The sequence below is a fragment of the Streptomyces sp. NPDC005576 genome (assembly GCF_042871745.1).
Lineage (GTDB): Bacteria > Actinomycetota > Actinomycetes > Streptomycetales > Streptomycetaceae > Streptomyces.
The window spans coordinates 1-112,420 of the sequence record NZ_JBIAJC010000021.1 but is presented as its reverse complement, the minus strand read 5'-3'; the positions used below and the strand labels follow the sequence as shown (position 1 = coordinate 112,420).

At 72.3% G+C, this 112,420-nt stretch carries 95 protein-coding genes, 1 tRNA gene and 7 pseudogenes; 56 read left to right on the top strand and 47 right to left on the bottom strand.

The window, feature by feature from the left end:
* The first annotated feature begins 37 nt into the window (after positions 1-37).
* The 6 genes from ACFYPN_RS30380 to ACFYPN_RS30355 all read left to right on the top strand — a co-directional run bounded on the left by ACFYPN_RS30380 (position 38) and on the right by ACFYPN_RS30355 (position 10,806).
* Positions 38-1,747, top strand: a complete 1,710-nt coding sequence (locus ACFYPN_RS30380) for an extracellular solute-binding protein (RefSeq protein WP_358765105.1) — start codon at positions 38-40, stop codon at positions 1,745-1,747.
* A 103-nt stretch (positions 1,748-1,850) separates the two neighbouring features.
* Positions 1,851-3,035 (top strand): ABC transporter permease subunit, encoded by a 1,185-nt coding sequence (locus tag ACFYPN_RS30375; RefSeq protein ID WP_389302675.1) that lies wholly within the window; start codon positions 1,851-1,853, stop codon positions 3,033-3,035.
* Positions 3,032-4,012, top strand: coding sequence for a carbohydrate ABC transporter permease (locus ACFYPN_RS30370; protein ID WP_358765109.1), 981 nt, complete (start codon positions 3,032-3,034; stop codon positions 4,010-4,012). Before ACFYPN_RS30375 ends, ACFYPN_RS30370 begins: the two co-directional genes overlap by 4 nt.
* A 142-nt stretch (positions 4,013-4,154) precedes the next feature.
* Positions 4,155-6,476, top strand: coding sequence for a WD40/YVTN/BNR-like repeat-containing protein (locus ACFYPN_RS30365; protein WP_389302672.1), 2,322 nt, complete (start codon positions 4,155-4,157; stop codon positions 6,474-6,476).
* A gap of 14 nt (positions 6,477-6,490) precedes the next feature.
* Positions 6,491-8,470 (top strand): beta-galactosidase, encoded by a 1,980-nt coding sequence (locus ACFYPN_RS30360; RefSeq protein ID WP_389302669.1) that lies wholly within the window; start codon positions 6,491-6,493, stop codon positions 8,468-8,470.
* Positions 8,467-10,806: a glycoside hydrolase N-terminal domain-containing protein gene (locus tag ACFYPN_RS30355; protein ID WP_389302666.1), complete on the top strand. Its 2,340-nt coding sequence runs from the start codon at positions 8,467-8,469 to the stop codon at positions 10,804-10,806. Before ACFYPN_RS30360 ends, ACFYPN_RS30355 begins: the two co-directional genes overlap by 4 nt.
* An 81-nt stretch (positions 10,807-10,887) precedes the next feature.
* Here the strand turns inward: ACFYPN_RS30355 and ACFYPN_RS30350 are convergent, their stop codons facing one another.
* A complete protein-coding gene (locus ACFYPN_RS30350) occupies positions 10,888-11,898 on the bottom strand; it encodes a LacI family DNA-binding transcriptional regulator (protein ID WP_358765117.1) in 1,011 nt (336 codons plus the stop codon).
* 601 nt (positions 11,899-12,499) lie between these two features.
* On the opposite strand from ACFYPN_RS30350, the gene ACFYPN_RS30345 reads away from it, so the two are divergent.
* Positions 12,500-13,426 (top strand): hypothetical protein, encoded by a 927-nt coding sequence (locus ACFYPN_RS30345; RefSeq protein WP_389302663.1) that lies wholly within the window; start codon positions 12,500-12,502, stop codon positions 13,424-13,426.
* Between the two features lie 165 nt (positions 13,427-13,591).
* On the opposite strand, the gene ACFYPN_RS30340 is transcribed toward ACFYPN_RS30345, so the two are convergent.
* Positions 13,592-15,700, bottom strand: a complete 2,109-nt coding sequence (locus tag ACFYPN_RS30340; RefSeq protein ID WP_389302661.1) for an LPXTG cell wall anchor domain-containing protein — start codon at positions 15,698-15,700, stop codon at positions 13,592-13,594.
* Between the two features lie 276 nt (positions 15,701-15,976).
* Between ACFYPN_RS30340 and ACFYPN_RS30335 the strand changes: the two genes are divergently transcribed.
* Together ACFYPN_RS30335 and ACFYPN_RS30330 are read left to right on the top strand one after the other, a co-directional pair.
* A complete protein-coding gene (locus tag ACFYPN_RS30335; protein ID WP_358765122.1) occupies positions 15,977-16,630 on the top strand; it encodes a YceI family protein in 654 nt (217 codons plus the stop codon).
* A 229-nt stretch (positions 16,631-16,859) separates the two neighbouring features.
* On the top strand, positions 16,860-18,011 hold the full coding sequence (locus ACFYPN_RS30330; RefSeq protein WP_358765124.1) for an ATP-grasp domain-containing protein: 1,152 nt from the start codon (positions 16,860-16,862) through the stop codon (positions 18,009-18,011).
* Positions 18,012-18,277: 266 nt separating this feature from the next.
* Here ACFYPN_RS30330 and ACFYPN_RS30325 read toward each other — a convergent pair.
* Positions 18,278-18,365: transfer RNA gene (locus ACFYPN_RS30325), tRNA-Leu, on the bottom strand.
* Between the two features lie 198 nt (positions 18,366-18,563).
* On the opposite strand from ACFYPN_RS30325, the gene ACFYPN_RS30320 reads away from it, so the two are divergent.
* Positions 18,564-19,931, top strand: coding sequence for a DUF2254 domain-containing protein (locus ACFYPN_RS30320; RefSeq protein ID WP_389302658.1), 1,368 nt, complete (start codon positions 18,564-18,566; stop codon positions 19,929-19,931).
* 45 nt (positions 19,932-19,976) lie between these two features.
* Here ACFYPN_RS30320 and ACFYPN_RS30315 read toward each other — a convergent pair.
* Positions 19,977-20,559, bottom strand: a pseudogene (locus ACFYPN_RS30315) (GntR family transcriptional regulator).
* Positions 20,560-20,563: 4 nt separating this feature from the next.
* Positions 20,564-21,514, bottom strand: a complete 951-nt coding sequence (locus tag ACFYPN_RS30310; RefSeq protein WP_358762162.1) for a beta-ketoacyl-ACP synthase III — start codon at positions 21,512-21,514, stop codon at positions 20,564-20,566.
* Positions 21,515-21,895: 381 nt separating this feature from the next.
* Between ACFYPN_RS30310 and fdhD the strand changes: the two genes are divergently transcribed.
* The gene (gene fdhD / locus ACFYPN_RS30305; protein ID WP_358762160.1) at positions 21,896-22,744 is read left to right on the top strand and encodes a formate dehydrogenase accessory sulfurtransferase FdhD; all 849 of its coding nucleotides are present in this window, start codon (positions 21,896-21,898) and stop codon (positions 22,742-22,744) included.
* A gap of 171 nt (positions 22,745-22,915) precedes the next feature.
* Here fdhD and ACFYPN_RS30300 read toward each other — a convergent pair.
* Positions 22,916-23,263: pseudogene (locus ACFYPN_RS30300) on the bottom strand (bile acid:sodium symporter); the annotation flags it as partial.
* Positions 23,264-23,274: 11 nt separating this feature from the next.
* Between ACFYPN_RS30300 and ACFYPN_RS30295 the strand changes: the two are divergent.
* The 4 genes and pseudogenes from ACFYPN_RS30295 to ACFYPN_RS30280 form a co-directional block, all read left to right on the top strand.
* Positions 23,275-23,963 (top strand): annotated as a pseudogene (locus ACFYPN_RS30295) (LysR substrate-binding domain-containing protein); the annotation flags it as partial.
* A gap of 134 nt (positions 23,964-24,097) precedes the next feature.
* Complete coding sequence (locus tag ACFYPN_RS30290) at positions 24,098-25,435, top strand: MFS transporter (RefSeq protein ID WP_389302655.1); 1,338 nt, start codon at positions 24,098-24,100, stop codon at positions 25,433-25,435.
* Between the two features lie 308 nt (positions 25,436-25,743).
* The gene (locus ACFYPN_RS30285) at positions 25,744-27,546 is read left to right on the top strand and encodes an AMP-dependent synthetase/ligase (protein WP_389302652.1); all 1,803 of its coding nucleotides are present in this window, start codon (positions 25,744-25,746) and stop codon (positions 27,544-27,546) included.
* A 362-nt stretch (positions 27,547-27,908) separates the two neighbouring features.
* Positions 27,909-28,736, top strand: coding sequence for an aldo/keto reductase (locus tag ACFYPN_RS30280; RefSeq protein WP_389302649.1), 828 nt, complete (start codon positions 27,909-27,911; stop codon positions 28,734-28,736).
* A gap of 94 nt (positions 28,737-28,830) precedes the next feature.
* On the opposite strand, the gene ACFYPN_RS30275 is transcribed toward ACFYPN_RS30280, so the two are convergent.
* Together ACFYPN_RS30275 and ACFYPN_RS30270 are read right to left on the bottom strand one after the other, a co-directional pair.
* Positions 28,831-29,136 carry a 4a-hydroxytetrahydrobiopterin dehydratase gene (locus ACFYPN_RS30275; RefSeq protein WP_358762152.1) on the bottom strand — a complete coding sequence of 102 codons (306 nt, stop codon included), beginning with the start codon at positions 29,134-29,136 and terminating at the stop codon, positions 28,831-28,833.
* Between the two features lie 130 nt (positions 29,137-29,266).
* Entirely contained in the window at positions 29,267-30,016 is a 750-nt protein-coding gene (locus ACFYPN_RS30270; RefSeq protein ID WP_358762150.1) for a YoaK family protein, read from the bottom strand.
* 180 nt (positions 30,017-30,196) lie between these two features.
* Here ACFYPN_RS30270 and ACFYPN_RS30265 point away from each other — a divergent pair, with 180 nt between their 5' ends.
* Positions 30,197-30,739 carry a GNAT family N-acetyltransferase gene (locus tag ACFYPN_RS30265; protein ID WP_389302645.1) on the top strand — a complete coding sequence of 181 codons (543 nt, stop codon included), beginning with the start codon at positions 30,197-30,199 and terminating at the stop codon, positions 30,737-30,739.
* 65 nt (positions 30,740-30,804) lie between these two features.
* Here the strand turns inward: ACFYPN_RS30265 and ligA are convergent, their stop codons facing one another.
* Positions 30,805-32,940, bottom strand: a complete 2,136-nt coding sequence (gene ligA / locus ACFYPN_RS30260; RefSeq protein WP_389302642.1) for an NAD-dependent DNA ligase LigA — start codon at positions 32,938-32,940, stop codon at positions 30,805-30,807.
* A 121-nt stretch (positions 32,941-33,061) separates the two neighbouring features.
* On the opposite strand from ligA, the gene ACFYPN_RS30255 reads away from it, so the two are divergent.
* A complete protein-coding gene (locus tag ACFYPN_RS30255; RefSeq protein ID WP_358762144.1) occupies positions 33,062-34,114 on the top strand; it encodes a LacI family DNA-binding transcriptional regulator in 1,053 nt (350 codons plus the stop codon).
* Positions 34,115-34,246: 132 nt separating this feature from the next.
* On the opposite strand, the gene ACFYPN_RS30250 is transcribed toward ACFYPN_RS30255, so the two are convergent.
* Positions 34,247-36,526: a phage holin family protein gene (locus tag ACFYPN_RS30250; protein WP_389302639.1), complete on the bottom strand. Its 2,280-nt coding sequence runs from the start codon at positions 36,524-36,526 to the stop codon at positions 34,247-34,249.
* Between the two features lie 309 nt (positions 36,527-36,835).
* On the opposite strand from ACFYPN_RS30250, the gene ACFYPN_RS30245 reads away from it, so the two are divergent.
* The gene (locus ACFYPN_RS30245; protein WP_358762140.1) at positions 36,836-37,612 is read left to right on the top strand and encodes an MBL fold metallo-hydrolase; all 777 of its coding nucleotides are present in this window, start codon (positions 36,836-36,838) and stop codon (positions 37,610-37,612) included.
* A complete protein-coding gene (locus tag ACFYPN_RS30240; RefSeq protein WP_389302637.1) occupies positions 37,609-38,229 on the top strand; it encodes a DedA family protein in 621 nt (206 codons plus the stop codon). Before ACFYPN_RS30245 ends, ACFYPN_RS30240 begins: the two co-directional genes overlap by 4 nt.
* Positions 38,230-38,308: 79 nt before the next feature.
* Here the strand turns inward: ACFYPN_RS30240 and ACFYPN_RS30235 are convergent, their stop codons facing one another.
* Together ACFYPN_RS30235 and ACFYPN_RS30230 are read right to left on the bottom strand one after the other, a co-directional pair.
* Positions 38,309-39,256 carry an ornithine cyclodeaminase family protein gene (locus ACFYPN_RS30235; protein ID WP_358762136.1) on the bottom strand — a complete coding sequence of 316 codons (948 nt, stop codon included), beginning with the start codon at positions 39,254-39,256 and terminating at the stop codon, positions 38,309-38,311.
* Entirely contained in the window at positions 39,253-40,044 is a 792-nt protein-coding gene (locus ACFYPN_RS30230; protein WP_358762134.1) for an IclR family transcriptional regulator, read from the bottom strand. Before ACFYPN_RS30230 ends, ACFYPN_RS30235 begins: the two co-directional genes overlap by 4 nt.
* A 171-nt stretch (positions 40,045-40,215) precedes the next feature.
* On the opposite strand from ACFYPN_RS30230, the gene ACFYPN_RS30225 reads away from it, so the two are divergent.
* Positions 40,216-41,607 (top strand): amidohydrolase family protein, encoded by a 1,392-nt coding sequence (locus ACFYPN_RS30225; protein ID WP_389302634.1) that lies wholly within the window; start codon positions 40,216-40,218, stop codon positions 41,605-41,607.
* The gene (locus ACFYPN_RS30220; protein WP_389302631.1) at positions 41,607-42,683 is read left to right on the top strand and encodes a dipeptidase; all 1,077 of its coding nucleotides are present in this window, start codon (positions 41,607-41,609) and stop codon (positions 42,681-42,683) included. Before ACFYPN_RS30225 ends, ACFYPN_RS30220 begins: the two co-directional genes overlap by 1 nt.
* A gap of 92 nt (positions 42,684-42,775) precedes the next feature.
* Here the strand turns inward: ACFYPN_RS30220 and ACFYPN_RS30215 are convergent, their stop codons facing one another.
* A complete protein-coding gene (locus tag ACFYPN_RS30215) occupies positions 42,776-43,822 on the bottom strand; it encodes an MBL fold metallo-hydrolase (RefSeq protein WP_358762129.1) in 1,047 nt (348 codons plus the stop codon).
* Positions 43,823-43,835: 13 nt separating this feature from the next.
* The gene (locus ACFYPN_RS30210) at positions 43,836-45,071 is read right to left on the bottom strand and encodes an aminotransferase class I/II-fold pyridoxal phosphate-dependent enzyme (RefSeq protein WP_358762127.1); all 1,236 of its coding nucleotides are present in this window, start codon (positions 45,069-45,071) and stop codon (positions 43,836-43,838) included.
* A 299-nt stretch (positions 45,072-45,370) separates the two neighbouring features.
* On the opposite strand from ACFYPN_RS30210, the gene ACFYPN_RS30205 reads away from it, so the two are divergent.
* The 4 genes from ACFYPN_RS30205 (at position 45,371) to ACFYPN_RS30190 (ending at position 49,584) form a co-directional block, all read left to right on the top strand.
* Entirely contained in the window at positions 45,371-46,504 is a 1,134-nt protein-coding gene (locus tag ACFYPN_RS30205; RefSeq protein ID WP_358762126.1) for an ALF repeat-containing protein, read from the top strand.
* A 163-nt stretch (positions 46,505-46,667) separates the two neighbouring features.
* Positions 46,668-48,173 carry a phosphatase PAP2 family protein gene (locus ACFYPN_RS30200; protein WP_358762124.1) on the top strand — a complete coding sequence of 502 codons (1,506 nt, stop codon included), beginning with the start codon at positions 46,668-46,670 and terminating at the stop codon, positions 48,171-48,173.
* A 125-nt stretch (positions 48,174-48,298) separates the two neighbouring features.
* Entirely contained in the window at positions 48,299-49,108 is an 810-nt protein-coding gene (locus tag ACFYPN_RS30195) for a class I SAM-dependent methyltransferase (RefSeq protein ID WP_358762122.1), read from the top strand.
* 122 nt (positions 49,109-49,230) lie between these two features.
* Positions 49,231-49,584, top strand: a complete 354-nt coding sequence (locus ACFYPN_RS30190; RefSeq protein WP_358762120.1) for a VOC family protein — start codon at positions 49,231-49,233, stop codon at positions 49,582-49,584.
* Between the two features lie 55 nt (positions 49,585-49,639).
* On the opposite strand, the pseudogene ACFYPN_RS30185 reads toward ACFYPN_RS30190, so the two are convergent.
* A pseudogene (locus tag ACFYPN_RS30185) lies at positions 49,640-49,778 on the bottom strand (arginase family protein); the annotation flags it as partial.
* Between the two features lie 116 nt (positions 49,779-49,894).
* Here ACFYPN_RS30185 and ACFYPN_RS30180 point away from each other — a divergent pair.
* A complete protein-coding gene (locus ACFYPN_RS30180) occupies positions 49,895-50,248 on the top strand; it encodes a DUF6204 family protein (RefSeq protein WP_358762119.1) in 354 nt (117 codons plus the stop codon).
* Between the two features lie 122 nt (positions 50,249-50,370).
* Here the strand turns inward: ACFYPN_RS30180 and ACFYPN_RS30175 are convergent, their stop codons facing one another.
* Both ACFYPN_RS30175 and ACFYPN_RS30170 read right to left on the bottom strand, forming a co-directional pair.
* A complete protein-coding gene (locus ACFYPN_RS30175) occupies positions 50,371-50,724 on the bottom strand; it encodes a hypothetical protein (RefSeq protein ID WP_358762118.1) in 354 nt (117 codons plus the stop codon).
* Between the two features lie 215 nt (positions 50,725-50,939).
* On the bottom strand, positions 50,940-51,725 hold the full coding sequence (locus ACFYPN_RS30170; protein WP_358762117.1) for an SDR family oxidoreductase: 786 nt from the start codon (positions 51,723-51,725) through the stop codon (positions 50,940-50,942).
* A gap of 99 nt (positions 51,726-51,824) precedes the next feature.
* Here ACFYPN_RS30170 and ACFYPN_RS30165 point away from each other — a divergent pair, with 99 nt between their 5' ends.
* The 3 genes from ACFYPN_RS30165 (at position 51,825) to ACFYPN_RS30155 (ending at position 53,947) form a co-directional block, all read left to right on the top strand.
* Entirely contained in the window at positions 51,825-52,430 is a 606-nt protein-coding gene (locus ACFYPN_RS30165) for a TetR/AcrR family transcriptional regulator (RefSeq protein ID WP_358762116.1), read from the top strand.
* 254 nt (positions 52,431-52,684) lie between these two features.
* Positions 52,685-53,254: a type 1 glutamine amidotransferase domain-containing protein gene (locus ACFYPN_RS30160; protein ID WP_358762115.1), complete on the top strand. Its 570-nt coding sequence runs from the start codon at positions 52,685-52,687 to the stop codon at positions 53,252-53,254.
* A gap of 21 nt (positions 53,255-53,275) precedes the next feature.
* Positions 53,276-53,947, top strand: a complete 672-nt coding sequence (locus tag ACFYPN_RS30155; protein WP_389302625.1) for an HAD family hydrolase — start codon at positions 53,276-53,278, stop codon at positions 53,945-53,947.
* 28 nt (positions 53,948-53,975) lie between these two features.
* Here ACFYPN_RS30155 and ACFYPN_RS30150 read toward each other — a convergent pair whose 3' ends face one another.
* The 3 genes from ACFYPN_RS30150 to ACFYPN_RS30140 form a co-directional block, all read right to left on the bottom strand.
* On the bottom strand, positions 53,976-54,614 hold the full coding sequence (locus tag ACFYPN_RS30150; protein WP_358762113.1) for a GNAT family protein: 639 nt from the start codon (positions 54,612-54,614) through the stop codon (positions 53,976-53,978).
* A 98-nt stretch (positions 54,615-54,712) separates the two neighbouring features.
* The gene (locus ACFYPN_RS30145; RefSeq protein ID WP_358762112.1) at positions 54,713-54,952 is read right to left on the bottom strand and encodes a LapA family protein; all 240 of its coding nucleotides are present in this window, start codon (positions 54,950-54,952) and stop codon (positions 54,713-54,715) included.
* A gap of 141 nt (positions 54,953-55,093) precedes the next feature.
* The gene (locus ACFYPN_RS30140; RefSeq protein ID WP_358762169.1) at positions 55,094-56,827 is read right to left on the bottom strand and encodes a CocE/NonD family hydrolase; all 1,734 of its coding nucleotides are present in this window, start codon (positions 56,825-56,827) and stop codon (positions 55,094-55,096) included.
* A gap of 358 nt (positions 56,828-57,185) precedes the next feature.
* Here ACFYPN_RS30140 and ACFYPN_RS30135 point away from each other — a divergent pair, with 358 nt between their 5' ends.
* Positions 57,186-57,854: a Type 1 glutamine amidotransferase-like domain-containing protein gene (locus tag ACFYPN_RS30135; RefSeq protein ID WP_358762111.1), complete on the top strand. Its 669-nt coding sequence runs from the start codon at positions 57,186-57,188 to the stop codon at positions 57,852-57,854.
* Positions 57,855-57,957: 103 nt separating this feature from the next.
* Here ACFYPN_RS30135 and ACFYPN_RS30130 read toward each other — a convergent pair whose 3' ends face one another.
* From ACFYPN_RS30130 to ACFYPN_RS30105, 6 genes are all read right to left on the bottom strand, one after another.
* Positions 57,958-58,935 carry an LD-carboxypeptidase gene (locus ACFYPN_RS30130; RefSeq protein ID WP_358762109.1) on the bottom strand — a complete coding sequence of 326 codons (978 nt, stop codon included), beginning with the start codon at positions 58,933-58,935 and terminating at the stop codon, positions 57,958-57,960.
* Positions 58,932-60,977 carry a prolyl oligopeptidase family serine peptidase gene (locus ACFYPN_RS30125; RefSeq protein ID WP_358762107.1) on the bottom strand — a complete coding sequence of 682 codons (2,046 nt, stop codon included), beginning with the start codon at positions 60,975-60,977 and terminating at the stop codon, positions 58,932-58,934. The genes ACFYPN_RS30130 and ACFYPN_RS30125 overlap by 4 nt, the downstream gene beginning before the upstream one ends.
* A gap of 20 nt (positions 60,978-60,997) precedes the next feature.
* A complete protein-coding gene (locus ACFYPN_RS30120; RefSeq protein WP_358762105.1) occupies positions 60,998-62,341 on the bottom strand; it encodes a M20/M25/M40 family metallo-hydrolase in 1,344 nt (447 codons plus the stop codon).
* The gene (locus ACFYPN_RS30115) at positions 62,334-63,167 is read right to left on the bottom strand and encodes a M55 family metallopeptidase (RefSeq protein ID WP_358762103.1); all 834 of its coding nucleotides are present in this window, start codon (positions 63,165-63,167) and stop codon (positions 62,334-62,336) included. Before ACFYPN_RS30115 ends, ACFYPN_RS30120 begins: the two co-directional genes overlap by 8 nt.
* Positions 63,168-63,402: 235 nt before the next feature.
* A complete protein-coding gene (locus ACFYPN_RS30110; protein ID WP_358762101.1) occupies positions 63,403-64,068 on the bottom strand; it encodes a 4'-phosphopantetheinyl transferase superfamily protein in 666 nt (221 codons plus the stop codon).
* Positions 64,068-65,003, bottom strand: a complete 936-nt coding sequence (locus tag ACFYPN_RS30105; protein WP_389302620.1) for a metallophosphoesterase family protein — start codon at positions 65,001-65,003, stop codon at positions 64,068-64,070. The genes ACFYPN_RS30110 and ACFYPN_RS30105 overlap by 1 nt, the downstream gene beginning before the upstream one ends.
* 499 nt (positions 65,004-65,502) lie before the next feature.
* Between ACFYPN_RS30105 and ACFYPN_RS30100 the strand changes: the two genes are divergently transcribed.
* From ACFYPN_RS30100 to ACFYPN_RS30090, 3 genes are all read left to right on the top strand, one after another.
* A complete protein-coding gene (locus ACFYPN_RS30100; protein ID WP_358762097.1) occupies positions 65,503-66,870 on the top strand; it encodes a M64 family metallopeptidase in 1,368 nt (455 codons plus the stop codon).
* 60 nt (positions 66,871-66,930) lie between these two features.
* Positions 66,931-67,311, top strand: coding sequence for a VOC family protein (locus ACFYPN_RS30095; protein ID WP_358762095.1), 381 nt, complete (start codon positions 66,931-66,933; stop codon positions 67,309-67,311).
* Positions 67,312-67,443: 132 nt separating this feature from the next.
* Positions 67,444-68,526: a magnesium and cobalt transport protein CorA gene (locus tag ACFYPN_RS30090; protein ID WP_358762167.1), complete on the top strand. Its 1,083-nt coding sequence runs from the start codon at positions 67,444-67,446 to the stop codon at positions 68,524-68,526.
* 30 nt (positions 68,527-68,556) lie between these two features.
* Here ACFYPN_RS30090 and ACFYPN_RS30085 read toward each other — a convergent pair whose 3' ends face one another.
* Positions 68,557-69,558 (bottom strand): aldo/keto reductase, encoded by a 1,002-nt coding sequence (locus tag ACFYPN_RS30085; protein WP_358762093.1) that lies wholly within the window; start codon positions 69,556-69,558, stop codon positions 68,557-68,559.
* A gap of 166 nt (positions 69,559-69,724) precedes the next feature.
* Here ACFYPN_RS30085 and ACFYPN_RS30080 point away from each other — a divergent pair, with 166 nt between their 5' ends.
* Positions 69,725-70,651 carry a LysR family transcriptional regulator gene (locus ACFYPN_RS30080; RefSeq protein WP_358762091.1) on the top strand — a complete coding sequence of 309 codons (927 nt, stop codon included), beginning with the start codon at positions 69,725-69,727 and terminating at the stop codon, positions 70,649-70,651.
* Positions 70,652-70,702: 51 nt separating this feature from the next.
* Here ACFYPN_RS30080 and ACFYPN_RS30075 read toward each other — a convergent pair whose 3' ends face one another.
* Both ACFYPN_RS30075 and ACFYPN_RS30070 read right to left on the bottom strand, forming a co-directional pair.
* Positions 70,703-73,267, bottom strand: a complete 2,565-nt coding sequence (locus ACFYPN_RS30075) for a DHA2 family efflux MFS transporter permease subunit (protein WP_358762089.1) — start codon at positions 73,265-73,267, stop codon at positions 70,703-70,705.
* 255 nt (positions 73,268-73,522) lie between these two features.
* Positions 73,523-73,975, bottom strand: a complete 453-nt coding sequence (locus tag ACFYPN_RS30070) for an SRPBCC family protein (RefSeq protein WP_358762087.1) — start codon at positions 73,973-73,975, stop codon at positions 73,523-73,525.
* Positions 73,976-74,193: 218 nt separating this feature from the next.
* Here ACFYPN_RS30070 and ACFYPN_RS30065 point away from each other — a divergent pair, with 218 nt between their 5' ends.
* The 3 genes from ACFYPN_RS30065 (at position 74,194) to ACFYPN_RS30055 (ending at position 77,722) form a co-directional block, all read left to right on the top strand.
* Positions 74,194-75,318 carry an Rv2578c family radical SAM protein gene (locus ACFYPN_RS30065; protein WP_358762085.1) on the top strand — a complete coding sequence of 375 codons (1,125 nt, stop codon included), beginning with the start codon at positions 74,194-74,196 and terminating at the stop codon, positions 75,316-75,318.
* Between the two features lie 174 nt (positions 75,319-75,492).
* Positions 75,493-77,088, top strand: a complete 1,596-nt coding sequence (locus ACFYPN_RS30060; RefSeq protein ID WP_358762083.1) for an alpha/beta hydrolase — start codon at positions 75,493-75,495, stop codon at positions 77,086-77,088.
* Positions 77,089-77,143: 55 nt separating this feature from the next.
* Positions 77,144-77,722: a GNAT family N-acetyltransferase gene (locus ACFYPN_RS30055; RefSeq protein ID WP_389302614.1), complete on the top strand. Its 579-nt coding sequence runs from the start codon at positions 77,144-77,146 to the stop codon at positions 77,720-77,722.
* On the opposite strand, the gene ACFYPN_RS30050 is transcribed toward ACFYPN_RS30055, so the two are convergent.
* On the bottom strand, positions 77,700-78,362 hold the full coding sequence (locus ACFYPN_RS30050; protein WP_389302694.1) for a HEAT repeat domain-containing protein: 663 nt from the start codon (positions 78,360-78,362) through the stop codon (positions 77,700-77,702). The two genes, ACFYPN_RS30055 and ACFYPN_RS30050, sit on opposite strands and share 23 nt — an antisense overlap.
* A gap of 363 nt (positions 78,363-78,725) precedes the next feature.
* On the opposite strand from ACFYPN_RS30050, the gene ACFYPN_RS30045 reads away from it, so the two are divergent.
* Positions 78,726-80,507 carry a 3-hydroxyacyl-CoA dehydrogenase family protein gene (locus ACFYPN_RS30045; RefSeq protein WP_389302611.1) on the top strand — a complete coding sequence of 594 codons (1,782 nt, stop codon included), beginning with the start codon at positions 78,726-78,728 and terminating at the stop codon, positions 80,505-80,507.
* A gap of 179 nt (positions 80,508-80,686) precedes the next feature.
* Entirely contained in the window at positions 80,687-81,511 is an 825-nt protein-coding gene (locus ACFYPN_RS30040; RefSeq protein WP_358762076.1) for a TetR family transcriptional regulator, read from the top strand.
* A 97-nt stretch (positions 81,512-81,608) separates the two neighbouring features.
* On the opposite strand, the gene ACFYPN_RS30035 is transcribed toward ACFYPN_RS30040, so the two are convergent.
* Positions 81,609-82,436: a restriction endonuclease gene (locus ACFYPN_RS30035; RefSeq protein WP_389302608.1), complete on the bottom strand. Its 828-nt coding sequence runs from the start codon at positions 82,434-82,436 to the stop codon at positions 81,609-81,611.
* 159 nt (positions 82,437-82,595) lie between these two features.
* Here ACFYPN_RS30035 and ACFYPN_RS30030 point away from each other — a divergent pair, with 159 nt between their 5' ends.
* From ACFYPN_RS30030 to pssA, 8 genes are all read left to right on the top strand, one after another.
* Entirely contained in the window at positions 82,596-83,402 is an 807-nt protein-coding gene (locus ACFYPN_RS30030) for a GNAT family N-acetyltransferase (protein WP_389302605.1), read from the top strand.
* 391 nt (positions 83,403-83,793) lie between these two features.
* Entirely contained in the window at positions 83,794-85,167 is a 1,374-nt protein-coding gene (gene ccrA, locus ACFYPN_RS30025; RefSeq protein WP_358762070.1) for a crotonyl-CoA carboxylase/reductase, read from the top strand.
* A gap of 9 nt (positions 85,168-85,176) precedes the next feature.
* Positions 85,177-87,189, top strand: a complete 2,013-nt coding sequence (locus tag ACFYPN_RS30020) for a protein meaA (RefSeq protein WP_358762068.1) — start codon at positions 85,177-85,179, stop codon at positions 87,187-87,189.
* Positions 87,186-88,157 (top strand): CoA ester lyase, encoded by a 972-nt coding sequence (locus tag ACFYPN_RS30015; protein ID WP_358762067.1) that lies wholly within the window; start codon positions 87,186-87,188, stop codon positions 88,155-88,157. The genes ACFYPN_RS30020 and ACFYPN_RS30015 overlap by 4 nt, the downstream gene beginning before the upstream one ends.
* A 2-nt stretch (positions 88,158-88,159) precedes the next feature.
* On the top strand, positions 88,160-88,675 hold the full coding sequence (locus tag ACFYPN_RS30010) for a MaoC family dehydratase (protein ID WP_358762065.1): 516 nt from the start codon (positions 88,160-88,162) through the stop codon (positions 88,673-88,675).
* An 11-nt stretch (positions 88,676-88,686) separates the two neighbouring features.
* Entirely contained in the window at positions 88,687-89,892 is a 1,206-nt protein-coding gene (locus ACFYPN_RS30005) for an acyl-CoA dehydrogenase family protein (protein WP_358762063.1), read from the top strand.
* A 180-nt stretch (positions 89,893-90,072) separates the two neighbouring features.
* A complete protein-coding gene (locus tag ACFYPN_RS30000) occupies positions 90,073-90,720 on the top strand; it encodes a phosphatidylserine decarboxylase (protein WP_358762061.1) in 648 nt (215 codons plus the stop codon).
* Positions 90,713-91,570, top strand: coding sequence for a CDP-diacylglycerol--serine O-phosphatidyltransferase (gene pssA, locus ACFYPN_RS29995; protein ID WP_389302691.1), 858 nt, complete (start codon positions 90,713-90,715; stop codon positions 91,568-91,570). Before ACFYPN_RS30000 ends, pssA begins: the two co-directional genes overlap by 8 nt.
* Positions 91,571-91,666: 96 nt before the next feature.
* Here the strand turns inward: pssA and ACFYPN_RS29990 are convergent, their stop codons facing one another.
* Positions 91,667-91,933 carry a UBP-type zinc finger domain-containing protein gene (locus ACFYPN_RS29990; protein WP_389302600.1) on the bottom strand — a complete coding sequence of 89 codons (267 nt, stop codon included), beginning with the start codon at positions 91,931-91,933 and terminating at the stop codon, positions 91,667-91,669.
* 98 nt (positions 91,934-92,031) lie between these two features.
* Here ACFYPN_RS29990 and ACFYPN_RS29985 point away from each other — a divergent pair, with 98 nt between their 5' ends.
* On the top strand, positions 92,032-92,481 hold the full coding sequence (locus tag ACFYPN_RS29985; RefSeq protein ID WP_389302597.1) for a hypothetical protein: 450 nt from the start codon (positions 92,032-92,034) through the stop codon (positions 92,479-92,481).
* Positions 92,482-92,580: 99 nt separating this feature from the next.
* Here the strand turns inward: ACFYPN_RS29985 and ACFYPN_RS29980 are convergent, their stop codons facing one another.
* The 5 genes from ACFYPN_RS29980 to ACFYPN_RS29960 are packed head-to-tail and all read right to left on the bottom strand — an operon-like array spanning position 92,581 to position 97,477.
* Positions 92,581-93,831 (bottom strand): ABC transporter substrate-binding protein, encoded by a 1,251-nt coding sequence (locus ACFYPN_RS29980; protein ID WP_358765639.1) that lies wholly within the window; start codon positions 93,829-93,831, stop codon positions 92,581-92,583.
* Positions 93,828-94,988 carry a branched-chain amino acid ABC transporter permease gene (locus ACFYPN_RS29975; RefSeq protein ID WP_389302595.1) on the bottom strand — a complete coding sequence of 387 codons (1,161 nt, stop codon included), beginning with the start codon at positions 94,986-94,988 and terminating at the stop codon, positions 93,828-93,830. Before ACFYPN_RS29975 ends, ACFYPN_RS29980 begins: the two co-directional genes overlap by 4 nt.
* Positions 94,981-95,871, bottom strand: coding sequence for a branched-chain amino acid ABC transporter permease (locus ACFYPN_RS29970; protein ID WP_389302592.1), 891 nt, complete (start codon positions 95,869-95,871; stop codon positions 94,981-94,983). The genes ACFYPN_RS29975 and ACFYPN_RS29970 overlap by 8 nt, the downstream gene beginning before the upstream one ends.
* Complete coding sequence (locus ACFYPN_RS29965) at positions 95,868-96,692, bottom strand: ABC transporter ATP-binding protein (protein WP_389302589.1); 825 nt, start codon at positions 96,690-96,692, stop codon at positions 95,868-95,870. The genes ACFYPN_RS29970 and ACFYPN_RS29965 overlap by 4 nt, the downstream gene beginning before the upstream one ends.
* A complete protein-coding gene (locus ACFYPN_RS29960; RefSeq protein WP_358765632.1) occupies positions 96,680-97,477 on the bottom strand; it encodes an ABC transporter ATP-binding protein in 798 nt (265 codons plus the stop codon). The genes ACFYPN_RS29965 and ACFYPN_RS29960 overlap by 13 nt, the downstream gene beginning before the upstream one ends.
* A gap of 349 nt (positions 97,478-97,826) precedes the next feature.
* On the opposite strand from ACFYPN_RS29960, the gene ACFYPN_RS29955 reads away from it, so the two are divergent.
* Complete coding sequence (locus ACFYPN_RS29955) at positions 97,827-98,549, top strand: PucR family transcriptional regulator (RefSeq protein WP_389302585.1); 723 nt, start codon at positions 97,827-97,829, stop codon at positions 98,547-98,549.
* Positions 98,550-98,656: 107 nt separating this feature from the next.
* On the opposite strand, the gene ACFYPN_RS29950 is transcribed toward ACFYPN_RS29955, so the two are convergent.
* The 3 genes from ACFYPN_RS29950 to ACFYPN_RS29940 all read right to left on the bottom strand — a co-directional run bounded on the left by ACFYPN_RS29950 (position 98,657) and on the right by ACFYPN_RS29940 (position 101,412).
* Positions 98,657-99,772 (bottom strand): glycerate kinase, encoded by a 1,116-nt coding sequence (locus ACFYPN_RS29950; RefSeq protein WP_389302688.1) that lies wholly within the window; start codon positions 99,770-99,772, stop codon positions 98,657-98,659.
* A 187-nt stretch (positions 99,773-99,959) separates the two neighbouring features.
* Positions 99,960-100,607, bottom strand: coding sequence for a class F sortase (locus ACFYPN_RS29945; RefSeq protein WP_358765628.1), 648 nt, complete (start codon positions 100,605-100,607; stop codon positions 99,960-99,962).
* 49 nt (positions 100,608-100,656) lie between these two features.
* Positions 100,657-101,412, bottom strand: a complete 756-nt coding sequence (locus ACFYPN_RS29940) for a hypothetical protein (RefSeq protein WP_389302582.1) — start codon at positions 101,410-101,412, stop codon at positions 100,657-100,659.
* A 222-nt stretch (positions 101,413-101,634) separates the two neighbouring features.
* On the opposite strand from ACFYPN_RS29940, the gene ACFYPN_RS29935 reads away from it, so the two are divergent.
* The 4 genes and pseudogenes from ACFYPN_RS29935 to ACFYPN_RS29920 all read left to right on the top strand — a co-directional run bounded on the left by ACFYPN_RS29935 (position 101,635) and on the right by ACFYPN_RS29920 (position 104,043).
* A complete protein-coding gene (locus ACFYPN_RS29935; RefSeq protein ID WP_358765624.1) occupies positions 101,635-102,132 on the top strand; it encodes an NUDIX hydrolase in 498 nt (165 codons plus the stop codon).
* Positions 102,133-102,458: 326 nt separating this feature from the next.
* Positions 102,459-102,998 (top strand): hypothetical protein, encoded by a 540-nt coding sequence (locus ACFYPN_RS29930; RefSeq protein WP_389302579.1) that lies wholly within the window; start codon positions 102,459-102,461, stop codon positions 102,996-102,998.
* Between the two features lie 6 nt (positions 102,999-103,004).
* A pseudogene (locus tag ACFYPN_RS29925) lies at positions 103,005-103,145 on the top strand (NAD-dependent deacetylase); the annotation flags it as partial.
* A gap of 313 nt (positions 103,146-103,458) precedes the next feature.
* Positions 103,459-104,043: a TMEM165/GDT1 family protein gene (locus ACFYPN_RS29920; RefSeq protein ID WP_389302577.1), complete on the top strand. Its 585-nt coding sequence runs from the start codon at positions 103,459-103,461 to the stop codon at positions 104,041-104,043.
* Between the two features lie 155 nt (positions 104,044-104,198).
* Here the strand turns inward: ACFYPN_RS29920 and ACFYPN_RS29915 are convergent, their stop codons facing one another.
* The 3 genes from ACFYPN_RS29915 to ACFYPN_RS29905 form a co-directional block, all read right to left on the bottom strand.
* Positions 104,199-104,723, bottom strand: a complete 525-nt coding sequence (locus ACFYPN_RS29915; protein ID WP_358765618.1) for a methylated-DNA--[protein]-cysteine S-methyltransferase — start codon at positions 104,721-104,723, stop codon at positions 104,199-104,201.
* A gap of 118 nt (positions 104,724-104,841) precedes the next feature.
* Positions 104,842-106,317, bottom strand: coding sequence for an AlkA N-terminal domain-containing protein (locus tag ACFYPN_RS29910; RefSeq protein WP_389302575.1), 1,476 nt, complete (start codon positions 106,315-106,317; stop codon positions 104,842-104,844).
* Positions 106,318-106,383: 66 nt separating this feature from the next.
* Positions 106,384-107,802, bottom strand: a complete 1,419-nt coding sequence (locus tag ACFYPN_RS29905; RefSeq protein WP_358765614.1) for an NAD(P)/FAD-dependent oxidoreductase — start codon at positions 107,800-107,802, stop codon at positions 106,384-106,386.
* Positions 107,803-107,889: 87 nt separating this feature from the next.
* Here ACFYPN_RS29905 and ACFYPN_RS29900 point away from each other — a divergent pair, with 87 nt between their 5' ends.
* Positions 107,890-108,717: a nucleotidyltransferase family protein gene (locus tag ACFYPN_RS29900; protein WP_389302572.1), complete on the top strand. Its 828-nt coding sequence runs from the start codon at positions 107,890-107,892 to the stop codon at positions 108,715-108,717.
* 81 nt (positions 108,718-108,798) lie between these two features.
* On the opposite strand, the gene ACFYPN_RS29895 is transcribed toward ACFYPN_RS29900, so the two are convergent.
* Together ACFYPN_RS29895 and ACFYPN_RS29890 are read right to left on the bottom strand one after the other, a co-directional pair.
* Positions 108,799-109,680, bottom strand: coding sequence for an inositol monophosphatase family protein (locus ACFYPN_RS29895; RefSeq protein WP_358765612.1), 882 nt, complete (start codon positions 109,678-109,680; stop codon positions 108,799-108,801).
* A gap of 119 nt (positions 109,681-109,799) precedes the next feature.
* Positions 109,800-109,997, bottom strand: a pseudogene (locus ACFYPN_RS29890) (GNAT family N-acetyltransferase); the annotation flags it as partial.
* A gap of 234 nt (positions 109,998-110,231) precedes the next feature.
* Here ACFYPN_RS29890 and ACFYPN_RS29885 point away from each other — a divergent pair.
* Positions 110,232-110,927 carry a type 1 glutamine amidotransferase domain-containing protein gene (locus ACFYPN_RS29885; protein ID WP_358765610.1) on the top strand — a complete coding sequence of 232 codons (696 nt, stop codon included), beginning with the start codon at positions 110,232-110,234 and terminating at the stop codon, positions 110,925-110,927.
* Between the two features lie 44 nt (positions 110,928-110,971).
* Here the strand turns inward: ACFYPN_RS29885 and ACFYPN_RS29880 are convergent, their stop codons facing one another.
* Complete coding sequence (locus tag ACFYPN_RS29880; protein WP_358765608.1) at positions 110,972-111,355, bottom strand: zinc ribbon domain-containing protein; 384 nt, start codon at positions 111,353-111,355, stop codon at positions 110,972-110,974.
* 115 nt (positions 111,356-111,470) lie between these two features.
* Positions 111,471-112,229 carry a TetR family transcriptional regulator gene (locus tag ACFYPN_RS29875; RefSeq protein WP_358765606.1) on the bottom strand — a complete coding sequence of 253 codons (759 nt, stop codon included), beginning with the start codon at positions 112,227-112,229 and terminating at the stop codon, positions 111,471-111,473.
* 110 nt (positions 112,230-112,339) lie between these two features.
* Here ACFYPN_RS29875 and ACFYPN_RS29870 point away from each other — a divergent pair.
* Positions 112,340-112,420: pseudogene (locus ACFYPN_RS29870) on the top strand (electron transfer flavoprotein subunit beta); the annotation flags it as partial.

Sequence of the window (112,420 nt, the reverse complement as noted above, 5' to 3'; positions counted from 1 at the left end):
CGTGTGTCGTCCTGGTGCGCCATGAAGGGTTGACGCAATGACGCCGAATTCCTCCCCCGCCACGAACCGGTCCGAGAGCGGTGCTCCGGGCCTCCGCGCCGTAACGCCGAACCGCCGGAGCTTCCTCGCTTCGAGCGCCTTCGCGGCGGTGGCCGTGGCGGGCGGCGTACCGCTGCTGGCCGCGTGTGGCGGTTCCGGCTCCGACTCGGGGACCCGGGAGGGCACGACGACCGGCAAGGCGCTCAACAAGGTCGTGCCGAGCTACGTCCCCTCCAACCTGGTGCAGCCCGACGTGGCCAGCGTCAACGGGTCGAGCCCCGGTTTCGCCAAGCTGCCCGATCCACTGGCGAAGTCGGTCAAATCCGTTCCCGGCAAGGGCTCTTCCTTCCGGGTGATGACACCGCTGTGGGGCACCGTCCCGAAGAAGGACAACCCGTACTACACGGCGGTGAACAAGGCGGTCGGCGCGAAGCTCAACTTCGACCCGCAGGACGGCAACACGTACCAGGACAAGATCGGTGCCGTCCTCGCCGGTGACGACATCCCGGACGCGGTGACCATCCCCGGCTGGAACATGCAGGGCCAGATCCGCAACGCGATCACGGCGAAGTTCGCCGACCTCAGCCCGTACCTGGCCGGCGACGCGGTGAAGAAGTACCCGAACCTCGCCAACATCCCCACCGGCGCCTGGCAGTACTCGGTCTTCGGCGGCAAGCTGCGCGGTCTGCCCATGCCGTCACCGGTCATCGGCAACGCGCTCTTCTACCGCAAGGACATCGTCGGTTCCGGCGCGGTCCCGGCCAGCGCCGACGACCTGCTCGCCTTCGGCAAGGAGTACACCGCCCCGAAGAGCAAGGTCTGGGCCTTCGACGACCTGTGGACCTGCATCCAGAAGATCTACGGCGTACTGCCGGACGCCCCGCACTACTGGCAGCTCCAGGACGGCAAGCTCGTCCACAAGATCGAGACCAAGGAGTACCGCGAGGCCCTGGCCTTCGCCCGCAAGCTCCACGACCTGGGCTACGTCCACCCGGACGCCGAGGCGAACAAGGACGCGGACTCCAAGATCCGCTTCACCAGCGGCCACATCGTCATGTACAACGACGGCACCGGCGGCTGGAAGGGCATGGTCACCGAGCAGAAGACCGCCAACCCGAAGTTCGACATGCAGGCGCTCGACTTCTTCTCGGCCGACGGCGGCAAGCCCGTGCTCTGGCAGGACGACCCGGCCGGCATCTACACCTTCCTCAGCAAGAAGCTCCCCAAGGCGAAGATCGAGGAGTTCCTCGCCATCGCCGACTTCGCGGCTGCCCCCTACGGCACCGAGGAGTTCATGCTCACCAACTACGGCGTCGAGGGGACCCACTACAACGTGAAGGACGGCGTCCCAACCTTCACGGACCAGGGCATCCAGGAGGCCCAGCCCTCCACCTTCCTCTTCCTCGCCTCCCCGCCGCACACCATCGCCTTCCCCGACGAGCCCAAGTTGGTGCAGGACTACGCGGGGTGGATGGCCCGCCAGGCGCCGAACATCAAGAAGCCGCTCTTCTTCGGCATGCAGATCGTCGAGCCGCAGCGGTACGCCTCCCTCTACACGCCCTTCGACGACCTGCAGAAGGACATCCGGCGCGGCCGCAAGAAGGTCGGCGACCTGGAGGCAGCGGTCTCCACCTGGAAGCAGAGCGGTGGCGACGAACTCCGCACCTGGTACCAGAACATCCTCGACAAGAACGGCTCCGGCAGCTGACCGCACGCGGCAGACGGCAGGACCCACGCACACACGGAAGTGGCCGCCGGGCGCAGTGACGCCCGGCGGCCGGGGCGGAGCAGCACGACATGGGGAGCTCACGGTGAAGCCACGGGCCACGGCGGCGGCCGGCACGGGCCGCGCGGCGGACGGGACCGACGTCCCGGCCGGCGGGGACGGTCAGCACACCGCGCGGGACGGCGGGATACCGGACGGCGGCGCGCCGGACGACGGTGCGGCGGGCGGCGAGGTCAAGGACGGTACGGACGGGCCACGGGCCGTCGGCGGGGGTACGGTTCCCCGTGCACGCGGCGGCCGTCCCGGCAAGGCGGCCAAGGGCGGCGGCCGTTCGGCCTCCGGCCTGCCGTCCGAGGGCGTCACCTGGCGGCACCGGCTGCGGCGGGACCGCACGCTGGTCCTGATGACGCTCCCCGCCCTCGTCCTGCTGCTGATCTTCAACTACATTCCGCTGCTCGGGAACATCGTCGCGTTCCAGAACTACGACGTCTACGACCTGGGCATCACCGGAAGCCCGTTCGTCGGCTTCGACAACTTCACCCGGATCTTCGACGACTACCGCTTCTGGGAAGTCCTGATCAACACGCTGGTCATCTTCCTGACGCAGCTGATCCTCTTCTTCCCGATCCCGATCGCCATCGCGCTGCTGCTGAACAGCGTGATGAGCTCCCGGGTCCGCGCGTGGGTGCAGGCGATCGTCTACCTGCCGCACTTCTTCTCCTGGGTCCTCGTCGTCACCGTCTTCCAGCAGATGTTCGGCGGGGCCGGCCTCGTCGCGCAGTGGCTGCGCGAACACGGCCACGAGGGCTTCGACCTGATGACCAACCCCGGCTTCTTCAAGTTCCTGGTCACCGCGCAGGCCGTGTGGAAGGACGCGGGCTGGGGCGTCATCGTCTTCCTCGCCGCGCTCGCGGCCGTCAACACCGACCTGTACGAGGCCGCCGCGGTGGACGGCGCGGGACGCTGGCGCCGCATGTGGCACGTCACGCTGCCCGCACTGCGCCCGGTGATCGCCCTGCTGCTGGTGCTGCGGGTCGGCAGCGCGCTCAATCTGGACTTCGAGCAGATCCTGCTCCAGCGCGACCAGGTGGGCGCCGGCGCGTCCGAGATCCTCGACACCTACATCTGGTGGACGGGTATCAAAACCGGCGACTTCGGCTACGCCGCCGCGGCCGGGATCTTCAAGGGACTGTTCAGCGTCGCCATGGTGCTGGGCGCGAACAAGGTCGCCCACATGCTGGGCGAGCAGGGGGTGTACTCCAAGAAATGACGACTCTCCTGGACCTCGAAAAGACGCCGGGCGGGTGGCCCGTGGACACCGCACCGGCCCGCACCCCGCTTCAGCGCCTCCTCGGTACCGAGCGACGCCCCGCCTGGGAGGACGAGCCGACGAAGGCCGGTCTCGCCTTCAAGGGCTTCGGTCTCGTCGTGATCTGCGCGGTGATCCTCATCCCCATCTGGGTGGTGGTCGTCACGAGCCTCTCCGACACCAAGGCCATCAACGACGCGGGCGGACTGGTCGTCTGGCCGAGGAGCATCACCTTCGTCGCGTACAAGGAACTCCTGAGCGGCGGCGCCGTCACCCGGGCCGCGATGGTGAGCATCGGACTGACCGCCGTCGGCACGGTGTTCAGCATGGTGATCTCGATCCTGTGCGCCTACGGCCTCAGCCGGCGCGACTCGATCGCCCACCGGCCGCTGCTGATGACGCTCATGGCGACGATGTTCTTCGGCGCAGGACTCATCCCCACGTATCTGCTGGTGACCGGGATCGGTCTGAGCAACAGCTACTGGTCGATGATCCTGCCGAGCGCGATCTCCGTCTTCAACATCCTGGTGCTCCGCGGCTTCTTCATGGACACCGCACCCGAACTGATCGACGCGGCCCGGATCGACGGCGCCGGCGAGTGGCGCATCCTGCTCCAGATCGTCATGCCGCTCTCGCGCGCGGTGGTCGCGGTCATCTCCCTGTTCTACGCGGTGGGTTACTGGAGCCAGTGGTTCAACGCCATGCTCTACATCCAGGACAGCGACAAGTACCCGCTCCAGATGATCCTCCGCCAGCTGGTGCTCCAGCACCAGGTTCCGCCGGGCGCGATGGGGGCGGCGGTGAGCAGCGGCCAGATCAACAGCCTCTCGGTGCAGATGGCCGTGATGGTCCTCGCACTGATCCCGGTGGCGGTGCTGTCGCCCTTCGTCCAGAAGCACTTCCAGAAGGGGATGCTCACCGGGGCCGTGAAGGGCTGACGCCTCGGCACTCCCCAGTGTCCCAACGCCGTATGGCGTACGTGCCGCGCGCCGGGTTCCCGGGCGCGCGGTTCGGAGCATCCCCGCCCGCTCCCGCCCTGCTCTCCCGCTCTCTCGCCACCCGTTCCGGAAGGACTCCGCCATGCCCGCGTTCCGTTCCGACGCACGTCCCGACTCGCCTGCCCAGGGAACCGTCCCGGCGCCCGGCCGCCGTTCCGTGCTGGCCGGGGCGGTCGCCGTCGCGGCCACCGCGGGCGTCCTGCCCGCCGCCGGCACGGCCTCGGCGGCCGAGCGCTCTCCGGTAGGTGCTCACCCCTCGGGCGGTGCTCACCCTTCGGACGGGCCGAAGACGCAGGCGTACCGCTGGCGCACCGCCGCCATCGGCGGTACCGGGTTCGTCACCGGGCTGCTGTTCCATCCGTCGGTGCGGGGCCTGGCCTACGCCCGGACGGACATCGGCGGCGCGTACCGGTGGGACCACGTGAAAGCACGCTGGACGGCGCTGAACGACTTCACGGGCTGGGACGACTGGAACCTCCTCGGCGTCGAGGCGATCGCCGTGGACCCAGCCTTCCCCGACCGGGTCTACCTCGCGCTCGGGACGTACGCCCAGTCCTGGGCCTCGCCGGGGGCGGTGCTCCGCTCGGAGGACCGTGGCGCGACCTGGAGCCGTACGGACCTGACGGTGCGGCTCGGCGCCAACGAGGACGGCCGCGGCACCGGTGAACGCCTGCTGGTCGACCCGCGGGACAGCGAGACCCTCTGGCTCGGCACCCGTCACGACGGGCTGTTGCGCTCCACCGACCGGGGCGCGACCTGGGCCCCGGACCCGTCCTTCCCCGCCGTGCCGACCGCGTCCGGCCAGGGTGTCACCCTGCTGGTGGCGGCCGGGCGGACGGTGTACGCGGGCTGGGGCGACGGCACCGCGTCCCTCTACCGCACCACCGCGTCCGGCGGCTGGGAGCCGGTTCCCGGCGCCCCGGTCGCCGACGGGGCGACGCGGGTGCCCGTCCGCGCCGCCTACGACGCCGGCTCCCGCGCCCTCTACGTCAGCTGGGCGAACGGTCCCGGGCCCAACAACCAGAGCGATGGCGCGGTTTTCCGCCTCTCCACCGTGACCGGCGCGTGGTCCGACGTGACGCCCGTCGTCCCCGGCGGGTCGGACGCTTTCGGCTACGGCGGGATCGCCGTGGACACCCGGCGCCCGGGGACGGTCGTCGTCACCACCAACAACCGCTGGGCAACGGTCGACACGCTCTTCCGCTCCACCGACCATGGCCACACCTGGACCTCCCTCAAGGACTCCGCGGTGCTGGACGTGTCGGAGACGCCGTACCTGCGCTGGGGCGGGGAGGCGAAGTTCGGCTGGTGGATCCAGGCCGTCGCCGTCGACCCCTTCGACTCGCGCCACATCGTCTTCGGTACCGGCGCCACGGTCTTCGGCACCCGGGACCTGGTGCACTGGGCGCCGGAGATCCGGGGCCTGGAGGAGTCGTCGGTACGCCATCTGGTCGCACCGCCCACCCCTCGGGGGGCCCAACTGCTCAGCGGTCTGGGGGACATCGGGGTGATGTACCACGAGTCGCTCACCTCCTCCCCCTCGCGCGGGATGGCATCCACCCCGGTGTTCGGCACCGCGACCGGCCTCGCCCTCGCGACGCGCGTCCCCTCGTACGTCGTACGGACCGGCTGGCCCTCGGGGTCGGACGCCGCCGGCGCGTACTCGCGCGACGGCGGCGCCAGTTGGCAGCCGTTCGCGGCCCAGCCGGAGATCGCGGCCTCCGCGCCCGGGCCGATCGCGGTGAGCGCGGACGGGAAGACCCTGCTCTGGACGTTCGTCCACTGGGACGGGACGAAGTACCCGGCGCACCGGTCCTCGGACGGCGGCGCGAGCTGGAGCGAAGTGACGACCTTCCCGAAGGGTGCGACGCCCGTCGCCGACCCGGTGGACGCCGCCCGCTTCTACGCGTACGACACGGACACCGGGACCGTCCACCTCTCCACCGACGCGGGCGCGTCCTTCACCGTCGGCGCCACCGGACTCCCCTCAGGTGACACGCAGTTCAAGATGGCCGCCGCGCCGGGCCGGACGGGCCACCTCTGGCTTTCGGCGAAGACCGGCGGCCTTCGCCGCTCGACGGACGGCGGCCGTACGTTCACGGCCGTGGCCGGCGTGCAGGAGTCGCACGCACTGGGCTTCGGCAAGGCGGCCCCTTCCGCGAGGAAGGGCCGGTCCGCACGTGCGGGCTATCCCGCGGTCTTCCAGACGGGCCGGGTGTCGGCGACCCACGACGGGGTGGCGGTGCTGCGCTCCGACGACGCCGGCGTCACCTGGATCCGCATCAACGACGACCAGCACCAGTGGGGGTGGACCGGCGAGGTGATCACCGGTGACCCCCGCGTCCACGGCCGGGTGTATCTGGGCACCAACGGCCGGGGCATCCAGTACGCCGACCCGGAATGAGGATCGAGAACACCATGCCGTCCCTGCGTGACGCCACCCGTGGCCGCCTTCTCTTCGGCGGCGACTACAACCCCGAGCAGTGGCCCGAGGAGGTGTGGGCCGAGGACGTGGCCCTGATGAAGGAGGCCGGTGTCAACTCGGTGACGCTCGGCGTCTTCTCCTGGGCGAAGATCGAACCTCGCCCGGGAGCAAGGGAGTTCGGTTGGCTGGACCGGTTGATGGACCTGATGGGCTCCCACGGCATCGGGGTGGTCCTCGCCACGCCGACCTCGTCCCCGCCGCCGTGGATGGGTGCGCTGCACCCGGAAACGCTGCCGCGCGCGGAGGACGGTTCCGTCGTCTGGTACGGCTCGCGCCAGCACTTCTGCGCGAGTTCGCCGGTGTACCGCCGCTACGCAGCGGCCCTCACGGAGGACCTGGCGGCCCGGTACGCCGGCCACCCGGCGCTGACGATGTGGCACATCAACAACGAGTACTGCACGCAATGCTATTGCGACGGGACGGCGGCGCACTTCCGCCGCTGGCTCGCCGACCGGTACGGCTCCCTCGACACGGTCAACGAGGCCTGGGGCACGGCCTTCTGGAGTCAGCGCTACGACACCTGGGCGGAGATCCTGCCGCCCCGCAAGGCTCAGTACATGCGCAACCCCACCCAGGTGCTCGACTTCAAGCGGTTCACCTCCGACGCCCTGATGGAGTGCTACACCGCCGAGCGGGACATCGTGCGCCGCCACTCCCCCGCCCTCCCGGTGACGTCCAACTTCATGCCGATGTGGTCGGGGCAGGACGCGTGGGCGTGGGCCGGACAGGAGGACGTCGTCTCGGTGGACGTCTACCCCGACCCGGCGGACCCGGATGCGGGGCAGTACAACGCGATGCTCGCCGACATGACGCGTTCACAGGCGTCCGGACCGTGGATGCTGATGGAGCAGGCCGCGAGCGCGGTCAACTGGCGCCCGGTGAACCGGCCGAAGCCCCGGGGGCTCAACCGGCTCTGGTCCCTCCAGTCGGTGGCCCGCGGAGCCGACGCCGTCTGCTACTTCCAGTGGCGCCAGTCACGGCAGGGTTCGGAGAAGTTCCACTCCGGGATGGTGTCGCACGCCGGCCCGCAGGGCCGCGCGTTCCAGGAGATCACCCGCATCGGGGCCGAACTCGCCACGCTCGCACCGGAGGTGAGCGGCGCCCACGCACCTGCCGAAGTGGCGGTGCTGCACGACTGGGACGCCTGGTGGGGCAGCGCGCAGGAGGGCCGCCCCTCCTCGCACCTCGACTACCCGGAAATCGTACGGGCCTGGCACCGGGCCCTCTGGGAGAACGGCACGGCGACCGACTTCTCCCGCCCCGAAGCCGACCTGAGCGGCTACCGGATGGTCGTGGTGCCGCAGCTCTACCTCCTGAGCGACGCGGCCGTCGACAACCTGGTCGCCTACGTGGCGCGTGGTGGCACGCTGGTCTGCGGCTTCTTCACCGGTGTGGCCGACGTGGACGACCGCATCCGGCCGGGCGGGATGGACGTACGGCTGCGCGACCTCTTCTCGATCCGCACGCTCCACGAGTGGTGGCCCGTCGAGCCGGACGCGAGCGTCGCCTGCGACGGTTTCCGGGGCCTGCTCTGGTCGGAGGAGCTGGAGTCGGACGGCACCGGTGAGACCGTCGCCGCCTACCGGGGCGGCGAGCTGGACGGGCTGCCCGCCGTACTCCGCAAGGGGGGCGCCTGGTACGTCTCGACGCTGCCGGAGCCCGGAGCCCTGCGCGAACTGCTCGGCCGGGTGGCCGCCGAGGCGGGCGTCCGGCCGGTTATGGCCGGACTGCCCGAGGGCGTGGAGGCGGTGCGCCGCGGGGAGTTGCTCTTCCTCCTCCACCACGGGCGCACCACGGTGACCGTGCCGTTGCCGGGCCGTCACGTCGACGTGCTCAGCGGCGCGGAGACGGACGGGACCGTGGAGCTGGGGCGTTACGGTGTGGTGGCCCTGAAGCCGGTCGGCGCGGCATGAGCCGGGGCACCTGGGAGCCCCGGCCCGCGGCCCGTTGGGAGGACGCCTTCCTCAGCGGGAACGGTCACCACGGGGCGATGGTGTACGGCGACCCGGTCGACGACCGGGTGATCGTCAACCACCACACCCTCGTCCGCCCCAACGGCAGCGAGCACCTCCGCCCACCGGAACTGTCCGCGGAACTCGGCCCGCTCCAGAGCGCTTTGCTCGCCGGATACAGCGAGGCGGCCGAACGCTTCGGCGCGGGCCGGCCGCTGGTGTGGGTCCAGCCGTTCCACCCGGCGTTCCAGACCCGGGTACGGCGGTCCGGTACGGAGACCGGCACCGGCATGGGCACCGGTAGCGGTACCGGCAGCGGCACCGGCACCGGCACCGGCACCGGCACCGGCACCGGCACCGGCGAGCGGGACGGAGCCCGGCTCTCCGGCCCCCCGGCCGCTCCGGAAGGCGTGTCCTACCGCCGCGACCTGGACTTCACCTCGGGGGAGACCACCGCCTCCTCGGGCCACTGGCGCAGCCGGGTGTTCGTGTCGCGGGCCGACGACGTGGTGGCGCAGCTCATCACCGGCCCGGCGCCGGACGTCGAGATCTCGCTCGACCCGGCCCTGCCGGGCGCTCCGGCCGGCCTGGGGATCGGCCGCTCGACGGTGCTGACACCGCACGGCGCCCGCCTCACCCTGCGCCTGCGCTACCCGGACAGCGAACTGTCCTGCATCGGCGTGACGACACTGCGCGCCGAGGGCGGCACGGTCTCGGTGGACGGTGACGGCGTCCGTGTCACCGGCGCCCGGAACCTGCTCCTGCTCACCCGGGTCCACCGCGGCCCCGGCGACCCCGACACGGCCCTTCCGGACGCCGACTACGAGACCCTGTTGGCGCGTCATCTACCGCTGCACAGGATTGCGTTCAAGCGTTGCGCGCTCTCCCTGCACGACGAGGAACCGGATCGGCAGAGCCTGCCGGGCAGCGAGTTGCTGCACCATCCGGACAGCCCGGCGCTGCTGGAGCGGCTGTTCGCGGCGGGCCGCTACCATCTGCTCTCCGCGTCGGGGCGGCTCCCTCCCCGGCTGACCGGGCTGTGGACGGGCGACTGGGACACCGCCTGGTCGGGGGCCTTCACCACCAACGCCAACCTCAACCTCCAGCTGGCCTCGGCCGCCGCGGCGGATCTCCCCGAGGTGCTCGACGCACACACCCGGTTGATCCAGGGGCAGTTGGAACACTGGCGTGAGAACGCGCGGGCCCTCTTCGGTACCCGCGGCATCGTCGCACCCTCCCACTCGGACGGCGAGTCGGGCCACACCCGCCACTTCCAGCGGTCCTACCCGCTGCACCTGTGGACGGCGGGCGCCGACTGGCTGCTGCAACCGCTGCTCGAACACGCCTCGGCCACCGGGGTGGTTCCGGAGTCGCTGGTCTCCGCCTGTGTCGAAGTGGCCGATTTCTACAGCGACTTCCTCACCCGCAAGGGGCCGGACGGGAGGGTGGCGATCGTCCCCTCGTACTCGCCCGAGAACCGCCCGGCCAACGCGAGTTGGGGCACGGTCAACGCCACGATGGACATCGCGGCAGCCCGTCACGCCCTCACCACGGCGGCGGCCCTCGCCCCCGCCCATCCGGACGCGGACCAGTGGCGGAGCCTCGCAGGCCGACTCCCGGAGTACCTCGTCAACGAGGACGGCGCCCTCGCGGAATGGGCCTGGCCAGGCCTTCGGGAGACGTACGACCACCGCCACCTCAGCCACCTCTACCCGGTGTGGCCGCTCGACGAGATCAACCCGTACGACACCCCCCGACTGGCCGGCGCCGCCCACCGCGCGCTCGCGCTACGGGGCTCGGAGAACGACTCGGCCCACGGCCATCTGCACCACGCGCTGGTCGCGGCGCGACTGCGGGACGGTTCGCGGGTGTCCTCGGCGCTGGCGTCGGTGCTGGCCGGGGAGTTCTTCCACGACTCGCTGATGAGCGCCCACTACCCGGACCGCGACGTGTACAACGCGGACGCCGCCCATGCGTTGCCGGCCGTCGTGCTGGAGATGCTGGTCCAGTCGGCCCCGGGCCGCCTGGTCCTGTTGCCCGCCCTTCCGGCCGCTTACCCGAGGGGCTCGCTGCGGGGCGTCCGCACCCGGTTCGGCGCGGCTCTCGACCTCAGCTGGACCCCCGACGAGGTCACTGCCGTACTCCGGCCGGACCGCGACGCCCGGGTCGAGCTGCGCACGGGCCCGCCGCCGGGCGCCCCCGCGGGCGCGGCGGCGCCGGGGGCCGCGTCCTGGATCACGCTCACGGCAGGGGCCGAGCGGGTGCTGTCAGTGCCGCGGCGGGAGACCGGCCGGTAGTCGGAGCCGGTGGCCGCCCCCGCCGTCCGGCAGGGGCGGCTCGGTCTCCGGCCGCCGGCTGCCGCCCCCTCTTCGCGCGGGTCACCCGGCGGGCGCTGGTCCCGTGCTCGCCCGTACCGTCAACTCCGGTGCGATCAACTCGACTTCGTCCGCACTCCGGCCGGTGAGCTTGGCCACCACCAGCTCGACCGCGCGGCGCCCCATCTCCTGCGCGGGGATGGCGACGGACGTGAGCCGCACCGAGGCCTGGACCGCCACCTGTTCGGGGCAGACCGCGACGACCGATACGTCCTCGGGAACGGCGCGCCCCTGCTGCTGGAGGATGTTCAGCAGCGGCTCCACGGCGGACTCGTTCTGGACGATGAACCCGGTGGTGCCGGGCCGTTCGTCGAAAATCCTGGACAGGGTCTGCGTCATCGCCGCGTACCCGCCTTCGCTGGGCCGGTGCAGCACGGTCACTCCGGCCTCCCGCGCCTTGGCCCGAATGCCGTCGATGGTGCGCTCGGCGAACCCGGTATGGCGTTCGTAGACGGCGGGGGCCTCGCCGATCACCGCGACTTCCCGGTGACCGAGTCCGGCGAGGTGCTCCAGGCACAGCGCCCCGGTCGCCTCGAAGTCGAGGTCCACGCAGGTCAGTCCGGACGCGTCGGCGGGCAGACCGATCAGGACGGCGGCCTGCGCGGTGTCCCGCAGCACGGGGAGGCGCTCGTCGTGCAGCTCCACGTCCATGAGGATCAGCGCGTCGGCCAGCGAGCTTCCGGCGATCCGCCGGACGGCGGCCGGCCCTTCCTCGCCGGTGAGGAGCAGCACGTCATAGCCGTGCGTGCGGGCGGTCGTGGCCACGGCGATGGCGATCTCCATCATCACCGGCACGTACATGTCGGTACGCAACGGCACCATCAGGGCGATGATGTTGGAGCGGTTGCTGGCGAGCGCGCGAGCCCCGGCGTTGGGGTGGTAGCCGAGTTGCTGGATGCTCAGCTCCACGCGCTGCCGGGTGGGGGCGGAAATGGACCGCTTCCCGCTGAGGACGTAGCTCACCGTGCTCGCGGAGACTCCGGCGTGCTGGGCGACCTCGGCCAGGGTGACCATGCGCTCTCCCTTACGGGTGACAGTGACAGTGACATGCGACGGAAGAACGGAGGGGACGGAGCTGGGTGAAGCGCTTCGAAACAGCGACGCTGGCCGTCGAATTCCCTCTGACATGCAAAGATCCAAACGAGCCTAGACGGCCTCTGGAGAACTGTCCAGAGAGGCGTCGAAGCGCTTCGACACTGCTGGGTATCAGGGGCCGGGAAGGCCCACGCCGGGTACGGACGACCGGGGATTCCACGGGGTCGGCCCCGCCGCCACCGCCCCGACCCGGACCGACGCATGCCAGGGACACCGGCGATCCGGCGGTGGCGTGCGTCCGTACGGTGCCATGGGCTGTTCCGCTCCTCGGTCCTCAGCGGGAAGGCAGGACCTTCCGGACTCGTAGTCGCCGCAGGGAACCAAAAGGTTGCCGCCGATCAGGGACCGATTCATCCGGCCTTCGGCCTGTGATCTCCCCGATGCCCCGCGAGGAACCTCAGCGGGTGCGCCCGCCTCCTGACTCGGAGTTCGCCGGGAGGGTGCTGGCGCTTCCGGGGATGTTTCCGGTGAGGCGGAATTCGATCGGTCCCGGCCCGGTGGCTTCCGTACGCTGCGCCGTATGGATGAGGGATCGTCTCCGGTCGACGCCAGAGAGCTCTACGAGGCACTGCTGGGCCACGACGGTCCAGGGGTCTTCGGGACGGTGGTGGCGCCCTGGCTCGCGAGCGCCGGGGCCGGCTACCGGACCTGGCTGGCGAGGGCCACGGAGTGGCTCTGCCAGGAGGGCTCGGACGGGCCGGCGGGCCTTCGCAACGAGGTGAGCTGGGAGTTGTACGCCCTGAGCCGGGTGAGCGACGTGCTGCTCCTGGCCCACCAGCCGCCTCCCGACGCGGTAGTCGACGCGGCCTGGGCCCACAGCCCCCATGCGCCCGCGCACTCACGCTCGTTCGATGGGTGGCCGGCGATCAGCCTGGACCAGTACCTCCACCTGTTCACCGGTCTGGGACTGGTGCCGTTCCGGGAAGCGGGCCCCTTCGACCCCTTCCTCCACGAGATCGTGGAGGTCGAGCAGGCCGAGGATCCGGAGCAGGCCGTCCGCGTGACCGGGACGGTGTGGCCTGGCCTGTGGCTGGGGCCGCTCCTCTTCAGCCGCGCGGGAGTACGGGTCCGGGCCGGCGCCCGGCACGCGGAGCGCGGCGTCGCCGACCGCTCCCCGCTCTACTGGACCTTCCTGCGCCGCCACCGGCCCACGGTCGACCTGTCGCAGGGATGGGGCGGCAACTCCCGGTGGCGCACCGGCTTCCGCCTGGACCACCGGACGCCGACGGGCAGACGTGTCAACGCGGACGGCCACCAGGACATGGATGCCGAGGAAGGGAACCTCGACCCCTCCGACGCTCTGCTGATCCCGGCCGAGCGACAGCAACTGGTCCGCAACCGCTGCCTGTTGCGCACCCCCCACAACGTCGCCGCGCTGGCGGCCTCGGATGTCTCCTGGGCGTTGAACTTCTTTCCGTTCAACTGGCGGCTGCCCTCCTCCCCCTGACATCCCGGTCGGACGGCCCGGTGACGGGGCCCCCGCGACCCGGTGACGGTGCCCCCCCCCGCAGCCCGGTGACGGTGCACCCGCGGCGCGTAGACGGTGCACCCGCGGCGCCGACGCGGCCAGGGGAGACGCGCCGCGAGCCGGCAACTCCCCTCCCCTGACAGGTCAGTGCGCCTCCGCGGGCTCCTCCGGCTTGTTCCGCTCGTGGGCTTCCAGCACCGCCCGGGCCCGGTCGGCCACCTCGTCGCCGCGGCCCTGGGCCCGGTCCACCGCCAGGTCGATCGCCATCCGCACCCGGAAGGCTTCGCCGTGGCCGTACGACAGCCCTGAGGTCTTCCGGCGGTTGCCGACCGAGATCAGGGTCACCCCTGCGCTCTCGTCGTGCTCGTGCTGGAGCCACTTCCCGTAGGCCCACTCCCGCCTGCCGCCCGGACCGCTGAACAGGAGGCGCCGGTCGGTGACGACCAACTCCCCCGTCACGGTGGTCTCCAGACGGTTCACTCCTTGCCGGGTCCGCACCTCCACGAGGGCGGCGGGCGCGACCAGCAGCACGCGCTCGCCCGCCTTGCGCGCCGCCCACCGGAAGTCCGACGCGCTGTACTCCGTGCCCCGCAGCCCGCGGACGAAGTCGTACTCCGCGGCGAGCCGGTCCCGGGTGCTCAGCCAGACGGCCAATCGGCGCTCGTGCGCCTCCCGGGCACGGCGGCGCTCCTCCTCGCGCCGACGCTCCTCGGCCTCCTGCCGCGCGGCCACCGCCAGAGCCGCCCGCTCCTCCGAGGCGAGCCGCGCGGTCTCACGCCGTCGGGCCCACCACACGATGATCGCTCTGCGTCGTCGCCACACCAGAAGGGCGAGAACAGCCAGCACGACCACGGTTCCTGCGAGCCCGAGCAGAGCGTTCCGGATCTCGGAACCGGTCATGTCGTCCGAGACGCGCAGGGTCAACTCCTTTACGGAGGTGTTGCCGTGCGCGTCGGTCAGCCGGGCCACCAGTCGGTGTGCGCCGGGCTCCTCCTGCCAGCTCAGCACCCGGCGCTCGCGATCCAGGACCACCGGCCCGCTCCCGTCCGCGCCGTCGAGGCGCAGCGTGGCGCCCCGCTCGCCGGTCACGGTGAGCACGACGTCACCGTGACGCGCCCGCTCCTCGTCGTAGACGACGCGGAGCGCCGGGGCCACCGTGTCCACGACGAACTCCGCCGAACGCGCCGTCCCCCGGCGCCCGAACGTGTCGGTCAGCGTCACCAGCGCCCGGTACGACCCGTCCTTCAGCGGAAGAGTCACGCTCCCGCGCCCGTCGCCGTCCAGCCGTACGGGCTCGGCCCCTCCGTCCGTGGTCACCGTTCCCGTCGATCCGGGCGGCCCTGCCACGTCGACCGTCGTACGGCCGTCTTCCGGGGTTCCCCACCGGACTCCGGGCCGGATCTCCTTCAGGGCGACGTTGACGGTCGCCTCCTTACGGGTACGGTTGCCGGCCTCGTCCCGTACGACGGCGACGAGCCGGAACGTGCCGTTGGGCAGCCGGAGCGATCCGGTGACCGTTCCGCCGTCGTCGACGGTGCCGCGCAGTACGTCCTTGCGGCCCTCGACCGTCACCTCGTACGAGGCGCCCGCCTCCGCGTCGAGGGTCACCGGGGCCGCGCCCGTCTCCGGGTCCGCCACGCCGAGGGCGGGCGTACCCGCCCGGGGGGCGGTGCCGTCGACCGTGACGGTGAACTCGTCGCTCGCCCCACTGGTGTTGCCCGAGGCGTCGACGGCCACGACGGTGTAGGCGTGCTCGCCGTCCCCGGCGTCGAAGGCGATCTTCTGGTCGGCTCCGGTGGCCGTGGCGTGCGCGACGACCGAGTCCGACTCGTCCCGAACCTCGATCCGGGCGCCCTTCTCGGCCGACACCAGGACGCTCACACGCCCCCCGGCCGCCGCGTCCGCGCCGTGCGTGGCGGGCCGCGCGGGCGGCTCGATGTCCACGACCGGCTCGGGTTCCACGTCCTCGTCGACGCCGGAGCCGGCCCCGGACCCGGACCCGGAGTCGCTGCTGGAGTCGCTGCCGGAGTCGCTGCCGGAGTCGGAGCCCGGCAAGGAGCTGTATCCGCATTCGGAGAAGTATCCGAGGTCACCGCAGACGTACGCGCCGGAGTCGGAGGGGCAGGAGTGCCATCGATGGCACCCGTCCCGGTGCGCCATGGCCGGGGATGCCCCCACACCGAGCGCGACGGCGGCGACGAGCAGCGTCACCAAGGCCATCACGGCACGTCGAATACTGGTGCGAATCTTCACGCAGCTGGTCCCCCGGCTCAGCGACGGCAATGTGCACGCCGAAGGACGGGATCTTGTCAGGCGATGTGAAGGAATGACAAATGAAACGTGGAGCAGTCGTAGACCAACTGCCCAGTGGCACACAGTCCGCAGAGACGCCGCACCGAAGCGGTGTCCACCCCGTCGCTACGCCCCGTGTCCACCATGACTCCACCGCTGTGAAGGTTCGCGAGGAAATGTTCGGATTCCTCAACGCTCTCTTACGTTGATCGTTTTCTCGCAGTAACTAAGTACTTCATGAACATCTTCAGCCGCAGCTCCACTCCCCGACGCGCAGCCGATACGGGCTCGGGCACGACGGTCGCTGCTCCCACCGCCGTACTCCCCCATCCGGCGCTGAAGGGGCTCACCGGGGAATGGATGATCGATCCCGCACACAGCAGGATCGGCTTCTCCGTGCGGCACGCCATGGTGACGACGGTGCGGGGTTCGTTCGCCGAGTACGAGAGCCTCCTTTACTTCGACGGCGGCAACCCCGCCCGCTCCCGGGCCGAGATCGCCATCGCCACCGCCAGCGTCGACACCGGGGTGGAACAACGCGACGCGCACCTCGTGGGGCGTGAGTTCCTGGACGCCCGGCAGCACCCGCGGATGACCTTCACCAGTACTGCCGTGCGCCTCCTGGCCCCGGACCTCTACCGCATGACCGGTGACCTCACCATCAGGAGCACCACCGCCCCGGTCGACCTGGACCTCACCTACATCGGCCACGTCACCGACCCGTTCGGCTACGAGCGCGTCGGTTTCGACGGCACCACCACCATCAACCGCACCGACTGGGGCCTGACCTACAACGCCCGCCTCGCCGAAGGCGGAGCCATGGTCAGCGAGAAGCTCCGCCTCCAGTTCGACATCGCGGCGATCCGGAAGCCGGTCGCGGAGGAGGAGTGAGGAGCGCCGGGGTGGAGGGCTGGTGAGCGGGAAGCGACCGGCGCCGCACGTGTGGTCGTGGCGAAATCCGTAACACGTGCGTAGCAATGCGGGCCGTCCTGCCCCCTAGGATCACCCCAACGCTCCCACCTGCGGTTCTCCGCACCGCACGTGGTCGGTGTCCCCTCCCCCTCTCACCGACCGGATTCGGCCCGCCCCGCCGTGTCCGCGACCCCGGAAGGCGGCCTGCATGGTCTCTCCCGTACGCGTCTGGCTCAACCGCACGTACGCGGAGAACGTGTTCTTCATGGATCAGCTGCGGCACAATCCGCACGGCCGTCCTGTCGAGATCCACGCCACGCACGCCGACCCCGACTCGCCGGTGCTCGCGGCGGCCGACACCGCCGCGCCGGAGCCGGACACCCTGTCGCCCGCGGCGTACGTCGAGTACGCGCTGGACCAGTGCGCCCGACGCGGCATCGACGTGTTCGTGCCCGTCCTCCACCAGGCGGCTCTGGCCGCGCACCGCGAGGACTTCGCGGCCCTCGGGACCGTGCTGCTCGCGCCGCCCGCCGAGGCGATAGGGCTCTTCGCGGACAAGGCGGTGGCGTACGAGACCGTGCAGCGGGTCGGCGCCCCGGTGCCACCGTGGTGGCGGGTGCGCGACGAGCCCCAACTGCTCGCCGCGGTGGACGCCATCGAGGCGCAGGGTGGCAAGGCGTGCTTCAAGCCGACCGGCGGCGAGGGCGGCGTCGGGTTCCGGGTCATCACCCGGGCACCGTTCTCCATGCTGCACCTGACCGGATTCCCCAGCCCGTACGTGCCCTTGGAACTGGTGACCAGGGCGCTGCGGCGCACCGAGCGGTCCGTCGACTGGCTCGTGATGCCCCGCCTGGACGAGCCGGAGGTCTCCGTCGACTGCCTCACCGGCCCCGACGGAGAGGTCCGGTTGGCGGTGGGCCGTACGAAGAACGGCCGACGGCGCGGCTTCACGCTCGACCCCGCGTGGATCGAGCCGGCCCGCCTGATCGCCCGGTCCTTCGGTCTGCACTGGCTGACGAACATTCAGTTCCGCATGCACGCGGGCGCGCCCGTCCTGATGGACGTCAACACCCGTCCCGCCGGCGGCCTGCACCAGCTCTCCGAGTGCGGCCTCAACGTTCCGTGGGCGGCCGTACGCCTCGCACTGGGCGACGATCCGGGCGAGCTGACCCCGGACTTCCTCGGCTCCGACTACGCGGTGGTCCCGGGGCCTCGCGCACTGCGCCCGGCCCTCCCGCAGCAGCGGACGCAGTCGCCGCCCCCGCTCGTACCGCCCCTCACCGCCGGGGCCGGCCCCGCAGCGGGCATGGCGGCCGTGCTGCCGGTGGGAAGCTCACCGCGAGCCGTCGAACTGCCCTGACGGGGTGGGCCGCTGGATCCGATGGGCAGCCGACGGCTCTCCCGGCAGGCAGGCACCTCCGTCCACGAGGTGTCCCACACGGACGGTCAGCGAGAGATCCGGCACCGCGGCAACCGGGTTCGTCCTGCGTCGGCACCGCACCCGGGCCCGCCCCCGTCACCGCCCTCCGCGAGCCTGCGGAGGGCCTGACCGCGTCCCGTACAACAACGAAGCCGGTCAGAGCGACAAAGTGTCGCTCTGACCGGCTTCGTTCGGTCGCTTGACCATGGTGTCCGAGGGGGGACTTGAACCCCCACGCCCGATAAAGGGCACTAGCACCTCAAGCTAGCGCGTCTGCCATTCCGCCACCCGGACAAGGTGTCTGTCGTTCGCGGTGTTCGCCGCTCCGACAAAGAAAACAATACCAGGGGTTCGGGCCCTCGATCACCCGCGTTTCCCGTGGTCAGTGCGGTGCATGGTGCCGCGGAGGACGTTTTCCTGACCCCCTCGGTCCGTGGTGCACGGTGTGTCACCGAACCCGCACCCACCGTCGCGCGGGCTACCTTCGCGGTCATGAATGTCCGGTATTACCTGCGCCCTTCCGCCTTCTCGGACCTGCGCGAGCATCTGCGGGACACCTTCTGGTTCGCGCCGACCGCGGGGCTGGTGGGCACCTTCCTGCTCTGGTGGGGTGTCTCGACGCTGGATTCGGCGATCGTCACGCATCTGCGGGTCGACGAGGCGTACCGGGAGCTGGGTGATCTCGCGTCCTTCGCGAACGACGCCCGCACGGTCGTCACCACCGTCAGCGCGGCGATGATGACCTTCATCGGTGTCGTCTTCAGCATCTCGCTGGTGGCCGTACAGATGGCGAGCGGACAGCTGACGCCCCGCATCGTTCCGATGTTCGTACGGAGCCGGATCACCAAGCTGACCCTGACGGTCTTCCTGGCGACCTTCGTGTTCTCGCTCCTGGTCCTGACCTCGTACGAGAGCGAGACCGAGGTTCCACGACTGACGTCCGTGCCGGTACTGCAGAGCCTGCTGACCCTGGCCATGGTCGCCCTGAGCCTGCTGCTCTTCATCACGTACGTGTCGTCCACCCTGCGGCTGCTCCAGGTCGGTCCGGTCGTGGACAGGATCGCGCGCGACTCCCTGCGCGCACTGGAGCACCAGCCATGGGAGGAAACCCGCGAGACGAACCGCGCGGAGGCCGTCGGAGCCGGCGGCCCGCCGCCGCTGCCGCCGGAGACCGGAAGGGTGGCGTACGCGGGGCGGGCGGGGGTGTTGCGGGACGTGGACGTGGCGCGGCTCGTACGGGTGGCGCGGCGGCGCGGGGTGGTCCTGCGGCTGCTTCCGCGCATGGGCGACTTCCTCGTGCCCGGGATGCCCCTGCTGGCGGTGCACGGCGGGGCCGGCTCGGAGTCGGGGCCGGGGCCGGGGTCGGGGCGCCCCGTCCCCGGAGACGCCGTTTCGGTGGGTGTCGAGCGCGCGCTGCGGCGTGATCCGTCGTTCGGTCTGCGGCAGCTCACGGACATCGCGCTGCACGCGCTGTCCGCCGCCGTGAACGACCCGACCACCGTGGTGCAGTGCCTGGACCGGACGGTGCAGTTCCTTGCGGCCCTGATGGACCGTCCGCTCGGTACGGTGCGCCACCGCGACCGCCGGGGCGAGGTGCGGCTCGTGCGGGATACGCCGGAGTGGGCCGACCTCGTGGATCTGGCGTTCGAGGAGGTCAGACGGTGCGTCCCGGCGGCGGGGCCCCAGGTCACCAGACGACTGCTGGCCGGACTGGACGACCTGGTGGCGGCCGTACCGGAGGAGCGCGCGGCACCGCTGCTCAGGCACCGCGCGCTCCTGGTCCAGGCGGTGGAGCGGACGTCGACGGAGCACGTCGAGCGGGCGTTCGCGCTGGTCGCTGACCGGAAGGGAATCGGCTGACCAGCCGGTACCCGTCCCACCGTGGGGCCGGGAACGCGCGCCGGGTCAGCCCTTCTCGCGCTGGTACGTCCGGCGCGTGTGCTCCGTGTGCGCCCGCAGGGTCTCCGTGGCGCGCTGCTCGTCGTGGGTGGCGATGGCAGTGATCAGCTCACGGTGCTCGAACCAGGGCTGCTCGCCCCGTCGGCGGGCCACCGGTGTGCAGTACCAGCGGACCCGGCGCCCGGTCTGGGCGGCGAGGGCGGAGAGCACCACGTTCCCCGCCGGCTCCATGACCTTGGCGTGGAACTCGGCGTTGAGCGCGAGTGCCATATCGACGTCGCCCTCGGCGACCGCCGCCTCGCCCCGGCCGGGTGAGCTCCTCCAGCGCCGCTACGCCGTCGGCGTCCGCGTGGGCGGCGGCCAGTCGGCACGCACGAAGGCGCCCTGCGCGGGGCGCAGATGCGACCCATCCCTCGGTGTCGAGCCGCTGGAGCGCCTCGCGCACCGGCTGTCGGGACACGCCGTGCCGGCCGGCCGGCGCGCTCTCGACCAGATGCTGACCGGGCTGGAGAGCGCGGACGGTGATGAGTTCCAGCAGCGCCTCGTACACGCGTTCGTGCAACGGGGCCGGTCGTTCCAGCCTCGGCACGGCCTCACGGACAGCGGATGACCTGGCCGGCGTAGGAGAGGTTGCCGCCGAAGCCGAAGAGCAGGACGGGTGCGCCGCTCTCGATCTCGCCCCGCTCCACCAGCTTGGAGAGGGCCATGGGGATGGAGGCCGCGGAGGTGTTCCCGGAATCCACCACGTCCCGGGCGATGACCGCGTTGACGGCGCCGATCTTGCGGGCCACCGGTTCGATGATCCTGAGGTTCGCCTGGTGCAGCACCACGGCCGCCAGGTCCTCGGGGGCGATCCCCGCCTTCTCGCACACACTGCGCGCGATGGGCGGCAGCTGCGTGGTGGCCCACCGGTAGACGGACTGGCCCTCCTGGGCGAAGCGCGGCGGCGTTCCCTCGATCCGTACGGCGTTGCCCATCTCCGGCACCGAGCCCCACAGCACCGGGCCGATGCCCGGTGTGCCGGTGCCCTCCGGCTCCGCGACGACCACGGCGGCGCCCGCCCCGTCGCCGACCAGGACGCAGGTGCTGCGGTCGGTCCAGTCGGCGATGTCGCCCATCTTGTCGGCGCCGATGACCAGCGCACGGGTGGCCGCTCCGGCACGGATCGCGTGGTCGGCCGTGGCGAGGGCGTGGGTGAAGCCCGAGCAGACCACGTTGATGTCCATCACCGCCGGGGAGCCCATGCCCAGCCGGGCGGCGACCCGCGCCGACATGCTGGGCGAGCGGTCGATGGCCGTGGAGGTCGCGACGAGGACGAGATCGATCTCGGAGGCCTGGAGTCCCGCCGCCGCGAGTGCCTTGGCGGCCGCGTGGGCTGCCAGCTCGTCCACCGGTTCGTCGGGGCCACCCACGTGACGGGTTCTGATGCCGACGCGGCTGGTGATCCACTCGTCGCTGGTGTCGACCATGGCGGCAAGATCGTCGTTGGTCAGCACCTTCGCGGGCTGGTAGTGGCCGAGCGCCACGACACGTGAGCCGGTCATGTACGGGTTCCCCTCGCTACGTATGGCAGGAACCATCCAGTCTTGGTCGCTACTGTCCGGTACGGGGGCACGTGATCCGACAGGATTACGGACCACGGGTTGGAGCATTGGCGACAGGCCCGCCTCCCACGGGCGGCATGGAGCGGTCCTCCCTCCTGCCGGATCGTCAGGCTCTCTGTCGCGCACGGCAGTGGCGGCCCTCGATTCACCGGACGCCGGCTGAGGCTGCGGGAACGGCGACCCTGCGGCTCCCGGCCCCCGCGGCCGACCATGAGATCGTGAAGGCGACCGCGGCCGGGCGACGGCCGGAAGGGGCGGGTGCCTCCGCCGCATGGACCGCCGAGGCCTCCCCACGCACACGTACAGGAACGGGTCTGAGCCATGGGACGGGTCACCGAGCGACGCCGCACACTCCGCATCCGGGACGGAGCGGTGTCGAGCCGCGCCGACACCCTCGTCGCCGAGGAACCACTGGAGATCCGCCTCAACGGCAAGCCGCTCGCCATCACGATGCGCACCCCGGGCGACGACTTCGCTCTGGCGGCGGGATTCCTGGTGAGCGAGGGCGTCATCGGCGCCGGGTCCGAGGTCAGGTCGATCGTCTACTGCGCGGGGGCGACGGCGGACGGCGTCAACACGTACAACGTGGTGGACGTGCGGCTCGCACCGGGTGTCGTGGTTCCCGACATCACCCTCGAGCGCAATGTGTACACGACGTCCTCGTGCGGCCTCTGCGGCAAGGCCAGTCTCGACGCGGTACGGACGACGACCCGGTATCCGGTGGCCGACGAGCCCTCGTTGCGGGTGACGCCCGAGCTGCTCTCGGCCCTGCCCGACCGGCTCCGCGCGGCGCAGCGGGTCTTCGACCGGACCGGCGGCCTGCACGCGGCCGCTCTCTTCTCCGAGGAGGGCGAGCTGCTGGACGTCAGGGAGGACGTCGGCCGTCACAACGCGGTCGACAAACTGGTCGGGCGGGCCCTGACGGACGACCGGCTGCCGCTGTCGCGGTCGGTCCTGCTGGTGTCGGGGCGGGCCTCGTTCGAGCTGGCGCAGAAGGCGGTGATGGCCGGGATTCCCGTCCTGGCCGCGGTGTCGGCGCCGTCGTCGCTCGCCGTCGACCTGGCGGCCGAGAGCGGGCTGACTCTCGTCGGTTTCCTGCGGGGGCCGTCGATGAACGTGTACGCGGGCGAGCACCGGATCGCGCTGCGGACACCGGTCACCGAAGGCTGAGGCCGCTCTTCGGGGTGCCTCCCTCGCGGCCGGGCCCGTCAGGCCGCGGTGGCCGCCGTGCTCCGGACGGCCACCCCGGGTTGCCTCCGGCTCCTCGGGGGCGCGGGACCGGCGCTTCGCGATGACCGCGCAGACCATCAGCTGCATCTGGTGGAAGAGCATCAGCGGCAGGACCGCGAGGCTCGCATGCGCGCCGAACAGGACACTCGCCATCGGCAGTCCGGAAGCCAGGCTCTTCTTCGATCCGGCGAACTGGATGGCTGTCCGGTCGGCGCGGGCGAAGCCGAGCCGCTTCGCTCCCTTCCATGTGGCCAGGAGCATGACGGCCAGCAGGACCGCCTCGGCGGCCAGCAGCGCGACGAGCCGCAGCGGAGTCACCTGGTGCCAGACACCGGCGACCATGCCCTCGCTGAACGCGGTGCAGACGACGAGCGGGATCGAGCCCCGGTCGACGTAACCCAGGATCTTCCTGTGGCGTCCGAGGTAGCCGCTGGTCCAGCGGCGCAGCAGCTGCCCCACCAGGAAGGGGACGCGCCTCCGCGTTCTTCGCCGGGACCCGACCGCGTGGGCGGCTGCGCTTCGGCGCGTCGGAAGCCTTCGTCCTGACCCGGCTGCCGGAGATCCTGGAGGGGTTCCGCAAGGAGCACCCGGAGGGTCGAGCTGGAACTGGCCGTGGAGTTGTCCGGCTCGCTCCACCAGTCGCTCGCGGCCGGCCGGCTACCTCGTACAGGCGAAGCGGCGGGCAGGGGACACCCACGGGGAGTGGGTCGGACAGGACGCGCTGATCTGGATCGGCGCGCCGCAGCTGCGGATCGAGCCGGACCGGCCGTTGCCGCTCATCGTCTTTCCGCCGCCCGGCATCACCCGGGCCCGCGCGCTGGAAGTGCTGGAACGGCACGGGCGGTCCTGGCGGCCGGCGTGCACCAGTACGAGCCCGAGCGGACTGATCGCGGCGGCCCGCGCCGAGCTGGGCGTGATGGCGCACACCCGGGGGCTCATCCCGCCGGGCCGGGTGCAGGTGCCGACCCGGGCCGGGCTGCCGGACCTCGGTGACGTCGACTTCGTACTGCTGCACGGAGACCGCCGGGGCGGCTCGCCGGAGGCTGCGGACGCCCGCGCCGCCGCGATCCTCGGGGGCGGAGATCGGCTGCACCGTGGTTTCTGCGGCTTCGGGGGCTCCGACGACGCCACGGACCGGCACATCGCGCCCGTCTCCTGACCCAGGGTCCCGCCAGGCCGTACAACCTGTGGTTGTGGCTCGCCCACCCGCCGGTTGTTGGATCTCGGCCCCCCTGACCTGATCGGATCCACAGCGTTCACGACATGGGGCGAGGGTGACGGAGGTTCTTCTTCATGGCAGGGCAAGGGGTGGGGCAGCACGGACAAGGGCGGCACCGACCGGGGCAACGCGGACCGGGGCAACGCGGAATCGGGCGCTCGTTCGGATGGCTGTGGGCGGCCTTCGCCGTTTCGACGACCGGTACCTCGCTGGGGTTCGGCGCGTTCCCGCTGATCGCGATCCGGGTGCTGCACGCCGGTCCCGTCGCCGTCTCGGCGCTGCCGGCCGCAGGCTTGGCGGCCGGAGCGCTCCTCGCGCTCCCCCTGGGGCCGTGGATCGACGCGCGGCGCAGGAAGCCCGTCATGATCGGCGCCGACCTGGTGCGGTTCGCCGCCCTGGTCTCGATCCCGGCCGCGTACGTCACCGGCCTGCTCACCTATCCCCAACTGCTGGCCGTGTCGGTGACCGGCGCGGCGTCGAACATCGCGTTCACCGCCGCCGCCGGCGCGTACCTCAAGCAGCTCGTACGCCCGGACGACCTGCTGGTGGCCAACGGGCGGTTCGAGTCGACCACCTGGACCGCCACGGCGGTCGGCCCACCCCTCGGTGGCGCGGCCATCGGTCTGTTCGGGCCGGTGGTCACCGTCTTCGTCAACGCCCTCGGGTTCCTTCTCTCGGCGCTGGGGATCGGCGCGATCCGCCACCGGGAGCCGGGGCAGGAGCGGACCGGGAAGGCGGGCGTCCGGGCGGCCGACCTGGTCGCGGGCTGGCGGTTCATCCATGCCGACCGGCGGCTGCGCGCGCTGTTCTGGAACTCCGTCTCCGTCAACGCCCTGATCATGGCCACCGAGCCGTTGCTCGCCGTGCTGCTCCTGGACGACCTGGGCTGGACTGCTTGGCGCTACGGGCTCGCCTTCGGAGTGCCGTGCGTCGGCGGCCTCTTCGGCGCCCGGCTCGCCCCGCGTCTGCGCGCGCGGTACGGGCACCGCCGCGTACTGCGCGCCTCCGGCGCGCTGCGAGCGCTGTGGCCGGTGGGACTCTTCTTCGTCGGGCCGGGGAGCGGCGGGACCGTCCTGGTGATCACTGTCGAACTGGTCCTGATCAGCTGTATCGGCGTGTTCAACCCCATGCTGGCGACCGAACGCCTCCAGCGGGTGCCGTCCGAGCGGGTCGGGCGGGTCCTGGTGGCGTGGCGGGTGACCGGCACCGGCGCGATCGCCGCGCTGACGGCCCTGGCCGGCCTCCTCGCCGCGGCGGTCGGTGCCCGCCCGGCGCTCGGCCTCACCGGCTTGCTGCTCCTCGCCACTCCCCTCCTCCTGCCGCCCGGGGACGGACGGCGCGGGCCGACACGCTCCGGGGCCGGTGGACCGGCCGAGCCCGCCACGGCCACCCCGGCCACCCCGGCCACGTGAGGACCACTGGGGCCCGAACAGACCGGTACGCGGCCGTCCGGAGGGCCGCGCTCGGCGCTCCTCGGCGGGGATACGGGGCGCTCCCGCCTGTACAGATTCTGTGCAGAAAGGGGGGCATGTAGTTACTCCAGGGTCAGAAGTGCGCCCGAGCCTTGCCCATCTGGCCGGATTTCGACGTATGCCCGGCGGGGGAGGCCAGGGGGGACGGGCCCTTTCGCCTCCCAAGCCCCCTCTCGTTGGGGTAGCGTCGCGGCGCTGTGCGGAGCGCCGTAAGGAGCAGGTCATTGCGCGAGTTCACCGTCCCACCCATGGCAGCCGCACGACGTCCGGTCGGGGGCCTCGCCGACACCGTCTTCGAACAGGCGCACGATGATCCGCAACGGGTGTCGTTCGGCCGGAAGGACGCGGACGGGCAGTGGCAGGACGTCACTGCCCAGGCCTTCCGCGACGAGGTGCTGGCGCTCGCGCGAGGGCTCGTGGCACACGGCATCCGGTTCGGCGACCGGGTCGCCCTGATGTCCCGTACACGCTACGAATGGACGCTCTTCGACTTCGCCCTGTGGACCCTGGGCGCCCAGTCGGTGCCGGTCTACCCCACGTCCTCGGCCGAACAGGTCCTGTGGATGCTGCACGACGCCGAAGTCGCCGCGATCATGGTGGAGCACGAGGACCACGCCATGACGGTGGGCTCGGTAATCGACCGGCTGCCCCGGCTGAAGCGGTTGTGGCAGCTCGACGGGGGCGCGGTCGCCGAGCTGATGGAGGCGGGGACCCGGATCGACGACGAGGTGGTGCACCGTCACCGGCGCGCGGTGACACCGGACTCGGTGGCCACCGTCGTGTACACCTCGGGGACGACGGGTCGCCCGAAGGGCTGTCTGATCACCCATGCCAACCTGATGTTCGAGACCGACACCATGGCCCAGCGCTGGGAGCCGGTCTTCCGCTCCGGACCGGGCGAGGAGCCGTCCACCCTGCTCTTCCTGCCGCTCGCCCACGTCTTCGGGCGCATGGTCGAGGTCGCCTCCCTGCGCAACCGGGTGACGCTCGCGCATCAGCCGGAACTCGCCGCCCACGCGCTCATGCCGGACCTGGAGTCGTTCCGGCCGACGTTCGTCCTGGCCGTCCCCTACATATTCGAGAAGCTCTTCCACGGCGCCCGCCGCCGGGCCGAGGCGGAGGGGCGGGTCGGGCCGTTCGACAAGGCCGTGGAGGTCGCCGTCCGGTACGCGGAGGCGATGGAACAGCGGACCTTCGGCAGGGGCCCCGGCCCCTCGGCGGGCCTGCGGATGCAGCACCAGTTCTTCGACAAGGTCGTCTACAAGAAGTTCCGCGACGCGATGGGTGGCCGGATACGGCACGCGATGTCCGGCGGCTCGGGCATGGAGCGGCGGTTGGGGCTCTTCTTCGCGGGCGCGGGCATCGAGATCTACGAGGGATACGGCCTCACCGAGACCACCGCCGCGGCGACCGGCAACCCTCCCGGCCGCGTCAGGTACGGAACCGTGGGTCAGCCCATCCCCGGCACCACCGTGCACATCGCCGAGGACAGCGAGGTGTGGGTGCACGGAGGCCAGGTGTTCGCGGGCTATCTGGGCAACCCGGAGGCCACGGCCGCGGCGGTCCACGACGGCTGGCTCGCCACGGGCGACCTCGGAGAGCTCGACGAGGACGGTTACCTGACGATCACCGGGCGGAAGAAGGAGATCCTGGTGACCTCCAGCGGCAAGAGCGTCTCCCCCGCGGGGCTGGAGGAGCGGGTGCGCGCGCACCCGCTCGTCGCCCAGTGCATCGTGGTCGGCAACGACCGCCCGTACATCGCGGCGCTGGTGACGCTGGACCAGGAGGCCGTCGAACACTGGCTCGCGATGCAGGGGCGGAGCCCGCTGCCGCCGGCCGAACTCGTCCGGGACCCGGACCTGGAGATGGAGGTACGGCGCGCGGTGGTGGCGGCCAACACCGCGGTGTCGCAGGCGGAGTCGATCCGTACGTTCCGCATCCTGGCGCACCGGTTCAGCGAGGAGCGCGGTCTGCTCACGCCCTCCCTCAAGCTGAGGCGGAAGGCGATCGAGACGGCGTACTCGGTCGAGGTGGACGCCCTCTACGGCTGACCGCGGGCCGGTGGCCGCCGGACCGCGCGGCGGCTCCCGGCGTGCCACCCGGGCCCGAGCCGGCGCAGCGGGCTGCCCGGGTCCGGTCCCGGAACCGACCCGGACGGAGCTGCGAAGCGAGCGGGGAGGCGGGGGCCACGCCGGTGAGCGGCCCGGCGAGAGCGCAGGAGCGACAGCAGGGCGACAATCGGAGCGCTTGTCGGAGCGGTAGTCGGAGCTCTTACGGGGGCGGTCGAAGGGGAGATTACGGGGCGCGGTCCCGGGAACCGTTCCAGGTACGCGGGGCGGGATCGGGGAATGCATCAGTCCCCTCGGTCGTTGTTCATCCCTGTAATCACCATCGACGTTAGGATCGACCGCTCGTGAGCAAGGTCCCCTCCCTCAGCCTCAACAACGGCGTCGACATGCCGCAGCTCGGTTTCGGTGTCTGGCAGGTGCCGGACGACGAGGCGGAGCGCGCGGTGGCGACGGCGATCGAAGCCGGATACCGCAGCATCGACACCGCCGCGATCTACGGGAACGAGTCGGGCACGGGCAAGGCCGTCGCCGCCGCCGGTGTGGCGCGCGAGGAGCTCTTCGTCACCACGAAGCTATGGAACGACGACCAGGGCTATGACGCCACGCTGAAGGCTTTCGACACCTCCCTGGGCAAGCTGGGCCTGGACTACGTCGACCTGTACCTGATCCACTGGCCGACGCCCGAGAAGGGCCGTTACGTCGACACGTACCGGGCTTTCGAGAAGATCTACGCCGACGGCCGCGCGAAGGCCATCGGCGTCTCGAACTTCCTGCCGGAGCACATCGAGCGGCTGATCGGCGAGACCTCGGTGGTCCCCGTGATCAACCAGATCGAGCTCCACCCGCAGCTCCAGCAGGCCGAGTCCCGCGCCACCCACGCCAAGCACGGCATCGCCACCGAGGCGTGGTCCCCGCTCGGTTCGGGCCGGGGCCTCCTCGATGTCCCGACCGTCGTCGCGGTCGCCCAGAAGCACGGCCGCACGCCGGCCCAGGTGGTTCTGCGCTGGCACCTCCAGCTCGGCAACGTCGTCATCCCGAAGTCCGTGACCCCGTCGCGGATCGCCGAGAACATCGACGTGTTCGACTTCGAGCTGGACTCGGACGACCTGGCGGCCTTCGCCGCGCTCGACGAGGGCAAGCGCCTCGGCCCGAACCCGGCCGAGTTCAACTGACCCCTCCGGATGCGCGGTCCCGCGCGCGTCCGGCCCGACGGCGTCCCCCCGCGGCTGCGGGTGGGACGCCGTCGGCGTGTCCGGCTCTCCCGCCCTACTCGGCCCCGTGCACCCGGGCGGCGGCGGCGACCCGGGCGGCCAGTGCGAGGTCCTTGGCCGTGACTGCGCCGCCCGCGTCGTGGGTGTGCACGGCGAGGGAGACGGTGTCGTAGCCGAGCATCAGATCCGAGTGGTGGTTCAGCTCGTCCTGGATCCGGGCGATGTGCAGGGTGAAGGCGGCGGCCGCGAAGTGGGAGGGAAGCCGGTAACCCCGCCTCAGCCGGCCCTCCCCGTACTCCCAGCCGGGCAGCGCGCCCAGCCCTTCCTCGATCTTGGCCGGTGTGAGCGGTTCGGTCGGCATGGGTGGCTCTCCTTGTCGGGCAGGCGACGGCGCGGCTCGGAACACGGGCCCCGACGCGGGGCGTCTGTCGAAGTTGCGGTCATGGTCCGTCGCACGGCCCCCCGGTCGCCACCCGGCACCGGCACGGTCTTCACCCCTGGGCGCGCCCGGTGGCCCAGGCGCGCCCGCTCCGCGCCGCCGGAACCGCCGCGAGGGTCACGGCCGCGAGCAGGACGACGGCGAGCAGCAGCGGGAGCCTCGGGTGTCCGTTCAGTACGGCCAGCGCGCCACCGAGCGCGCCCAGGAACATCGCGGCGACGGACAGCGCCCGGCGCCCCGCCCGGCTGCCGGCCCCGCCTGCCGCCCGGCTGTCCGCGGCGGTGCTGGTGATCGTGAGCGTCAGAACGGTTGTTTTGAGGTCCGGGACGGCAAGTGCCCTCGCGGCCGCGTTCTGGGTCCCGAGGCCCAGGCCGAGCAGCACGACGAGGGTGAACCGCACGCCGCCCACGTACGGGGTGCCGGAGACCAGGGTGACGACCAGGGCGGCCAGCACACATACGGTCTCCGTGAGCAGCGCGTACAGGAGCAGTCGCCCGCGATGCCCGGCCGCGCGGGTGCGGTGGACGATCAGACCTCCGGCGAAGGCTCCCGCCACGAAGGCGGCCATGGCCACCAGGGAAGCGGCGAGCGAGAAGCCCGGCGCCCCGGCGAGGGCGAAACCGGTGAACACGACGTTGCCGGTCATGTTGGCGACGAAGACCCGGCCCAGTTCCAGGTAACTGACGGCATCCACGAGACCGGTGACGACTGTCAGGGCGAGCATCAGGGGCGGCAGCCGGCCGTCCCGGCCGGCCGGATCGGGGACCAGGGTGGCCCACGCTTCACGCAGGAGGGTCGCCATCGGAGCGCTCCGATCAGTGGGGACCGTGGGATTGTCCCGTTTCATTCACCCTCGGTGCCATCACCGACACGCGCGGCACGCCGTACGAGAGCTCACCCGGTCCGGCCACGGTGCTCCGGACCGGGACCAAAGCCGGTCCGGCCCGATCCGGACCGGGCCGATCGGGGCTATGGTGCGTCGATGTCCGCTCACCGATCGCCGCGCTGGCCCGCCGCGGTTCCTCTGACGACGCCGCGTCTGACCCTGGAGCCGCTCCGCGTGGACCACGCACGCGAGGCGGTGTCCGTCTTCGCCGACGTCCGGCTCCACACCTGGACGGGTGGGACACCGAGCTCGCTGGCGCAGCTCGAAGCACGGTACGGGCGCCAGTCGGCGGGCCGGTCCCCGGACGGTACGCAGGGCTGGCTGAACTGGATGCTGCGCCGGAATGCGGACGGGCAGCTGATTGGCACGGTCCAGGCCACGCTGTACCGCACGGCGGCCGGGGCGGCGTCGGAGGCGTCGGTCGCCTGGGTGGTCGGAACCGACTACCAGAACGAGGGCTACGCGCGTGAGGGAGCCCTCGCCATGGCGTCCTGGCTGCGCGCGCAGGGGGTGACGGAGGTGGCGGCGAACATCCGTCCGGGACATGGCGCGTCGACGGCCGTCGCGCGGGCGCTCGGGCTGAAGGCGTCCGCCCAGGTGGTGGAGGGCGAAGTCCGGTGGAGCGACTCGGGAACGTAAGCAGCCCGGCGCGGCCCGGACAGCAGCCCCGGCCCCGCGACGGGCCGGGCCGGGCCTCCCGGTCCTCAGACGCCCGCCGCCTCCAGGTGCTCCGCGATCAGGTCGGCGAACTCCTCCGGGGTGACGATCCGTACGCCGAGGCCCTCGGCCTTGGTGCGTTTCGAGCCCGCCTTCTCCCCGGCGACCAGCAGGCTGGTGCGCCCGGAGACGCTGGACGAGGACTTGCCGCCCGCGCGCTCGACGAGTTCGTTCATCTGGTTGCGGGAGAGCTTCTCCAGGGCTCCGGTCATCGCCCCGGTGACCACGACGGTCATGCCGGCCAGGGGGAGTTCCGGCCCGCCGCCGACGGTTGCGCCGTCCTCGGAGTCGGCGGCGGCAGCGTCGGCGGATGGCTCCTCCGTACCCGGCTCCGGCGGCGGGGTGGCGCCCGGCTCGGTCATGTTGACGCCCGCCTTCACCAGCTTCTCGATCAGCGGGGCCAGCTCCGCCAGTTCGGCGACCACGGCCGAGGCCTTCTCCGTGCCGATGCCGTCCACCCGCTGGAGCATCTCGGCGTCGGCGGCGACGATCCGGTCCATGGTGGCGAAGTACCGGGCGATACGGCGGGACATCGAGCGGCCGGTGCCGCGGATGCCGAGGGCGCAGAAAACGCGGGAGAGAGGGCGGGAGCGCGCCGTGTCGAGGGCGGTGAGGAGGTTGTCCGTGGACGTCTCCCCCATCCGCTCCAGGCCGAGCAACTGCTCGCGCTCCAGGGTGAAGAGGTCGGCGAGGTCCGCGACGAGACCCGCTTCGACGAGCTGGACGACCCGGGTGGTCCCCAGGCCCTCGATGTCGAGCTGGTCCCGGCCCGCGGCGTACGAGAGGGAGGCGACCAGTCGGCAGTCGCGGCCCCGGACGCACCGCCAGCGCTGCTCGCTGGTGTCGATCGCGGAACCGCACTGCGGGCAGACGTCCGGGAACTCGATCGGCGTCTCCTCGCCCGTCCGCAGGTGGACGGCGGGCGCCTCCACCCGCGGGATGATGTCGCCCGCCTTGTGGACCATCACCATGTCGCCGAGGCGCAGGTCGCGGCGGGTGATGTCGGCGGGGTTGTGCAGCGTGGCGAAGCCGACCGTCGAGCCGTCGATCTCCACGGGTTCCAGCACGGCGCGCGGGGCGATGATGCCCGTGCGGCCGACGTTCCACTCCACGGCGAGCAGCCGGGTGACCTTCTCCACTGCGGGGAGTTTGTACGCGATGGCCCAGCGCGGCGCGCGGGTGCCGTTTCCCGCGTCGCGCTGGTCGGCGGCGTGGTCCGCCTTGATGACGATGCCGTCGATGCCGAAGGCGAGCGAAGCCCGGAGCGCGGCGATCTCCTCGACCCGTGCCAGTACCTCCTCCACCGTCCCGAGGGTGCGCGGGGCGACGGGGGTGTCCGCCGCCGTGTGCACGCCGAGACCGGCGACGTACTCGAGGACCTCACTGTGCGGCAGTCCGAGCAGTCGCTCCGCGAGATCGCCGGAGTCCGGCAGGGGAAGCGCGCCGTACGCGAAGAAGGTCATCTCGACGCGGTAGGGCCGGTCCTTGGCGCGCAGGGTGCCGGCGGCGCCGTTGCGCGGATTGACGAAGGGGGACGCACCGTGGGCGGTGCGGGCGGTGTTGGCCTGCTCGAACTGCTCGGTGGTCATGAGTATCTCGCCGCGCATCTCGATGGTGACCGGCGCCGCGAGCTCCTCGGGCAGGCCGAGGACGGTCCCCATGGCGTGCGAGACGTCCTCACCGGCGGTGCCGTCACCGCGGGTGACCAGGCGTTCGAGCCGGCCCGCGCGGTAACGGGCGGCGACGGCGAGGCCGTCCAACTTGGGTTCGACGCTCCACGCCTCGACCGGTCTGCCGATCCGGCGCTCCAGCGAGGCCGTCCAGCCGGCGAACTGCTCGCCGGAGAAGACGTTGTCCAGCGAGAGCATCGGAACGGTGTGGGGCACGTCCCCGACCGCCGCGCCGCCCGCGACCTTGCCGGTGGGCGAGTCGGCCAGCACGTCCCGTGGATGCGCCGCCTCGTACGCGGCGATCGCGCGCGTCAGCCGGTCGTACGCGTCGTCGTCGAGCGCGCTCTCCCCGGTGGCGTAGTACGCGGCGGCGGCGCGGGTGGCCTCCTCGACGGCGGCGGCGTAGGCGGGGGCGTCGGCGAGCGCGACGGCTGGGTTCGTCATGGCCACCATCCTGCCGTCCCCCACTGACAACCGGCCGCGCGGGCAGCGACGGGCGGTTCGCCGGGCCGGAAGATCACCTTCGTTGCCGGCACCCGGTCCGGGCCGCACCCGGTCCCGGTATAAATGCTGCATGACTGCCGATGTGTCACCGCCCGTGCGTCCCGCGACCCTGGAGGACGTCGCCGCGGTGGCCGGTGTCTCCCGGGCCACCGTCTCCCGGGTGATCAACGGCGCGACCACGGTCGATCCGGTGCTGCGCCAGGTCGTCGAAGAGGCGGTCGTCGCCACGGGGTACGTACCGAACCGCGCGGCACGTTCGCTGGTGACCCGGCGGACCGACTCGATCGCACTGGTGGTCTCCGAGCGGGAACGCCGCACGCCGGCCGAGCCGTTCGTCGGGCGGATGTTCTCCGACCCGCACTTCGGACGGGTCGTCACCGGTCTGCTGGACGTGTTGCGCCCGGCGGGCATCCAGATGGTGCTCATGCTGGCGGACGACGCGGTCTCGCGGGGGCAGTTGCTGTCGTACCTGCGGCAGGGGCACGTGGACGGGGTGGTGCTGATCTCCTCGCACGCCGACGATCCGCTGCCCGGCCTGCTGCACGAGACGCGGTTGCCCGCCGTGCTGGCGAGCGCTCCGGCGCAGCCGACCCCGCTCACGCACGTGGAGGCCGATCAGCACGCCGGTGCGGGTCTCGCCGCGGACCGTCTGGTGGCGCTGGGGCGCAGGCGGCTGGTGACGGTGGCGGGCCCGCAGGACAGGCCGGCGGGCCGGGCCCGGCTGAGCGGCTTCCTGGAGGCACTGGCGGCGCACGGGATCACGGATGTGCCGAGCGCCGAGGGCGACTTCACGCACGCGGGCGGGGCGTCGGCGATGAAGCGGCTGCTGGGCGACCGCCCCGACCTGGACGGGGTGTTCGTCGCTTCGGACCTGATGGCGCTGGGCGCGGTGCCGGTCCTGTTGCGGGCGGGCCTCGACGTGCCGTCCGACGTGGCGGTGGTGGGCTTCGACGACAGCAGCGCCGCGCTCGCCTGCGATCCGCCCCTGACAACCGTGCGCCAGCCGGTGGAGGAGATGGCGGCGGAGATGGCCCGGCTGCTGCTGCGGCAGATACGTACCTCCGAGGGGCCCGCGCCGTCCGTCGTCTTCCCCTCGGTGCTGGTGGGCCGGGAGTCGGCTTGAGGCCTGGGCCTGATGCCTGGGCCTGATGCCTGGGCCTGATGCCTGGGCCTGATGCCTGGGCCTGAGGCCTGCTGCCTGAGGTCCGGGGCCCGAGGTCTGGGGCCTGAGGGCCGGTGACGGTCGGCCGGACCTTCAGCCGGTGCCGCGCGGGCCCCGCACAGCCGGGCCGTCGGTCTCCGGTCGTACGGCGTCCACGGCGGCGCGGACCGTATCCGGTCGCACGGCGCCCACGGCGGGCCGGACCGTTTCCTCCCGTGCGGCGGGGAAGGGCCGGTCGGCGTACGGGAGGCCCCCGAAGCCCTCGGGGCTCAGCGGCACCTGTGGACCGGAGGGCTCGCGCAACCAGCGCCTGAGTACCCGGTGGACCGCCTCGGCCCCGACCGGGCCGATGTGCGGCGCCGTGACCGGTGCGGGCTCCCCCGCCGTGCCGGACGCGGTCGCTTCGGCGGCGAGCGCGTCGAGCGGGTCGGTCATACCGCGCGGCCACAGCAGGAACGGCCGGGACTGCGGGCCGCCGAGCCCGCCGTGGGAACCTATCTGCTCCTCGAAGGCGTGCACCTGCCCCGTCGCGGGGTCGTACATCGAGTTCACCATCACGTCGGCGACGTGCGGGAAGGTGTCGGTGCGGCGTACCGCGTCCGCCGCACCGGGACCGAAGCCGGCGAGCGGCCCCTCGTCGTCCCGGAGTTCCGCCACCGGCACTTCCGCCCCGCCGGCTCCGAGGACGACCGAGCCGTACTCCTCGCTCCGGACCAGCAGGAAGCCGATCCCCGGGTGATTCGCCAGGGTCCCGAGCAGGGCGGGGTGGCGGCGGTCCAGCTCCTCGCGGGAGGCGCGGCCCCCGATGCCGGGGAACGAGACCAGGCCGAGGTTCCCGGAGGCGAGCACGACCGGTTCCGAAGCGGCGACGGCGGGCTCCGCCTCCGTCTCCGGCACGGGCCGGCGGAGCGCGATGCGCACCGCGTCGCGGGCCTCGGAGGCGCTGAGGGTGCGCTGTGCGCGGCGGGGCACCGGGAGACCGCAGCCCGCCCGCACGAGGTCCTTCAGGGTCAGGCCGTACCGTCCGGCGAAGGTCTCCCCGACGCTCTGTCCGTGGTCGGAGAGGAGCACGATCCGGTACGCGCGGGGGGTGTGCAGGGTGATTTTGGTGATGAGGGCGAGCGAGCGGTCGAGCCGGGCGAGGACCCTGTCCGCGTCGCGGCTGTACGGCCCCGAGTGGTGGGCCACCTCGTCGTAGGCGACGAGGTCGGCGTAGACAGCCGTACGGCCGCCGAACATGTCGCCGATGACGGCGGCGACCACGACGTCGCGTTCGACGACGGTCGCGAAGGCCCGTATGAACGGGTAGAGCCCGCCGCGCTTGATCCTCGGGGTCTCCTTGCGGAGCCTCGACCGGGTGGACTGGCCTATCTCGCGGCCGACCTCGGCGACGAAGGAGAGGGCGGTGCGGACGGCGTTGGCCGGGTCGGAGAAGTAGGCGAAGTAGCCCGCGCGCGACCTGCGGCCCTTGCCGAGCCGGCCGGTCATGGAGAGCACGAGGGCGAGCTGGTCGGCTCCCCCGCTGAAGAGGTTGCCCCGGCTGGCTCCGTCGAGGGAGAGCAGACCGGCGTCGTGGGTGCGTGCGACGGCCCTGCGCTGGAGTTCGAGGGCGCTGGCGGGGCGGCTGGAGACCATCACGGTGCCGGTCTCCTTCTCGTACCACCGGAAGGCCGGTACGTCGTGATTGGAGCCGTGCAGCAGGGCGAGCTGGCTGGCGCCGGTCTGGCTGGACCAGTCGGTGCGCCAAGGGGTGAGCCGGTGGCCGTCGGGATCGGCGAGCCAGCCGGCCACGGTGGGCATCAGGCCCTCGGCGGCGGCTCTGACCAGGACGTCGTGGCCGACCCCGTCGAGCTGGATGAAGACCGTGCCGGGCGGTTCGCTCCGCTCGTCCTCGGCGAGGCCGGAGCCGCGCTTGCGCCGCCGGTCGGCGAGGCGGGAGAGCCGCCTACGGTAGGCGTCGTCGTCCCGGACCGCGAGGGCGGTGGAGGTCGCCGAGGCCACGGCGGACATCACCGCGGCAACGGCCACGGCGGTCTCTGGGTTCGCGGTGCCGCGTCCGTCCGGGATCAGCCAGAGGGCCACGAGCAGCAGGGAACCGTTGAGGAAGAAGACCAGCGCACCGAGGACCAGCGCGGGGACCACCAGCAGTGCTCTGACCACGACGGGCCAGACCAGGGCGGAGAGCAGTCCGAAGGCGCCCGCTCCCCAGGCGGCGGTGAAGCCCGTCTTGGTGACGGTGTCTCCGTCGTCGGACTGGAGCTGGAAGTCGGGGAGGGCTCCCGCGAGGGCGAGCATCGTCAGGGTGGAGACCGCCCACACGGCTGCCACCCGCAGCAGGGCACTGCCCGCCCTGCGCCATCGCCCGGCTCCCACGCCCGCCCCGCCCTTCCGTACGTCCGGGCCGGTCGGTCCGGGGCGTGCCCCGGGACACCCTTCAGGGCCCGCCCCAGCTTCGCACAGGGCGTCCCGGTCCTCGGAGGTCCGGTCCGCGGGCACAGGTGTACGCCCTGCGGGAGGGGGCAGACCCCCGGTCGGCGCCCGTCGCGGGAGGCATAGGCTCGTACCGGCGTTCCGGCACACGGGAGTCCGTCGGGGCCGCGGCACGACGGGCTCCAGCACGCAGCACGACGGGCCGTCGGCGACGGACGACGGGAACTGGACCGAAGAAGGGGCGGGGCGCCGGTGGAGGTCACCTGGTGGGGACATGCCACCTGCACGATCGAGGACTCCGGCGTGCGGGTGCTGACCGACCCGCTCTTCGCCCGCCGGTTCGCGCACCTGCGCCGCCGCGCCGGAGCAGTGCCGCCGCCGTCCGCGGCGCTGGCCGACGTGGTCCTCGTCTCCCACCTCCACTCCGACCACCTGCACCTGCCGTCACTGGCCCGGGTCACCCCCGGCACCCGGCTGATCGTGCCGGAGGGCACGGTCCGCGCGGTGCCCGGTCTGCGGGTGGTGCGGCGGATGCGGGAGCTGCGGGTCACCGAGGTGGCGCCCGGCGACACGGTACGGATCGGGGCGGTGACGGTGCGGGCGGTGCCGGCCGAGCACGACGGCCGGCGCCTCCCGGTGGGCCCGCAGCGGGCTCCGGCCCTGGGCTACGTGGTGGAGGGTGAGGCGCGTACGTACTTCGCCGGGGACACCGGTCTGTTCGAGGAGATGGCGAAGGAAGTGGGTCCGGTCGACGTGGCGTTGTTGCCGGTGGGCGGCTGGGGACCCCATCTCGGCCCCGGCCACCTGAACGCGGCCCGGGCCGCCGAGGCCCTGGCCCGGCTCGCCCCCCGCTCGGCGGTCCCGGTGCACTGGGGCACGTACTGGCCGATCGGGATGGACGGGGTCCGCCCGCACGAGTTCCACTCGCCCGGTGCCGAGTTCGCACGGCAGGCAGCGCTGCTGGCGCCCGAGGTGACGGTCCATCTGCCGGCGCACGGCGAGCGGGTCCTGCCGGAGGTCCGCCGGTGATCACGGACCAACTGGCGCACCTGCCGACCGGGGGGACCCAGCAGGCCGTCGGGTATCCGACTCTCTTCGCGCTGGTGTCGCTGGGCTCCCTGGTACCGGTGGTGCCGACGGGGGCGCTGGTGAGTTCGGCGGGCGTGGTGGCGTTCCACCAGTCCTCGCCGTTCTCCCTGCTGTACGTCTTCCTCACGGCCGCCACGGGGGCGTTCCTCGGGGACGTCTGCCTGTACTGGCTCGGCAAGCGCGGGGTCCGGTCGGAGCACGGGTCGAAGTGGCTGAAGGTCATCACCGACCGGGCAGCCCCCGAACGGCTGGCACAGGCGCAGCGGAAGCTGGACGAGCACGGGGTGATGGTGCTGGTGCTGTCGCGTCTGGTACCGGCGGGCCGGATACCGGTGATGCTCGCGTGCCTGCTGGGCGAGATGCCGCTGCACCGGTTCGCCCGGGGCGATGTTCCGGCCTGTCTGGCCTGGGCGGCGACCTACCAGCTGATCGGCATCCTGGGCGGCTCGCTCTTCCCGGAACCGTGGCAGGGCGTGGTGGCCGCGGTGGCGCTGACGCTGCTGATCAGCGGTGTGCCCGCAGGGTGGCGCGGGCTGCGGACGCGGTTCGGGCACTGAAGCCGAGGCGCCGGCGCCGGGCAGGTCCGCCCGAGGCGCCGGCCGCACCGGCCCCGCCCCGGCGGCCGCCCCGCCCCTGTCAGAAGGCGAGGCTGACGCCCCTTCCGGCTTCCCGGGCCCCGGCGTACGCGACGGCCGCCGCGGCCACGTCGAGCGCGCCGTGGCCGGTGGACTTGAAGACCGTCAGCTCGGTGGCGGTACGGCGGCCCGGGTGGCTGCCGGACAGGACCTCGCCGAGGAGGGTGGCCCGGCCGGGGGCGAGGCCCTGGAGTTCGTGGGCGCCGGCGGGCAGCGGGGCGGTGACCGCTCCGGCCCACTCGACGAAGAGCGAGCCCTCGTCCACGGTCGGCCCGTCCAGTTCCGGTCCGTGCGAACCCCCCACCGAACCGACGTGGGCCCCCTCCGCGAGCCAGGAGCGCCGGATCACCGGTTCGCACGCACCGGTGCAGCAGAGCACGGCGCCGGAACCGCGCACGGCGCCCTCGACGGTGTCGGCCGTGGCACGCGGGTGCCGGGCGGCGAGGGAGCGGGTGCGCCCGGGGTCCCGGCCACCGACCACGACGGGGGTGCGCGGGTACTGGCGGGCCAGCAGGTCGAGCTGGGCCGACGCCTGGACTCCGGTGCCCAGCACGGCGATCCTGTTCAGGTCCGGGCCGGCCAGCGTGCGCAGCGCGAGTGTCGCGGTGGCAGCGGTCCGTACGGCGGTGATGCTTCCGGCGTCCATCACCGCCAGCGGCCGGCCGTCCTTCTCGTCGAAGAGGGCCACCACGCCGCGGTGGGAACCGCGCCCGGGGGCGGTGGGATCGGCGAAGACGGAGACCAGCTTGGCGGCAAGCCCGAGGCCGGGGACGTGCGCAGGCATCACGCCGAGCAGGCCCGCCGGTGCTTCGGCGGCGATCCTCGGCGGTGCGGACACCGTCCCCCGCGCCACCGCGACGAGGGCGTGGGTGAGGGCCTCCGCCAGCCGGTCCGGATCGAGTCCGGCGCGGGTGCCCGTCGCGTCGAGGACGAGCACGTCGTTCGTCATGCGTTCTCTCCCTCGTCCGTTCGCTCCCCGGCTCCCGCCGTCCCCGCGTCCACGCCCAGGAGTTCCGCGACGGCCGCGGTGGCGTCCCGCAGCGCCTCGCACAGCGTGCCCAGTGACGGCTCGTCGAACTCCGCGTCGGGTCCGACCACGGTGAGCGCGCAGAGCGGCCTGCCGGGGCCCGCGAGGACCGCGCGGCCGACGGAGGCGACCAGCGCCTCGTTGCGGCCGCGCTCCACCGCGAACCCGGTGCGCTCCACCCGGGCCAGGTCGGCGAGGAGGCCCAGCGGGCCGTCCATCGGGTGACCGTCGTCCTGCGCGGGGCGCAGGTAGGGTTCGCGCGCCCCGGGCGCCAGCGCGGCGACCAGCGCCAGCGGCCCGGCGAACCGGTGGACGGGCAGGGTCTGATCGGTGAGCAGGCTGATCATCTCCAGCCGGGAGGGCCGGACCGCGTCGAGCACCCGCGACCGGTCGTGCTCCAGCACCTGGAGGTTGACCATCATCCCGGTACGGGCGGCGAGCGCTTCGAGGACCGGGCGGGCGAGCGTCAGCAGGGAGTTGGTGGCGGCGGTGCGTGAGAGCCGTAGTGCGACGGCGCCCGGCAGGTAGTGGTCCCCGGAGCGCAGCACCCAGCCGCGGCGGACCAGGTCGGCGAGCACCCGGTAGGCGGTCGGCCGGTGCAGCCCGACCTCGTCCGCGATCTCACTCAGGCGGAGCGGGCGTTCGGACCGCGAGACCGCTTCCACGAGGTCCAGCGCCTTGTCGACGGCCGAACTGGAGGACTTGGGCATCCCCGGTCCCACCCCTCTCTCACATCGACGTCTCCCGCGACTCCTCGCGGCAAGACCTTGCCGATCACGGGAGTAAGGACGGTAGCGTACGTTTCCACAGACGGAACCAGTATGACAACAGTTGTAATGCAGCAGGCCGCTGGTGCGGCATTGACGGAGAGGTGTGACCCGATGGCTCACGAGGATGTCGGCGCTCCCGCGCCCTTCGCCGCCCCGGCGGAGGGCAGCTTGGTGCTGTACCGGGGGGCCACCCTGATCGACGGCACGGGGGGCGCCGCGCGGCCCGCCACCTCGATCGTGGTGGACGGTGACCGCATCCGGACGGTCGCACCGGACGGCGAGATCTCCGTCGCCCTGCTCGCGGAGGCCGAAGTCGTCGACCTGCAGGGCACGTTCGTGGTGCCCGGCCTGATCGACTCGCACCAGCACATCGCCACCCCGCCCAACCGCCCCGTCGCCGAGGCCGCGTTGCGCCGGCAGGTCTACGGCGGCGTGACGGCGATCCGGGACATGGCCGACGACCTGCGCCACGTCGCCGACCTGGCACGCTCCACGCTGGTCGGGGAGATCCCCGGCCCCGACATCCACTACGCGGCGCTGACCGCCGGTCCGGGGTTCTTCGACGACCCGCGCACCTGGCAGGTCTCGCAGGGCGCGGTGCCCGGCCAGGTGCCGTGGATGCAGGCCATCACCGAGGAGACCGACCTGCCGCTGGCCGTCGCCCGGTCCGCCGGTACGTACGCCACCGCCGTCAAGATCTACGCCGATCTTCCGGGACCGCTGGTCTCGGCGATCACCGCCGAGGCGCACCGGCAGGGACTGGGCGTCTGGGCGCACGCGGCGGTGTTCCCCGCGTCCCCGTCCGAGGTGGTGGAGGCCGGGGTGGACTCGGTCTCCCATGCCCACCTGCTGGTCCACGAGTTCGCCGGGCGGCCGCTGACCACGTACAAGGACAAGCCGCCGGTGGACCGGGAACGCTTCCTGGCCGGTGACCATCCGGGGATGGCCGGGCTGTTCGCGCGGATGCGCGAGCGCGGCACGGTGCTCGACGCCACGAACACGCTCTGGGACTGGCTCGCCGACGACGCGGACACCCCCGAGGAGAAGACCCGGGCCCGGGAGAACGCGGAGCTCTCGGCGGCCCTGACGGCGCAGGCGTTCCGGGCGGGGGTGGAGATCAGCACGGGCACCGACTACGAGACCGCGCCCGGGCACCCCCACCCCTCCGTCCACGACGAGTTGGTCTTCCTGGTGGAGCGGTGCGGCATCCCCGCCGTGCAGGCAATCCGATCGGCCACCCTGGTCGGGGCCCGCAGCATGGGTGCGGAGGAGTCGATGGGGACCGTCGCGGAGGCCAAGCTCGCCAACTTCGTCGTCCTGACGGCCGATCCGCTGACTGACATCCGTAACCTGCGCACCGTCACCACGGTGGTGAAGCGTGGACTGCGCCTGCATCGATCGGAGTTCTCCCCGGAGAGCACCGCGACCACGAACCCGGCCGGAGCGACCCGCGCGACCGGATCCGCCGACGCGACCACGAACCCGGAAGGCACGAACGGCTGATGGCCACCGACTCCGTCCACGACATGCTGATCGTCAACGCTCTGGGTGAGCTGCAGAACCCCAACGCCCCCGAGGCAGCCGAGGGGGCGGGTCAGCTCCTGCAGACCATCGACGAGCTGGCCGTCGACGGCCGGGCCATCGCCGACGCGCGCGCCTCCGGGATGAACGCCGTCAACATCACGCTGGGATACGTGATGGGCGACATGCCTCCGTACGAACACACCCTGCACGAACTCGACGTGTGGGACGGCCTGATCGCCGCGCATCCGGGTGATCTGCTGCACGTCCGTACGGCGTCCGATCTCTACCGCGCGAAGGAGGAGGGGCGGATCGGGGTGATCTACGGTTTCCAGAACGGCGTGGCCGTGGGCGACGACCTCGGACGCGTCGCCACCTTCCAGGAACGCGGGGTACGCGTCTTCCAGTTGACGTACAACCAGGCGAACCATCTGGGCGACGGGTCGATGGCGCCCGAAAACCGGGGCCTGACCCCGTTCGGCCGCGAGGTGGTCGAGGCGGTCAACGAGAGCCGGATGATGGTGGATCTGTCGCACAGCGGCGAGAACACCTGCCTGGAGGCGGCCAGGATCTCCTCCCGCCCCGTCTCGATCAACCACACGGGCTGCAGGGCGGTCACCGACCTGCCGCGCAACAAGACCGACGAGGAGCTGCGGCTGGTCGCCGGACGCGGAGGCTTCGTCGGCATCTACTTCATGCCCTTCCTCAACCCCACCGGTCACGCCACGGCCGCCGACGTGGTCGAGCACATCGTGCACGCGGTGAACATCTGCGGCGAGGACGCCGTGGGCATAGGCACCGACGGCCCGGTCACCGCCATCGACGATCTGGACGCCTACGCCGCCACCCTCGCGGCGCACGTGGCCGAGCGCCGGGCGGCCGGTGTCGGAGCGGCGGGCGAACGGGCCGACACGTACCCGTTCGTGGTGGACCTGCGCGGTGTGGACCAGTTCCGCGAGCTGATCCGGTTGCTGGAGAAGCGCGGTTGGGGTTCCGGGCGCATCGAGAAGGTCCTCGGCCGGAACTTCGCCGACTACGCGGAGCGCGTCTGGGGCTGACGGCGACTACGCGGAACGCGTCCGGGGCCGACGCCGACTACGCGGAACGCGTCCGGGGCCGACGGCCGGGCCGCACCCCGCCGTACGCCTGGTCAGGCCGGATCACCGAACTCGCGCGAGCCGCCGATGGGCAGGTCCCAGAGGCGCTCGCGCGGGTGGCCCGCGCGCCGCCAGGCGACCCGCAGACGTACCAGCGGCTCCAGCACGGGCTCGGCGGAGAGCAGGAACGTCGCCCAGTGCATCGGTGCCATGGCCTTGGCGCCGAGGTCCTCGTACGCCCGCACCGCCTCCTCGGGGTCGGTGTGCACATCGGCGAGCCACCACCGGGGGGCGTACGCGCCGATCGGCAGCAACGCCAGGTCGATGCCCGGGTGGTGGCGGCCGATCTCCCGGAACCAGTGGCCGTACCCGGTGTCGCCCGCGAAGTAGACCTTCCGCCCGGGCGCCGCCGGGGCGTTCGTCGTGTCGGTGAGGACCCAGCCGCCCCAGAGCGACCGGCAGGTGTCGAGGAGGGTCCGCCGCGACCAGTGGTGCGCCGGCACGAACCCGAAGCGCACGCCGCGCAGTTCGGCCGTCTCCCACCAGTCCAGTTCGGTGACCCGGGTGAACTTGCGGCGCCTGAACCATACGGCCAGTCCTGCGGGCACGAACATCGGTGTGTCGCGCGGGAGTCGGCGGAGCGTCGGGGCGTCCAGGTGGTCGAAGTGGTTGTGGCTGACGACGACCGCGTCGACCGGCGGGAGCGCCTCCCACGCCACGCCCACCGGGGTGATCCTGGCCGGAGTACCGAGGATGCGCCGGGACCACACGGGGTCGGTGAGGACGTTCAGTCCCCCGATGCGCACGATCCAGCTGGCGTGCCCGGCCCAGGTGACCGCGTCCTGGCCGGGCGGGGGCAGCGGCACCGGGTCGAACGGCAGCAGGTGGACGCCCCGGAGGCCGGCGGCATCCGGGCGCAGCGAGCGTTCGCGGACCAGCCGGGTCATGGCCCTGATGCCCGGCAGGGGCGCGGTGAGCCGGTCGGCGAAGGTCTTCGGCCAGATACGCTCCCCGGTGGGCGGGCTCCCGGTCGGCGCGCCGGTGTCGCTTCGGGGCAGCCGTTCCACGTCCGTGTGGAAGGGCCCGGTCCGTTCGGTCATCGCGGATCTCCCGTCACCGGAGTTCGTCGAAAGCCGCTGCGAACATGCTCAGCGCGTTGGCGACGTGCGGCAATTCCAGTGGCGCCGCAGCGGTGAGGGACGCGGCCCGCTGGTCCGGCGTCGCCCCCACGAGGCCACCGGTCGCCACGCGCGCCCGCAGCGCCCCCAGCTCGTCCCCGAACCGGTGGCCGCCCGGGGCGGGGGCGCCCAGCCGGCCGGTGAGGTACTCCTCCAGTTCCATGGAGTCCGTCACTCCGCGCTCGGCCAGCCGGGTGCGCAGCGGCCCGAGGTCGGCGTAGAGGTGCCGGCCCGCCTGCGGGGGTCTTGCCAGGGCCCCGGTCGCCAGTACGGCACGGTGGGCGGCGGCGGCGATCTGCGCCTGGAGGCGTGCGGCCTGCCGGTTCCGGCCGGTGACCGCGTCGGGCTCCCGCAGGGCGTACGCGGCGGCCCTGGCGACCGGCGTCGCGACGAGGGCGCCCAGCGCGGTGAGGACGTCGAGGGTACGGGCGCGGAGGACGGCGCCCCGCCGGGTGGCGGGAAAGCGCGCCACCGCGACCGGCCACGCCGCCGGGGCGAGCGCACCCGCGAGGTCGGCGAGGACGGTGACGTCGTCGGGGCACATCTCGGCGGGGCTGAGCAGCACGGTGTCGTGCGGCCGGTGCAGGGTGTCGCGCCACGTCTCGTCGCTGATGATGTGGAGGCCCTCGCCGACGGCCGCCTCGCACGCCTCGCGGACGAGTTCGGGCGGCGCGACGGTGGCGGTGGGGTCGTCGGCCACGGAGAGCACGAGCAGCCGGGGACGGCCGCCCTCGGCGCGTACCCGGCGGACGGTCTCCAGCAGGGCGTACGGGTCGGGCACGCCGCCGCATTCGGCGGGTGTCGGCACGTGGTAGGCGGGCCGGCCGAGCAGTCGGGCCTGCGGGATCCAGGCCGCCGGGCAGGGTCGGGGCATGAGGACGTCTCCGCCGTGCGCGGCGATGAGTCCCAGCAACAGCGCCTGGGTACCCGGGGCTGCCGCCACGTCCGACGGTTCACCGCCGAGGCCCCGCCGGGCCCAGTAGGTGCGGGCCGCCTCCCGGAGAACCGTTCCGCCACCCGGGGGTTCCGGCCGGGTGTCCCCGGCTGCGGCGGCCAGCACACCGACGAGCTCGGGGAGGACGGGGAGCCCCGGGTCGGGGACGGGCGGGCCGTAACGGACCGGCCCGTGGTCCTCCCGCTCGCCGTGCGGGCCGTGCTCGGTCCGGTGCATGGCCCTCCTCGTGCGCCGTGATGCTCGTCCGCTTTCACCCCCGTGCCGTTCTCTCGCCTTTATACGGAGGTTCCGGCCCGAGTGCCCACCCGGGCCGTACGGACGTTCCCGCTCGGGTGGCCACCCGACGGACGTGCCGGACAGTGCGCGCAGGCCCCCGCCCGGAGGCCGGGTCCGCGCGCGGCAGGAGAACGGCGGGGGAGCGTCCGACTGACGAGAAACCGAGGGCTCCCGTCAGTCATGCGCACTACAATCAGCTTCCCTACTTGATGATTCCTTGGGTGAAGTGAGAGTTTTTCTTGAAGATTTCCAGAGTCGGCACCGTGCTCGCCGCAGCGGCCGTCGCCCCCGCCTTCCTGCTGTCGTCCCCGGCGTCGGCGGCCGGGACGGCCCACGGGGCCACGGCTTCGGCCGTCGACTCGTCGCCGTCGTCCTCTTCCTCGGCCTCGGACGGTGAGGACCAGGAGGAGAACGACCGGATCGAGATCCTTCGCCTGATCGCCGCGGCCGGGAAGGGCTCCGTGGTGGCCGAGCAGGGCAGCGCGGCGATCGACGGGGGCGCGGACGCCATGCGCGCGTTCCTGACGACCGGCCAGTACACCGCCCGTGACCAGGACAACCGCATCGCCATCGCGCGCATCATGGGTGCCGGTGGCCCCGGCGTGAAGCGGGAGGGCAGCAAGGCGCTGGACGGTACGCCCGAGGACCGCGTCGCGTTCCTGGAGACCGGCCAGTACGAAGCCCGCGACGAGGACAACCGGGTGCTCGTCGCCCAGCTCATCAGCACGGGCGGCCCCTCCGTGAGGGAGGCGGGCAAGGCCGCGCTGAAGGGGACCCCCGAGGACCGGGTCGCGTTCCTGGAGACCGGCCAGCACGTGGCACGCGATACGGACAACAGGGTGCTGATCTCACAGATCATCAACATCGGCGGCCCCCACGTCAGGGAGGCCGGCAAGGCGGCTCTGCTGGGCACGCCCGAGGACCGCCTCGCGTTCCTGGAGACGGGTCAGTACGAGGCGCGCGAGCAGGACGAGAAGGACGCCGCCGGGTCGGACACCGCCGGCTCGGGCGGAACCACCGGGACCACCGGGACCACCAGCGGCGGTGGCACCGGCGGCGGCACCCAGACCGGCCAGACCTCCGGCACCGGCACCGGCACCACGCCCGCCGGCAGCAGCACGGTCGAGCCCGTCACCGACGACAGCGGTACGAGCGGTGACAGCACCACCTCCGCTGCGGGCTCCGACTCCGTTTCGGCCACCGGTGGTTCGGACGGCGACGCGAACATGACCGCCCAGGACTCCGGCCCGCTCGCCTCCACCGGTACGGATGCCGGCACGGGCCTCGCGCTCGGCGGCGGGGTCGCCGCGGTGGCCGCCGGGGGCGTCCTGCTGGTCGCCGCACGACGGCGCCGCATGGGCGCCGCGGGCTGACGAACGCGGGAACGAATGACGGCCGGTGCACTCCTGGGCGGGGTGCACCGGCCGTTCCGTACCGGTCCGGCCCGGGGGCCCGCCCCACCTCAGGCGCAGTCCGGACCGCTTCTCTCCGCGCGCCTCCTGGTTCAGGGCGGCTGGACCGGGTATCCGCTGAGCCATGTCCACACGTCCTCTGCCCACCACCTTCACCTCCTCGACCCGCCTCAGGGGCTGGCTCCAGCAGCGTGACCTGACCGCGTTCCAGGGGGTCGCCAACCGGCACTGGCCGGGCGCCGAGCCGCTGCTGCCCCGCCTGAGCCAGAGCGCCAACCACGGCCTGTTGTGGTTCGGCGCCGCCGCGGGCATCGCCGCCCTCGGTGGCAGCGCACGGGCGCGCCGGGCCGCGCTGCGCGGCGTGTCCTCGCTCGCCCTCGCCTCGGTGGCCATCAACACGGTCGGCAAGGGCGCGGTGCGCCGGGACCGGCCGGTGCTCGACATGGTCCCGGTGATACGGCGGCTGAAGCGGCAGCCGATCACCACGTCCTTCCCGTCCGGGCACGCCGCGTCCGCCGCCGCGTTCGCCACCGGGGTGGCCCTGGAGTCCAAGGGATGGGGCGCGGTCGTCGCCCCGGTGGCCCTGGCGGTTGCGGCTTCCCGGGTCTACACCGGGGTGCACTATCCGAGCGACGTCGTGGCGGGTGCGGCGCTCGGCGTGGGGGCGGCCTTCGCCCTGCGCGGGGTGGTACCGACCCGGGGCCAGCTCCCCGCGCCGGGCCGGCCGCCCGCCCAGGCTCCGTCGCTCCCCGCGGGGGACGGCCTGGTGGTGGTCGTCAACGAGCGGTCGGGGACCGCGAGGGGCACGGCTTCGCTCGTCCGGGACGCCCTGCCGATGGCCGAGGTGGTGGAGTGCGCGCCCGCCGACTTGGCGGACGCGTTCGCCGGGGCGGTCGCCAGGGGGCGGGCGCTCGGCGTCTGCGGCGGCGACGGCACGGTCAACCTGGCGGCGTCCGTCGCGGCGACCCACGGGCTCCCGCTGGCGGTGTTCCCCGGCGGCACCCTCAACCACTTCGCGTACGACCTCGGCATCGAGACGGTGCACGACACGGTGGCCGCGCTGAAGGCCGGCGACGCGGTCCGGGTCGACCTCGGGCGCTTCCGGCCCGGTCCGCACGGGCCCGACGGGGCGGACGGCTACTTCCTCAACGCGTTCAGTCTCGGCGTGTACCCGGAGCTGGTACGGAAGCGGGAGCAGTGGGCACCCCGCATCGGCGGGTGGCCGGCCGGGATGCTCGCAGCCTTCGAGGTGCTGCGCGGGGAACGTCCTTTGGAAGCGGAACTCCAGGGCAAGCGGCGCCCGTTGTGGCTGCTCTTCGTGGGCAACGGCCTCTTCCAGCGGGTCGGCCCCGCACCCGGCAGGCGCCACAACCTCGCGGACGGGCTGCTGGACGTGCGGGTGGTCCACGGAGGCCGCACCCCCGGGCTGCGCCTGATCGCGGCAGCCGTGGCCGGCCCGCTGACCCGCTCCCCCGTCCACGCGGCCGAACGGCGCCGCCGGGTCCGGATCGCCGGACTGCCGCCGGGGACGCCCTACGCCTACGACGGCGAAGTGGCGCACGCACAGACGGAGTTGCTCGTCGACAAGCTCCCCGAAGCACTGACGGTCTACTGCCCCATGCCGGTGTGACCGTGCCGGAGTCCTCTCTTCACCCCTGGTACGTCTCGTATGACAAGACGCGTATCTCATGATGCGGCCTGCGGCGTACGGTTGACGTACCGCTCGCAGCAGCGCTCGAAGAGAGGACATCCGGCATGCCGAAGGAAACCGCCGTCTACACCCATGGGCACCACGAATCGGTGCTCCGCTCGCACCGTTGGCGCACTGCCGAGAACTCGGCGGCCTACCTCCTCGGTGAACTCAAGCCGGGGATGTCCGTACTGGACGTCGGCTGCGGACCGGGAACGATCACGGCCGACCTGGCCGCACTCGTCGCTCCGGGCGCGGTGACGGGCCTCGACACCCAGCAGGAGATCCTCGACCTGGCGGCCGAGGTCGCTCGCGAACGCGGCCTGGAGAACGTCTCGTTCGCCGTCGCCGACGTCCACGCACTGGAGTACCCGGACGACTCCTTCGACGTGGTCCATGCCCACCAGGTGCTCCAGCACGTGGGCGATCCCGTCCAGGCGCTGCGCGAGATGCGCCGGGTCTGCCGGCCGGGCGGCATCGTCGCCGCGCGGGACAGCGACTACGCGGCGATGACCTGGTATCCGGAAGTCCCGGGCATGGAAGCCTGGTTGACGCTGTACCGGCAGGTGGCACGCACCAACGGCGGTGAGCCCGACGCCGGGCGCAGGCTCCTCTCCTGGGCGCGACAGGCCGGCTTCACCGACGTCACGCCGACCGCCGCCGCCTGGTGTTATGCCACACCGGAGAGCCGGGACTGGTGGAGCGGGCTGTGGGCGGACCGGACGGTCGGCTCCGCCTACGCCCAGAAGGCGGTCGACGGCGGCCACGCCACGGCGGAGGACCTCGCCGCGGCAGCGGCGGCGTGGCGCGCCTGGGGCGACGAGGGTGACGGCTGGTTCATGGTGCCGCACGGCGAGGTGCTCTGCCGGGCGTGACACTCGGAGGGCCTCCCCGGAACCCCCGCCTTCCCCTTCGGACCTCTTCGCCCCCCTGCCGAAGAGGTCCGGAGCGAGCGAACCGATCACGCGGCGCGGGAGGCCCAACTAACCTCGTACGCATGGACATCCTGGGAACCACGCTACGCATCTGCGTCGACGACCTGGAGGCCTCGGTGGCCTTCTACGAGGGCATCACCGGCACCCGAGCGCTCCGCTTCGAGCGCGGCGGGGTGTCGGTCGCCGCGATCGGCTGCTTCCTGCTCATGAGCGGGCCCGAGACGGAGCTGGAGATGCTGCGCAAGGTGACGGCCACCATCGCGGTCAAGGACGTGGACGAGGCCCGCGAGGCGCTCACCCGGGCCGGTGCGCACATCGTCGCGGGCCCGGTCCCGACCCCCGCCGGCCGCAACCTGATCGCCCTCCACCCGGACGGCTCGGTCTTCGAGTACGCGGACCGCAACGCCGTCGCCTGACCCGCCCTCCACGCCCTTGCTCGCGTCCCCGGGACCTCGGGCCTCCCCCTCAGGGCTGCCAGGTACCGAGGTCGTAGCGCGGGGGAACCACTGCGCCGCCTTCCACGGCCCCCGGCATCCGCACGATCCAGTGCTCGCGGCAGGGCGCCCGCGAATCCGAAGCAGCCGGGGACGGTGCCGGGGCAGGGGGCTCGATATTCCGCATGCCGCCCGTCCTTCCCGTCGTAACCTGTGCCGCGAGCGGATGTCGCCGCAGGGAGAACGCGCCGGAATCATCCGCGTGCGGCACAGGAGAAGGCAGGGCACCACGATGGGTACGCAGCACACATACCGGGTGATCGTCCGGGGCACCTGGGACGGGCTGACGGACGAGGCGCGGGCCCGGCTGGTCGCGGAGGTGGCTGACCACGGCCTCACGTCGATGCAGTTCACCGAGGAGGGTTCGCTCACCTACGACACCGTCCTGAAGCACTTCAGCTTCCGGTACATGGTGGTCTCGGACGCCGAGGACGGCGAAGAGATGGCATCGGCCCTCGCCGAGGAACAGGCGGAGACCACCCTCAAGGCCCTGGGCTACGGCCACGGGCCGCTGCGCTCCACCGCGACCGACATGGACACCATGAAGATCAATTTCAAGGGGCAGCGAGGGCCCGGAACCGCGTGAGGGCGCGGCAGGAGCCGTCGTGTCCGCTCCCCGTGCGAGCGGACCCGTCGGAACGGCGCGATGATCTTCCGAATGGCCTCTGCGTTCGCCGTCCGGTCCGCGCCGGCGGCAGGCGCCCCGCCTCAGCGGAACGCGTGGACCACCTGGATCTCGCCGATGATGTGGGCGTTGAAGTCGTCCAACTCCTCTGCCGGAACCCACAGTTCGAGGATCGTCCGGCCGCCGGCCTGCTGGACGGGATACCGGCTCAGAAACTCCGACTCGACCTCGAAACGAGTGACGAAACCGGCACCGTCGTGCTTCACATTCCACTCCCGCGCGATCCTGACCGCGTAGTCCTCGTTGAGGACCGGGTAGAAGATCGGCTGCTCGGGCAGTCGGGGCGGCCAGGCACGCCAGTGCGACTCCCGCACCAGTTCCAGCTCCTGGGGGCCGGTGGGGCGCCACAGAGTCGTCGTCGGGTGCCGGCTAGTCATCGGTATCGCTCTCTCCACGCGCACCGCCGGTACGGCGGATGGGAGATCTGGACGATACCGGCGCTACGGACTCAGCGGCTACGCGGTTTCCTACGGGTCTCCGTCTGTCCGGGGCCGCCGTTGACGGCCCGCCCGACCGCCCGACCTACCGCCCGCCCCCGACGACGGGCGGCAACGGGCGGGCGGGCGACGTACGAGGTCCCCGCACGGATTCGTCAGTACTGCTCGGACTGACCGCCGTCGATCGGGACGACCGTGGCGTTGACGAAGCCCGACTCCTCGGAGAGCAGGAAGGCCACCAGGCTGCCGACCTCTTCCGGCCTTCCGAAGCGCTTCATCGGGTTGACGCTGACGAACGCCTCGCCGGCCTTCTCCCACTCGACCGCGTCGATCTGCTTGAGCGAGGCTTCGACCATCGGGGTCATGATGGCGCCCGGGGCGATCGCCTTGACGGAGACGCCGAACCGCCCGTACTCCACACCCGAGTTGCGGGTGAGGCCGACGACGCCGTGCTTGGCCGCCGCGTAACCGGACTGATTTCCCACGCCCCGGATACCGCCGACGGAGGCGGTGTTCACGACGGAGCCGGAGCCTTGGTCCTTCATGACCGGGAGCACGTACTTCAGGCCGAGGAAGACCCCGCGCAGGTTCACCTGGACGACCCGGTCGAACTCGTCGGCGCCGAAGTCCTGGGTGAGGTTCTGCTTGCCCTCGATGCCGGCGTTGTTGAAGAAGCCGTCTATGCGTCCGTAAGCCTCGACCGTCGCGGAGACGTACCGCCGCACATCGGCCTCGGAGCTCACGTCGGCGGTGATGCGCAGGACCTCCGTGCCGGGTACGGCCTTCTCCACCTCGGCCGCCGTGTCCGCGAGGCCCTGCTCGCTCACGTCGACGAGCGCCAGCCGGGCGCCTTCGCGGGCGACCCGCACGGCCGCCGCGCGCCCGAGACCGGAACCGCCGCCGGTGATGAGGACGACCTTGCCGCTGAATCGGTCTTCCATGGTGAACCTCCACACTGAGATCTGAACTGCTGCACTTGATTAGACAGTACGTACTGTCTAAATATTCCGGCTGCCCCCAGCCCCGTCACCGGAGGTCCCATGAACGACCGTCCCGCCGCCTCGCGCCCCCGGCGCGGCCCGCACCGCGATCCGGCCGCCCACGAGGCGGTCCTGGCCGCGACGCGTGAGCTGATTGCCGAGTTCGGCTACCAGGGCGTGACGATGGACAAGATCGCCTCGCGGGCGGGGGTGGCCAAGATGACGGTGTACCGCTGGTGGCCGAACAAGGCGGCGGTGATCACCGAGGCGGTCGCGGACCGGCTCGCGCCGCAGGCGGCTCCGGACACGGGTGATCTGCGCGAGGACGCGCTGCTGTGGCTGCGGAACCTGGTGCGGACGCTGACCCTGCTCGGAGACCCCAGCGTGGTGACAGGAGCACTGACCGAGCGTGGCGAGGCGGGCCGGGCGGAGCTGCGGGACCTGCTCCGGGCCCATGCCGATCCGGCGACCCTGCTGCTGGGAAACGGCGTGGCGCGGGGACTGCTGCCGCGGGACCTGCCGGTGGAGGCGGTCGTGGACGGATGGATCGGTTACGTGGTGTACCGGACCGTGTTCCTCGGCCAGGAGATCGCCGAGGCCGACCTCCTGGACGTCGTGAGCCTCCTCCCGCCGCCCCCGTCGGCGGCGGACGGGACCGCTGGCTGACACGGCCGGCGGACCGCTCACGGCGCGGTCCGCAGCGGAAGGCACTGGCCCAGCTACGTCCGCGATCTTCGGGAGCCGTTCCACCTGCTGTGCCCCGCTGTGGGAGGAACCTTCGGTTCCGCGGGGGCCGGACGGCCTCGCCCGCCGCGACGCGGGTGCGTGTGGTCCGTGCGAGTCTGGAGAGACGTACGGGTACGGGCGGAGCCGCTCACACCCCGGGGCGGTTCCGTGCACACGAGACGGAAGGGCACACCATGGCTGACACCTCACTCGCGGGCCGCCGGGTTCTGGCGATCGTCACCAACTACGGCGTGGAACAGGACGAGCTGGTGGTACCGGTCGAACAGTTGCGGGAGAGCGGCGCCGAGGTGCACGTGGCGGCCGTGTCCCCGGACGAGATCCGCACGCTGGTCGGCGACAAGGACCCGGGCAGGACCGTACGGCCGGACCTGACGCTGGCTGACGTCGACCCCACCGCGTACGACCTGCTGCTCATCCCCGGCGGGACGCTGAACGCGGACACCCTGCGGCTCCAGGACGAGGCGCTGTCGATCCTCCGGTCGTTCACCGGGACCGGGCGACCGGTCGCCGCCATCTGCCACGGGCCCTGGGTGCTGGTGGAGGCCGACGTGGTCGACGGGCGGACTCTGACCTCCTACGCCTCGGTACGGACGGACATCCGGAACGCCGGTGGCACGTGGGTGGACGAGCCGGTGATCAGTGACAACGCGGGCGACTGGGTCCTGGTCACCTCCCGGACGCCGGACGACCTCGGCCCCTTCGTCCGCGAGGCCAAGGCCGCGCTCGTCGCTTCCACCGGCTGAGAATTCCACGAGGAGCCAGCGATGACGCACGCCGCGATCTTCGACGTCGACGGGACGCTCGTCGACACCAACCATCTGCACGTGACCGCGTGGTGGGATGCCTTCCGCCAGGCCGGGCACCGCGTCGCCATGCACGACATCCACCGGGCGGTGGGCCTGGGCGGGGGTGATCTGATCGCCGGGCTCCTGGGCGACCAGCGCCGGGCGGAGGAGGACGATCGCATCAGCGCCGCGCACACGACGCTGTACGCCACGTACTTCGACCGGCTGCCGGCGTTCGTCGGGGCGGCCGACCTGCTGCGGGAACTGTCCGGGCGCGGCTGGCACGTCGTGCTCGCGACCTCGGCGACCGGCGCCGAGCTCGACGCACTGCGCCGGGCGCTGGACGCCGACGACGTCATCCGGGCCACCGCCTCCGCCGACGACACCACCGAGGGCAAGCCCGCCCCCGATCCGGTGGAGCACGCGATGGGGCTGGTCGGCAGCACGGCGGAGACCTCCGTCTTCGTCGGCGACACCGTGTGGGACATGCGGGCCGCCACGCGGGCGGGGGTCACGGCGATCGGGGTGCTGAGCGGCGGGATCGCGCGCGAGGACCTCGTGGAGGCCGGGGCCGCCGGGGTGTACAGCGATGTCGCGGACCTCCTGAACCGGCTCGGCAGGAGCCCCTTCGCGCTCCCGGACGTCGGCTGACGGACGAGTACGGTCCGGGCGGCTCCCGTCAGCCCCGATCCGGGAGCATCTCCGAGGTGATCGCCCAGCGCTCGTGGTCGCGCCAGGCCCCGTCGATGTGGAGGAAGTCCGGCGAGAACCCTTCGAGCCGGAAGCCGGCCCGCCGGACCAACGCGATCGAGCCCGCGTTCGCCGGCTGCACATTGGCTTCCAGCCGGTGCAGCCCCAGCGGGCCGAAGGCGTACCGGAGGACGAGGCCGAGGGCCTCGGACATCACTCCCCGCCCGGCGGCGTGCGCGAAGGCACCGTATCCGAGGGCCCCGCAGCGGAAGGCTCCGCCGACGATGTTGTTGATGTTGACGAAGCCGGCGATCGCACCTCCCGCTGCCCGTTCGCCGACGAGGAAGCCCTCCTTGTCGGGGCTCTCCAGCAACCGTCCCGCGTAGGCGGCGTACGCCTCCTCCTCGGTGGGCGGGAAGAGCCAGGGGTGGTGGAGGGAGCGGCTCTCCCTCGCGCGCGCCGTGAACTCGGCGGCGTCCTCGGGGGTGAAGCGGCGCAGCGAGGTCAGCGGTCCTTGCGGGAGGTTCGCGCCCCCGCCCGTGACGGTCGGGGCGGGCGCGGGCGTCTCGGACGCGGCGGACACCTGGGCGTACGGGGCGCCGACGGCATGATCATCGGGTACGTGCATCGGCCCACGGTAGGACGGGTCGCGCGGAAGCGAAAATCTCCGCCCGGAGGCGCTCCCCCGGCCGCGCCGCTCACCCTCCGCTCACCGGCGTCCGGGCGTCATTTGTGCCGACGCCGGAACACGTATCCGCCGCAGACCAGTCCGGCGAGGAAGACACCCAGGAGGGCGAGCCAGAGAGGCATGGTGACCGTGGGGATGATGACGCGGATGGTCACCTTCCCGGTGTTCACGCAGATGAAGACGATCGCCAGCACGGCGAGGACGGCGACGGCGACACGGCCGGGGGTGAGCAGGCCGTTTCGGGCGCTGCCGTCGCTGGACACGTTCTTGGGACTCATGGGTCCGGCCTTTCCTGGTCGCCGGAGCAGCCCCGCGCGGGTCGGGCCGGACGCGACCGCCCTCCGGCGACCAGGATGCCCCGGCGGACACCCCACGACCGGTGGTGTGCGTCCGTTCGGGTGATGCGGGCGGTACGGGGGTCAGCCGGCCGGGACCACCGGGAGTTCCAGCACCCCGCTGTCCTCCGGGGTGCCGGCGATGGTGACCGGCTTGGGGCCCCGGTTGCCGTAGTACGCGGTGTCGCTCCCCGCGATCACGAGGCGGAGCCGGTGGCCGCCGGCGAACCGGTGGACGATGCCCGGCAGCCGCACGGTGAAGGACCGGGTCACGTCGGGTACCCGGACCGGGGCGACGAGCCGGTGGACGAGTTCGGCGGTCCCGTCGGGGGCGAGGTCGTACACCTTGACGAAGAGCACCAGCCGGTCGGCGGCGTCTCCGCTGTTCTGGACGCGCTCCGCCTTCGGGGAGGACACCCGCAGCCGGACGCGGGGGGCTCCGACGACGTCGAGGTCGCCGGCGAGCGGGGAGGAGGTCCACGCGAGGTGGGTACCGGGGGTGTCGTACGGGTCGATGTCGGGGAGTCCGGTGAGGCCGGAGAGCGAGGTCTCCGAATGACTGCTGGGCAGCGGCCGGTTGGTGTACGTACGGCTGCCGGTGACCACGTCCGAGCGGTGCTCGGCCAACTTGCCGTCACCGGACAGGTACCAGGCGCGCGAGAGTACGGGTGGCGCGTCGGCGGTACCGTAACCGCTGGTCCAGTCCCGGTAGTACGCGAAGGCGGGGCCGGTGTCCGCGGGCTGGTGGCGGAGGTGGCGGTCGAACCAGGCGAGGATGCGCCGGCCGACGTAACTGGTCTCCAGATTGCCTTCGGACAGGTCGAGTTCACCGGGGGTGGCACCGCCTCCGCTGTGCCCCCATGCCTGCCAGATCATCTTGGCGGTGGTGCCGTGCGCCCGGAGGGCGTCGTACGTGGCGGTGGCCTCGTTCAGGTTGAACAGGGTGTCGGCCTGGCCCTGCACCAGGAGGGTGGGCGCCCCGACCCGGTCGAGGTAGGAGGCCGGGGAGACGCTGCGCGTGTAGGCGAGCACGACCTCTGACTCTCCGGCCGGATAGCGGCCGGAGTTGAGGAAGCTGATGGTCTCGCAGGCTCGCGGGGTGAAGTGGAGGCAGTTCAGTTTTCCGAAGCGTGACGGGTCGAGGCTGGGGGCGAGCAGCGGCTGTCCCTCGCCCATCAGGTAGAAACCGTTGGTCCACTGCCATTTGAAGACGCCCGGGGTGCGGGAGGCAACGGCGCTGCCCGTGACGTTGTTGGGTGCGAGGGCGTAACCGAGGTCGTTCCAGGTGATGAGGGGGACGAGCGCGTCGACACGCTGGTCGACGGCGGCAGTGGCCAGTTGGACGGCCCCGCCGTACGATCCCCCGATCATGCCGACGCGCGGGTCGCCCGCCCCGTCGAGCAGGACGAAGTCGGCCCGGGTGCCGTCGTCCGCCGCCCGGGTGCCCGCGAGGAAGCCGATCAGCCCGGAGGCGGCCTTCCCGTCGGCCTCCGGGGCGTCGAGGCTGATCAGGCAGCCGGACCGGCCGAAGCCCAGGCCGGAGTAGACGAGCCCCACGTACCCGCGGGCGGCGAAGGCCCGGCCGAGGGCGTCGGTGGAGCCGTCCGACTTGCTGCCCGCGAACCCGTTGGTCGCCAGGACCGCCGGTGCGGGATGCTCCGCATCGGCTCCGCGCGGGCGGTAGAGGTCGGCGTCGACGGTGCAGTCGTGCCCGCCCGCGCGCACGGTGAACTTCAGCGGGGTGAGGGTGTACGGCTCCTGTGCCGCACGGGCCGGTGCGGCCAGCACGAGCGGGGCGGTGAGTGCCGCTCCGGTCATGGCCGCTCCGGCGAGGGCCGCGAACGGCTTTCCGAACCTGGCGACGACACCTGACACCGCGGACCTCCACACCCAGGGGACCGGGACCACCGGCCGACGCCTGAACAGAACATCGGAACGTCGAGACGCACGGGGCACGCGCGCCCCCGGCCACGCTCGGCGCGGGCTCCACCGGACGAGTCGGCCGACGCGAGAAACAGCCAGGTCACCCGCTCGATGATGACAGAACGTGCTCATGCTGTGACACGGAGCACTCCTCTGTCAACGCTCCGGCGGCGGATTCGCTCCAGGGAGTCGCGGGCCGGAGAGCGGAAAACGCCCTTGCACCGGCACGCGTCAGCCGTGTTTCAATCGCGGGATGGATCTTCTGCTGACGGCGAGCGGCCTGCGCAACGAGACGCTGCGGGGCGCGCTGCGGGACATGCTGGGAAAGCCCTTCGGATCGGCGAACGTCGTGTACGTTCCCACGGCGTCGATCGCCGAGCCCGGCGACCACGGGTGGCTCCTCGCGGACATGAACCGGCTGCACGGCCTCGGCTGGCGCGAGTTCGACATCCTGGAACTGAACGGCCTGCCCCGGCAGATGGTGCTCGACCGGTTGCTCCACGCCGACGTCATCCATGTCGCGGGCGGCAACCACTACCACCTCGCGCGCAGCATCTCGGGCAACGGCCTGGCCGACGGCTTCCTGGCGGCGCTGGAGAGCCGGGTGTACGTGGGGATGAGCGCCGGATCGATGATCTTCAGCCAGAACCTCACCGCGCACTCCGCCGACATCATCGGAGATGCCGAGGACCTCCACGTGCTCGGCGCGACGGCCGTCGAGCCGCCGTTCGGCCTCTTCGACTGGTACCTCAAGCCCCATCTGCACTCGCGGGACTTCCCCGAGCGCGACGACGCCTGGGCCGACCGCATCGCCGCGCAGGCGGACTTCCCGGTCTACTTCCTCGACGACGACACGGCTGTTCGCGTCAGGGACGGCGAGGTGGACGTCGTGTCCGAAGGCCGGTGGCGCTTCCATCCCTGACTCGGCGTGCGGCCGCCAGGACCCTCCTGAGCGGCGCTGCTCCGTCCGGCGGCCGTTCGGTCCCGGGGAGTCCGCCCCCGGGACCGCCGGACGTAACCCGCCGTCAGATCAACGCGGGTACCTCCACCGTGAGGGTCGCCCGGCCGCCGTCCGCCGGGGCGTCGAGCACGGCGGGGAGTCCGAGCGGGACGGTGAGCGTGGTCGGGCCGTGTCCGAACCCCAGCTCCTCGACGACGGGCACCCCGAGGGCGCCCAGCCGGTCGGCGAGCACCGCGCGGACCCGGTCGTACGGTCCGCAGCTCTCCCACGAGCCGCAGACCACTCCGGCGACCCCTCTCAGTGCGCCGGAGCGCAGCAGGCGGGTGAGGAAGCCGTCGATGCGGTACGGGTCCTCGGTGACGTCCTCGATGAGGAGGAGGCCGCCCCGGGCGGAGGTGCGGGCGCCGGGGGTGCCTACGTCGGCGGCGAGGAGGCTGAGGCAGCCGCCGTAGGTGACGCCCCGGGCACGTCCCGGCACCAGGGAGGCGGCGGCCTCCAGGCCCAGGGTCCGTACCGACCCGGGTTCGAAGAGGGTGGTGCGCAGGCCGTCCTGGGTGGCCGCGTCCTTGAGGAAGGTCTCGGCGCCGACCATCGGGCCGAGCAGGGTGGAGAACCCGGCCCGCAGGGCGAATGCCTCGTGGAGCACGGTGATGTCGCTGTACCCGACGAACGGCTTGGGGCCGGCCGCGCGGATGGCGGTCCAGTCGAGCAGGTCGACCATGCGGTGTACGCCGTAGCCACCGCGGGCGCAGAGGACCGCGTCCACCGACGGGTCGCACCAGGCTTCCTGGAGGTCCTGGGCGCGGTGTTCGTCCGTCCCGGCGAGGTAGCGCAGTTCGGGGTGGACGTCGCGGGCGTGCGGGGCGACGACGGGATCGAGGTCCCAGCCGCGCAGGACGTCCAGTCCGGCGTCCATCCGCTCGGCGGGTACCGGCCCGCTGGGCGAGACGACGACGACCCGGGCGCCGGGCCGGAGCCTGGCGGCCCGCGCGAGCGGTGCGGGGTCTGTTCCGGCCGGGGTGCCCGCGGGCGAGGTTCTCATCGCTTCAGTTCCAGGACCGGGACGTCGACTCCGTCGATGCCGAAGGTCTGCGCGTAGAGCGAGAGTTCGGCCTCCAGGGCGCGGACCATGGTGGCCGCCAGCCGGAAGCCGTGGCTCTCCCCCGCGAAGCTGAGGTAGGCGTGCGGGATGCCGCGTCCCTCGATCGCGGCGAGGAACCGCTCGCACTGGACGGGCGGGCAGATCACGTCGTCCAGGCCCTGGAGCAGCAGGAACGGAGTGCGCAGCCGGTCGGCGCGGGTCAGTGGCGACCGGTCGCGGTAGCGGTCGGGGACCTCGGCGAGCGGGCCGACCAGGGATTCCAGGTACTGCGACTCGAAGTCGTGGGTCTCGCCGACGGCCCAGCCGGTGAGGTCCAGGATGGGGTAGCTGATGGCCCCGCAGGCGTAGAGATCGGTACTGGTGAGGGAGGCGGCGGTGGTCCAGCCGCCTGCGCTGCCGCCCCGGATCGCAAGCCGGGAGCGGTCGGCGGATCCTTCGGCCGCCAGTGCCTCGGCGACGGCGGCGCAGTCCTCGACGTCGACGACGCCCCACTGTTCGCGCAGCCGTTCGCGGTAGGCGCGTCCGTAGCCGGTCGACCCGCCGTAGTTGACCTCCACGACGCCGATGCCGCGCGAGGTGAAGTAGGCGACCTCCAGGTCGAGGGCGAGCGGGACGCGGCTGGTCGGGCCGCCGTGCGCCCAGACGACGAAGGGCGGCAGTTCGCCCTCGGGGCCGGTGTGGCCGGGGTTGCGGGGCGGGTAGACCAGGGCGTGGATGTCGCGGCCGTCCGGCCCGGAGAAGGTGCGCTCCTCCGGCCGCGGGTAGTACGCGGGATCGACGGCGTCGGTGTGCGGCGCGCCGATGATCCGGGTGCGGCCGGTCGAGGTGTCCAGCTCGACGACCTCGTAGCCGGTGTACGGGCCGGCGGCCACGCCGATGACGCGGTCGCCCCGGACGGCCAGGGTCTCGGACCAGGCGGTCCAGGGTCCGGGCACATCGACGAGGTCGCCGGTCTCCGGGTCGAGCACGCCGAGCCGGGTGGTGCCCGTGCCGTGGAGGACGGCGACGAGTCCGTTGTCGAGCCGCTGGAACCAGCGCAGGCCGATCTTCCAGAGCGGTCCGCCGAACTCCTCGGACCGGCCGGGGCAGAGGGTGGTGGTCGGTACGGCTCCGCTCCCGACGGCGTCGGGCCGCACGCGCTGGAGTTGCCACCAGCCGCTGATGTCGGAGACGAAGAGCAGGGAGCCGTCCGGGTCCCACTCCACCTGGCAGACCGATTCGTCGGTGTCGCCGACGAGCGGCCGGATTCCGGTGAAGGTGCCCTCGGCGGTGACCTCGGCGAGCATCACGACCGTGCCGTCCCACGGCATCCGCGGGTGGTCCCAGGCGATCCAGGCGGCCCGGCGTCCGTCGTGCGAGAGCCGGGGCCCGGTGACGAAGCGGTGCCGGTCGTCGGAGAGTTCGCGTACGGCGGCACGGTCGGTGGCGGCGGAGCCGTCCAGCGGTACCGCGGCCACCACCCGGCGCACGTCGGCGGGGCCCTCACCGGTGAACTCCTCCAGGACGCACCAGACCTCGTCCCGGTCGGGGTGGATCTGCGGGTCCACCCAGCGCAGCCCGCCGCCGACGGCGGAGAGCGGGGTGAGCGGCCACGGGGCATCGGGGCCGTCCGGGGCGTACGCGTAGAGCCGCTGGTCGGCGAAGTGGACGAAGACGACGAGCGGGCCTCCCGAGTCGCGGGCGACTCCGGCCCACGGCTGTCCGCCGTATTCGATGACCCGGCTGCGGGCGTTCCACGGTGCGGGCAGCACGGTGGTGATCGCGCCCTCCACGCTCCGGCGCACCAGGGCGCGCCTGCCGCCCTCACCGGGGCGGGGCTCCGTCCACCAGACCTCGTCGCCGACGGTGCCGACGTACTCCGGGCGCCCGTCGTGCGAGGCGGCGAGCGCCGCGTCAACGGGCGTGGACCAGGTGCCGTACGGGGCGGGGAGCGGGGCCGGGTTCGTGCCGGGCTGGTTCGTGATGGGCTGGGTGGACGCCATGGATGATTCCCCCGTCGTGGTCAGGCGCTGCGCAGGTAGTGGTCGAGGACGCGGACCCCGTAGTGCAGGGCGTCCACGGGAACGCGTTCGTCGACGCCGTGGAAGAGCGCCTGGTAGTCGAATCCGACCGGCAGCTTGAGCGGCGAGAAGCCGTAGCCGGTGATGCCGAGACGTGAGAACTGCTTGGCGTCCGAACCGCCCGACATGGAGTACGGGACGGCGTGGGCGCCGGGGTCGAAGAGTTCGACGGCGGCGCGCAGCTTGGCGAAGGTCGGGGTGTCCACGGGGGCCGTCAACGGCACCTCGTGGTGGATGAACTCCCAGTCGACACCCGGGCCGGTGAGCCGGTCCATGGTCGTGCGGAACTCGTCCTCGCCGCCCGGGACCATGCGTCCGTCGACGACCGCGGTGGCGTGGCCGGGGATGACGTTGACCTTGTATCCGGCGTCCAACTGGGTCGGGTTGCTGCTGTTGCGGACGGTCGGTGCGACCAGCGAGGCGGCGGGACCGAGCTTGCCGAGGAGTTCGTCGACGTCGAAGCCGGGGGCGTCGGGATCGACGGAGAGGCCGTGCAGCGCGGAGATCTCGGTGAGCGCCGCCCGCACGGTCGGGGTCAGCCGGACGGGCCAGGTGTACTCGCCTATCCGGGTGACCGCGGCGGCCAGCCGGGTCACCGCGTTGTCGCGGTTGACCTTGGAGCCGTGGCCGGCCCGGCCGTGCGCGGTGAGCCTCACCCAGCCCGTGCCGCGCTCGCCGGCCGCGATCGGGTAGAGGGAGAGGCCGTCGCCCGCGTGGAAGGTGAAGGCGCCGGACTCGCTGATGCCCTCGGTGCAGCCTTCGAAGAGGGCGGCGTGCCGGTCGACGAGGAAGTCGGAGCCGTCGGCGGCGCTGGCCTCCTCGTCGGCGGTGTAGGCGATGACGATGTCGCGGCGGGGGCGGATGCCGGCACGGGCCCAGCCCCGGACGACCGCCAGGATCATCGCGTCCATGTTCTTCATGTCGACGGCTCCGCGGCCCCAGACGACACCGTCGCGCACCTCGCCGGAGAAGGGGTGCACGGTCCAGTCGGCGGCCTCGGCGGGGACGACGTCGAGGTGGCCGTGGACGAGGAGCGCGTCGGCGGACGGGTCGGTCCCCTCGATGCGCGCCACCACGTTGGTCCGGCCCGGGGTGCGCTCCAGCAGGGCGGGTTCCAGACCGATGTCCGCGAGGCGTTCGGCGACGTACTCGGCGGCCGGGCGTTCCTGGCAGCTGCCGTCGCCGTTGTTGGTGGTGTCGATCCGGATGAGCTCCGAGGTGAACGCCACCGATTCGTCGAGGGCCTGCTGGTCCACGGAAGGGGACGGGGCGGGCGACTCAGCCATACTGTTCCTCCACTGCGGCGGACACGATCGTCGTGACCGCCTTGAACGTGCGAATTCCCTCGTACATCGTCGCGCTGGTGTACGCGACGCGCCGTGCGCCGGTCTGCGTGACGCCGGGCACGACGGTGGCCGCGCCGGCCAGGTGCTCGGCGTCGAACTCCAGCTCCACGGCGAAGCTGCCACCGGTGACGGGTTCGTGGCGGACGGCGAGCGACACGGCCTCGGCGGCCGCCGCCCGGATGTCGGCCGCGGTGCGGGCGGGGGTGCGGCACACCGCCGCGTAACGGGACACGTAGTCCTTGACGGCGACCTTGCGGGCGTCCGGGGCGTAGCCCTCGGCGTCCACACAGGTCAGGTCGTCGCCGGTGACCAGCACGACGGGGACCCCGTACTCGGCGGCGACGTGCGCGTTGAGCAGTCCCTCGCTGGCGCGTACGCCGTTCAGCCAGACGCCGGTGATGGAGTTGGCCAGAAAGGTGTGGGCGAGGACGCCCTCGGTGCCGGCGCCCGTGTGGTAGCCGACGAAGGCGACCGCGTCGACGTCCCCGTGCTGGATCCCCTCGACCATGGAGAGGGCTTTGTGCCGCCCGGTGAGCATCTCGACGCGCTCGTCGAGCTGCTCCAGGAGGAGGTTGCGCATGCTCCAGTGGGCTTCGTTGACGAGGACTTCGTCGGCTCCCCCGTCGAAGAAGCCGAGAGCCGCGGCGTTCACGTCCGAGGTGAACAGGGGGCGGCAGCGCTCCCACTGGGAAGCGCCGGGCAGGACGTCGCCCGGCCAGGTCACACCGGTCGCGCCCTCCATGTCGGCGCTGATCAAGATCTTCATGCGCCCCTACGGTACGCGCCCCGGTCCGCGCGGGCCACGGCCCGGGTGGTGAGGTCTCCCGGAGGGCTCCCCCGCCGGTGACCGGACAGGGGCGGCCCGGGCGGCCGGGGGCGGAATCATGCGGTCCGCACGCGTCCGGCCGGCGAGGTGGTGTCCGGCGGATACGACTCGCACACGGCCACCCGCGGCACGTGGCAGCAAGCCGCCCGGGCCGGTGGGAAGGGTCGGACACGGCCTACGCGGACGGTGGGGCCACCACGACGGCGGTGACCGCCAGTCCGTTCCCGGTCAGCCAGCGCCCGTCGAGCGTCCGGGGCAGCGGCGGGCGGCCGGGTGGCTGGGCGGGGGGCCGTGCGAGCAGGCGGGCGGTGAAGGTGCCTCTCGCCGGCTCGAAGCGCAGTTCCGCGTCCTCGAAGCCGAGCCGCTGTCCGGTGTGCGGGTACCAGGCCTTGTAGACCGACTCCTTCGCGCTGAACAACAGGCGGTCCCAGTGGGTTCCGGGCGGAGCGGACTCCGTCCACGCCTGCTCGGAGGGGAGCCCTATCACCTTCAGCACTCCGTCCGGCAGGGGGGCGTGGGGCTCGGCGTCGATGCCGAGCATCGTCACGTCCGTGCCGTGGGCGAGAGCCGCCGCCCGGAACCCGTGGCAGTGGGTGAGGCTTCCCACGACCCCGGCCGGCCAGCGCGGCGCACCGTGCCGGTCGGGCAGCACCGGCGCCGGCGGCAGGCCGAGGGCGCTCAGGGCCCGGCGCGCGCAGTACCGGACGGTGGTGAACTCCGCGCGGCGCTTCTCCACCGCGTCGCGGACGAGCGCGGCCTCCTCCGGGTACAGCTCCGCCCCCGGGGGGTCGGTGGAGGTTTCCTCCACGGCGACGCCTTCGGGCAGGAGCGCCCGCAGCATCACCGCTCCCCCTGGCCCGCCGGGGTGGCCGGGAGGATGCGGCGGGGCGGCACCGTGCGGGGATGGCCGGGCCGTTGCCATTCGCGCGGGTAGCCGACGGAGACCTCCTCGAAGGGCACCCCGTCGTAGACGGTGGAGCGGGGGATGTGGAGATGTCCGTAGACCATGGCCGCGACGGGGAAGCGGCGGTGCCAGTCCGCCGTCGACTCCGTGCCGCACCAGAGCGCGAAGTCCGGGTAGCGCAGGACGTCCATCGGCGCGCGGACGAGCGGGTAGTGGTTGACCAGGACGAGCGGCATCGCCGGGTCCAGCGCGCCGAGCCGTTCCTCGGTCGACCGCACCCGTGCCTCGCACCATGCCTGGCGGCTCTCGTACGGGTCCGGGTGGAGCAGGTACTCGTCGGTGCACACCACGCCCCGCTCGTGGGCGGCGGCCAGCGCCTCCTCGCGGCTGAGCGGGGCGTGGGTGCGGAAGGTGTAGTCGTAGAGCAGGAAGAGGGGGGCGACGGTCACGGGCCCCTCCGGGCCGTGCCAGACCGGGTACGGGTCCTCCGGGGTGACGATCCCCAGGCCCCGGCAGAGCTCCACGAGGTGCTCGTAGCGCTCCACCCCGCGCAGGCGCAACGGGTCCTTGGGGGGTGTCCACAGTTCGTGGTTGCCCGGCGCCCAGACGACCTTGGCGAAGTTCGAGGCGAGGGTGCGCAGGGCCCACTCGATGTCCTCGGACATCTCGCCGACGTCCCCGGCGACCAGCAGCCAGTCGTTCTCGCCCTCCGGGCGGAGAGCGTCGACGATTCTGCGGTTCTCCTCATGGCCGACGTGGAGATCGCTGATGGCCAGCAGACTGCCGGATGTCTGTGACAAGGCTCTTCCTCTCGTCGTCCCCTGGTGTGGAGACGGTGCGTGCCGGTGTTGCGTGTCGGTCCGTGTGCCCATGTTGCGTGTCGGTGCCGTGCGGGGGCGGTGTCGTGCCTGCCGTGTCGTGCGTGCCGTGCCGTGTCGTGCGTGCCTCCTGTGCCTCCTGTGCCTGCCGTAACGCGCGGGATTCGCCTGCCCGGCGTGGACCGTACCGCTGTGAAGGCTGGCATGCCCCGGGGTGCGCGCGGAACCCCTAACTACCCTCGGGAAACAGCCGAGTCGGAGCGCGCTCGCACCTCCGGGCCGTGCGGCGCCGCAGGTTGTCCCACCGGAGGCGTGCACATCCGTCTCACCGCCAACTTCAGCCCCGGTGCTTGCCAGAGTCCCCCGGAAGCCCTCATTTCATCGCAGGTTAAGCATATTTACCTACCTACTTATCGGCACGGCGGCACCCCGCACACCGGCACGCCCCGGCTTCCACGGCGTCCCCGACTTCGCGTGACCCGGCTCACCCCGTTCTGACCATGCGTCACCCGCCCGTTCCGCTCAGACGAGCCCACCCCGAAGGAGATCCTCCGTGCACCTCCGCATGCGCAGAACCGCGGTCGCCGCCGCGTTGGCACTCGCCGCCGCTCTCTCGACCGCCACCGGTACCGCCGTGGCGGACAACGCGCCCGACTCCGCCCCTGCGGCCGGTTCCACCGCCCGTGCCGAGTACTTCCCCGACCCCGCGGGCGAGGGCCGGCACGTCCAGGTGCCCGCGGAGTCGCCGTACGCGGCCTCCGGCCCGGCGGAGTCACCGGCGGAGTCCTCGGCAGCGCGTTCCGCCGACGCCACGACGGCCGCGGACGGCGCGGTCACCGTCCTCTCCCGGACCGGCCCGAGCAGCGCCCGCATGGACGTGACGATCATCGGGGACGGCTACACCGCCGCCGAGCAGGACGACTTCCTCGCCGACGCACGCGCCCGGTGGGCGGAGGTCACCGCCGTCGAGCCGTACCGGAGCTACACGGGTCTCTTCAACGTGTGGGCGGTCGGGGCCGTTTCGGCCGAATCGGGCATCTCCGGCGACCCTTCGGCCGACGTGGTGAAGAACACCGCGCTCGGCTCGTACTTCTGGTGCTCCAGCACCGAACGGCTCATCTGCGTGGACCTCGACAAGGTCAAGACGTACGCAGCCAAGGCCCCTGCCACCGATCTCGTCGTCGTCGTCTCCAATTCGGCCAAGTACGGCGGCGCGGGCTACTCGGAGCTCGGTTCCGGCTACCCCTTCGCCGGAGTCTCCACCCTCTCGTCCGACAACAGCCGGTCCAGTCTGATCGCCGCGCACGAGATAGGCCACTCGATCGGCCTGCTCGCCGACGAGTACACGTACGACAGCTACGGCACGTACACCGGAGCCGAGCCCGTCGAACCCAACTCCACCGTCCGTACGGCCGCGCAGCTGGCGTCCGCCCGGACCAAGTGGTACCGCTGGCTCGGCGAGACCGACCCCTCGGGCGGCACCGTCGGTACGTACACGGGCAGTTCGTACTATCCGTTGGGTGTCCACCGGCCTACCGCCGGCTCCCTGATGCGGTCGCTCTCCACGGACAAGTTCAACCTGCCGGGCCGGGAGGCCATGATCAGCGGCTTCTACCGGTACGCCTCACCCCTCACCGCGGACGCCACGGACGCCCCGGTGAAGCGCGGCCAGTCGGTCACCGTGAGCCTCGCCACGCTCGCCGCCGGACTCTCCGAGCTCGACCTCCGGTGGTACGTCGACGGAACCGAGGCCGTCCAGGCGCGCGGGCGGACGACGGTGGTACCACGCCGGCTCGGCGTCCCCGCGGACGGACGCGCCCACACCCTCACGGCGCGTGTCACCGACACGACGGCCTCACTGCGCGACCCGAAGGCGAAGACCGCCGCGACCGACTCCCTGAGCTGGTCGGTGATTCGCTGATCCGGGTGCGAGGCCGCTCCCCTCGGTATCGCCAGGTCGAAGCGGAGCAGATAGCCGCGGGTGGGGTGCCGGCACGCCGACCCGAGGCCGCTCGTCGCACGGCTGCTGGCCGCCGGGCAGCTCGGCGAGGCCGCGGTCACCGTGCACGACGGCCGGAAGGTCTTCCGCGGCTACGCCGCGATCCGCCACCCCGAGGACCCCTTCGACGACACCAGCGGCGTGGGCGCCGGACGGCGGCTGCTCTTCCAGGAGGTTCCCGAGGAGAAGTCCGGCAAGAACCGTCTGCACATCGACATCCACGGCGAACCCGGCGGCCGCAGCCAGCTGGTGGAGCGGCTCGAGGGCCTCGGCGCCGCCCCGGTCCGCGAGGTCGGCCAGGGGCCGCCCGGACACTGGTGGCTCATGCGGGCCCCGGAGGGCAACGAGTTCTGCGCGGCGTGAGGCGCCCGGGCGGGCTCGGCCCCGCCCGGCACCGTGCCCGCCCGTCGGGGTCACCGCGACGGCCTGGGAGGACGCACCGGTCGAATGGCAGACTGGCCGCGCGTATTCCATGCCGAGGGGGCCACCGTGCCGATGATCCGTTCCATCCGCCGGGCGATGAGCCGTGCGGTCCGCCGCACGGTCGACCTGAGTCACCCGGCCCGTTCCCCGCTCGGCAGTTCGGTCGTGAACTGCGTGTCGTACGAGGACGGGATACGGCAGCCAGTGGCCGGCTCACCCGAAGAGGCGCTGAGCCGGGTCCGCCGCACCGGGCGGGGTTTCGTCTGGCTCGGCCTCCACGAGCCGGGCGAGGAGGAACTGGCGCGCGTGGCCGAGCTGTTCGACCTTCATCCGGTGGCGGTCGAGAGTGCGGTGCGCGGGCACCAGCGCCCGAAGGTGGAGTCCTACGGCAAGGGGCTGTTCGCCGTCTTCCGGACGTGCGACTACGTCGACCACGAGCAGTTCACCGCCGCCAGCGACGTGGTGAACACCGGCGAGCTGATGGTCTTCACCGGGGACGACTTCGTGATCACGGTCCGGCACGGCAGCCACGGCTCGCTCGGCCCGTTGCGCGAGGCCCTGGAGGCCGACTCGGACCGGCTGCGGCAGGGGCCGTCCGCCGTGCTGCACGCCGTCGCGGATTCGGTGGTCGACGACTACGCGGAGGTCGCCGACTCCGTGCGGCACGACATCGACGCGGTGGAGGCCGCCGTGTTCAGCGTGGACGCCGGCCGCGGCGAGGCGGGCAGGATCTATCAACTGAAGCGCGAGCTCCTGGAGTTCAGGCGGGCGGTCACCCCGCTCGACCGCCCGCTGCACACCCTCGCCACCCGGCCCATGCCGACCGTGACCCCGGAGATACAGCCGTACTTCCGCGACGTCGCGGGCCATCTGACCAGGCTGACCGAGCAGATGGCGTCCTTCGACTCGCTGCTCGACTCGGTGCTCCAGGCCCATCTGGCCCAGGTCGCGGTCGGGCAGAACGAGGACATGCGCAAGATCACCGCGTGGGCCGCGATAGTCGCCGTGCCGACGATGGTGTGCGGAATGTACGGGATGAACTTCTCGCACATGCCGGAGCTCCGGTGGACCTACGGATACCCGTTCGCACTGGGGCTGATGGCCCTGGCGTGCTACGCGATCCACCGGGGCTTCCGGCGCAACGGCTGGCTCTGAGCGCCCGCCTGCGCGGAGGGCCGATGCCTCTTAAGCGGCGTCGGCGCCCGTGAGGATCGACTCGACGAGGGCGAGTTCGTCCGCGTCGAAGTCCAGGTTGCGGCTGGCCTCCACGCTGTTCTCCAGCTGGGCGACACTGCTCGCGCCCACCAGCGCCGAAGTGACCCGGCCACCGCGCAGCACCCAGGAGAGCGCCAGCTGGGCCAGCGACTGGCCCCGCTCCTTGGCCACCGCGTCGAGCGCCCGCAGCTTCTCGACCAAGGCGGGGGTGACGGCGTCCGGCGTCAGGAACGGGCTGGAGCCCGCCGCCCGCGAACCCTCCGGGATGCCGTCGAGGTAGCGGTCGGAGAGCATGCCCTGGGCGAGCGGGGAGTACGCGATGGAACCGGCGCCGATCTCGTCCAGTGCGTCCAGGAGGCCGTCCTCCACCCAGCGGTCCAGCATCGAGTAGCGGGGCTGGTGGATCAGGAGCGGGGTGCCCAGGTCCTTGAGGATGGCCGCGGCCTCGCGGGTCTGCTCCGGCGAGTAGTTGGAGATGCCGGCGTAGAGCGCCCGGCCGGAGCGGACGGCGGTGTCGAGCGCCCCCATCGTCTCCTCCATCGGGGTGTCCGGGTCGGGCCGGTGGGAGTAGAAGATGTCGACGTACTCCAGGCCCATCCGGCCGAGGCTCTGGTCGAGCGAGGAGAGCAGGTTCTTGCGCGAGCCCCACTCGCCGTACGGGCCCGGGCCCATCAGGTAACCGGCCTTGGTGGAGATGATCAGCTCGTCACGGAGCCCGGCGAAGTCGGTCGCCAGCGAGCGTCCGAGGCTGATCTCGGCGGAGCCGGGCGGCGGGCCGTAGTTGTTCGCCAGGTCGAAGTGGGTGACGCCGAGGTCGAACGCCCGGCGCAGGATGGCGGCCTGCGTGTCCGGCGTCCGGTCGCCCCCGAAGTTGTGCCACAGACCGAGGGAGAGCGCGGGCAGCAGGAGGCCACTGCGTCCGGTGCGCCGGTAGGGCATGGCGGAGTAGCGGTCGGCGGACGGAAGGTACATACGAAAGGCTCCGCGAGGTCGTCGGACGGGGCACTCCGGTCCGGAGTGCCGGGGGCTCACTCCACGGCGGGTATCCGCTGAGGGGGTCCGCCTCCAGGCTGACGGAGAATGATCCAGCAGTCCAACGGGAAACAGCTCTGGCATTCATCGTTTAGATTCATCAATCATGGAATTGCGTCAGCTGGAGCACTTCGTCACCGTCGCGGAGGAGCAGCACTTCACCCGGGCCGCCGAGCGTCTCGCCGTCTCCCAGTCGGGTCTGTCGGCGTCCGTGCGGGCGCTGGAGCAAGAGCTGCGGACGCCGCTGTTCAGCCGGACGACCCGGTCGGTGCGGCTCACGGAGGCGGGCCGTGCGCTGCTGGTGGAGGCGGTGCGAACGCTCGCCGGAGCGCGTGCGGCACGGGACGCGGTGGACGCCGTACGGGGTCTGCTGCGCGGCACGCTGACGGTGGGGGTCGAGCAGTGCGTGGCGGGGGTCAGTCCGGCGCGGCTGCTGGCGGCCTTCCACCGCGAACACCCGCACATGGAGATCCGGCTCCGCCAGGAGGGCACGATGAGCCTGCTGGACGGGGTGGCGGACGGGCGGCTCGACCTGGCGTTCGCGGCGACGGTGAGCCCGCTGGAGTGGCGCGGGGAGCTGATTCCGCTGGCGACCGAGGAGATGGTGGTGCTGTGCGCGGCCGGGCACCGGTTCGCCGGGCGGCCCGGGGTCGATTGGGGCGCGCTGCCCGAGGAGTCGTTCATCGACTTCCACCCGGACTGGGGTCCCCGGCGGGCCGCCGACGCCGCGTTCGCCGCCGCCGGGGTGCGCCGGACGGTGGCGCTGGAGGTGAACGACGTGCACAGCCTGCTGGAGCTGGTCCAGGAGGGGCTCGGCATCGCGGTCGTCCCGCGCCACTTCGCGCGCAAGCCGGAAGCGGCCCTGCTGGTGGCCCTGGACCTGGTGGCGCCGGAGGCGTCCGGCCGGGGGGCCGGGGCGCGACCGGCGCGGTACGAGAGTGTGGTGGTGCTCCCTCCGCAGCGGGCGACCAGTCCGGGGGCGCGGGCGCTGGTGGCCCTGGTGACGTCGGAGCGGGAGCGGGGCGGGGAGTAGGGGCCGCCCCGCCCGTCGGGCCCTCCCCGCCCGTCGGGCCCTCCCCGGCCGTCAGTCCTCGTGGCCCAGCTGCAGGTCGCGCTCGGTCCGGCCGCCGCCGGCGACCTGGAGCACGGTGGCCACCGGCGGGTAGCCGGCCGCGATCACGGTGTACTCGCCGGTCGAGAGGTCCACGAAGCGGAACGCTCCGTCCGGGCCGGTGGTGAGGGTGTCGACCACGTTGCCCGCGGCGTCGAGCAGGGTGACCCGGGCGTCCTCGACGAGCCTCCCGCCGGAGGCGCGTACGACGCCGCGCAGCACCGCGCCACCGGCCAGCTCGATGTCCTGGCGGGTCTCGCGGGCGGCCTGCACGCTGACCGGGAGCGCGGCCGGGCGGAAGGCAGCGGCACCGGCGGCGAGGGTGTACTCGCCCGCGACCAGTTCCCCGATGACGTAACCGCCCTCGTGGCCGGTCCGGGTGGAGGAGACCACCTCGCCGCGTACGTCGGTGAGGGTGACGGTGGCGTCGCGGACCGGGGCGCCGTCCGGGGTGAGGACCCGCCCTGCGAGGCGGCCCGCGCCGCCGAGGACGATGTCGAGCGAGACCGGCCGTTCGCCGACGGTGACGCTGACGGCCTGCGGCTGGTGCCCTCCCGCGGCGGCGATCAGCACGTATGAACCGGAGCCGGGCACGCTCAGCGCGTACCGCCCGTCCCCGTCGCTGGCGCCCCGGCCGACCTGGTGCCCCTGGATGTCGATGAGGGTGAGCGCCGCCCGGGACACGGTGGTGCCGTCCTGGTGCTGGACGCGGCCGCGTACCGGCACGCCGCCCACGTGGGCGACAGCGACGGAAGCCGGGGCGGGTACGGGCACGGGTACGGCGACAGGAGCCGGGCCGGGAACGGGGACGGTACGGGCGGCGGGGATCTCGGCGGGCTCGACGGCGGCTTCGGGGCTGTGGTGGGACACCAGCGGTTTCTCCTTGAGGAAGAAGGCGAGGGCGAGACCGGTCAGCAGGACCGGCACCAGGTAGAGGAAGATCCGCGGCATCGCGTCCACGTACGCCTGGATGTACGCGTCGCGCAGCGCCGGATCCAGCGTGCGGATCAGCTGCGGGGTGACGGACGTCGCGTCGGGCAGCCCCGCCCCGACGGGCAGACGGACCTCCAGGGCGTCCGCGAGGCGCCCGGCGAACAGGGTGCCGAAGATCGCCGCTCCGACGCTGCCGCCGATCTGCCGGAAGTAGTTGTTGGCGCTGGTGGCGGTGCCGAGGTCGGTGGGGCGTACGGAGTTCTGCACCGCGAGCACCAGTACCGGCATGACGAGCCCGATCCCGATGCCGAGCACGGCCTGGGCGAGGCTGTATTCCAGCCGGGAGGTGCCCAGCTCCAGCCGGGAGAGCAGCCACATGCCGACCGCCGACAGGGCGCTTCCCACGATGGGGTGGATCCGGTAGTGGCCGGAGCGGGAGATCATCTGGCCGGAGACGATGGAGGCACCCACGATGCCGCCCATCATGGGGAGCATGAGCAGCCCGGATGCGGTGGCGCTCACGCCGTCGACCATCTGGAGGTAGGTCGGCAGGTAGCTCGCCGCACCGAACAGCGCCACGCCGATGACAGCGCCGACGAGTCCGCTGACGTTGAACACGGAGTCGCGGAAGAGCCGCAGCGGAATGATCGGTTCTGCCGCGCGCGCCTCGACGGCGACGAAGAGGGCTGCGGTGACGACCGCCCCGGCAGCGAGAGCCAGGATGGTCCGCGATCCCCAGGCGTACTCGGTACCGCCCCAACTGGTCAGCAGGACCAGGCAGGTGGAGGCGAGGGCGAGCAGCGCGGCGCCCAGCACGTCGAGCTTCGGGCGGATCTTCGGCCGGGGGAGCTTCAGTACGACGGCGATGACGGCGAGGGTCGCCAGCCCGAACGGCACGTTGATGTAGAAGCACCAGCGCCAGGAGACATGGTCGGTGAAGAATCCGCCGAGCAGTGGTCCGGCCACGGACGCCAGTCCGAAGACCCCGCCGATGAGCCCCATGTACCGGCCCCGCTGCCGGGGCGGGACGATGTCCGCGATGATCGCCTGGACGCCGATCATCAGTCCGCCACCGCCGATGCCCTGGAGGGCCCGGAAGGCGATCAGCTGGTCCATGGTGCGCGACCAGCCGGCGAGGGCCGAGCCGACGACGAACACGATGATGGCGAACTGGAAGACGCCCTTGCGTCCGAAGAGGTCGCCGAGTTTGCCGTAGAGCGGCAGCACGATCGTGGAGGCGAGCAGATAGGCGGTGACCGCCCAGGACATCTTGTCGAGTCCGTGCAGCTCACCGACGATCTTCGGCAGCGCGGTGGCCACGATCATCTGGTCGAGGGCGGCGAGCAGCATCGTGAGCATCAGCCCGATGAAGACCGTCCGCACCTGACGGGCCTGCACCTCGCCGTCCGCCGCCGGGGCGCCGTCCTCCGTCGGCTCGCCGGACACGGCGGGCGGCGCCTCCCGGGGTCCGGGTGGCCCGGCCCGGACGGGCAGCTCCTGGGTCGGGGTGTCGTCGGGAGGGAGGACGGGCGGGCGCCCGGGTTCGTCCTCCCGGTCCCCCGACCCGTCCGGTCCGCCCTCGACCAGCGTGCTGCCACCCACCACGGAACGCTCCCCTCGTCGCACTGCGCCGCACATTTCTCGCATCGCGCGGCAAGGCAGGGCAAACGGCTCCGAGGGGAGCGGACGGCGTGCGTGGGGACGTATCCGCCGGTGAGAGCGGCGTGGGGCGCACAGAAGGTTGCCTGGGAAAACCACTCGTTCCGGTGAGGCGGCCGGGGCGCCGATTGCCGGGCGGGCCCGGGGGAACGGGACCGGCGCGCGGACGGTGGCGGTGGGCCCACCGTCCGGCGACGGAATCTACTTCGCGGTCTTCTCGACCTCGGTGGCGAGGTTCTGGAGCAGCTCGTCGTAGATGCGGGCGAGTCCCTTGGGGGCGAAGGTCCGCTCGAAGAAGCCTCCGATGCCGCCGGCACCGTTCCAGACGGTGGAGACGACCGCCTTGGAGCGGCCCTCCCCGGCGGGGGTGACGGTCCAGGTGGTGACCATGGAGGAGTTGCGGTCCTTCTCGACCAGCGAGCCGTCGGTCGGCTCGGTCACCTCCAGGAGGCAGTCTCGCACCCGCTTGCTGGTGGCCTGGAGCTTCCAGTGGACGAGGGTGCCTTCACCGTCGCCGCCTTCGCGGACCTCGTACTCGCTGAAGTGTCCGGGCAGCACCTTGCCCCGGACCTCCTTGTAGTCGGCCAGCGCGTCGAAAACCGTCTCCGCGTCCGCCGCGATGGTCCGCTCCGTGGTGGCTTCGACCTGCGCCATGGCTGTTCCTCCAGCACTCGGTTGATGGGGGGCGGGTCGAGCCAACCACCCCGGGCGGGTCCGCTCAAAATCGGGGCGGTGAACCTGCGGCCGGGGATCCCCCTCATGACCGGCCAAGCCCCGGCCCGAAACCGTCCGGACACCCTCCAGAGGTGAGCTCCGCACGATCAAGGGAACATTTGTTCTATTGTCGGACTCGAGCCACCGAGGAGGTGCCGATGCGCTGGGACCACCTGGCCGAGAACGCCGCGAACGCTGCGAACGCCGATGAGGCCGCTGCCGCCGTGGACGCCGGAGACACCGCCGCCGGCCCGGATGCCGGACCTGCGACCGCGAGCAGGCCGCGGGCCGCCGCCCTCTTCGCCGCGGAAGCGGTGACGAGCCGTACCTTCGACACTCCGGAATTCCGCGGCATGACCTTCCACGAGATCCGGGCGCGCTCGCTCGTGAACCGGGTGCCCGGGGCCTCCCGGATGCCGTTCGAGTGGACGCTCAACCCGTACCGGGGATGCAGCCACGCGTGCGTCTACTGCTTCGCCCGTAAGACCCACAGCTATCTGGACCTGGACACCGGGGCCGGTTTCGACTCCCAGATCGTCGTCAAGATCAACGCTGTGGAGCTGCTCCGGCGCGAACTGGCCTCACCCCGCTGGCGCGGGGACCACCTCGCCATGGGCACCAACGTCGACTGCTACCAGCGCGCGGAGGGCCGGTACCGCCTGATGCCCGGGATCATCGGTGCCCTGCGCGACCGCGCCAACCCGTTCTCCATCCTGACCAAGGGCACGCTGATCCTCCGCGATCTGGATCTGCTGCGCCAGGCCGCCGAGGTGACCGACGTCGGGGTCTCCGTTTCGGTGGGGTTCGTCGACCGCGAGCTCTGGCGCACGGTGGAACCCGGTACCCCGGCCCCCGAACGCCGGCTGGACGCCGTACGCACCCTGACCGACGCGGGCATCGGGTGTGCGGTCCTGATGGCTCCCGTGATCCCGTTCCTCGGGGACCGCCCCGCGCAGCTTCGGGCCACGGTCCGGGCGATCGCCGAGGCGGGTGCCACCTCGGTCACCCCGCTGGTGCTGCACCTGCGTCCGGGCGCCCGCGAGTGGTTCATGGAGTGGCTGGGCCGCCACCACCCGCACCTCGTCGCGCGGTACGAGCGGATGTACGCGGGCGGCTCGTACGCCCCTACCTGGTACCAGCGGCAGATCACCCGGCAGGTCCACGAGATCGCCGCCGAGTTCGGCATCGGCCCGCCCACCCGGGGCGCCGCCCGGAAGATCGCACCGCCGGCCGGCTCCGCGACCGGGGCGGCCCCGGGCCCCACCCAGCTCACGCTCCTCTGAGCCGGGCCCGGAGCGGACCCCGGCCAGGGCGGGTCCGCGTCCGGGCGTGACGCCGGACCGTCCGCCCGTACGGGTCAACTCCGCCCGCGCCGCGTCCCTCCCCCGCCGATCGCGGGGAGCATCCGGCCGAGGCTGCGCCCCCCGCAGCCGCGATCCCTCGCCCCGGGAGGCCGTATGACGAACCGTGCAGGAATCCTGATCGCCGCGAGTGCGGTGGTCGCCGGTCTGGTGACCGGCGCGCCCGCTCCGGCGACAGCCGACACCGGCGCCGCCCCCACACCCCTGAAGTGGACCTCGTGCGCGACGGACGCCCGGCCCACGCTGCAGTGCGCCACCGTCCGGGCCCCGCTCGACCACGCCCACCCCGACGGCCGCCGGGTCACGCTCGCGCTGACCCGCGTCCCGCACACCGCGAAGACCTTCCAGGGCCCGCTGCTGGTCAACCCGGGCGGCCCCGGCGGCAGCGGACTGAATCTGGCCGGTTTCGTGTCCACGGCGCTGCCCGCGAAGGTCGCCGCGAGTTACGACGTGATCGGCTTCGATCCGCGCGGCGTCGGGAAGAGCACCCCGCGACTCGACTGCGTGCCGGGCTACTTCGAGCCGGTGCGCCCCGGATCGGTACCCGGGTCCCCCGCCGCCGAACGGGCCCTCCGCGACCGGGCCGCCTCGTTCGCCGCGGCCTGCGGAGACACGCACGGCGACCTGCTGCCGTACATGGACACCGTGAGCGCGGCCCATGACCTGGACGTGATCCGCGAGGCCCTCGGCGCCCGGCGGATCAACTACTTCGGCTACTCCTACGGCACCTACCTCGGCGCGGTCTACGCCCAGCTCCACCCGGAGCGCGTGCGGCGGTTCGTGCTCGACTCCGTCGTGGACCCCGAGGGCGTCTGGTACGAGGACAACATCGCCCAGGACTACGCGTTCGACGCCCGCCACAAGGCCTTCGCCGCGTGGGTGGCGAAGAACGACGCGACCTACCACCTCGGTACGGACCCCGCCGCCGTCGAGTCGGCCTGGTACCGGATGCGGGCGGCGGTCGCCGAGAAGCCGGCCGGTGGCAAGGTCGGACCCGGGGAGCTCGAGGACACCTTTCTGCCGGGCGGCTACTACAACGGCTACTGGCCCCACCTCGCCGAGGCGTTCGCGTCGTACGTGAACGACGCCGACGACAAGGCGCTCCTCGCCGCCTACGAACGGTTCGGTGAGGCGGGCGACGACAGCAACGGCTACTCCGTCTACACGGCGGTCCAGTGCCGCGACGCCGCCTGGCCCCGGGACTGGAGCACCTGGCGCAACGACGCGCGGGCGGTGGACGCTAAGGCGCCCTTCATCACCTGGAACAACACCTGGTACAACGCGCCGTGCGCGAGCTGGCCGGTGGAGCCGCTCGCCCCGGTCCGGATCTCGAACGACGCGGTGCCGCCGGTGCTCCTCTTCCAGGCGACCGAGGACGCGGCCACGCCGTACGAGGGCGGCCTGAGCGCGCACCGCAGGATCAGGGGTTCCCGTCTGGTCGTGGAGCAGGGCGGCGGGAACCACGGCATCACCCTGAGCGGCAACACCTGCCTCGACACGTACCTGTCGGAGTACCTCGCCACCGGCGCCGTACCGGCCGCGGGCGACGGCGAGCACCCGGACGCGGTCTGCGCGGCGCGGCCGGATCCGGAACCGCTGCCCGCCGGGAGGGCGTTGCGCGCGACCGACAGCGGGACCACCTCGGGCAACGGCGGCGGAACCCTGCACGGGCTGCTCGGCTTCCGGGGCTGATCCGCGGGCGGGCCCGGCGGAAGTCCCCTGCGGGGTGTGCTCCAGGATGGCCGTCATGACGACACGGCACACCCCCGCGCCCGCTCCGGGCCCGTACCTGCGCGAGATGACCGACGAGGACTGCGAGGCGGTCGCGGCGATACGGGTGCGCGGCTGGCAGTCCGCGTACCGCGGGCTGCTGCCGCAGGCGTATCTGGACGCGATGGACGTCGGCCGGGAGACCGAGACCCGCCGCAAGCGGCTCGCCGGGGGCGGCGCGGTGAACCTGGTGGCGGTGAGCGGGCCGCCCGGTTCACCGGCGGCGGAGGTCGTCGGCTGGGCCTGTTACGGCGCCTACCGCGAGGACGACGGGCGCCGGACCGAGGGCGGTGAGCTGTACACGCTCTACGTACGGCCCGACCGCACGGGAGCCGGCACGGGGGGCGCCCTGCTCGCCGAAATCATGGGCCGGGCGGCGGCGGACGGGTTCCCGACCCTGGCGCTCTGGGTGCTGCGGGAGAACACCGGGGCGCGCCGCTTCTACGAGCGCGCGGGGTTCGCTCCGGACGGGGCGGAGGAGGACTTCGAGGCGGGTGGCCTGATGGTTCCCGAGGTCCGGTACGTCCGGGCCCTCACCCCGCCGGCAGCCGGCTGAGGGCGTCGGCGGCGGCGCCCGAGAGCCTGGGATGGTGCAGCGCGGACTCCAGGACGGGCCGGGCCCGGCCGTCGCCGAGCTGCCCGAGCCCTTCCACGCACGCCAGCGCCACCGTCCAGTGCGGCACCTCGGGCGCGAGCAGTCCCTCCAGTGCGGTGATCAGCGCGGAAGCCGACTCCGGGGCGCGCAGGGTGGTCAGCAGCCGCACGGGGTGGAGGGCGTACGCGGAGCGCAGGGGGTTGGTGGCGAGCGCGGCGGCCGCGCGGGGCGTGCGCGGGTCGTCCAGTTCGGCGAGCGCGTGGGCGGCACAGGCGCCGCGCTCGGGGTCACGGTGGTTGAGCAGCAGCACCAGCGCCTCGAAGGCGCGGCGGTCCCCGGCGCAGCCGAGCCGGAAGGCGGCGAGTTCCCGGCACCAGAGGGGGCGTCCGGATTCGACGAGCGCCCGGGCGAGTTCCGCCGGGTCTGCGGTGGCGGCGAGCCGCGCGCACTCCGCCTCCCCCGCCGGGCCGGCTTCCTCCCGCAGCCGGGCCGTGAGCGACTCGGTGAGCGACTCGGCAAGCAGATCCGTGGCCGACCCGGTGAGCGGCTGTGTGAGCGCTCGCGACTCCTCGTCCATGACGCTCAGCGTATCCACGGACACGTTCCGTGCGGGGGGTGCGGGCATTCGCACACAGGGTCATATGTGGTCCAGAGCACAAGGGTTCCGGGCTGGCGCGCTCGTTACCCGCCGGTTACTCTCATGTGAGCGGGGCACACTCCCCGCAGACTCCGGTGGCCTGGTGACGCAGCCATCCGGAGTGCATGTCGGTTCGGCGGCCCTCGCGAGAAGCGAAAGCCCCGTGTGACGCGACCCGGGACAGGGTCCGTCCCCTCTCCGGGCCCGGGACGTGTGTCCCGCGGTCCGGCCCCGTACACCTCGACACGCCTTCCGCACGCGCGCGTTCCTCCGCCCCTCGTGCGCGCCGTGCTCCCTCACAGTCGTCACTCACCCTGGAGTCCCGTGATGGACACCCCGTTCACCACCATCGCCGTCGTCGGCCTCGGCACCATGGGCACCGGCATAGCCGAAGTCCTGGCCCGTGCCGGACGCGAGGTCATCGGCATCGACATCGACCCGGCGGCGGCCCGTCGGGCGGTCGCCTCACTGGAGGCTTCCACCGCCCGCGCCGTGCGCCGGGAGCGCCTCACCGAGCGGGAACGCGACGACGCCCTCGGCCGTTTCCGTACCTTCTCCGACCTGTCGGCCGCCGCCGACGCCGAACTGGTCATCGAAGTGGTGCCGGAGTCCTACGAGATCAAGCAGCAGGTGATCCGGGAGCTGGACGCGGTCGTGGCGCCGGGCACGATCCTGGCGACCGGGACCAACGCCCTGTCCGTGACCCGGCTGGCCGCCGAGTCGCAGCGCCCCGAGCGGGTGCTCGGGCTCCACTTCTTCAACCCGGCACCGGCGATGAAGCTCGTGGAGGTGGTCTCCTCGGTGCTGACCGCCCCGCCCGCCGTGGAGGCGGTCACCCGGCTGGCGCGCGAGCTGGGCAAGGAGCCGGTCGCGGTCGGCGACCGCCCGGGATTCGTCGCGGACGGACTGCTCTTCGGTTACCTCAACCAGGCCGCCGCCATGTACGAGGCGAACTACGCCTCCCGCGAGGACATCGACGCCGCGATGCGGCTCGGCTGCGGGCTCCCGATGGGGCCGCTGGCGCTGCTCGACCTGATCGGCATCGACACCGCCCGCACGGTGCTGGAGGCCATGTACGCGGCCTCGCACGACCGGCTGCACGCCCCCGCCCCCGTCCTCGGCCAGCTCAGCGAGGCCGGGCTGACCGGCCGCAAGGCGGGCCGCGGCTTCTACTCGTACGCGGCGCCGGGCAGTCAGGACGTGGTTCCGGACGCGCTCACGCCGGTCGGGGGGACGCCCGGTGTCACCGGGCGCAAGGTCACCGGCGTCGGGGTGGCGGGTTCGGGCACCATGGCGTCCGGCATCGCCGAGGTCTTCGCGAAGGCCGGGTACGCGGTGGTGCTCGCCGCCCGGACCCCGGAGAAGGCGGACGCCGCCAAGGGCCGGATCGCCAGGTCCCTCGACCGCTCGGTCACCAAGGGGCGGCTGACCTCCGAGGCCCGGGACGAGACGCTCGCCCGGATCACGCCGGCCGGCTCGCTGGACGCGTTCGCCGACGTCGATCTCGCCGTGGAGGCGGTCGCCGAGGATCTGCTCGTCAAGCAGCAGCTCTTCGCGACCCTCGACAAGGTCTGCAAGCCGGGCGCGGTGCTCGCCACCACGACCTCCTCGCTGCCGGTGGTCTCCGTCGCGCGCGCGACGTCCCGCCCCCAGGACGTGGTGGGCATGCACTTCTTCAACCCCGCACCCGCGATGAAGCTCGTCGAGGTGGTCCGCACCGTGCTGACCGCCGACGACGTGCACGCCACCGTGCGGGAGGTCTGCGTGAAGGTGCGCAAGCACCCGGTGGACTGCGGCGACCGGGCCGGTTTCATCGTGAACGCGCTGCTCTTCCCTTACCTCAACAACGCGATCAAGATGGTGGGAGAGCACTACGCGACGCTGGACGACATCGACGCCGCGATGAAGCTCGGCGGCGGCTATCCGATGGGTCCGTTCGAACTGCTGGACGTGGTCGGGCTGGACGTCTCCCTGGCCATCGAGAAGGTGCTGCACCAGGAGTTCCGCGATCCCGGTCTGGCGCCGGCACCGCTGCTGGAGCACCTGGTCGCGGCGGGGTGCCTGGGCCGGAAGACGGGGCGCGGCTTCCGCGAGCACGCCCGGCGCTGATCTTGGCACCTCCGGTCGGTGGGTGGCCCGCTCCGCGGCTGCCCGCCGGCCGTCCCTTTCGTCCAGGGCCGTGCGGGGCCGGTGTCCCGGCCGGTCGCGGCCGGCCCCGGTCCGCGCGACGCCACCGCGCGACGCCACCTCCGGCGCACTCCCCCGCACCCATGGAGTACGTTCACCCCATGTCCCAGCCCGCCAGGTCACCCCGTGCCACCGCCGCCTCCGACGCCCCGGAAAGCACGGCAGTCACTCGTGCTGCCGCACAACGGCTCAAGATGCGCCGCGAGCTGGCCACCGCCGCCATGGAGCTCTTCGCGACGCAGGGGTACGAGGGCACCACGGTGGACGAGATCGCCGGTACCGCGGGCGTGGCCCGGCGGACCTTCTTCCGGCACTTCCGGTCGAAGGAGGAGGCGATCTTCCCGGACCACGACGACACCCTGGTGCGGGCCGAGGCGGTGCTGAACGCGGCTCCCGCCCACGAGCACCCGCTCGACACGGTGTGCCGGGGCATCAAGGAGGTCATGAAGATGTACGCGGCCAAGCCTGCCGTCTCCGTGGCCCGCTACAAACTCACCCGCGAGGTGCCGGCGCTCCGCGAGGCGGAGATCGCCTCGGTGGCCCGCTACGAGCGTCTCTTCACGCGCTATCTGCTGGGCCACTTCGACGAGCGCGACAGCCATGTGGGCAACGACGACCCGCTGCTCGCCGAGGTCGCCGCGTCCGCCGTCGTGACCGCCCACAACCACGTGCTGCGCCGCTGGCTGCGGGCGGACGGCCAGGGCGACGTCGAGTCCCAGTTGGACCATGCCTTCGCCATCGTCCGGGAGACCTTCGGCACCGGTATCGGCGCGGGCCGGACCGCCGGCGCCGAGCCGGCGAAGGACCCCGCGCCCCCGGCCGCCTCGGTCTCCGCGGACGGCGAGGTGCTGGTCGCGGTGGCGCGGACGGACGCCCCGCTGGAGGAGGTCATGCGCACGATCCAGCAGGCCCTGAAGGAGCGCTGAGCGCGGGCTCCGCAGGCCGGCGCAAGCGGTCGGCCCCGCCCCGGACCCGGGACGCATGGGCGGTCGGGCCGAGACGGGCTCCGACGGGTCGGACGGGTCAGACGGGCTCGCGCAGACCGGACCCACCGACGGCCGCGGGGAGCTCCCACGGCGGGGGCAGCGTCCCGTCGCTCCAGCCCGTCAGGGCGTCCGCGTCCACGCAGGCGATGCCGCAGGCCGCCGCGTACTCGGCGGCGGGCGCGGTGAACTCGCCGGTGGTGACCACGACCGCGGTCTCGGCGCCGTGCACCGCGTAGCAGGTCCCGCCGAAGCGCTGGAGGTCCTGCGAGCCGACCTTGTTCGCGGGGCCGTACCGCTTGCACTGGACGACGACGCGGCGGCCGTCGGGAGCGGTGGCGAGCACGTCGGCGCCGAGGTCTCCGGCGCCGCCCACCACCTCCACGTCGCGGCAGCCGTCGCGGCGGCAGAGGTCCGCCACGGCCTCCTCGAAGGCGTACGGGTCCAGTGCCGCGAAGTCCACCGGCGCCGGCTCGTACAGGACCTCGTACCCCGGCTCGGGGACGGGTTCGTACCCGGTTCCGTACGCGGGCATCGGCGCGGCCTGCTGCGCCGCCGCGGCCGCCTCGTCGATCTCCGCCAGCGCGGTGTCCACCAGGTCCTCCGCGGCCTCGGTGACGGCTGCGGCCAGCCGTGCGGCGCGCCTGCGCCGGTGGCGTCGGCGCAGCGGCAGGACCGCACCCGCGCAGACGGCCAGGGCGAGGGCGCCCCAGAGGAAGGGATGGCCGCCCACGCTCTCCCGGAGGCCGCGGAAGATCAGGCCGCCGACCCAGAGCAGGAGCGCCGCGAGGGCGAATCCCACGGTCGTGCGGCGGAGGCTGAAGTCGCTGCGGCGTGATCGCGTACGCCCGCGTATCCCTGTCGGCATCCCGTTTCCACCCCTCGTCCTGGCCGGGTCCGTGTCCCGACCGCGTGTCCTGCGAGGCGCAAGATCATCTGATGCGGCGTCTGCCCGCAGACCGGTGATCGATTCAGGTCCGGCCGAAACCCGGTGGCCGGGGCCCCTGCCGTGTGATCGGGTACGCCGATGCGTACCCACGAGGAACTTCTTGCCCTGTTCGATCACGAGATGCGGGAACACGCCCGCCCCGACGGCCCCGGTGTGCGGGTGGAGCGGGACGGGCCGGTGGTCCGCCAGAGCGGGGGCCCGGACGACTGGAACGGTGTGGTGTGGTCCTCCCCCACGCTCGACGAAGAGAGCGCCGGTGCCGCCGTGGCGGCGCAGGTCGCGCACTACGAGGCGCAGCGCGTGGCACGCGGTGTCACGTCCTTCGAGTGGAAGCTCTACAGCCACGACCGCCCCGCCTCACTGGCGGACCGGCTGCGGGCTGCGGGGTTCGCCCCGGAGCCGCCGGAGACGTTGATGGTGGCGGCGGTGGAGGACGTGCCGGCCGACGCGGGGCCGCCCCCCGGGGTCGAGTTGCGCGAGGTGCACGATGAGGCCGGGGTGCGGCTGATGACCGAGGCGCACGAGGCGGCGTTCGGCAGGGACGCGTCGTCGCTGCGCGATCACATGCTGGCGCGGCTGGCGGCGGCGCCGGAGGAGTTCTTCGGGCTGGTCGCGGTGGCGGCCGGGCTGCCGGTCAGCGCGGCGCGGATGGAGTTGTGCGCGGGCACGGGTTTCGCGGGGCTCTGGGGCGGCGGTACGCATCCGGCCTGGCGCGGGCGCGGCATCTACCGCGCGCTGGTCGCCCACCGGGCCCGTACCGCCGCCGCGCGGGGCTACCGGTACCTCCAGGTCGACGCGTCCGCGGACTCCGCCCCGATCCTGGCGCGGCTGGGCTTCGCGGCGCTCGCCACCACGACGCCGTACGTGTACCGCATCGCGCCGTAGCCCCTCTCCTGCGGGACAGACCGCGTCAGAACGCCCATCGTGGTGCTCATGCGTGCCCGGTGGATGACAACTGAGAGAAATTGTTGGCACTCGGTGCCTTGTCAGCTGTCACGCAGTGCCATACGTTGAAGGAGTCCGGGCGGCCGGCGTACCGGATCTCACGTACGCCGGCTGTCCCCGCGAGCCGACCGTGCCCGCGCGCCCGGACGCCTGCGTCACAGGCACCCTTCCGCTCCACCGAGCACGCCGAGCACCACCCGCCGAACCGACGGCACACCTCCAGACCGCACCGCTCCCTGTCCGCAGGGACCACCGAAGCGTTCCTCACCAGCGTTCCCCTGACTCTCGGCCCGTTCGAGCAGGGGAGACACCATCCGCCGGAGGCATCACCGTGAAGGAAATCCTGGACGCGATCCAGTCGCAGGAGAGCACCGCAGCCGACTTCGCGGCGCTGCCCCTCCCCGAGTCGTACCGCGCCGTGACCGTGCACAAGGACGAAGCGGGAATCTTCGAGGGGCGGGCCACCCGCGACAAGGACCCGCGCGAATCGCTCCACCTCGACGAGGTCCCGGTGCCCGAACTCGGCCCGGGCGAAGCCCTGGTGGCCGTCATGGCCAGCTCGGTGAATTACAACTCCGTCTGGACGTCGATCTTCGAGCCGGTCTCCACCTTCGGGTTCCTGGAGCGTTACGGCAGGCTCAGCGAGCTGACCAAGCGCCACGACCTGCCGTACCACGTCATCGGATCCGACCTGGCGGGCGTCGTGCTGCGCACCGGCCCCGGCGTGAACGCCTGGCGGCCGGGGGACGAGGTCGTCGCGCACTGCCTCTCCGTCGAACTGGAGTCGTCCGACGGCCACAACGACACGATGCTCGACCCCGAGCAGCGCATCTGGGGCTTCGAGACCAACTTCGGCGGGCTCGCCGAGATCGCCCTCGTCAAGTCCAACCAGCTGATGCCCAAGCCCGCCCACCTCAGCTGGGAGGAGGCGGCGGCCCCCGGCCTCGTCAACTCGACCGCCTACCGCCAGCTCGTCTCGCGCAACGGCGCCGGCATGAAGCAGGGCGACAACGTCCTGATCTGGGGCGCGAGCGGCGGACTCGGTTCCTACGCCACCCAGTTCGCGCTGGCCGGCGGCGCCAATCCGATCTGCGTGGTCTCCAACGACCAGAAGGCGGACATCTGCCGGCGGATGGGCGCCGAGGCGATCATCGACCGCAACGCCGAGGGCTACAAGTTCTGGAAGGACGAGAACCACCAGGACCCCCGCGAGTGGAAGCGGTTCGGCAAGCGCATCCGCGAGCTGACCGGCGGCGAGGACGTCGACATCGTCTTCGAGCACCCCGGCCGCGAGACCTTCGGCGCCTCCGTCTACGTGACCCGCAAGGGCGGCACCATCGTCACCTGCGCCTCCACCTCCGGGTACACCCACGAGTACGACAACCGCTACCTGTGGATGTCGCTCAAGAAGATCGTCGGCTCGCACTTCGCCAACTACCGCGAGGCGTGGGAGGCGAACCGGCTGGTGGCGAAGGGCAAGATCCACCCGACGCTCTCCCGCGTGTACACGCTGGAGGAGACCGGCCAGGCCGCCCACGACGTCCACCGCAACGTCCACCAGGGCAAGGTCGGCGTCCTCGCCCTGGCCCCGCGCGAGGGCATGGGCGTGCGCGACGAGGAACTGCGCGCGAAGCACATCGACGCCATCAACCTGTTCCGCGACACCCCGGCGGAACGTTCCACCCCCTCCACCCCGAGCCTCTGAGGTCTTCCGATGACCGAACGTCACAAGGACCGTCCCTGGCTCATGCGGACCTACGCGGGCCACTCGACGGCCGAGGCGTCGAACGAGCTCTACCGCCGCAACCTCGCCAAGGGCCAGACCGGCCTCTCCGTCGCCTTCGACCTGCCCACCCAGACCGGTTACGACCCCGACCACGTCCTCGCCCGGGGCGAGGTCGGGCGGGTCGGCGTGCCGGTCTCCCACCTCGGCGACATGCGCCGGCTGTTCCAGGACATCCCGCTGGAGCAGATGAACACCTCGATGACGATCAACGCCACCGCGATGTGGCTGCTGGCGCTCTACCAGGTGGTCGCAGAGGAACAGGGCGCCGAGCCGGGCAGACTCCAGGGCACCACGCAGAACGACATCGTCAAGGAGTACCTCTCGCGCGGGACGCACGTCTTCCCGCCCGGACCCTCCCTGCGGCTGACCACCGACATGATCACGTACACGGTCGACCGGGTCCCCAAGTGGAACCCGATCAACATCTGCAGTTACCACCTCCAGGAGGCCGGGGCCACACCCGTCCAGGAGATCGCGTACGCCATGTCCACGGCCGTCGCGGTGCTGGACGCGGTGCGCGACTCCGGGCAGGTGCCCGAGGAGAAGTTCGGCGCGGTGGTCGCGCGCATCTCCTTCTTCGTGAACGCGGGCGTCCGCTTCATCGAGGAGATGTGCAAGATGCGCGCGTTCGGCCGGATCTGGGACCGGATCACCCGCGAGCGGTACGGCATCACCGACCCCAAGCAGCGGCGGTTCCGCTACGGCGTCCAGGTCAACTCCCTCGGTCTCACCGAGGCGCAGCCGGAGAACAACGTCCAGCGCATCGTGCTGGAGATGCTGGCCGTCACCCTCTCCAAGGACGCCCGCGCCCGCGCGGTGCAACTGCCCGCGTGGAACGAGGCGCTGGGGCTGCCGCGCCCCTGGGACCAGCAGTGGTCGCTCCGCATCCAGCAGGTCCTCGCGCACGAGAGCGACCTGCTGGAGTACGAGGACATCTTCGCGGGCTCGCGGGTGATCGAGGCGAAGGTGGACTCCCTGGTGGAGGAGGCGCTGGAGGAGATCGACCGGATCGAGCAGATGGGCGGCGCGATGGCGGCCGTCGAGTCCGGCTATCTCAAGTCCGAGCTGGTCGCCTCGCACGCCGCCCGGCGGGCCCGCATCGAGAGCGGCGAGGAGAAGATCATCGGTGTCAACGTCCACCGGTCGACCGAGCCCAGCCCGCTCACCGCGGACCTGGACGGCGCCATCATGACGGTGGACCCCGAGAACGAGGCGCGGGTGGTGGCCGCCCTGCACGCTTGGCGCGACGGACGCGACGAGGCGCGTGCCACCGAGTCGCTGGCGGCCCTGAAGAAGGCCGCCGCCGGTACGGAGAACCTCATGGCCGCGACCGTCGAGTGCGCCCGCGCCGGGGTGACCACCGGGGAGTGGTCCTGGGCGCTGCGGGACGTGTTCGGCGAGTTCCGGGCGCCGACCGGGGTCTCCTCCGCGCCGGTCGCCGTCACCGCGGAGCCGGGCACCCCGCTGGCGGCGGTCCGCGCGAAGGTCGCCCGCACCGCCGAGGACCTCGGCTGCGGACGGCTGCGCCTGCTGGTCGGCAAGCCGGGTCTCGACGGGCACTCCAACGGCGCCGAGCAGATCGCCGTACGCGCCCGCGACGCCGGCTTCGAAGTGGTCTACCAGGGAATCCGGCTGACGCCCGAACAGATCGTCTCCGCCGCGCTGGCCGAGGACGTCCACTGCGTGGGCCTGTCCATCCTCTCCGGCTCGCACGCCGAGCTCGTCCCCGACGTGCTCCACCGGCTGCGCGAGGCCGGCGCGGACGACGTACCTCTGATCGCCGGCGGGATCATCCCGCCCGCCGACGCCGCCGCTCTCGTCCGGGCCGGGGTCGCCGCGGTCTTCACCCCGAAGGACTTCGGTATCACGGAGATCATCGGCCGTATCGTCGACGAGATCCGCAAAGCGAACAAGCTCGATCCTCTGGAGGTCCCCGCATGACCACGCCCACGCCCGTGAACCGGTTGCGCCCCCGCCGCTCGTGTCTGGCCGTGCCCGGCTCCAACCCGCGCTTCCTGGAGAAGGCCCAGGGGCTCCCCGCCGACCAGGTCTTCCTCGACCTGGAGGACGCCTGCGCCCCGCTCGCCAAGGAAGGGGCGCGGCACACCATCGTCGACGCGCTCAACAACGGCGACTGGACCGGCAAGACCCGGGTGGTGCGGGTCAACGACTGGACCACGCACTGGACCTACCGGGACGTCATCACGGTCGTCGAGGGCGCCGGGCCGAACCTCGACTGCATCATGCTGCCGAAGGTCCAGGACGCCGAGCAGGTCGTGGCGCTGGACCTGCTGCTCACCCAGATCGAGAAGACGATGGGCTTCGAGGTCGGCCGGATCGGCATCGAGGCGCAGATCGAGAACGCCAAGGGCCTGGTGAACATCGACACCATCGCGGCGGCCTCGCCCCGGCTGGAGACGCTGATCTTCGGCCCGGCCGACTTCATGGCGTCCATCAACATGAAGACCCTGGTCGTCGGCCAGCAGCCGCCCGGCTACAGCGCCGACGCGTACCACTACATCCTCATGCGCATCCTGATGGCGGCCCGTACGCACGATCTGCAGGCGATCGACGGACCGTTCCTGCAGATCCGTGACGTGGACGCCTACCGCGAGGTGGCCGGCCGGGCCGCGGCGCTGGGCTTCGACGGCAAGTGGGTACTGCACCCGGGCCAGGTCGACGCGGCCAACGAGGTCTTCTCGCCCTCGCAGGAGGACTACGACCACGCCGAGCTGATCCTCGACGCCTACGACTGGTGCACCTCGGAGGAGGGCGGCAAGAAGGGCTCGGCGATGCTCGGCGACGAGATGATCGACGAGGCCAGCCGCAAGATGGCGCTGGTCGTCGCGGGCAAGGGACGGGCGGCCGGGATGCGGCGCACCTCGAAGTTCGAAGCCCCGGAGGCCTGATCATGCAGTTCGGACGCACCTTCGAGGAGTTCGAGGTCGGCGCGGTCTACAAGCACTGGCCGGGAAAGACGGTCACCGAGTACGACGACCACCTCTTCTGCCTGCTGACCATGAACCACCACCCGCTGCACATGGACAGCAACTACGCGGAGAACACGACCGACTTCGGCAAGAACGTGGTCGTCGGCAACTACGTGTACTCGCTGCTGCTGGGCATGTCCGTACCGGACGTCTCGGGGAAGGCCATCGCCAACCTGGAGGTGGAGTCGCTGCGGCACATCGCACCCACCTTCCACGGCGACACGATCTACGGCGAGACCACCGTGCTCGACAGGACGCCGTCGAAGTCCAAGAGCGACCGGGGCATCGTGTACGTCGAGACCCGGGGTTACAAGCAGGACGGAACCGTCGTCTGCGTCTTCCGGCGCAAGGTGATGGTGCCCACGCAGGAGTACATCGAGGCACGCGGCGGCGAGCAGCCCGGCCGGCCCACCCCCGCCAACCAAGCGAAGTCATAGGAGAAGCCGTCATGACGCGACTCGCCCGGACCGCAGGTCTGACCGACGTCCAGGAGGAAATCCTCTCCACCGTACGGGACTTCGTCGACAAGGAGATCATCCCGGTCGCCACGGCGCTGGAGCACCGCGACGAGTACCCGGCCCAGATCGTCGAAGGGCTCAAGGAGCTGGGCCTGTTCGGGCTGATGATCCCGGAGGAGTACGGCGGCCTGGGCGAGTCGCTCCTCACCTACGCGCTGTGCGTGGAGGAGATCGCCCGTGGCTGGATGAGCGTGTCGGGGATCATCAACACCCACTTCATCGTGGCGTACATGCTCAAGCAGCACGGCACGCAGGAGCAGAAGGACACCTTCCTGCCGCGCATGGCCCTGGGCGAGGTGCGGGGCGCCTTCTCGATGTCGGAGCCGGGTCTCGGCTCGGACGTGTCGGCGATCACCTCCAAGGGGGTGCGGGACGGCGACGAGTACGTCCTCGACGGCCAGAAGATGTGGCTCACCAACGGCGGCACGTCGAACCTGGTGGCCGTTCTCTGCCGGAGTGACGAAGGACACCCCGAGGGAACGGCGCCGCACAAGTCGATGACGACCTTCCTGGTGGAGAAGGAGGCCGGCTTCGGGGAGGTCAGGCCCGGCCTCACCATCCCGGGGAAGATCGACAAGATGGGCTACAAGGGCGTCGACACCACCGAACTCATCATGGACGGACTACGCATTCCGGCCAATCGCGTCCTCGGGGGCACCACCGGCCGAGGGTTTTACCAAATGATGGACGGAGTCGAGGTCGGCCGGGTCAACGTGGCGGCGCGTGGCTGCGGCGTCGCTCAACGTGCATTCGAATTGGGCGTTTCGTACGCCCAGCAACGTCAGACCTTCGGAAAGCCGATCGCCCAGCACCAGGCCATCCAGTTCAAATTGGCTGAAATGGCCACCAAGGTCGAAGCGGCGCATGCGATGATGGTAAACGCGGCCCGCAAAAAGGACTCCGGGGAACGTAACGACCTGGAGGCAGGGATGGCGAAGTACCTCGCCTCCGAATACTGCAAGGAAGTCGTCGAGGACGCCTTCCGCATCCACGGCGGCTACGGCTTCTCCAAGGAGTACGAGATCGAGCGCCTCTACCGCGAGGCCCCGATGCTGCTGATCGGTGAGGGTACCGCCGAGATCCAGAAAATGATCATTGGCCGCCGACTTCTGGAGGAGTACCGCTTGCAGGGTTGATCGTCCCTTATCAGGGGATTTGGCCGCGAAGAAGATCACATTCAGTGATCCTGGGGCGGGGTCTTCCAGCGGTCCGACTCGGCTGCTGGCTTGCCCAGTTGTGGCCACCACCCGATAGCATCGACGGAAAGCCGCCGTCCCCCGTTGCCAGCGCGGCATCATCCGCTACGAAGGTCATTCATGCCCGACAGCCCTACCTCCGCAAACCGCGGCGGGGTCCGCATCGCTCGCGGAGCATCGCCGTGGCTCCTCCCGACCGTCGCCACCGCGGCGCTCAGCCTGACCCGGGCGCGCAAGTCCGGCCGCTGGGCGGCCGTGGCCGTGCCCACCACCGCGCTCGCGGCGGGCATGCTGTGGTTCTTCCGCGACCCCGAGCGCGAGATCGCGCAGGGCCGGGTCATCTCCCCGGCCGACGGTGTGGTGCAGAGCATCATGCCGTGGAAGGACGGGCGCACCCGCGTCGCGATCTTCATGAGCCCGCTCAACGTCCACGTCAACCGCGCTCCGCTGGCCGGTACCGTGACGTCGGTCGAGCACGTGCCGGGCGGGTTCGTCCCGGCGTTCAACAAGGAGAGCGAGAACAACGAGCGCGTTGTCTGGCACTTCGACACCGAGCTCGGCGACATCGAGATGATCCAGATCGCCGGCGCGGTCGCGCGTCGCATCGTGCCCTACATCCCCCAGGGCACGAAGGTCGAGCAGGGTGAGCGCATCGGCCTGATCCGTTTCGGCTCGCGCGTCGACATCTACCTGCCGGAAGGCATCGAGGTCGCGGTCGAGGTCGGCCAGGCCACCACCGCGGGGGTGACTCGAATTGACCGTGATTGATCCGGACACCCAGGCCGACTGGGTGCCCGAGTCCGCCGATGACGGCGCTGGGGACGACGCCCAGGACATGCCCCTCTCCATGCGCCTGTCGATAGCGGACACCCTCACCCTCGGCAACGCCACCTGCGGGTTCATGGCGGTGTACTTCACCACCACGGGCATTCTGATCCCGCACCTCACGGGCAGTGACGAGTCGGGCATGGCGCGTCACTCCGCCGCCACCACGGTGATCCTCATGCTGATGGCGGCCGTCTTCGACCTCTTCGACGGGCTGGTCGCCCGCAAGCTGCGGTCGTCGCCGATGGGCGCGGAGCTGGACAACCTCTCCGACCTCATCAGCTTCGGTCTCGCGCCGGCGTACTTCGTGCTGGTCTACGGGATGGTCGCGGACGACGCGCACCAGCGGGTGTCCGCGCTCGCGGCGATCGTGGTGCTGCTGGCGGTGGTGCTACGGCTCGCGCGGTTCTCCTGCGTGACCCTGAAGGACGGCATGTTCCAAGGCATGCCGAGCCCCTTCGGAGCGCTGACGGTCGTCTCGATCGTGCTCCTGGAGCTGCCCTTCGTGCCCACCCTCCTCGCGATCGTCGGGGTGGCGTGGCTGATGGTCAGCCGGGTCGAGTACCCGAAGCCGCGCGGAGTGCTCGCGGTGGCGATGCTCGGCTGGATCGTGGCCGCGATGGGGCTGCTCGCGGCCTGGGCGTTCGACGCCCCCGGCGGGAAGCTGCTGCTCCAGACCGGCTGCGCGCTCCAGGTCGTGCTGGGCGCGGTGATCCCGCTCTTCGCGACCGCGCGGCGCGTGAACACCTTCCGCGGCAACCGGCGAGAGGCCCGCGCGGCCCAGCTGCCGTAGCCCCCGCCGTACGCGTGACGCGGAAGAGGCCCGGATGCCCTGAGCATCCGGGCCTCTCGCGCGTCCGGGCGGTGTCCTGCCGGGGGACCCGCCGTCTCAGCCGAGCACCTCGTGGCGGAAGCACCAGCGCCACTCCTCGCCCGGCTCGTGGGAGCGCATGACGGGGTGCCCGGACGCACCGTAGTGGGCGGTCGCGTGCCGCAGTGGCGAGCTGTCGCAGCATGCCACCCGGCCGCAGGTCAGACAGAGTCGCAGGTGCACCCAGTCGTCCCGGCCGACGGCCAGGCAGTCGGCGCAGGCGTCGGCGGGAGGGGCGGGGGCGGTGTCCGGGCTCGCCCGGTCCAGATCGTTGCAGAGGGCCATGTGCCGAGCGTACGACCGTGTCCGCCGGGCGGCAGGGCGTGGGGGCCTCGCGCGTGCCGGATTCCGCCTGAGCGGGGGCCGGGGTCGTCCTGGTTCTGTTGTGCCCATGGTCAACCAGCCCCCTGCTGCGGACGCGATACGCGATTCAGGCCCGTCCCCACCGGGGAGGCCGCCTGCACGACCGGGGATGGTCGGTACGCGGCACCGGCGCCGCTCTGCTGCTCGCGCCGGCCGCGGTCGTGCTCGCCGGGTTCGGCGGCCGTTCGATCGTGGTCGTGCTGATCGCCGTACTGCTGCTGGACGTCGGCACCCAGGGGAGCAACGTCCTCGGGCAGACCCGGTTGATGAGCGTGGAGCCGCAGAGCCGCAGCCGGCTGAACACCACCTCCGTCACCGGCAACTTCCTCGGCGGCACGATCGGTTCCGCGCTGGCGTCCGCCCTCTGGCAGAGCGGCGGGTGGGGTGGGGTGATGACCGGAGCCGGGGTGCTCCTCACCCTGGCGCTGACCGTCTGGGCCTCCGCCCGGCGGACGCTGTCGGCGGTCTGATCGCGGGCGGGGCGCGAGGGTGCGCACCGCGCCGAAGGCCCGGAGACGCGGGGCCCTTCGGCGCGGTGCGCGGTCGGCGTGTTCTCGTGCGGGGCGGGGCTACTTCACGGTGTACGACTCGGCCGCGGGCGAGACCGCCGCCGGGCGGATCACCTTGAGGCCGCCCGGGGCCTTCGCGTCGGGCTTCATGATGACGCTCTGCCGGGTGGAGGGCGCCTTCGGATCGGTGAAGTCGTGGGACATCCCGAACTCGGCGCCGTAGCCCTTGATGGTCAGCAGTGCCTTGTCGACGCCCTCGCGGGTGAGGTCCTTGGCGTCGCATGCCTTCTTCAGCGCCTCGCCGTAGACGGAGGCGGCGGTCCACCCGGCGACGACGCCGTTGTCGAGGCCGTCCTTCGGGTACTCGGCCGCGTACTCCTTCGCCAGCTTCGACGGCCCGGCGCCCGGGTCACCGATGGGCAGGGTGGAGGCGGCGACGTAGTAGTCGCCCAGCAGTGCCGGGCCGGCCGGGGTCGCGAGCAGCTGCGGTGCGAAAGCGGAGTTGTTGCCGACGACCGGCACCTTGAAGCCGGTCGCGGCGGCGACCCCGACGAGCGAGGCGGCCTGGCGGGGGCCGGCGCTGACGATGATCGCCTTGACGCCGGCCTGCTTGAGGGCGGAGACCTGCGCCGTCATGTCGTTGTCGGTGGGCTTGATCTTCTGCTCGACGACGGTGAGGCCGGACTGCCCGGCCGCGTACTTCGCCCCGGCGAGCGCGTTCTCGCCGTAGTCGCCCTCGAAGTACACCTGACCGATCTTGTCGCCCTTGGCGATGCGCCTCTCGGTGAGCAGGTAGTCGATGAGGTTGATGGTCTCGATGTCGTACGTCGCTCCGATGACGCGGACGTACGGGGAGCCGAGCAGGTTGGCCGACCATGCCTGCGGCAGTACCACCCCGTGGTCCTGGCCGTCGATGCGCTGCTCGACGGCGGCGACGAACGGAGAGCCGATGAACTGGGTGAAGCCCAGGACCTCGGGTTCAAGTTCGGTGTAGGCGGCGATGGCCTTCTGCGGGTCGTAGCCGTGGTCGCGTACGGTCAGTTCGATCTTGCGGTCGCAGATGCCGCCGGCGGCGTTGGTCTGCTTCACCCAGAGTTGCTGGGCCTGGGTGACGCTCTTGCCGAGCGAGGCGTACACCCCGGTCATGTCGGTCAGTGAACCGAGGGTGATGGCCGAGTCGGTGACGCCCCGGCCGGTTTTGATGCCGCCCTTGTCCGCCTCGGTGTCCTTCCCTTCGGTGGCTTTTCCGCTGCACCCCGCGAGGGTGAGGGCGAGAGCCGCGACGACGGCTCCGAGCACACGCTTTCTCATTTCTTCTCCCCTGATTTCTTCGGACGCGTAAGGCCACCGGGCATGAACAGGACCACCGCGACGATCGCGGCGCCGTAGAGATAGCGGGACGCCTCGCCGGGTGCGATTCCGCCCGTACCGGGGGCGGAGACCAGCGGGAGGGACTCGCTGTAGTGGGTGAGCACCTGCGGGAGCAGGGAAACGAATGCGGCGCCGACCACCGCGCCGGCGACCGTGCCGAGACCGCCGATGACGATCATGGCGAGGTACTCCAGCGAGAGGACCATGCCGAAGTACTCGGGGACGGTCCGCTGGAAGACCAGGGCGAGCAGGACGCCCGCGAGGCCCGCGTACATGGAGGAGAGGACGAAGACCCCGGCGCGGTACCGGGCCACCGGGACGCCCATCACCCCTGCGGCGATCCGGTGGTCCCGGATGGCGTTGAGCGCACGGCCCGGCCTGCCGCGCAGTACTCCGCGGGCGAAGAGGCCGCTGAGCAGGAGGGCGGCGAGGGCCAGGTACCAGAGCTTCTCGGAGGACTCGAACGGCACGGCGGCGACGAGGAGTTCGCTGTCGTCGAAGGTGAATCCGAAGACCGACAGCGGGGGGACGGCGCGGCCGTTGAAACCGCCGGTGAGCGAGCCCGCGTTGAACAGCACGTGCTGGCCGATGAAGATGAGTGCCAGGGTGGCGATACCGAGGTAGGCGCCGCGCAGCCGGCCCGCGATCGGGCTGAAGATCCCGCCCGCCAGGCCGGCCAGCGCCACGGCGAGGATCGCCGCGAGCCAGGTCGGCAGGCCGAGGCCGGTCAGGCTGTGGCCGTTCTCGTTGCTCGGCTCCTCCGCGAGGACGCAGTATCCGTAGGCGCCGACGGCGAGGAAGAAGGCGTGCCCCATGGAGAGCTGGCCGGTCGCGCCGGTCAGCAGGTTGATCCCGATGGCACCGATCGCGGCGGCCATGGCGAACAGTCCGGCCTGGAGCCAGAAGCGGTCCAGGTAGAACGGGAACGCCAGGAGCAGCACCGATCCGGCGAGCCAGAGGTACGGGCGCGGGCCCCGGAGGCGTTCGCCGTACGCGCGGGCCGCTGGGGACGTGGCGTGGGCCGTGGACGGAAGGGACGGCGGGGTGGGCGGGACGGGTGCGCGGTCGGGCGCGGCGTCCGGCGTGGTCTCAGACACGGGCCGGCTCCTTCGTGCCGAAGAGTCCGGCGGGCCTGATCAGCAGGACGATCAGCATCACCAGGTAGGGCGCGAGATCGCCGATTCCCCGTCCGAGGAAGGAGAGATCGCTCTGGTAGCCCGTGGCGAAGGCCTCGGTGACGCCGACGAGGAGTCCGCCGGCGAGGGCTCCGGTGGTCGAGTCGAGGCCACCGAGGATCGCCGCGGGGAACGCCTTGAGAGCGGCGAGCGAGGTGGCTCGTTCGAGTCCGGGAGTGGGGAACACGGTGAGGAAGAGGGCAGCGACGGCGGCGAGCGCCCCGGCCACCGCCCAGGCGGCGAGCGAGACCCGGCCGAGCCTGATGCCCATGAGGGCGGCGGTCTGCGGGTTCTCCGCGGCGGCTCGCATCGAAACGCCCCAGGAGGTGAAGCGGAACGCGAGCAGGAACACGGTGATGAGCAGAGCGGCGACGACGAAGGCGGCGATCCTCGTCTGCGCGAGGGTGACCCCGCCGACGGTGACGACTCCGCTTCCCCAGGGGTCACCCATCGGCAGGACGTCGGTGCCCATGCGCCGGGTGAGTTCGGTGGTGAGGAGGATGTCGACGCCGATGGTGACGATGGCCAGCACGCTGTGGTCGCTGCCCCGGTAGCGGCGCATGACGAGGAACTCGACGGCGGCTCCGACGACGGCCGCGCCCGCGATGCCCGCGGCGAGCGCGGGCCAGAAGCCGATGTCGTCGTGGAGCACCGCGGTCACGTATCCGCCGGCGAGGAGCAGGGAGGCGTGGGCGAAGTTGACGACCTCGGTGGCCTTGAAGATGACGACGAACCCGAGGGCGATGAGGGCGTAGACCGAGCCGATGGAGAGGCCGCCCAGGAGGAGTTCGATGAAGGTGGTCATTCCTGTTCTTCTCCCAGGTAGGCGCGGACGACGGCCGGGTCGTTCTGGACCTCGGAGGGGGTGCCGTCGGCGATCCTGCGTCCGAAGTCGAGTACGGTCACCGCGTCCGCGAGCCGCATCACCACGCCCATGTCGTGTTCGACGAGCACGATGGAGATGCCGAGGCTGTCGCGGACTCCGGCCACCACGGCGGCCGTCCGGCGGCGCTCGTCGGCGGTCATGCCGGCGACGGGCTCGTCCAGAAGCAGGACGTCGGGCTCCATGCAGAGCGCCCGGCCGAGTTCGACCAACTTCTGCGCGCCGTAGGGCAGAGCCCCCGCCGGGCGGTGCAACTCCGCTGCGAGACCGATGAAATCGGCTATCTCATGGACCCGGTCGAGGTGGCGGCGCTCCTCCCGGACCGCGGAAGGCAGCCGGAGTCCGGACGCGACGAATCCGGAGCGCATCAGCCGGTGCCGCCCGAGCAGCAGGCTCTCGGCGACGGTGGCGTGCGGCGGGAGGGCGAGGTTCTGGAAGGTGCGTGCGACACCGAGCGCGGCGATCCGGTGTGCGGGGAGCCCGGTGAGTTCGGTGGCACCCAGGTGCACGGTGCCGGAGGTGGCCCGGTAGACGCCGGAGAGCACGTTGAACGTGGTCGACTTTCCCGCGCCGTTGGGGCCGATGACCGCGTGCACGCTGCCGGGTTCGACGGTGAAGGAGACCGCGTCGAGGGCGGTCAGTCCGGCGAACCTGACGGTCACGTCACGGACGGTGAGCGGGGCGGGCGAGGTGGTGCCGGGTGCCGTGCCGACGGGGGCGGGCGAGGTGGTCACGCCGACCACCTGCGCAAGGTGCGGGAGGGGGTGGCCGCGGCGTCCGCGTCCTCGGCCGCCGTCTCGTCCACGACGCCGAGGTAACGGCGGCGCACCTCGTCGGAGGCGGCGAGTTCGTCGGCCGGCCCGCCGAGGGCGACCTCGCCGACGTCGAGGACGTACGCGGTGGACGCGAGGCGCAGGGCGATGGCCGCGTTCTGCTCGACCAGCATCACGGAGGTGCCGCCCGCGTTGATCTCCTGGACGGTCTCGGCGATCTTCGCCGCCATCAGCGGGGCGAGCCCCAGAGAGGGTTCGTCCAGCAGCAGCAGGCGCGGGCAGGCCATCAGGGCCCGCCCCATCGCCAGCATCTGCTGTTCGCCGCCGGACAGCAGTCCGGCCCGCTGGTGCGCGCGCTGGGCCAGCACCGGGAAAAGCTCGTGGACGCGGGCCAGTGCGCCGGCCGCCTCCTTCCGTCCGCCACGGGCTCCGAGGGCCCCGGCACGCAGGTTGTCGGCCACCGTCATCCGGGCGAACACCTGTCGCCCTTCGGGCACTTGGACCACTCCGGCGGCGACCACCTGTGCGGGCCGCAGCCCGCCCAGGGGGCGGCCGTCGAAGTGGATGGTGCCGGTACCGCTTCCGCGGTGGAAGCCGAGGGTCCGCGAGACGGCCCGCAGCAGCGTGGTCTTGCCCGCGCCGTTGCCGCCGAGCACGGCGGTGATCGTGCCGGCCGGCACATCGACCGAGACGTCCCGCAGAGCCCGTACCGGGCCGTAGCCCACGGACAGCGAGCGGATCTCCAGTGTTGCCATGCGTCCTCCTCCTTCCGCCTGCTCGTCGTGGTGTCTTCTCCGGGTCCGGCCGGGGCCGTCGTGATCGGGGAGCACGACGGCCCACCCGGCGCCCGGCCCTGCGCTTACCGCCGCCGGTCCGGCGCGTCCCGTCCCCGGGGTGCACAGACCAGCACCGGTGCCCGCGTCACGTCCACGGCGCACGGCGGACTCGATGCGGGCGACCAGCGAGGACGGCGCCGGGTTGTGCGCGCGCACAGAGGGGGTGCTCGCCGGTCCGGGAGCGGCGGGGCCGGTGTCATCCTCGCCACGACGTGCGGACCTCCGGCAGAACTCGCCGGGAGGGTCACTGCGGGGGAAGGGGGAGAGCATGCCGCGGGGCGAGTCCCAGGGAGTACGGACACTGCTCGGCGCGCTGCTGGCAGGGCCGGTGACGCCGGAGCTGGCCGGGCGGGCCGCTGCCGCCATGGGCCTGCCGGAGCACGGGCGGTACGCCGTCGTGGCGCTGCCGACCGCAGGGTCCGGCGGCTGGAGCACGGGCGCGGGGGCGGACCGGTACCGGTTCCTGCGGCATTCGGGGCCCGAGGGGGACTTCGTCGTCGTAGCCCTCGAAGAACGGGAACCCGCATGCCTGGCGCGGTGGTTGAACGACATGCGCGCCGGGCGGGGCGGTGTCGGCCCCGCCGTCGGGGGCCTGGCCGGGCTGCCCGCGGGCCGGCGACTGGCTGAGGTGGCGCTGCTGACCTGTCCCCGGGACGGGACCACGGTCCTGACGCTGGAGCAAGGCCTGCCTGCGGCGCTGTTGGCGAGTCAGCCGGAGCTGGCGGACCGCCTGATCACAGACGTGCTGGGTCCGCTGTTCTCGCTTCGGGAGACCGAACGGGTGCTGTTGGTGGGGACGTTGGACGCGTGGCTGGAGTGCGAGGGGTCCGCCGGGCGGGCGGCGGTCCGGCTGTACTGCCACCGGAACACGGTGCTCAACCGGCTGCGGCGGCTGGAACGGCTGACCGCGAGGTCACTCTCCCGGCCGCGGGATCTGGTGGAGCTCACCTTGGCGTTGGACGCTCTCCGGCTGCTGTCGTCGCCGCGGTGAACGGGCCCGGTACGCGCATCCCACCGCGCCGGGTACTGGGCCCGTGTCCGACCACTCGCGCCGGTTCGGCGGGAATGGTCGGACACCGCCGAGCCGTACGACGTCGATCAGGCGAGCCACTCGCGGGCGATGGTCTCCGCGGTCTGCTCCAACAGGGGCCCGGCCTGCGCCATGGAGACGGCGGGGTCGGGCTCCAGGTCCGCCAGGGCGTAGGCGCGCGCGAGGCCGGCCTTCTCCAACTCCTCCGCGTTGAGGGTCAGTCGGCCACACACCGCGACGACCTCCACACCGGCGGCACGGGCCGCAGCCGCGACTCCGGCCGGGGCCTTCCCGTGCAGGGTCTGCTCGTCCAGCGATCCCTCACCGGTGATGACGAGTGTGGCGCGGGCGAGCGCGGGGGCGAACCCCAGCACGTCCAGCATCACCTCGATACCGGGACGGAACCGGGCTCCCAGCCCCACCAGCGCGCCGTAGCCGATGCCGCCGGCCGCACCGGCGCCGGGCAGCGCGGCCTGCTCGGGGCCGAGCACGGCCGCGTAGCGGGAGAGCGCGGCGTCCAGGACCGCGATGTCCTCCTCGGTGGCGCCCTTCTGACGTCCGTACACGGCGGGGGCGCCCTTCGGGCCGGTCAGCGGGTTGTCGACGTCGCTGGCGAGGACGAGGTCGACGGAGGCGAGACGCGGGTCGAGTCCGGAGAGGTCCGCCTCCGCGACGCGGGCGAGTCCACCGCCGCCGGGGCCGACCGGTCGGCCGTCCTCGTCCAGGAAGCGGGCCCCGAGTGCGGTCAGCATGCCCGCGCCGCCGTCCGTGGTGGCGCTGCCGCCCACGCCGAAGACGATGGTCCGGGCGCCGTCGTCGAGTGCGGCCCGCAGCAGTTCCCCGGAGCCGTACGTGGTCGCGGTGAGGGGGGCGAACTCGCCCTTCGGCAGGTGCTGGAGCCCGGAGGCCTCCGCCATCTCCACCACGGCCGTGGCGGCGCGCAACGCGTACGCGGCGTTCACCGGCTCACCGAGCGGGCCCGTCACCCGGGCTTCCCTGCGCGTGAACCCGGCGGCGACCGCGGCGGCGACCGTACCGTCGCCGCCGTCCGCGACGGGCAGCGTCTCCACCTGCAGCCCGGGGACGACGCGTCGCAGTCCGGTGGTCACCCGCTCCGCGACCTGGGCCGCGGTGAGGGACCCCTTGAACTTGTCGGCTGCGACAAGCACCCGCGCGGTCACCATCTCTGCTCCGTCCGCCACCGTGCATCCCTCGCTATCGAACAGGCACTCGTGCCGCTCGACCCTATCCGCAGCCCGCCCGATCTGCCCATGGTCCGGGCCCGTTCGCCCCTGTGCCCGGCTCGGAACGCGCCCGACGGGCCGCGCGCGGGGCGTGCGGCCCGTCGTGGGGAACTCGTTCGTTCTCTCTTCAGGCGGTTTTCGTGAGAGAGGTGAGGTGGGCGAAGACGACGACGTTGGCGGAGTAGCCGGTCTTCTTGTCGAAGCGTCCGCCGCAGGTCAGCAGTCGCAGCTCCGGGCGGTTCGTCGTCCCGTACACCTTGTCGTCGGGGAACTCGCTCTTGCGGTAGGTCTTGACGGTGTCGACGGTGAAGACGGCCGTCCGCCGGTCCGCGCGCACGACCTTGACCGCGTCGCCCCGCCGGAGCGCGTTCAGGTTCAGGAAGATGGCGGGGCCCGTCTCGGTGTCCCGGTGGCCGACGATCAGAGCGGTGCCGGCCTCTCCGGGCGACGGCCCGTCCTGGTACCAGCCCGCCACCTTGGGCCGGTTGATGGGCGGAGCGCCCAGCCGGCCCTTGGCGTCGAGCTTCAGCCCGACGAGCGGGGCCTCGATGTAGATGGCGGGGATCGCCACCTTCACCGCCCGGGAGGGGCTCAGCGGCGGGTGGGATTCCGGGATGCTCTCCGGCATCCGGTGCGGAGCCCTCCGGAACGGCGGCACCCCGCCGCCCGCGGCGTCGGAGCCGCGGGCGGCGGCGTGCGCCGTCGCATCGTCGGACGAGTCACCGCACACCCAGACGATGCCGGTCACGAGGGAGGAGGTCGCGCACAGCGTCAGTGTGAGACGGCATGCGCGACTCGGTCCTCGGCGCCGCCGTCGCGGAGTGCTACGCCTCGCCACGGGAGCGACGGCGGGCCGACCGGCGGACCAGGACGAGTCCGGCGAGCCCGGCCACCCCCGCCGCCACGGCCGCGGTGGTTCCCGCGCCCGGTCCCGTGTCGCCGTCGTAGCTCGCGGTCTCCAGCTTGGCGACGCCACCGCCTCCGGCGGGAACCCCACCGGAGGGGCGGCGGCCCGAAGCTCCGGCCCCGGTGTCGGCACCCCTGCCGTCGGCGGCCTCGCTGTCGGCACCCGTGGCGCCGGAGGCCTGGTTGCCGTCTGCCCGGTTGCCGGTGGACTGGCCGCCGGCGCTCTGGTCGCGCTCGCCGCCGCGGCCGCCGCGGCCGTCGTCGGGGCAGTTGACGACGAAGGTCCGCTGCTTGGTCAGGCTGCCCGGGACGATCCACTGGAGCTGGTAGGTACCGTCCGGCAGTTGGTACTGCGGGCTGCGGGCCCTGCCCTGCGAGAGGGGAAGCGTACCGGCCAGCACGTTGCCGGGCGGGATGGTCAGCGGCAGCTCCGTGATGGTCCAGGCGACCGCCGGAAGGGTCTCGAAGTTGTTCGCCGCCAGCCTGAACTGGCAGATCGCACCGCCGTTCGCACGGGCCTCGCGGCCCGCGTTGCGCACCTCCACGATGTTGAGGTCGCCGCTGTCGCCGGGAATGGCGAAGGCGTCGGAGGCGCAGGTGAGAGCGATGCCGGCGGCTGCGACGAGGGTGCCGGCGCGGAGGGCGTGGGTACGGGTCGAGGCGGAGAGGGGCATGCGTGACTCCTTGAAGCCGAAACGATTGTCGTACTAATGGGAGGGGCTCCCAAGGGTTGCCACAGGTGATCCACGAGAAGGGGCCGACGTGCCCGACAAGCCGTCAGAAATCCCTCCACCGGCCCATCGGTGACGGCTCGGGCGGCGGTTCGGTGGCCGGCAGCGCGGTGGCTGTCACGCTGCGCGGAGCGCGGCATCCGGGACAGCCTCTAACCTGGCGCGATGACCACAACTGACGACTACGCCACCTACATCGCGGGGCTGCCCCGGATCTTGGCGGGCGCCGCCTGCCTCTTCCGGGACGCCACGGGCCGGGTCCTGCTGGTCGAGCCGAACTACCGGGACGGCTGGGCGCTGCCCGGCGGCACGATCGAGTCGGACACCGGCGAGGGGCCCCGGGCGGGGGCGCGGCGCGAGACCTCCGAGGAGATCGGGCTCGACGTGGAACCGGGCCGGTTGCTGGTGGTGGACTGGGTACGCGGCCCGGACCGCCCGCCGATCGCCGCCTACCTCTTCGACGGCGGGGTGCTGGGCGAGGCGCAGCTGGCGGCGATCGTCCTCCAGGAGGAGGAGCTGCTGTCCTGGAAGCTCGTGGAGCCTTCCGCCCTCCCGGACCATCTCCTCGGTTCACTTCTGCGGCGGGTTCAGGTCGCGCTGGAGGCGCTCGACTCGGGTACCGGAGCCGTGGAGCTGGAGGAGGGCCGGCCGCCGGTGGTCTGACGGGCGGCCGGGAGGCGGGAAAACCGGTCGTCGGGCGGACTGCCCGCGCCGAGACCACCAATGCGCGGGACACGACCCGGCAGTGGGCGGGCTTGAGCCCTTTGCTTGGATCGGTGCGTGACGGACTGGTCCCGCCTCCACCACGCCTACGCACCGCTCAGGGCATTCCCGGTCTCCTCGACGCCCTGAGCCCAGACCCGCAGAGCAGAGGGTGGAACGATCTGCGGGCCCGCCTGTGCCATCAGGGCACGGTCTATTCCGCCAGCTGTGCGGCACTCCCCGCACTCGCCGATATGGCCCGCCGGTAGTCGGCCAGGGAACGGAGGATGCCGCTCTGTCTGGCCGGCGCCATCGTCGCCGCCATCGGCCGCCCCGACAGTGGAGAAGATCCCCACCTTTCCTGCTCGGCCGAGATCGCCGAACTGCGCGGGCTGACCGAGGAAGCCCTGCGGGACCCCGGGTTGACGGGTGACCCTTCCGACTACGTCCAGCTGCTGGGGGCCCTGCTCAGCTTCGAGGGTGTCGAGGTCTGGGGTGAGCACATCGACGGGCTCAACGACGAGGAGTACGAACTGCCTTGCCCCGTCTGCGATACGGAGAATTTCGTGGTCTTCGGCGAGCACGGTTACTTCTCGACCACGGACAGCATGTACATGCGATACGCCGACGCCCCGCGTCTCCCCCTCCAGCCACAGGACCCCTTGGTGATGAGAGGGCTGGCCGGCAGACTGCACGCGCGCATGAGCGCGGACGGCCCTCCCGGCCTCGCACACAAGGTGACCTACGTCTTCGGCAGCGCGCGGTGCGCGGGCTGCGGGGTTGCCTTCAGCGTCGAGGAGGCCGTCGCCGCCCGATGGGGCGCCTGACGCGCCGCCCGGCTGATCATCGTGAACGCCCAACCGGCCCCGTACGACGACCGGGCCGACGAGGTGGTGCGCGAGCCGATCGGTACGGCGCTCCCGGCCCTGCTGGAACGGCTGGCGGCGGGTGGTGCGGGCAGCGGCGACCGGTGATGCGCGTACGGGTCGGGGAGTCGGGTCAGGCGGCTCAGGTCCAGGTGGGGCAGGTGGAGCAGGTCAGGCACGTGGGGTAGTGTGGAGGGCTGCGAAGGGGAGTAGCCCCGAAAACCGGTCGTCGACATACTGGAATCCCCGGATTCCCGGTGGCCGGGCCCGTGGTTCATGGCGGGTGGGCGAGACCTTCGGTCAGGCAGGACACGCCCGCGCCCCGCGGGTGCTGCGTCGTGCCGGGCCGAGTGGTCCTCCGAGAGCCCGTGCGGCGCTTCGCGAAGGCCCGGGGCCCGGCTCTCACAGAAAGCCACCCGGAATGCACCTCGACCCCCTGGCGATCATCACCGCCTTCGGGCTCATCTTCCTCGCGGAACTGCCGGACAAGACGATGTTCGCCTCGCTGGCGATGGGGACGCGCATGCGGCCCCTGTACGTCTGGTTCGGCACGTCCTCCGCGTTCATCGTCCACGTGGCCATCGCGGTCGGCGCGGGTGGGCTCCTCGGGCTGCTCCCCGACTGGATCGTCAAGCTGGTCTCCGCCCTGCTGTTCGCCTTCGGCGCCTTCATGCTGCTGCGCGGCGGGGGCGACGACGGGGACGTGGACGAGGAGGTCAAGACCGTCACCGGTTTCTGGCCCGTCTACGGGACGGCGTTCATGGCCGTCTTCATCAGCGAGTGGGGCGACCTCACCCAGATCACCACGGCCAATCTCGCCGCGAGCAACGGCGCCTGGTCGGTGGCGATCGGTTCCGCCGCGGCCCTGATGTCCGTCTCGGCCCTGGCGCTGCTGGCGGGGCGGTTCATCGCCAAGCGCGTGCCGCTCAAGACCGTCCAGCGGGTCGGTGGGGTGTGCATGCTCGGGCTGGCGATCTGGACGGTGACGGAGATCTTCACCGGCTGACGTCCCGTCCACACGTACGGGTAGCGCGTACGGGTAGCGCGTACGGGCAGCGCGTACGGGCAGCGCGTACGGGCAGCGCGTACGGGCAGCGCGTACGGGCACCAGAGAGCCCGGTGACCGTTGGCCGGTCACCGGGCTCCTCCGTGCCCCGGTCCTCAGAACAGGGCCGGGGTGTCGTTCTCCGTACCGCGTTCGAAGGCCAGCAGGCGCTGCTTGCGGTCGAGACCGCCGCCGTATCCGGTGAGGCTCCCCGAGGCGCCGATGACCCGGTGGCACGGGACGATGATCGAGACCGGGTTGCGGCCGTTGGCCAGACCCACCGCGCGGGAGGCCCCGGGTTTGCCGAGCCGGCCGGCCAGTTCCCCGTAGGAGAGTGTCCCGCCGTACGGAATCCGCATGAGCTCCGCCCAGACCGTCCGCTGGAACGGGGTTCCCTCCAGGTGCAGGGGCAGGTCGAACTCCGTGCGCGTCCCGTCGAAGTACTCCCCCAGCTGGCGCACCGCCTCGCCGAAGGCGTCGGCGTCCACCTCCTCCCCGAACGTCTCGCGCGGTGGCTGGTGCCGGTGCTCGGTCATGTACAGGGCGCTGAGGACTCCGTCGGTGGCGACGAGGGTGAGCGGGCCGTAGGGGCTGTCGAGCAGGGTGTGTGTCCTGGTGTGCGGAAGGACGGTGGCGCTCATGGGGTGCTTCTTTCGCAGGTCGGAGCCGCAGGTCGGAGCCGCCGGGTCGGAGCCGTCGGGTCGGAGTTCGTCCGGGTGGGTGTCGGGACGGATGTCGGGGCGCGCGTGGGGGCCGGGGTCACTCGGGCAGGTGGTTGATGGGGTGCCCGTCGACGGTCCACAGGTACTGCACGGCGTAGGCCCGCCACGGTCGCCATCCGGCAGCCCGCGCGGTCAGCGCCGCCGGGGTGGAGGGCAGCCCCAGCCGCTCGGCCGCGCGCCGGATGCCGAGGTCGGTCGGGCAGAAGGCGTCCGGGTCGCCGAGGGCCCGCATGGCGATGACCTCCACGGTCCATGGCCCGAACCCGGGGAGCGCGGTCAGCGCGGCGCGGGCCTCGTCCCAGTCGGTGTCGGCCGCGTCCAGCCGGAGCGCTCCGTCGGCCAGAGCTCCGACGAGGGTGGTCAGCGTCGTGCGCCGGCTGCGCGGCAGGGCGAGCGCCTCCGGGTCCAGCCCTGCCAGTGCCTCCGGGGTCGGGAAGAGGTGGGTGAGCCCGCCCTCGGAGTCCTCCACGGGTTTGCCGTAGGCCGTGACCAGCCGGGCCGCGTGGGTGCGGGCGGCGGCGGTGGAGACCTGCTGGCCCAGTACGGCGCGTACGGCGAACTCCGCTCCGTCCACCGTGCGGGGCACCCGGCGCCCCGGCGCGGCGTCCACGAGGGGGGCGAGCAGCGGGTCGGTGCGCAGCTGGCCGTCCACGGCCACCGGGTCGGCGTCCAGGTCGAGCAGGCGGCGGCAGCGGCTGATGGCGAGGGTGAGGTCGCGCGGGTCGGTGAGCTGGAGGCGGCAGGCGATGTGGTCGGGGCGCGGGGAGAGCGCCACGATGCCGTGGCCGTGCGGCAGGGCGAGGGTGCGCCGGTACGCACCGTCGCGCCACTCCTCCACGCCGGGGACGGCCGTGGCGGCGAGGTGGCCGAAGAGGTTGCTGGGGTTGAGCGGGGCCCGGTACGGCAGCCGCAGCGCTATCACGCCGGGGGTGGCGGCGGCCCTGGTGCCGCGTTCGGCGCGGGTGCGCAGCTCGTTGGGGGCGAGGGCGAAGACCTCGCGGACCGTCTCGTTGAAGGTGCGGATGGACGAGAAGCCGGCGGCGAACGCCACCTCGGCCATCGGCAGCGCCGTCGTCTCGATGAGCACCCGGGCGGTCTGCGCCCGTTGTGCGCGGGCCAGGGCGAGCGGGCCGGCTCCGAGTTCGGCCAGGAGCTGGCGTTCGATCTGGCGGGCCGAGTAGCCGAGGCGGGCGGCGAGGCCGGGAACGCCCTCGCGGTCGACCACCCCGTCCTGGATGAGGCGCATGGCGCGGGCGACGGAGTCGGCCCGTGCGTTCCACTCCGGGGAGCCGGGGCTGGTGTCGGGCCTGCAGCGCTTGCAGGCCCGGAACCCGGCCTGCTGGCAGGCCGCCGCGCTGGGGTAGAAGGTCATGTTCTCGACCTTGGGCGGCACGACGGGGCAGCTGGGACGGCAGTAGATCCGGGTGGTCAGGACCGCCGTGAAGAACCATCCGTCGAAGCGGGCGTCCTTGGACTGGACGGCCCGCACGCAGCGCTCGGTGTCGGTGTGCATGCTTCAAGCATCGGTCACCCGGGAGCCGGGAGCTGGCGGAAATCCGACAGGGAGGTCGCACCGGCGTCAGTGGGCGGCGCGGAGGCGGCGCCAGACGGCTCGGGCTGCGTGGTGGCCGGACATGCCGTGGACGCCCGGTCCGGGCGGGGTCGCCGAGGAGCAGAGGAAGACCGCCGGATGTGCGGTGGCGTAGGGGACGCGGGCGAGTTTGGGGCGGATGACGGTCTGCAGTCCGGCGAAGGCGCCGCAGGCGATGTCGCCCCCGACGTAGTTGGCGTTGTGCGCGGCGAGTTCGCGCGGTCCTGCGACGGCCCGGGCCAGGACCAGGTCGCGGAAACCGGGTGCGAAGCGGTCCAGCTGGCGCTCGATGACGTCGGTGGCGTCGCCCTCCCACCGCGCCGGCACGTGTCCGTAGACCCAGAAGACGTGGTGCCCCCCCGGGGCGCGGGAGGGGTCGACGAGGCTCGGCTGGGCGGTGATCAGGAAGGGGACGCTGGGGTCGCGGCCGTCGACGGCGGCCCGGAGCGCGGCGTCGATCTCGGGGGCGGTCGGTCCGACGTGCACGGTCCCGGCGCGCCGGGCCTCCTCGGACGTCCAGGGGACGGGCCCGGAGAGCGCGTAGTCGATCTTGAAGGTGGCGGCGCCGTAGCGGTAGTGGCGGTAGGCGTCGCCGAGCCCGGCGATCCTGGCGAGCGCGGTCGGTGAGGTGTCGAAGACGTAGGCGCGGGCGGGGGGCAGCTCGTCCAGGCGCTTGACCTCGGTGCCGGTGCGGATGGTGCCGCCCTGGCTGCGCAGGTACGAGGCGAGGGCGTCGGAGATCGACTGCGAGCCGCCCCGTGGCACCGGCCAGCCGTTGGCGTGCGCGGCGAGGGCGAAGAGCAGGGCGATCCCGCCGGTGGCCGGTCCGGAGGTGGGGGCGATGGCGTGGGCGGCGAGGCCGGCGATGAGCGCGCGGGCCTTCTCGTCGCGGAAGCGCCGGGAGAGCAGCGTGGCGGGCTGGACGGCATCGAGGCCGAAGCGCGCCCAGCGGTACGGGTCGCGGGGCAGGCCGAGCCACGGGGTGCGCAGGAAGTCCTGGGCAAGGGTCTCCCAGTGGCCGAGGTAGGGGGCGACGAGCCTGCGGTAGGCGCCCGCGTCCCGGGCGCCCAGAGAGGCGGCGGTCTCCCCCACCGACCGGTTGAGCACGGCGGCCGTGCCGTCCGGGAAGGGATGGGCGAGGGCCAGTTCCGGCTGGATCCACTCCAGCCCGTGGTCGGCGAGCGGCATCCCGGCGAACGCCGGGGAGCCGATGCCGAGCGGGTGGACGGCGGAGCAGGGGTCGTGGCGGTAGCCGGGGAGCGTCAGCTCACGGGTGCGGGCGCCGCCACCGACCGTGTCGGCCGCCTCGAACACCTCCACCGCCAGGCCCCGGCGGGCCAGTTCGGCGGCGGCGGTCAGCCCGTTGGGCCCGGCCCCCACGACGACTGCGTCAAGCATCGGCGGCACCTTGGGACTCCTTCGCGGGGCGGCGGGCAGGGAAACCAGGATATTCCCGCGCGCGGGCGGCGTACGCGTGGGTACCCTCCGCTTTCGATGACTGACTCCGTGGAAGAGACCGCGTCCACCGTCGCCACCATGGCCGACCGGCTCGTCCTCGTGCCCGGCGTCCGCGCCGTGGCCCTCGGCGGCAGCCGCGCCCGTGGCACGCACCGCCCCGACTCCGACTGGGATCTGGGCCTCTACTACCGGGGTTCGCCCGATCTCGGCGCGCTGATCGCGCTCGCCTCCGAGTTCCAGGGGACGCCCGCCCAGGTGACGGGACCGGGCAGTTGGGGCCCCTGGGTGGACGGGGGCGGCTGGCTGCGGATCGACGGGGTCGCGGTCGACTGGATCCTGCGGGACCTGGACCGGGTGGAAGCGGTCTGGGCGGACTGCCGGGAGGGACGCTACGAGGTGGGTGTGCAGCCGGGACATCCGTTGGGGTTCTGGTCGCCCTGCTATCCGGGCGAGGTCGCACTCGGACGCGTACTCACCGACTCCCACGGCGAACTGACGGACCTTCAGGCACAAGTCCGGTGGTATCCCGAGCCGTTGCGGCGGGCCCTGGCGGACGGAGCGTGGGAGGCGGAGTTCCTGGTGGACGCGGCGGCGAAGTCCGCCCCGGCGGGCGACACGCTCCACGTCTCCCTCTGTCTGTCGCGGGCGTTCGGGATTCTCGCCCAGGCCCTGCACGCGCACCATCGCACCTGGTGCCTCAACGAGAAGGGTGCGCTGGCCGCGGCGGCGGCTCTCCCCCACACTCCGCCCGGCTTCGCGGAGCGGGTCACTTCCGCGCTGCGCGACGGCGGCCCGGTCGCGGTGGAGACGGCCCGGGGGGTGGTGCGGGACGTCCGGACGGTGCTGACGAGCGGGCGGGAGTGAGTGAGTGCGCGGCCGGCCGTGACGGGCGGGCGGGCGGGGTACGCGAAACCTTCTGCGGGGGCGCGGTGGGGAACTCCCCTGTCAGACGCCGCTGAGCAGTGCCGCGCGGATGCGGGCGACGGTCGCTCCGTCCCGGCCGACCGCGAACGGCAGGTCGTTGCCACCGGCCAGCCTGAACTTCCCGCCGGACAGGGTGGCGTGGGAGCCACCCGCCTCGGCGACCAGCAGCAGCCCTGCCGCATGGTCCCAGGCGAACTCCCAGTTGAAGGCGAGCGCGTCGAGATCGCCTCGGGCCACGGCCAGGTACTCGAGCCCGGCCGAACCGCAGGCGCGCGCCTCGATGCCCTCGGTCCGCAGGCCGAGCAGGGCACGCTTCTGTTCCTCGGTGGTGAAGTCGGGGTGGGACATCGCCACCCGCAGTACGGCACCGGGCTCGGGCGAGCCGGACCTGAGCGGCTTCCCGTTGAGCGTGGCGCCCCGGCCGCGTACGGCGACGGCCATCTCCTGGAGCACGGGGGCGTACGTCCACGAGGCGATGAGTTCACCGTGGTGGGCGAGGGCGACGAGGGTGCAGAATCCGGCCTCGCCGCGGACGAACTGGCGGGTACCGTCGACGGGGTCCACGATCCACACCGGCGCGTCCCCGGAGAGTGCGCCGTAGACCGCCGGGTCGGCGTGCACCGCTTCCTCGCCGACCACCACCGATCCCGGCAGGATGCGGGTCAGGGAGGCGGTGAGGTGGTTCTCCGCCTCCCGGTCGGCGCTGGTGACGAGATCGTGCGGACCGCTCTTCTCGATGATGTCGTCGGCGGCGAGCTTGCGGTGGCGGGGCATGACCTCGGCGGCCACCGCCGCGCGTACCGCCTCCTCGACCCGGGCCACCTGTCCGACGCTCCCCGCGCCCCCGGCGTCCGTGCCGTTCCCGGTGTTCCGTGCGTCTTCGGCGAGAAAGTCATCGATCATGTCTCCAGCTAAGCACGGACCCACCCGACCTCCGAAGGCGGACGGGTCCGGGTGCCGTGGAACCCCCGGTCCGGGCGGGGCGCCCCGTTGGCAGTGGCCGCCCCGCCCGGGACGGGGCAGGCTTCGAGCCGCATGTACAGACGGGTGCCCTGCGGCCGGTAGCCGAGTCGCTCGTACACGCGGCGTGAGCCTTCGCCGGAGAACTCCAGCCGGACCGACTCGGCGCCCCGGTCGAACATCGCGCCGGTGAGCGCGCCCGTGACCGCGCCGGCGATGCCCCGGCCCCGGAAGGCGGGGCGGGTACCGGCCCCGGCGAGCACACTCCGTCGCAGAACGCGGTCAGGGTGTCACCGGCGCCACGGACCTGCGAGGGAATTTCCGGGACGGGCCGGGCCGCCGGATCCGGTGTGCCGCCCGGGTCCCGGAGGCCCCGGATCCGGGGCGGAGGTGCTCACCGGCCCCGGCCGGTTGGCATCACGGGGGCGGTCCGTCCTACGGTCGATGGGTCGGCAGACCGACGACGCGACCCCACGACCCCGGAGATGTGCGACATGGCGAAGATCCTTTTTGTGGTGACCGGCGCGGACCACTGGACCCTGGCGGACGGCAGCAAGCACCCCACCGGCTTCTGGGCCGAGGAGGCCGTCGCCCCGTACGAGGCGTTCAAGGCGGCGGGTCACGAGGTCGTCGTGGCCACCCCCGGCGGGGTCGAGCCCACCGTGGACCGGGCGAGCCTGGCACCGGACGCCAACGGCGGCCAGGAGAACGCCGACCGGATCGCTTCGGCGCTGGACGGCATGGACGAGCTGCGCACTCCGCTGGCCCTGGACGAGGTCAGGCTGGAGGAGTACGACGCCGTGTTCTACCCGGGCGGCCATGGGCCCATGGAGGACCTCGCCGTCGACACGGTGTCCGGGGAACTGCTGAACCGCGCACTGGACTCGGGCAAGCCGCTCGGCGTGGTGTGCCACGCGCCGGCCGCCCTCCTCGCCGCGAAGCGCCCGGACGGCTCCCCCACCTTCGCCGGATACCGGCTGACCGGGTTCACCAACGCGGAGGAGACCCAGGCAGGCCTCGCCGACAAGGCGCGCTGGCTGCTCCAGGACCGGCTGGTGGAGCTGGGCGCGGACTTCCGGGAGAGCGACCCGTGGGCGCCGTACGTGATCACCGATCGCAATCTGATCACCGGTCAGAACCCGGCTTCCTCGGCTCCGTTGGCCGCCGAGATGGTCAAGAGGCTCGGTTGAGCCCCAGGGCCGCCCCGGAGTGACGGTCGATCGGTGACGGCCGGTCAGTACCAGTCGCGGTGGGTGGGCGGCTGGCAGAGTTCGAGGATCACGTCGCCCGCTTCCGGTCCCTCCGCTGCGAGCGGGCGCACCCGGGCGCCGACCTCCACGAGGTGCGGAGCGGCCCCCACCACCTGGCAGCGGAAGACGAATCCTTCCGGAAAGCGGACCAGGGACTCGTTGCGGGCGTCTTCGGTGTAACGGTGGACGACTGCGGTCCGCACGACGACTCCGTCTCCGGAGCTGCGCTCCGGGGCGAAGTCGCTCGACGCGCAGACCGGGCAGAGCAGTCTCCGGAAGGAGGCCGTACCGCACCATCGGCAGCGCTGGTAGGGCAGCCCCGCCTCTTCGGCCACCTTCTGCACGGTGCCACTTGCTGACGGGAACATGTCGGGACCCCCTGCGCTCGGCTTCGAACGCGCCGCACCTCGGCAGCGGCGGCGTGTCCGCACCATATGGCACTCAGTGCCTAGGCGTAAAGACACTGAGTGCCGATTGCTGCATTCAGCTTTCCCCGACGGCTGCTTCGATCTGCTGGACGACCCTCCACATCGGGGTTCCTCGCTGCGCGACCATGACGATCACGTCCCGCGCGGGCCCCTGCGCTCCACCGGTCGGGACCTGCACGGTCCGCCCCGTGGACCCCGCCCGGGTGGACCACAACTCGCGCACCACGGAGAGGGCGTTGTCGACGGCGGCCCAGGCATCCCCCTCGCCGCCGGAACGCAGCCAGAGCCTGAGCCCGTTGTTGTGCGCCGCCGCGATCGAGGCGGCGGCCACCTCCGCCCGCAGCACGCCGTCGGGCAGATCGCGGTAGGCGTGCCGGAGGTAGCCGGCGAAGGTCCGTTCGTACCGCCGCACGACGGAGAGTTCGTAGCTCCGCAGCCCCGGCACCTCACGGGTCAGCCGGTAGCGCTGAACCGAGAATTCGGGCTTCGCCGCATACATGCCCAGCACGATCCGCGCCGCGTCGCAGACCGTGCCGATGGGGTCGTCGGCGCCCCGGCCGTCCACGGTCTCCGCGGCTTGGGCGGCGGCGAGGAAGGCCGTCGTCTCCGCGAGGCAGCTCTCGTGGTCCGGGAAGACCACACCCTCCTTCGACGGGAAGTAGCGGAAGAACGAACGGCGTCCGACCCCGGCGCGCGCCACGATGTCGTCCACCGTGGTCCGCTCGAAGCCCTTCTCCACGAAGAGCTCGAACGCCGCCTCGGCGAGCCTCTCCCGCATGGGAGCCTTCTTCGCTGGTCTGCGCGCATCGGTCATGCCGCGCAACGTAGCACCGGAACCACCGATCTGGCACCGCGTACCTTTACAGAGGGTACTGAGTGCCATAATCTCGGCACTACCAACCACCACCAGGTAGGAGAGCCGGCGTGAGCTTGAGGATCGTTGTCTGTGTGAAGTACGTGCCCGACGCGACCGGTGACCGGGGGTTCGCCGATGATCTGACGGTG

Bases quoted from the DNA above. Each gene is read 5' to 3' on its own strand.
- ACFYPN_RS30040 (WP_358762076.1), top strand. From the start codon at position 80,687: ATGTCCCAGCCCGCCAGGTCACCCCGTGCCACCGCCGCCTCCGACGCC.
- ACFYPN_RS29950 (WP_389302688.1), bottom strand. From the start codon at position 99,772: ATGGTGACCGCGCGGGTGCTTGTCGCAGCCGACAAGTTCAAGGGGTCC.
- ACFYPN_RS29980 (WP_358765639.1), bottom strand. From the start codon at position 93,831: ATGAGAAAGCGTGTGCTCGGAGCCGTCGTCGCGGCTCTCGCCCTCACC.
- ACFYPN_RS30060 (WP_358762083.1), top strand. From the start codon at position 75,493: ATGACGAACCGTGCAGGAATCCTGATCGCCGCGAGTGCGGTGGTCGCC.
- ACFYPN_RS30210 (WP_358762127.1), bottom strand. From the start codon at position 45,071: ATGCACCGGACCGAGCACGGCCCGCACGGCGAGCGGGAGGACCACGGG.
- ACFYPN_RS30055 (WP_389302614.1), top strand. From the start codon at position 77,144: ATGACGACACGGCACACCCCCGCGCCCGCTCCGGGCCCGTACCTGCGC.
- ACFYPN_RS29920 (WP_389302577.1), top strand. From the start codon at position 103,459: ATGCACCTCGACCCCCTGGCGATCATCACCGCCTTCGGGCTCATCTTC.
- ACFYPN_RS30045 (WP_389302611.1), top strand. From the start codon at position 78,726: ATGGACACCCCGTTCACCACCATCGCCGTCGTCGGCCTCGGCACCATG.
- ACFYPN_RS30270 (WP_358762150.1), bottom strand. From the start codon at position 30,016: ATGGCGACCCTCCTGCGTGAAGCGTGGGCCACCCTGGTCCCCGATCCG.
- ACFYPN_RS29910 (WP_389302575.1), bottom strand. From the start codon at position 106,317: ATGCACACCGACACCGAGCGCTGCGTGCGGGCCGTCCAGTCCAAGGAC.
- ACFYPN_RS30285 (WP_389302652.1), top strand. From the start codon at position 25,744: ATGGCAGCCGCACGACGTCCGGTCGGGGGCCTCGCCGACACCGTCTTC.
- ACFYPN_RS29970 (WP_389302592.1), bottom strand. From the start codon at position 95,871: ATGACCACCTTCATCGAACTCCTCCTGGGCGGCCTCTCCATCGGCTCG.
- ACFYPN_RS30155 (WP_389302625.1), top strand. From the start codon at position 53,276: ATGACGCACGCCGCGATCTTCGACGTCGACGGGACGCTCGTCGACACC.
- ACFYPN_RS30370 (WP_358765109.1), top strand. From the start codon at position 3,032: ATGACGACTCTCCTGGACCTCGAAAAGACGCCGGGCGGGTGGCCCGTG.
- ACFYPN_RS30085 (WP_358762093.1), bottom strand. From the start codon at position 69,558: ATGTACCTTCCGTCCGCCGACCGCTACTCCGCCATGCCCTACCGGCGC.
- ACFYPN_RS30165 (WP_358762116.1), top strand. From the start codon at position 51,825: ATGAACGACCGTCCCGCCGCCTCGCGCCCCCGGCGCGGCCCGCACCGC.
- ACFYPN_RS30190 (WP_358762120.1), top strand. From the start codon at position 49,231: ATGGACATCCTGGGAACCACGCTACGCATCTGCGTCGACGACCTGGAG.
- ACFYPN_RS30355 (WP_389302666.1), top strand. From the start codon at position 8,467: ATGAGCCGGGGCACCTGGGAGCCCCGGCCCGCGGCCCGTTGGGAGGAC.
- ACFYPN_RS30310 (WP_358762162.1), bottom strand. From the start codon at position 21,514: ATGACCGGCTCACGTGTCGTGGCGCTCGGCCACTACCAGCCCGCGAAG.
- ACFYPN_RS30110 (WP_358762101.1), bottom strand. From the start codon at position 64,068: ATGCTGCGGGCGCTCCTGCCCGAAGGCGTCGCCGTGGAGGAAACCTCC.
- ACFYPN_RS30125 (WP_358762107.1), bottom strand. From the start codon at position 60,977: ATGGCGTCCACCCAGCCCATCACGAACCAGCCCGGCACGAACCCGGCC.
- ACFYPN_RS30105 (WP_389302620.1), bottom strand. From the start codon at position 65,003: ATGGGCACACGGACCGACACGCAACACCGGCACGCACCGTCTCCACAC.
- ACFYPN_RS30195 (WP_358762122.1), top strand. From the start codon at position 48,299: ATGCCGAAGGAAACCGCCGTCTACACCCATGGGCACCACGAATCGGTG.
- ACFYPN_RS30230 (WP_358762134.1), bottom strand. From the start codon at position 40,044: ATGCCCAAGTCCTCCAGTTCGGCCGTCGACAAGGCGCTGGACCTCGTG.
- ligA (WP_389302642.1), bottom strand. From the start codon at position 32,940: ATGGTGGCCATGACGAACCCAGCCGTCGCGCTCGCCGACGCCCCCGCC.
- ACFYPN_RS30265 (WP_389302645.1), top strand. From the start codon at position 30,197: ATGTCCGCTCACCGATCGCCGCGCTGGCCCGCCGCGGTTCCTCTGACG.
- ACFYPN_RS29880 (WP_358765608.1), bottom strand. From the start codon at position 111,355: ATGTTCCCGTCAGCAAGTGGCACCGTGCAGAAGGTGGCCGAAGAGGCG.
- ACFYPN_RS29885 (WP_358765610.1), top strand. From the start codon at position 110,232: ATGGCGAAGATCCTTTTTGTGGTGACCGGCGCGGACCACTGGACCCTG.
- ACFYPN_RS30365 (WP_389302672.1), top strand. From the start codon at position 4,155: ATGCCCGCGTTCCGTTCCGACGCACGTCCCGACTCGCCTGCCCAGGGA.
- ACFYPN_RS29875 (WP_358765606.1), bottom strand. From the start codon at position 112,229: ATGACCGATGCGCGCAGACCAGCGAAGAAGGCTCCCATGCGGGAGAGG.
- ACFYPN_RS30255 (WP_358762144.1), top strand. From the start codon at position 33,062: ATGACTGCCGATGTGTCACCGCCCGTGCGTCCCGCGACCCTGGAGGAC.
- ACFYPN_RS30000 (WP_358762061.1), top strand. From the start codon at position 90,073: ATGCCCGACAGCCCTACCTCCGCAAACCGCGGCGGGGTCCGCATCGCT.
- ACFYPN_RS29930 (WP_389302579.1), top strand. From the start codon at position 102,459: ATGCCGCTCTGTCTGGCCGGCGCCATCGTCGCCGCCATCGGCCGCCCC.
- ACFYPN_RS30320 (WP_389302658.1), top strand. From the start codon at position 18,564: ATGAATGTCCGGTATTACCTGCGCCCTTCCGCCTTCTCGGACCTGCGC.
- ACFYPN_RS30130 (WP_358762109.1), bottom strand. From the start codon at position 58,935: ATGAGAACCTCGCCCGCGGGCACCCCGGCCGGAACAGACCCCGCACCG.
- ACFYPN_RS30135 (WP_358762111.1), top strand. From the start codon at position 57,186: ATGGATCTTCTGCTGACGGCGAGCGGCCTGCGCAACGAGACGCTGCGG.
- ACFYPN_RS30170 (WP_358762117.1), bottom strand. From the start codon at position 51,725: ATGGAAGACCGATTCAGCGGCAAGGTCGTCCTCATCACCGGCGGCGGT.
- ACFYPN_RS30220 (WP_389302631.1), top strand. From the start codon at position 41,607: ATGGCCACCGACTCCGTCCACGACATGCTGATCGTCAACGCTCTGGGT.
- ACFYPN_RS30150 (WP_358762113.1), bottom strand. From the start codon at position 54,614: ATGCACGTACCCGATGATCATGCCGTCGGCGCCCCGTACGCCCAGGTG.
- ACFYPN_RS29915 (WP_358765618.1), bottom strand. From the start codon at position 104,723: ATGAGCGCCACCGTCCTTCCGCACACCAGGACACACACCCTGCTCGAC.
- ACFYPN_RS30140 (WP_358762169.1), bottom strand. From the start codon at position 56,827: ATGACCGGAGCGGCACTCACCGCCCCGCTCGTGCTGGCCGCACCGGCC.
- ACFYPN_RS30200 (WP_358762124.1), top strand. From the start codon at position 46,668: ATGTCCACACGTCCTCTGCCCACCACCTTCACCTCCTCGACCCGCCTC.
- ACFYPN_RS29960 (WP_358765632.1), bottom strand. From the start codon at position 97,477: ATGGCAACACTGGAGATCCGCTCGCTGTCCGTGGGCTACGGCCCGGTA.
- ACFYPN_RS30225 (WP_389302634.1), top strand. From the start codon at position 40,216: ATGGCTCACGAGGATGTCGGCGCTCCCGCGCCCTTCGCCGCCCCGGCG.
- ACFYPN_RS30080 (WP_358762091.1), top strand. From the start codon at position 69,725: ATGGAATTGCGTCAGCTGGAGCACTTCGTCACCGTCGCGGAGGAGCAG.
- ACFYPN_RS29940 (WP_389302582.1), bottom strand. From the start codon at position 101,412: ATGCCCCTCTCCGCCTCGACCCGTACCCACGCCCTCCGCGCCGGCACC.
- ACFYPN_RS30090 (WP_358762167.1), top strand. From the start codon at position 67,444: ATGATCCGTTCCATCCGCCGGGCGATGAGCCGTGCGGTCCGCCGCACG.
- ACFYPN_RS30330 (WP_358765124.1), top strand. From the start codon at position 16,860: ATGGTCTCTCCCGTACGCGTCTGGCTCAACCGCACGTACGCGGAGAAC.
- ACFYPN_RS30215 (WP_358762129.1), bottom strand. From the start codon at position 43,822: ATGACCGAACGGACCGGGCCCTTCCACACGGACGTGGAACGGCTGCCC.
- ACFYPN_RS30005 (WP_358762063.1), top strand. From the start codon at position 88,687: ATGACGCGACTCGCCCGGACCGCAGGTCTGACCGACGTCCAGGAGGAA.
- ACFYPN_RS30035 (WP_389302608.1), bottom strand. From the start codon at position 82,436: ATGCCGACAGGGATACGCGGGCGTACGCGATCACGCCGCAGCGACTTC.
- ACFYPN_RS30010 (WP_358762065.1), top strand. From the start codon at position 88,160: ATGCAGTTCGGACGCACCTTCGAGGAGTTCGAGGTCGGCGCGGTCTAC.
- ACFYPN_RS30275 (WP_358762152.1), bottom strand. From the start codon at position 29,136: ATGCCGACCGAACCGCTCACACCGGCCAAGATCGAGGAAGGGCTGGGC.
- ACFYPN_RS30160 (WP_358762115.1), top strand. From the start codon at position 52,685: ATGGCTGACACCTCACTCGCGGGCCGCCGGGTTCTGGCGATCGTCACC.
- fdhD (WP_358762160.1), top strand. From the start codon at position 21,896: ATGGGACGGGTCACCGAGCGACGCCGCACACTCCGCATCCGGGACGGA.
- ACFYPN_RS29955 (WP_389302585.1), top strand. From the start codon at position 97,827: ATGCCGCGGGGCGAGTCCCAGGGAGTACGGACACTGCTCGGCGCGCTG.
- ACFYPN_RS30030 (WP_389302605.1), top strand. From the start codon at position 82,596: ATGCGTACCCACGAGGAACTTCTTGCCCTGTTCGATCACGAGATGCGG.
- ACFYPN_RS30065 (WP_358762085.1), top strand. From the start codon at position 74,194: ATGCGCTGGGACCACCTGGCCGAGAACGCCGCGAACGCTGCGAACGCC.
- ACFYPN_RS29895 (WP_358765612.1), bottom strand. From the start codon at position 109,680: ATGATCGATGACTTTCTCGCCGAAGACGCACGGAACACCGGGAACGGC.
- ACFYPN_RS30070 (WP_358762087.1), bottom strand. From the start codon at position 73,975: ATGGCGCAGGTCGAAGCCACCACGGAGCGGACCATCGCGGCGGACGCG.
- ACFYPN_RS30180 (WP_358762119.1), top strand. From the start codon at position 49,895: ATGGGTACGCAGCACACATACCGGGTGATCGTCCGGGGCACCTGGGAC.
- ACFYPN_RS30345 (WP_389302663.1), top strand. From the start codon at position 12,500: ATGGATGAGGGATCGTCTCCGGTCGACGCCAGAGAGCTCTACGAGGCA.
- ACFYPN_RS30290 (WP_389302655.1), top strand. From the start codon at position 24,098: ATGGCAGGGCAAGGGGTGGGGCAGCACGGACAAGGGCGGCACCGACCG.
- ACFYPN_RS30020 (WP_358762068.1), top strand. From the start codon at position 85,177: ATGACCGAACGTCACAAGGACCGTCCCTGGCTCATGCGGACCTACGCG.
- ACFYPN_RS29990 (WP_389302600.1), bottom strand. From the start codon at position 91,933: ATGGCCCTCTGCAACGATCTGGACCGGGCGAGCCCGGACACCGCCCCC.
- ACFYPN_RS30120 (WP_358762105.1), bottom strand. From the start codon at position 62,341: ATGGCTGAGTCGCCCGCCCCGTCCCCTTCCGTGGACCAGCAGGCCCTC.
- ACFYPN_RS30015 (WP_358762067.1), top strand. From the start codon at position 87,186: ATGACCACGCCCACGCCCGTGAACCGGTTGCGCCCCCGCCGCTCGTGT.
- ACFYPN_RS30335 (WP_358765122.1), top strand. From the start codon at position 15,977: ATGAACATCTTCAGCCGCAGCTCCACTCCCCGACGCGCAGCCGATACG.
- ACFYPN_RS30145 (WP_358762112.1), bottom strand. From the start codon at position 54,952: ATGAGTCCCAAGAACGTGTCCAGCGACGGCAGCGCCCGAAACGGCCTG.
- ACFYPN_RS30360 (WP_389302669.1), top strand. From the start codon at position 6,491: ATGCCGTCCCTGCGTGACGCCACCCGTGGCCGCCTTCTCTTCGGCGGC.
- ACFYPN_RS30350 (WP_358765117.1), bottom strand. From the start codon at position 11,898: ATGGTCACCCTGGCCGAGGTCGCCCAGCACGCCGGAGTCTCCGCGAGC.
- ACFYPN_RS30175 (WP_358762118.1), bottom strand. From the start codon at position 50,724: ATGACTAGCCGGCACCCGACGACGACTCTGTGGCGCCCCACCGGCCCC.
- ACFYPN_RS30235 (WP_358762136.1), bottom strand. From the start codon at position 39,256: ATGACGAACGACGTGCTCGTCCTCGACGCGACGGGCACCCGCGCCGGA.
- ACFYPN_RS29935 (WP_358765624.1), top strand. From the start codon at position 101,635: ATGACCACAACTGACGACTACGCCACCTACATCGCGGGGCTGCCCCGG.
- ACFYPN_RS30380 (WP_358765105.1), top strand. From the start codon at position 38: ATGACGCCGAATTCCTCCCCCGCCACGAACCGGTCCGAGAGCGGTGCT.
- ACFYPN_RS29900 (WP_389302572.1), top strand. From the start codon at position 107,890: ATGACTGACTCCGTGGAAGAGACCGCGTCCACCGTCGCCACCATGGCC.
- ACFYPN_RS30115 (WP_358762103.1), bottom strand. From the start codon at position 63,167: ATGAAGATCTTGATCAGCGCCGACATGGAGGGCGCGACCGGTGTGACC.